This window comes from Streptomyces pacificus (assembly GCF_011766325.1).
Taxonomy (GTDB): domain Bacteria; phylum Actinomycetota; class Actinomycetes; order Streptomycetales; family Streptomycetaceae; genus Streptomyces; species Streptomyces pacificus.
The window spans coordinates 57,672-173,014 of the sequence record NZ_BLLG01000004.1; the positions used below are offsets into that span (position 1 = coordinate 57,672).

General features: G+C 71.7%; 100 protein-coding genes and 8 pseudogenes (2 of these 108 cut by a window edge). 27 read left to right on the top strand and 81 right to left on the bottom strand.

Annotated features, from left to right (window positions below):
- Positions 1-324: the end of an aminoglycoside phosphotransferase family protein gene (locus tag SCWH03_RS07745; protein ID WP_173263427.1), read on the top strand. Its footprint begins 552 nt before the window's first position; 324 of the gene's 876 nt are visible here — the last part of the coding sequence; its start codon lies beyond the left edge, outside the window; the stop codon is at positions 322-324.
- A gap of 453 nt (positions 325-777) precedes the next feature.
- On the opposite strand, the gene SCWH03_RS07750 is transcribed toward SCWH03_RS07745, so the two are convergent.
- From SCWH03_RS07750 to SCWH03_RS07795, 10 genes are all read right to left on the bottom strand, one after another.
- Complete coding sequence (locus tag SCWH03_RS07750) at positions 778-2,472, bottom strand: proline--tRNA ligase (protein ID WP_173263428.1); 1,695 nt, start codon at positions 2,470-2,472, stop codon at positions 778-780.
- Positions 2,473-2,595: 123 nt separating this feature from the next.
- Positions 2,596-3,138, bottom strand: coding sequence for a GNAT family N-acetyltransferase (locus tag SCWH03_RS07755; protein WP_173263429.1), 543 nt, complete (start codon positions 3,136-3,138; stop codon positions 2,596-2,598).
- Positions 3,139-3,166: 28 nt separating this feature from the next.
- A complete protein-coding gene (locus SCWH03_RS07760) occupies positions 3,167-4,012 on the bottom strand; it encodes a GNAT family N-acetyltransferase (RefSeq protein ID WP_173263430.1) in 846 nt (281 codons plus the stop codon).
- Between the two features lie 180 nt (positions 4,013-4,192).
- On the bottom strand, positions 4,193-5,347 hold the full coding sequence (ispG, locus tag SCWH03_RS07765; RefSeq protein ID WP_173263431.1) for a flavodoxin-dependent (E)-4-hydroxy-3-methylbut-2-enyl-diphosphate synthase: 1,155 nt from the start codon (positions 5,345-5,347) through the stop codon (positions 4,193-4,195).
- 532 nt (positions 5,348-5,879) lie between these two features.
- Complete coding sequence (locus SCWH03_RS07770) at positions 5,880-7,181, bottom strand: M50 family metallopeptidase (protein WP_173263432.1); 1,302 nt, start codon at positions 7,179-7,181, stop codon at positions 5,880-5,882.
- Positions 7,178-8,440, bottom strand: coding sequence for a 1-deoxy-D-xylulose-5-phosphate reductoisomerase (dxr, locus tag SCWH03_RS07775; protein ID WP_173263433.1), 1,263 nt, complete (start codon positions 8,438-8,440; stop codon positions 7,178-7,180). Before dxr ends, SCWH03_RS07770 begins: the two co-directional genes overlap by 4 nt.
- A gap of 102 nt (positions 8,441-8,542) precedes the next feature.
- A complete protein-coding gene (locus tag SCWH03_RS07780; protein ID WP_254076620.1) occupies positions 8,543-10,525 on the bottom strand; it encodes an acyl-CoA dehydrogenase family protein in 1,983 nt (660 codons plus the stop codon).
- 226 nt (positions 10,526-10,751) lie between these two features.
- Complete coding sequence (locus SCWH03_RS07785) at positions 10,752-12,197, bottom strand: aldehyde dehydrogenase family protein (protein ID WP_173263434.1); 1,446 nt, start codon at positions 12,195-12,197, stop codon at positions 10,752-10,754.
- A 265-nt stretch (positions 12,198-12,462) separates the two neighbouring features.
- On the bottom strand, positions 12,463-14,112 hold the full coding sequence (locus SCWH03_RS07790; RefSeq protein WP_254076621.1) for a PucR family transcriptional regulator: 1,650 nt from the start codon (positions 14,110-14,112) through the stop codon (positions 12,463-12,465).
- Positions 14,113-14,214: 102 nt separating this feature from the next.
- Complete coding sequence (locus SCWH03_RS07795; protein ID WP_371872628.1) at positions 14,215-16,347, bottom strand: type IV secretory system conjugative DNA transfer family protein; 2,133 nt, start codon at positions 16,345-16,347, stop codon at positions 14,215-14,217.
- A gap of 303 nt (positions 16,348-16,650) precedes the next feature.
- On the opposite strand from SCWH03_RS07795, the gene gabT reads away from it, so the two are divergent.
- Together gabT and SCWH03_RS29830 are read left to right on the top strand one after the other, a co-directional pair.
- On the top strand, positions 16,651-17,985 hold the full coding sequence (gabT, locus tag SCWH03_RS07800) for a 4-aminobutyrate--2-oxoglutarate transaminase (protein WP_173263435.1): 1,335 nt from the start codon (positions 16,651-16,653) through the stop codon (positions 17,983-17,985).
- 120 nt (positions 17,986-18,105) lie between these two features.
- Positions 18,106-18,960 (top strand): annotated as a pseudogene (locus tag SCWH03_RS29830) (phosphatase PAP2 family protein); the annotation flags it as partial.
- 364 nt (positions 18,961-19,324) lie between these two features.
- On the opposite strand, the pseudogene SCWH03_RS07810 reads toward SCWH03_RS29830, so the two are convergent.
- The 6 genes and pseudogenes from SCWH03_RS07810 to SCWH03_RS07835 all read right to left on the bottom strand — a co-directional run.
- Positions 19,325-20,131 (bottom strand): annotated as a pseudogene (locus SCWH03_RS07810) (ABC transporter permease); the annotation flags it as partial.
- Entirely contained in the window at positions 20,131-21,060 is a 930-nt protein-coding gene (locus tag SCWH03_RS07815) for an ABC transporter permease (protein WP_173263437.1), read from the bottom strand. The gene SCWH03_RS07815 and the pseudogene SCWH03_RS07810, both read right to left, overlap by 1 nt.
- Positions 21,057-22,208 (bottom strand): ABC transporter ATP-binding protein, encoded by a 1,152-nt coding sequence (locus SCWH03_RS07820; RefSeq protein WP_173263438.1) that lies wholly within the window; start codon positions 22,206-22,208, stop codon positions 21,057-21,059. Before SCWH03_RS07820 ends, SCWH03_RS07815 begins: the two co-directional genes overlap by 4 nt.
- Positions 22,209-22,255: 47 nt before the next feature.
- Positions 22,256-23,506: a polyamine ABC transporter substrate-binding protein gene (locus SCWH03_RS07825; protein ID WP_173263439.1), complete on the bottom strand. Its 1,251-nt coding sequence runs from the start codon at positions 23,504-23,506 to the stop codon at positions 22,256-22,258.
- Positions 23,507-23,595: 89 nt separating this feature from the next.
- Positions 23,596-23,849 (bottom strand): annotated as a pseudogene (locus SCWH03_RS07830) (aldehyde dehydrogenase family protein); the annotation flags it as partial.
- A gap of 119 nt (positions 23,850-23,968) precedes the next feature.
- A complete protein-coding gene (locus tag SCWH03_RS07835; protein ID WP_173263440.1) occupies positions 23,969-24,703 on the bottom strand; it encodes a DUF4190 domain-containing protein in 735 nt (244 codons plus the stop codon).
- 106 nt (positions 24,704-24,809) lie between these two features.
- Between SCWH03_RS07835 and SCWH03_RS07840 the strand changes: the two genes are divergently transcribed.
- Together SCWH03_RS07840 and SCWH03_RS07845 are read left to right on the top strand one after the other, a co-directional pair.
- Positions 24,810-25,835: an adenosine deaminase gene (locus SCWH03_RS07840; protein WP_173263441.1), complete on the top strand. Its 1,026-nt coding sequence runs from the start codon at positions 24,810-24,812 to the stop codon at positions 25,833-25,835.
- Positions 25,836-25,845: 10 nt separating this feature from the next.
- Positions 25,846-26,562, top strand: a complete 717-nt coding sequence (locus tag SCWH03_RS07845; RefSeq protein WP_173263442.1) for a glycerophosphodiester phosphodiesterase — start codon at positions 25,846-25,848, stop codon at positions 26,560-26,562.
- A 431-nt stretch (positions 26,563-26,993) separates the two neighbouring features.
- On the opposite strand, the gene SCWH03_RS07850 is transcribed toward SCWH03_RS07845, so the two are convergent.
- Positions 26,994-28,433: a gamma-aminobutyraldehyde dehydrogenase gene (locus SCWH03_RS07850; protein ID WP_173263443.1), complete on the bottom strand. Its 1,440-nt coding sequence runs from the start codon at positions 28,431-28,433 to the stop codon at positions 26,994-26,996.
- Positions 28,434-28,623: 190 nt separating this feature from the next.
- Here SCWH03_RS07850 and SCWH03_RS07855 point away from each other — a divergent pair, with 190 nt between their 5' ends.
- The 4 genes from SCWH03_RS07855 to SCWH03_RS07870 all read left to right on the top strand — a co-directional run bounded on the left by SCWH03_RS07855 (position 28,624) and on the right by SCWH03_RS07870 (position 32,599).
- Complete coding sequence (locus SCWH03_RS07855) at positions 28,624-29,115, top strand: Lrp/AsnC family transcriptional regulator (RefSeq protein ID WP_173263444.1); 492 nt, start codon at positions 28,624-28,626, stop codon at positions 29,113-29,115.
- Positions 29,100-30,488: an aspartate aminotransferase family protein gene (locus SCWH03_RS07860; protein WP_173263445.1), complete on the top strand. Its 1,389-nt coding sequence runs from the start codon at positions 29,100-29,102 to the stop codon at positions 30,486-30,488. The genes SCWH03_RS07855 and SCWH03_RS07860 overlap by 16 nt, the downstream gene beginning before the upstream one ends.
- A gap of 264 nt (positions 30,489-30,752) precedes the next feature.
- Complete coding sequence (locus SCWH03_RS07865) at positions 30,753-31,481, top strand: ABC transporter ATP-binding protein (RefSeq protein WP_173263446.1); 729 nt, start codon at positions 30,753-30,755, stop codon at positions 31,479-31,481.
- Positions 31,463-32,599, top strand: coding sequence for a hypothetical protein (locus tag SCWH03_RS07870; RefSeq protein ID WP_173263447.1), 1,137 nt, complete (start codon positions 31,463-31,465; stop codon positions 32,597-32,599). Before SCWH03_RS07865 ends, SCWH03_RS07870 begins: the two co-directional genes overlap by 19 nt.
- A gap of 105 nt (positions 32,600-32,704) precedes the next feature.
- Here SCWH03_RS07870 and SCWH03_RS07875 read toward each other — a convergent pair whose 3' ends face one another.
- The 9 genes from SCWH03_RS07875 to rpsB form a co-directional block, all read right to left on the bottom strand.
- Entirely contained in the window at positions 32,705-33,736 is a 1,032-nt protein-coding gene (locus tag SCWH03_RS07875; RefSeq protein WP_173263448.1) for an ABC transporter ATP-binding protein, read from the bottom strand.
- Positions 33,736-35,496, bottom strand: a complete 1,761-nt coding sequence (locus SCWH03_RS07880; protein ID WP_371872637.1) for an ABC transporter permease — start codon at positions 35,494-35,496, stop codon at positions 33,736-33,738. The genes SCWH03_RS07875 and SCWH03_RS07880 overlap by 1 nt, the downstream gene beginning before the upstream one ends.
- Positions 35,472-36,569 carry a thiamine ABC transporter substrate-binding protein gene (locus SCWH03_RS07885; RefSeq protein ID WP_173263449.1) on the bottom strand — a complete coding sequence of 366 codons (1,098 nt, stop codon included), beginning with the start codon at positions 36,567-36,569 and terminating at the stop codon, positions 35,472-35,474. Before SCWH03_RS07885 ends, SCWH03_RS07880 begins: the two co-directional genes overlap by 25 nt.
- A 328-nt stretch (positions 36,570-36,897) precedes the next feature.
- Positions 36,898-38,004, bottom strand: coding sequence for a dual-specificity RNA methyltransferase RlmN (rlmN, locus tag SCWH03_RS07890; RefSeq protein WP_173263450.1), 1,107 nt, complete (start codon positions 38,002-38,004; stop codon positions 36,898-36,900).
- A 566-nt stretch (positions 38,005-38,570) separates the two neighbouring features.
- Positions 38,571-39,683, bottom strand: coding sequence for a phosphatidate cytidylyltransferase (locus tag SCWH03_RS07895; RefSeq protein WP_173263451.1), 1,113 nt, complete (start codon positions 39,681-39,683; stop codon positions 38,571-38,573).
- Positions 39,683-40,240 carry a ribosome recycling factor gene (gene frr, locus SCWH03_RS07900; RefSeq protein ID WP_026165253.1) on the bottom strand — a complete coding sequence of 186 codons (558 nt, stop codon included), beginning with the start codon at positions 40,238-40,240 and terminating at the stop codon, positions 39,683-39,685. Before frr ends, SCWH03_RS07895 begins: the two co-directional genes overlap by 1 nt.
- A 188-nt stretch (positions 40,241-40,428) precedes the next feature.
- Positions 40,429-41,211, bottom strand: coding sequence for a UMP kinase (gene pyrH, locus SCWH03_RS07905; protein ID WP_173263452.1), 783 nt, complete (start codon positions 41,209-41,211; stop codon positions 40,429-40,431).
- A gap of 157 nt (positions 41,212-41,368) precedes the next feature.
- The gene (gene tsf / locus SCWH03_RS07910) at positions 41,369-42,205 is read right to left on the bottom strand and encodes a translation elongation factor Ts (protein WP_173263453.1); all 837 of its coding nucleotides are present in this window, start codon (positions 42,203-42,205) and stop codon (positions 41,369-41,371) included.
- Positions 42,206-42,307: 102 nt separating this feature from the next.
- Positions 42,308-43,210, bottom strand: a complete 903-nt coding sequence (gene rpsB / locus SCWH03_RS07915) for a 30S ribosomal protein S2 (protein ID WP_173263454.1) — start codon at positions 43,208-43,210, stop codon at positions 42,308-42,310.
- 261 nt (positions 43,211-43,471) lie between these two features.
- Here rpsB and SCWH03_RS07920 point away from each other — a divergent pair.
- Positions 43,472-43,861: pseudogene (locus SCWH03_RS07920) on the top strand (peptidoglycan DD-metalloendopeptidase family protein); the annotation flags it as partial.
- A gap of 495 nt (positions 43,862-44,356) precedes the next feature.
- On the opposite strand, the gene SCWH03_RS07925 reads toward SCWH03_RS07920, so the two are convergent.
- The 17 genes and pseudogenes from SCWH03_RS07925 to SCWH03_RS08000 form a co-directional block, all read right to left on the bottom strand.
- Positions 44,357-44,917, bottom strand: a complete 561-nt coding sequence (locus SCWH03_RS07925) for a TetR/AcrR family transcriptional regulator (protein ID WP_173263764.1) — start codon at positions 44,915-44,917, stop codon at positions 44,357-44,359.
- A gap of 135 nt (positions 44,918-45,052) precedes the next feature.
- Positions 45,053-45,889, bottom strand: coding sequence for an RNA polymerase sigma factor WhiG (gene whiG / locus SCWH03_RS07930; protein WP_173263455.1), 837 nt, complete (start codon positions 45,887-45,889; stop codon positions 45,053-45,055).
- A gap of 256 nt (positions 45,890-46,145) precedes the next feature.
- Positions 46,146-46,523 (bottom strand): annotated as a pseudogene (locus SCWH03_RS28850) (DNA-processing protein DprA); the annotation flags it as partial.
- A 144-nt stretch (positions 46,524-46,667) separates the two neighbouring features.
- A pseudogene (locus tag SCWH03_RS07935) lies at positions 46,668-48,431 on the bottom strand (recombinase family protein); the annotation flags it as partial.
- A gap of 81 nt (positions 48,432-48,512) precedes the next feature.
- On the bottom strand, positions 48,513-48,719 hold the full coding sequence (locus SCWH03_RS07940; protein WP_173263456.1) for a hypothetical protein: 207 nt from the start codon (positions 48,717-48,719) through the stop codon (positions 48,513-48,515).
- A gap of 56 nt (positions 48,720-48,775) precedes the next feature.
- Entirely contained in the window at positions 48,776-49,258 is a 483-nt protein-coding gene (locus SCWH03_RS07945; RefSeq protein WP_173263388.1) for a hypothetical protein, read from the bottom strand.
- Positions 49,259-49,580: 322 nt separating this feature from the next.
- A complete protein-coding gene (locus SCWH03_RS28855) occupies positions 49,581-49,844 on the bottom strand; it encodes a hypothetical protein (protein ID WP_254076623.1) in 264 nt (87 codons plus the stop codon).
- 502 nt (positions 49,845-50,346) lie between these two features.
- A complete protein-coding gene (locus SCWH03_RS07955; protein WP_173263458.1) occupies positions 50,347-51,264 on the bottom strand; it encodes a hypothetical protein in 918 nt (305 codons plus the stop codon).
- Between the two features lie 128 nt (positions 51,265-51,392).
- Positions 51,393-51,920: a hypothetical protein gene (locus tag SCWH03_RS07960; RefSeq protein ID WP_173263459.1), complete on the bottom strand. Its 528-nt coding sequence runs from the start codon at positions 51,918-51,920 to the stop codon at positions 51,393-51,395.
- A complete protein-coding gene (locus tag SCWH03_RS07965; RefSeq protein WP_173263460.1) occupies positions 51,917-52,105 on the bottom strand; it encodes a hypothetical protein in 189 nt (62 codons plus the stop codon). Before SCWH03_RS07965 ends, SCWH03_RS07960 begins: the two co-directional genes overlap by 4 nt.
- Positions 52,098-52,667: a hypothetical protein gene (locus tag SCWH03_RS07970; RefSeq protein ID WP_173263461.1), complete on the bottom strand. Its 570-nt coding sequence runs from the start codon at positions 52,665-52,667 to the stop codon at positions 52,098-52,100. Before SCWH03_RS07970 ends, SCWH03_RS07965 begins: the two co-directional genes overlap by 8 nt.
- A complete protein-coding gene (locus tag SCWH03_RS07975) occupies positions 52,657-52,989 on the bottom strand; it encodes a hypothetical protein (RefSeq protein ID WP_173263462.1) in 333 nt (110 codons plus the stop codon). Before SCWH03_RS07975 ends, SCWH03_RS07970 begins: the two co-directional genes overlap by 11 nt.
- Positions 52,986-53,225, bottom strand: a complete 240-nt coding sequence (locus SCWH03_RS07980) for an NUMOD4 domain-containing protein (RefSeq protein WP_173263463.1) — start codon at positions 53,223-53,225, stop codon at positions 52,986-52,988. Before SCWH03_RS07980 ends, SCWH03_RS07975 begins: the two co-directional genes overlap by 4 nt.
- The gene (locus tag SCWH03_RS07985) at positions 53,222-53,440 is read right to left on the bottom strand and encodes a helix-turn-helix transcriptional regulator (protein ID WP_173263464.1); all 219 of its coding nucleotides are present in this window, start codon (positions 53,438-53,440) and stop codon (positions 53,222-53,224) included. Before SCWH03_RS07985 ends, SCWH03_RS07980 begins: the two co-directional genes overlap by 4 nt.
- Positions 53,441-53,889: 449 nt before the next feature.
- The gene (locus SCWH03_RS07990; protein ID WP_173263465.1) at positions 53,890-56,154 is read right to left on the bottom strand and encodes a phage/plasmid primase, P4 family; all 2,265 of its coding nucleotides are present in this window, start codon (positions 56,152-56,154) and stop codon (positions 53,890-53,892) included.
- 162 nt (positions 56,155-56,316) lie between these two features.
- Entirely contained in the window at positions 56,317-56,547 is a 231-nt protein-coding gene (locus SCWH03_RS07995) for a helix-turn-helix domain-containing protein (RefSeq protein ID WP_173263466.1), read from the bottom strand.
- A 415-nt stretch (positions 56,548-56,962) separates the two neighbouring features.
- The gene (locus tag SCWH03_RS08000; RefSeq protein ID WP_173263467.1) at positions 56,963-58,186 is read right to left on the bottom strand and encodes a helix-turn-helix transcriptional regulator; all 1,224 of its coding nucleotides are present in this window, start codon (positions 58,184-58,186) and stop codon (positions 56,963-56,965) included.
- Between the two features lie 107 nt (positions 58,187-58,293).
- Between SCWH03_RS08000 and SCWH03_RS08005 the strand changes: the two genes are divergently transcribed.
- Both SCWH03_RS08005 and SCWH03_RS08010 read left to right on the top strand, forming a co-directional pair.
- On the top strand, positions 58,294-58,527 hold the full coding sequence (locus SCWH03_RS08005) for a hypothetical protein (protein WP_173263468.1): 234 nt from the start codon (positions 58,294-58,296) through the stop codon (positions 58,525-58,527).
- 23 nt (positions 58,528-58,550) lie between these two features.
- Entirely contained in the window at positions 58,551-58,703 is a 153-nt protein-coding gene (locus SCWH03_RS08010; protein WP_173263389.1) for a hypothetical protein, read from the top strand.
- A 147-nt stretch (positions 58,704-58,850) separates the two neighbouring features.
- On the opposite strand, the pseudogene SCWH03_RS08015 reads toward SCWH03_RS08010, so the two are convergent.
- The 15 genes and pseudogenes from SCWH03_RS08015 to SCWH03_RS08085 all read right to left on the bottom strand — a co-directional run.
- Positions 58,851-59,666, bottom strand: a pseudogene (locus SCWH03_RS08015) (DNA-processing protein DprA); the annotation flags it as partial.
- A 58-nt stretch (positions 59,667-59,724) separates the two neighbouring features.
- Entirely contained in the window at positions 59,725-61,350 is a 1,626-nt protein-coding gene (locus tag SCWH03_RS08020; protein ID WP_173263470.1) for a YifB family Mg chelatase-like AAA ATPase, read from the bottom strand.
- Entirely contained in the window at positions 61,350-61,730 is a 381-nt protein-coding gene (locus SCWH03_RS08025; protein WP_173263471.1) for a YraN family protein, read from the bottom strand. Before SCWH03_RS08025 ends, SCWH03_RS08020 begins: the two co-directional genes overlap by 1 nt.
- Positions 61,731-61,837: 107 nt before the next feature.
- The gene (locus tag SCWH03_RS08030) at positions 61,838-62,146 is read right to left on the bottom strand and encodes a DUF2469 domain-containing protein (RefSeq protein ID WP_017947641.1); all 309 of its coding nucleotides are present in this window, start codon (positions 62,144-62,146) and stop codon (positions 61,838-61,840) included.
- 54 nt (positions 62,147-62,200) lie between these two features.
- On the bottom strand, positions 62,201-62,734 hold the full coding sequence (locus SCWH03_RS08035) for an NUDIX hydrolase (RefSeq protein WP_173263472.1): 534 nt from the start codon (positions 62,732-62,734) through the stop codon (positions 62,201-62,203).
- A complete protein-coding gene (gene lepB, locus SCWH03_RS08040; RefSeq protein ID WP_173263473.1) occupies positions 62,727-63,512 on the bottom strand; it encodes a signal peptidase I in 786 nt (261 codons plus the stop codon). Before lepB (SCWH03_RS08040) ends, SCWH03_RS08035 begins: the two co-directional genes overlap by 8 nt.
- A 51-nt stretch (positions 63,513-63,563) precedes the next feature.
- Complete coding sequence (lepB, locus tag SCWH03_RS08045; protein WP_173263474.1) at positions 63,564-64,400, bottom strand: signal peptidase I; 837 nt, start codon at positions 64,398-64,400, stop codon at positions 63,564-63,566.
- Positions 64,401-64,404: 4 nt separating this feature from the next.
- Positions 64,405-65,544, bottom strand: a complete 1,140-nt coding sequence (gene lepB / locus SCWH03_RS08050) for a signal peptidase I (protein WP_173263475.1) — start codon at positions 65,542-65,544, stop codon at positions 64,405-64,407.
- Complete coding sequence (gene lepB, locus SCWH03_RS08055; protein WP_173263476.1) at positions 65,537-66,304, bottom strand: signal peptidase I; 768 nt, start codon at positions 66,302-66,304, stop codon at positions 65,537-65,539. Before lepB (SCWH03_RS08055) ends, lepB (SCWH03_RS08050) begins: the two co-directional genes overlap by 8 nt.
- Before the next feature lie 72 nt (positions 66,305-66,376).
- Positions 66,377-66,727 carry a 50S ribosomal protein L19 gene (rplS, locus tag SCWH03_RS08060; protein WP_093653557.1) on the bottom strand — a complete coding sequence of 117 codons (351 nt, stop codon included), beginning with the start codon at positions 66,725-66,727 and terminating at the stop codon, positions 66,377-66,379.
- A 138-nt stretch (positions 66,728-66,865) separates the two neighbouring features.
- On the bottom strand, positions 66,866-67,687 hold the full coding sequence (gene trmD / locus SCWH03_RS08065; protein WP_173263477.1) for a tRNA (guanosine(37)-N1)-methyltransferase TrmD: 822 nt from the start codon (positions 67,685-67,687) through the stop codon (positions 66,866-66,868).
- Positions 67,687-68,268: a ribosome maturation factor RimM gene (gene rimM / locus SCWH03_RS08070; protein ID WP_173263478.1), complete on the bottom strand. Its 582-nt coding sequence runs from the start codon at positions 68,266-68,268 to the stop codon at positions 67,687-67,689. Before rimM ends, trmD begins: the two co-directional genes overlap by 1 nt.
- Before the next feature lie 78 nt (positions 68,269-68,346).
- A complete protein-coding gene (locus SCWH03_RS08075; protein ID WP_017947632.1) occupies positions 68,347-68,586 on the bottom strand; it encodes an RNA-binding protein in 240 nt (79 codons plus the stop codon).
- 2 nt (positions 68,587-68,588) lie between these two features.
- Positions 68,589-69,029, bottom strand: coding sequence for a 30S ribosomal protein S16 (gene rpsP / locus SCWH03_RS08080; protein ID WP_173263479.1), 441 nt, complete (start codon positions 69,027-69,029; stop codon positions 68,589-68,591).
- Positions 69,030-69,269: 240 nt separating this feature from the next.
- The gene (locus tag SCWH03_RS08085; protein ID WP_093653554.1) at positions 69,270-69,863 is read right to left on the bottom strand and encodes a hypothetical protein; all 594 of its coding nucleotides are present in this window, start codon (positions 69,861-69,863) and stop codon (positions 69,270-69,272) included.
- Positions 69,864-70,749: 886 nt separating this feature from the next.
- Here SCWH03_RS08085 and SCWH03_RS08090 point away from each other — a divergent pair.
- Positions 70,750-71,607 carry a class I SAM-dependent methyltransferase gene (locus SCWH03_RS08090; RefSeq protein WP_173263480.1) on the top strand — a complete coding sequence of 286 codons (858 nt, stop codon included), beginning with the start codon at positions 70,750-70,752 and terminating at the stop codon, positions 71,605-71,607.
- Between the two features lie 87 nt (positions 71,608-71,694).
- Here the strand turns inward: SCWH03_RS08090 and ftsH are convergent, their stop codons facing one another.
- The 6 genes from ftsH to nsdA form a co-directional block, all read right to left on the bottom strand.
- On the bottom strand, positions 71,695-73,617 hold the full coding sequence (ftsH, locus tag SCWH03_RS08095) for an ATP-dependent zinc metalloprotease FtsH (RefSeq protein WP_173263481.1): 1,923 nt from the start codon (positions 73,615-73,617) through the stop codon (positions 71,695-71,697).
- A 331-nt stretch (positions 73,618-73,948) separates the two neighbouring features.
- Entirely contained in the window at positions 73,949-75,499 is a 1,551-nt protein-coding gene (gene ffh, locus SCWH03_RS08100; protein ID WP_173263482.1) for a signal recognition particle protein, read from the bottom strand.
- A gap of 207 nt (positions 75,500-75,706) precedes the next feature.
- On the bottom strand, positions 75,707-78,163 hold the full coding sequence (locus SCWH03_RS08105) for a [protein-PII] uridylyltransferase (protein ID WP_173263483.1): 2,457 nt from the start codon (positions 78,161-78,163) through the stop codon (positions 75,707-75,709).
- Positions 78,164-78,176: 13 nt separating this feature from the next.
- Positions 78,177-78,515, bottom strand: coding sequence for a P-II family nitrogen regulator (locus tag SCWH03_RS08110; RefSeq protein WP_173263484.1), 339 nt, complete (start codon positions 78,513-78,515; stop codon positions 78,177-78,179).
- Positions 78,512-79,867 carry an ammonium transporter gene (locus tag SCWH03_RS08115; protein WP_173263485.1) on the bottom strand — a complete coding sequence of 452 codons (1,356 nt, stop codon included), beginning with the start codon at positions 79,865-79,867 and terminating at the stop codon, positions 78,512-78,514. The genes SCWH03_RS08110 and SCWH03_RS08115 overlap by 4 nt, the downstream gene beginning before the upstream one ends.
- Positions 79,868-80,245: 378 nt before the next feature.
- Positions 80,246-81,718, bottom strand: coding sequence for a transcriptional repressor NsdA (gene nsdA, locus SCWH03_RS08120; protein WP_173263486.1), 1,473 nt, complete (start codon positions 81,716-81,718; stop codon positions 80,246-80,248).
- A 478-nt stretch (positions 81,719-82,196) separates the two neighbouring features.
- Between nsdA and SCWH03_RS08125 the strand changes: the two genes are divergently transcribed.
- On the top strand, positions 82,197-82,859 hold the full coding sequence (locus tag SCWH03_RS08125; protein ID WP_173263487.1) for a bifunctional DNA primase/polymerase: 663 nt from the start codon (positions 82,197-82,199) through the stop codon (positions 82,857-82,859).
- 235 nt (positions 82,860-83,094) lie between these two features.
- On the opposite strand, the gene ftsY is transcribed toward SCWH03_RS08125, so the two are convergent.
- From ftsY to SCWH03_RS08150, 5 genes are all read right to left on the bottom strand, one after another.
- A complete protein-coding gene (gene ftsY / locus SCWH03_RS08130; protein ID WP_173263488.1) occupies positions 83,095-84,318 on the bottom strand; it encodes a signal recognition particle-docking protein FtsY in 1,224 nt (407 codons plus the stop codon).
- 366 nt (positions 84,319-84,684) lie between these two features.
- Entirely contained in the window at positions 84,685-86,112 is a 1,428-nt protein-coding gene (locus SCWH03_RS08135) for a sugar porter family MFS transporter (protein ID WP_173263489.1), read from the bottom strand.
- 281 nt (positions 86,113-86,393) lie between these two features.
- Entirely contained in the window at positions 86,394-90,161 is a 3,768-nt protein-coding gene (locus tag SCWH03_RS08140; RefSeq protein ID WP_173263490.1) for an SMC hinge domain-related protein, read from the bottom strand.
- Between the two features lie 255 nt (positions 90,162-90,416).
- Positions 90,417-90,635 carry a hypothetical protein gene (locus SCWH03_RS08145; RefSeq protein WP_017947618.1) on the bottom strand — a complete coding sequence of 73 codons (219 nt, stop codon included), beginning with the start codon at positions 90,633-90,635 and terminating at the stop codon, positions 90,417-90,419.
- A 389-nt stretch (positions 90,636-91,024) separates the two neighbouring features.
- Positions 91,025-91,306, bottom strand: coding sequence for an acylphosphatase (locus SCWH03_RS08150; protein ID WP_173263491.1), 282 nt, complete (start codon positions 91,304-91,306; stop codon positions 91,025-91,027).
- Between the two features lie 168 nt (positions 91,307-91,474).
- On the opposite strand from SCWH03_RS08150, the gene SCWH03_RS08155 reads away from it, so the two are divergent.
- On the top strand, positions 91,475-92,377 hold the full coding sequence (locus SCWH03_RS08155) for a CAP domain-containing protein (RefSeq protein ID WP_173263492.1): 903 nt from the start codon (positions 91,475-91,477) through the stop codon (positions 92,375-92,377).
- A gap of 80 nt (positions 92,378-92,457) precedes the next feature.
- Here SCWH03_RS08155 and SCWH03_RS29585 read toward each other — a convergent pair whose 3' ends face one another.
- Together SCWH03_RS29585 and SCWH03_RS08160 are read right to left on the bottom strand one after the other, a co-directional pair.
- Positions 92,458-92,589, bottom strand: a complete 132-nt coding sequence (locus SCWH03_RS29585) for a hypothetical protein (RefSeq protein WP_272491044.1) — start codon at positions 92,587-92,589, stop codon at positions 92,458-92,460.
- Positions 92,590-92,666: 77 nt separating this feature from the next.
- The gene (locus SCWH03_RS08160) at positions 92,667-93,356 is read right to left on the bottom strand and encodes a FadR/GntR family transcriptional regulator (protein WP_173263493.1); all 690 of its coding nucleotides are present in this window, start codon (positions 93,354-93,356) and stop codon (positions 92,667-92,669) included.
- Between the two features lie 188 nt (positions 93,357-93,544).
- On the opposite strand from SCWH03_RS08160, the gene leuA reads away from it, so the two are divergent.
- Together leuA and SCWH03_RS08170 are read left to right on the top strand one after the other, a co-directional pair.
- The gene (leuA, locus tag SCWH03_RS08165; protein ID WP_173263494.1) at positions 93,545-95,344 is read left to right on the top strand and encodes a 2-isopropylmalate synthase; all 1,800 of its coding nucleotides are present in this window, start codon (positions 93,545-93,547) and stop codon (positions 95,342-95,344) included.
- Between the two features lie 20 nt (positions 95,345-95,364).
- The gene (locus SCWH03_RS08170; protein WP_254076624.1) at positions 95,365-96,150 is read left to right on the top strand and encodes an ABC transporter ATP-binding protein; all 786 of its coding nucleotides are present in this window, start codon (positions 95,365-95,367) and stop codon (positions 96,148-96,150) included.
- Between the two features lie 53 nt (positions 96,151-96,203).
- Here SCWH03_RS08170 and SCWH03_RS08175 read toward each other — a convergent pair whose 3' ends face one another.
- A complete protein-coding gene (locus SCWH03_RS08175) occupies positions 96,204-97,061 on the bottom strand; it encodes a class-II aminoacyl-tRNA synthetase family protein (RefSeq protein WP_173263496.1) in 858 nt (285 codons plus the stop codon).
- A gap of 280 nt (positions 97,062-97,341) precedes the next feature.
- Here SCWH03_RS08175 and SCWH03_RS08180 point away from each other — a divergent pair, with 280 nt between their 5' ends.
- The 9 genes and pseudogenes from SCWH03_RS08180 to SCWH03_RS08220 form a co-directional block, all read left to right on the top strand.
- Positions 97,342-98,571, top strand: a complete 1,230-nt coding sequence (locus tag SCWH03_RS08180; RefSeq protein WP_173263497.1) for an MFS transporter — start codon at positions 97,342-97,344, stop codon at positions 98,569-98,571.
- Positions 98,572-98,767: 196 nt separating this feature from the next.
- Complete coding sequence (locus tag SCWH03_RS08185) at positions 98,768-99,136, top strand: cupin domain-containing protein (RefSeq protein WP_173263498.1); 369 nt, start codon at positions 98,768-98,770, stop codon at positions 99,134-99,136.
- Between the two features lie 64 nt (positions 99,137-99,200).
- The gene (locus SCWH03_RS08190) at positions 99,201-100,724 is read left to right on the top strand and encodes an AMP-binding protein (RefSeq protein WP_272491047.1); all 1,524 of its coding nucleotides are present in this window, start codon (positions 99,201-99,203) and stop codon (positions 100,722-100,724) included.
- 60 nt (positions 100,725-100,784) lie between these two features.
- Positions 100,785-101,240 (top strand): hypothetical protein, encoded by a 456-nt coding sequence (locus SCWH03_RS08195; RefSeq protein WP_173263500.1) that lies wholly within the window; start codon positions 100,785-100,787, stop codon positions 101,238-101,240.
- Positions 101,228-102,385, top strand: a complete 1,158-nt coding sequence (locus SCWH03_RS08200) for a cytochrome P450 (RefSeq protein WP_173263501.1) — start codon at positions 101,228-101,230, stop codon at positions 102,383-102,385. The genes SCWH03_RS08195 and SCWH03_RS08200 overlap by 13 nt, the downstream gene beginning before the upstream one ends.
- Before the next feature lie 15 nt (positions 102,386-102,400).
- Entirely contained in the window at positions 102,401-102,637 is a 237-nt protein-coding gene (locus SCWH03_RS08205) for an acyl carrier protein (protein WP_173263502.1), read from the top strand.
- Positions 102,637-103,377 (top strand): SDR family NAD(P)-dependent oxidoreductase, encoded by a 741-nt coding sequence (locus tag SCWH03_RS08210; protein ID WP_272491045.1) that lies wholly within the window; start codon positions 102,637-102,639, stop codon positions 103,375-103,377. Before SCWH03_RS08205 ends, SCWH03_RS08210 begins: the two co-directional genes overlap by 1 nt.
- A gap of 25 nt (positions 103,378-103,402) precedes the next feature.
- Complete coding sequence (locus SCWH03_RS08215; RefSeq protein ID WP_173263504.1) at positions 103,403-104,224, top strand: PAS domain-containing protein; 822 nt, start codon at positions 103,403-103,405, stop codon at positions 104,222-104,224.
- Positions 104,225-104,409: 185 nt separating this feature from the next.
- Positions 104,410-105,336: pseudogene (locus tag SCWH03_RS08220) on the top strand (2-hydroxy-3-oxopropionate reductase); the annotation flags it as partial.
- Positions 105,337-105,423: 87 nt separating this feature from the next.
- Here SCWH03_RS08220 and mutM read toward each other — a convergent pair.
- From mutM to SCWH03_RS08265, 9 genes are all read right to left on the bottom strand, one after another.
- A complete protein-coding gene (gene mutM / locus SCWH03_RS08225) occupies positions 105,424-106,299 on the bottom strand; it encodes a bifunctional DNA-formamidopyrimidine glycosylase/DNA-(apurinic or apyrimidinic site) lyase (RefSeq protein WP_173263506.1) in 876 nt (291 codons plus the stop codon).
- A gap of 359 nt (positions 106,300-106,658) precedes the next feature.
- Positions 106,659-107,453, bottom strand: a complete 795-nt coding sequence (gene rnc / locus SCWH03_RS08230; protein ID WP_173263507.1) for a ribonuclease III — start codon at positions 107,451-107,453, stop codon at positions 106,659-106,661.
- Positions 107,454-107,472: 19 nt separating this feature from the next.
- Positions 107,473-107,646: a 50S ribosomal protein L32 gene (gene rpmF, locus SCWH03_RS08235; protein WP_173263508.1), complete on the bottom strand. Its 174-nt coding sequence runs from the start codon at positions 107,644-107,646 to the stop codon at positions 107,473-107,475.
- A 2-nt stretch (positions 107,647-107,648) separates the two neighbouring features.
- On the bottom strand, positions 107,649-108,272 hold the full coding sequence (locus SCWH03_RS08240; RefSeq protein ID WP_173263509.1) for a YceD family protein: 624 nt from the start codon (positions 108,270-108,272) through the stop codon (positions 107,649-107,651).
- Between the two features lie 160 nt (positions 108,273-108,432).
- On the bottom strand, positions 108,433-109,602 hold the full coding sequence (locus SCWH03_RS08245) for a F0F1 ATP synthase subunit B (protein WP_173263510.1): 1,170 nt from the start codon (positions 109,600-109,602) through the stop codon (positions 108,433-108,435).
- Between the two features lie 132 nt (positions 109,603-109,734).
- A complete protein-coding gene (gene coaD / locus SCWH03_RS08250; protein ID WP_173263511.1) occupies positions 109,735-110,253 on the bottom strand; it encodes a pantetheine-phosphate adenylyltransferase in 519 nt (172 codons plus the stop codon).
- The gene (gene rsmD / locus SCWH03_RS08255) at positions 110,250-110,996 is read right to left on the bottom strand and encodes a 16S rRNA (guanine(966)-N(2))-methyltransferase RsmD (RefSeq protein ID WP_272491048.1); all 747 of its coding nucleotides are present in this window, start codon (positions 110,994-110,996) and stop codon (positions 110,250-110,252) included. The genes coaD and rsmD overlap by 4 nt, the downstream gene beginning before the upstream one ends.
- 34 nt (positions 110,997-111,030) lie before the next feature.
- Complete coding sequence (gene recG, locus SCWH03_RS08260; RefSeq protein ID WP_173263513.1) at positions 111,031-113,217, bottom strand: ATP-dependent DNA helicase RecG; 2,187 nt, start codon at positions 113,215-113,217, stop codon at positions 111,031-111,033.
- A 181-nt stretch (positions 113,218-113,398) separates the two neighbouring features.
- The gene (locus SCWH03_RS08265) at positions 113,399-114,994 is read right to left on the bottom strand and encodes a DAK2 domain-containing protein (RefSeq protein WP_173263514.1); all 1,596 of its coding nucleotides are present in this window, start codon (positions 114,992-114,994) and stop codon (positions 113,399-113,401) included.
- 267 nt (positions 114,995-115,261) lie between these two features.
- Between SCWH03_RS08265 and rpmB the strand changes: the two genes are divergently transcribed.
- Positions 115,262-115,343: the 5' portion of a 50S ribosomal protein L28 gene (rpmB, locus tag SCWH03_RS08270; protein WP_078877327.1), read on the top strand. It continues 104 nt past the right edge of the window; 82 of the gene's 186 nt are visible here — the first part of the coding sequence; the start codon lies at positions 115,262-115,264; its stop codon lies beyond the right edge, outside the window.

Sequence of the window (115,343 nt, forward strand, 5' to 3'; positions counted from 1 at the left end):
CTGCACGGGAACTTCCGGCAGGGCAAGGTCCTCGCCGGCGACCGTGCTCCGTGGCTGGCCGTGGGGCCGGAGCCGCTGGTGGGCGAGCGGGCGTACGATCTGGCGCGACTGGCCCGGGACCGGGTGGAGGACCTGGTCGCCGCCGCCTCGGGCGCCTCCGCGGCCCGCCGCCGGGTGAACCGGCTCGCGGACTCGCTGGACGTCGACCGCGACCGGCTGCGCGGCTGGACGCTGTTCCGCGCGGTGGAGTCGGGTACCCGGGCGATCGCCGAGGGGCGGCGCGCCGAGGGCGAGCTGTCGCTGGAGTTCGCCGGCTGGCTGTGAACGGCCGCCCGGGGCACCGGCGGCCGCACAGCGGGCGGCTCTCACCCGGCGGCTCCCACCCGGCGTGAACGGCGTCCCCCGCGGGGCAGGACCCGCAGGATCCGTACCTCACTGCCGCCGCCGGCTCCGCGGCATCCCGCGCAAGAGCAGGACCCGCAAGAGCAGGACCCGCGCGGGCGGGAGGGCCGAAGGACGCGGGCACGGCGGGTGGCGGGAGGGGGCCGGTGGTCAGCGGGGCCGCCCCGCGATCCGGGCCCGCGGGAACAGGGGAGCAGATTGCGTCCCACCGCCCTCGCCGGGCCCCGGGCAGGCCGGTGCGCGACCCACCGCTCCAACGGCCGGTGCCTGCACCGCGGTCCACCGGCCCGGAACCCGCGCCGCCTCCCCGGCCGGGAGGCCGGGGAGGCGTACTGCCTTCCCGGCCCCGGGGCCTGACGCGGGCCCGCGCCTCGCTCAGGCGGTGAGGCGTGCGACGGCCTCCTCGACCGTCAGTTCCTCGCGCTCGCCCGTGCGGCGGTCCTTCAGCTCCAGGACGCCCTCGCCGGAGCGGCGGCCCGCCACGAGGATCCTCGGTACACCGATCAGCTCGGCGTCGGTGAACTTCACGCCGGGGGAGACTCCGGCCCGGTCGTCCACGAGCACCCGCACACCCGCCGCGCCGAGCTTCTCCGCCACGTCGAGCGCGAGTTCGGTCTGCAGTGCCTTGCCCGCGGCGACGAGGTGGACGTCGGCCGGGGCGATCTCGGCGGGCCAGCACAGGCCCTGCTCGTCGGCGTGCTGCTCGGCGAGGGCGGCCACCGCGCGGGAGACGCCGATGCCGTACGAGCCCATGGTCACGCGGACCGGCTTGCCGTTCTGGCCCAGGACGTCGAGCTGGAAGGCGTCCGTGTACTTGCGGCCCAGCTGGAAGATGTGGCCGATCTCGATCGCGCGGTCCAGCTTCAGTCCGGCGCCGCAGGCGGGGCACGGGTCACCGTCCTCGACGACGACCACGTCCAGGTAGTCGTCGACCTCGAAATCCCGGCCGGCGACGACGTTCCGGGCGTGCTTGTCCTGCTTGTTGGCACCGGTGATCCAGGCCGTGCCCGGGGCGACCCGCGGGTCGGCGAGGTAGCGGACCTTGTCCAGGCCCTGGGGGCCGACGTACCCGCGCACCAGGTCGGGGCGGCCGGTGAAGTCCTCGGCGGTGACCAGTTCGACGGCCGCCGGGGCCAGCTGGTCGGTGAGCTTGCCGAGGTCGACCTCGCGGTCACCGGGCACGCCGACGGCGACGATCTCTCCGTCGACCTTCACCAGCAGGTTCTTGAGCGTGGCGGACGCCGGCACCCCCAGGTGGTCGGCGAGCGTCTCGATGGTCGGGGTGTCCGGGGTGTCCAGCTCCTCGACGGGACCGTGCCCGCCGGAGCCCGGCACGACCGCGAAGGCGACGGCCTCGGTGTTCGCCGCGTAGCCGCACGAGGGGCAGTGGACGAAGGTGTCCTCGCCCGCGGGGGCCGGGGCGAGGAACTCCTCGGAAGCCGAGCCGCCCATCGCACCGGAGACGGCGGAGACGATGCGGTGCTCCAGACCGAGGCGGCGGAAGATCCTGATGTAGGCCTCCCGGTGCAGCCGGTACGACTCCGCCAGCCCCTCGTCGGTGGTGTCGAAGGAGTAGGAGTCCTTCATGTGGAACTCGCGGCCGCGCAGGATGCCCGAGCGCGGACGGGCCTCGTCGCGGTACTTCGTCTGGATCTGGTAGAGGATGACCGGCAGGTCCTTGTAGGAGGTGCACTGGTCCTTCACCAGCAGGGTGAAGATCTCCTCGTGCGTGGGCCCGAGCAGGTAGTCCGCGCCCTTGCGGTCCTTCAGGCGGAACAGCTCGGCACCGTACTCGTCCCAGCGGCCGCTCGCCTCGTACGGCTCCTTGGGCAGCAGCGCGGGCAGCAGCACCTCCTGGGCGCCGATGGCGTCCATCTCCTCGCGGACGACCCGGGCGACGTTCTCCAGGACGCGCATACCGAGGGGCAGCCAGCTCCAGATGCCCGCAGCGTTCCGCCGGACGTAGCCGGCGCGCACCAGCAGCTTGTGGCTGAGCGTCTCGGCGTCCGCCGGGTCGTCGCGCAGTGTCTTGACCATCAGACGGGACATGCGCTGGACCTGGGCTGCCATGGATTGTCTCCTGCGTACACGTGCGTACAAGAAAGGGTGGTGCTGAAGGAGGTTAGCCGGGCGGTACCGGCGGGCGGAAATCAGTTCCGCTGCCCGAGCGGCCCCGTGCGTACGGCCGGGCCCTCAAGCGCCGCGCAGCAGCGGCAGCGGGGCCCCCATCACCGCGTAGGGCTTCGGGGCACTGGGGAAGAGGACCCGGCGGGCGAGGTCGCGGTAGCCGAGGGCGCGGTACAGCCCGCGGGCCGGGCTCTCGGTGTCGATCGCGGAGAGGATGGAGCGGGACTGGGCGGCGCCGTCGGTGATGGTGGTGATCAGCCGCCGGCCGATGCCGCGTCCCTGGTAGGCGGGGTGGACATGGAGTTCGGTGATCACGAAAGAGTCGTCCAGCCAGTCGTCGGCGCCGTTGCCGCGCAGATACGGCTCCACGACCGTGGACCACCAGTGGGTGCGGTCGTTGGGCATCCCGTACACGAAGCCGACCAGGCGGCCTTCGGCGGTCGTGGCGCCGAGGGCGCGGGCACCGGGGCAGAGCAGGTGCCGGAGCACGATGTGGCGGCGGATCCCGACCTCCTCCCCGGTCAGGCCGAAGGCGAGGGCCTGCACGGAGAGGGCTTCGTCCACGCGCGCGGCGAGGTTGACCGGCGCCACCTCGACATCGTGTTCCATGCGGGAACCCTACTTCTCCGCCGACCGCTCAGAACAGCACGCTCATGAACGCACCGACCTCACGGAATCCCACCCTGCGGTAGGCCGCGCGGGCCGCGGTGTTGTAGTCGTTCACATACAGGCTGACGACCGGTGCGACATCGGCGAGGGCGTAGCGGATCACGGCCGCCATCCCGGTCTCGGACAGACCCCGTCCCCGGTACTCGGGGGCGACCCAGACTCCCTGCACCTGGCAGGCCAGCGGGGTGGCGGCGCCGATCTCGGCCTTGAAGACGACCCTGCCGTCGTCGATACGGGCGAAGGAGCGGCCCGTGCCGACGAGTTCGGCGATCCGGGCCTGGTAGAGCAGTCCGCCGTCGCCTGCCGTCGGGGAGACGCCGACCTCCTCGGTGAACATGGCCACGCAGGCGGGCATGATCACTTCCATCTCGTCCTTGCGGATGCGCCGCACATGCGGGTCGGGCTCGATGTCCGGGGGCACGGACTCGGTGACCATGAGCGGCTGGTGGGCGCGGACTTCGCGGGCCGGGCCCCAGCTCGGCTCCAGCAGTTTCCAGAGCAGGGCGGTGGCCTCCGCCGGCCCGACCACGGACGAGCAGCGGCGGCCGGCCCTGCGGGCGCGGTCGGCGAAGGCGCGGACGGCCTCGGGGGTGGCGCAGATCGGGACCAGGTTGGCGCCCGAATAGCACAGCGAGCGCAGCCGGCCGTCGTCGTACCAGCCCCACATCTCGCCGCCGAGACGCCAGGGGTCGAGTCCGGCGACATGGACGCGGGCGGTGACGAACGCGTTGGCGACGGGGTCGCTCTCCAGGACCGCAAGGGCGGCCCCGACATCGTCGGGGCCGAGGACCCGGGTGGTCGTCTGCGTCAACACAAAAGGGCCCTCCATCACTCCTTGAGGGCAACGACAGGTGCCGCTCGGTCGGCCCGGCCCTGCACGTACCCGCCATGGTGTACGGCCTGCCGGTCTGTGCACCCTACCTGCCTACCCTGGTCCGGTCGCCTCACGCGAAAGGGCCGGGCCGCCCGCGCGGACCGGCCCTCGGGCGGGTTGTCAGCCGACGGAGACCTCGGGCTCGCCGGAGGCCGCGCCGTCCTTCTCCATCTGCTCGGCGATCTTCAGCGCCTCCTCGATCAGGGTCTCGACGATCTTCGACTCGGGTACCGTCTTGATGACCTCGCCCTTGACGAAGATCTGGCCCTTGCCGTTGCCCGAGGCGACGCCGAGGTCGGCCTCTCGGGCCTCACCCGGGCCGTTGACCACGCAGCCCATGACGGCCACGCGCAGGGGCACCTCCATGCCCTCGAGACCGGCGGTGACCTGGTCGGCCAGCTTGTAGACATCGACCTGGGCGCGGCCGCAGGACGGGCAGGAGACGATCTCCAGCCGGCGCTGGCGCAGGTTGAGCGACTCCAGGATCTGGATGCCGACCTTGACCTCCTCGGCGGGGGGAGCGGACAGCGACACCCGGATGGTGTCGCCGATGCCCTCGCTGAGCAGTGCGCCGAAGGCGACGGCGGACTTGATGGTTCCCTGGAAGGCCGGGCCGGCCTCGGTCACGCCGAGGTGCAGCGGGTAGTCGCACCGGGCGGCCAGCTGGCGGTAGGCGTTGACCATGACGACCGGGTCGTTGTGCTTGACCGAGATCTTGATGTCGCGGAAGCCGTGCTCCTCGAAGAGCGAGGCCTCCCACAGCGCGGACTCGACGAGCGCCTCGGGGGTGGCCTTGCCGTACTTCTGCAGCAGCCGGCGGTCGAGCGAGCCCGCGTTCACACCGATCCGGATGGGGGTGCCGGCGTCCCCGGCCGCCTTGGCGATCTCCTTGACCTTGTCGTCGAACTGCTTGATGTTGCCGGGGTTGACGCGGACCGCGGCGCAGCCCGCTTCGATGGCCGCGAAGACGTACTTCGGCTGGAAGTGGATGTCCGCGATCACCGGGATCTGCGACTTCCGGGCGATGGTGGGGAGCGCGTCGGCGTCGTCCTGCGTGGGGCACGCGACGCGGACGATCTGGCAGCCGGAGGCGGTCAGCTCGGCGATCTGCTGCAGCGTGGCACCGACGTCGGAGGTCCGCGTCGTCGTCATCGACTGCACCGAGACGGGTGCGTCACCGCCGACGGCGACCGAGCCGACCTGGATCTTGCGGCTGGCCCTTCGGTCGGCGAGCTTGGTCGGAACGGACGGCATGCCGAGAGAAATCGCGGTCATCTGCTGTGCAACCCCAAGGTGTGGATCGAGGCCCTGACAGGGCGGGCTCCAGCCTTCGAGATTACGCCAAGGGACCGGGGCCCGGCACACCGCGGCGGCGAACCACCCGAAGGGACGCGGCCGGACGCCACACGGGGCCCGGCCGCGTTTCGCCCGGTTCGGACGGGGGCCGGACAGGGGCGGACGCGTCCGGACCGGTTCCGGACCGGGGGCCGGCCTCGGGCCCACGCCGGAGCCCCGCGCGGCGGGGCCGGTTCCCGGCGAGACCAGCTGAGGCGCAGCGGTTCCGAGCGGGTTCCGGACAGGGACCACGAGCCGGCCGGACGCCCGCGCACCGGTCCGGACCCAGGCCCGGACCGGGCGTAACGCCGATACCCCATGCGGGCCGGGCCGGGCCCGGCGGGGTCCGGCGCGGGCCCGGCGGGGCCGCGCCGTGTCACCCGGGGAACGCCTCATTCGGCCCGGCCCCCGGCCCGGCCCGCGAAACCGCGGGAGAGCCACCGGGGAGCCACCGGGGAGCCACCGGCAGTCCCTATGTGATCTTCACCGGGTTCACGATGTCCGCCACCAGCACGAGCAGGGTGAAGCAGATGAAGATCCCCGCGACCACATAGGCCACCGGCATCAGCTTCGCCACGTCGAAGGGACCCGGATCGGGCCGGCGGAAGAGCCGGGCGAGGTTGCGCCGCAAGGACTCCCAGAGCGCACCCGCGATATGCCCGCCGTCCAGGGGCAGCAGCGGCAGCATGTTGAACAGGAAGAGCGAGAGGTTGAAGCCGGCGAGCAGCATCAGGAACGTCGCGACGATGTTCTGGGTGGGGGCGTCGAGGTTCAGCACCTCGCCGCTGATCCGGGCCGCCCCGACGACCCCGACCGGGGAGTCGTCCTTGCGGTCGCCGTCGCTGAAGGCCGCCGCCCACAGGTCGGGCACCTTGGCGGGAAGGGAGACGATCGCCTGGACGCCGTTCCCGAACATGTCGCCCATGCGCTCCATGGACTGCCCGAAGGACTGGGGGACGATCTCCGTCCGCGCCGCGAAGCCGAGGTAGCCGGCCGGCACGAACTCGCCGGGGACGACCTGGCCGTCCGCGTCCTTCTCGGCCACCATGTTCTTCAGCAGGGTGGCCTGCAGGACCTTCTCCTCGCCGCCGCGTTCGACCGTGATGGTGGCGGGGCCGATGGTCTCGCGGATGCGGTGGGACAGGTCGCCCCAGTCGCTGACCGGCACCCCGTCGAAGGCGACGATCCGGTCGCCTTCGAGCAGTCCCGCGGCCGCCGCCGGGGACACGGGGTCCGTGGATGTGCAGGTGCTGCGTTCCTCGCTCTGCGGGATGACGCACTGCTGCACGCCGGCGACCTGGGTGGTCTGGGTGGCGAAGCCGAACGACATCGAGACGCCGAGGAAGATCGCGACGGCGAGCACCAGGTTCATGAAGGGGCCCGCGAACATCACGATGACGCGTTTCCACGGCTTGCGCGTGTAGAAGAGCCGGGTCTCGTCGCCCGGCCTGAGCTCCTCGAAGGCCGCAGTGCGGGCGTCCTCGATCATGCCCCGCCAGGGCGAGGTGGAGCGGGCCTCGATCCGCCCGTCCGGGCCGGGGGGGAACATCCCGATCATGCGGATGTAGCCGCCCATCGGGATGGCCTTGATCCCGTACTCGGTCTCGCCCTTGTGGCGCGACCAGATCGTGGGGCCGAAGCCGACCATGTACTGGGGCACGCGGATGCCGAAGAGCTTGGCGGTGGACAGGTGCCCGAGCTCGTGCCACGCGATGGAGAAGAGCAGCCCGACGGCGAAGAGCGCTATGCCGAGGACCGTCAACAGAACCGTCATGCGCGAGCCTCCGCTGTCGCCTTCTTCGCCGGTGCGGCCAGTTCCCGGGCGCGGGCACGCGCCCAGGTCTCCGCCTCCAGGACGTCCTGGACCGTCAGCGAGGTTCCCCCGCGGGGTGTGCCGTGTTCGCCGACGACTGCAGTGACCGTATCCATGATTCCGTTGAACGGCAGCCGTCCTGCGAGGAACGCGTCGACGCTTTCCTCGTTCGCGGCGTTGAACACCGCCGGGGCGGTGCCTCCCAGCTCCCCCACGTGCCGGGCCAGGGCCACGGACGGGAAGGCCGCGTCGTCGAGGGGGAAGAACTCCCAGGTGGAGGCGGTCGACCAGTCGAAGGCGGGTGAGGCGTCGGGCACCCGCTGGGGCCAGCCGATGCCGAGGGCGATGGGGCCGCGCATGTCCGGCGGGGTGGCCTGGGCGAGCGTGGAGCCGTCGGTGAACTCCACCATCGAGTGAACGTAGGACTGGGGGTGGACCACGACCTCGATGCGGTCGAACGGGATGTCGTACAGCAGGTGCGCCTCGATCACCTCCAGGCCCTTGTTGACCAGGGTGGCGCTGTTGACCGTGATCACCGGCCCCATCGCCCAGGTGGGGTGGGCGAGGGCGTCCTCGGGGGTGACCCGGGAGAGCTCGGCCCGGGAGCGGCCGCGGAACGGTCCGCCGGACGCGGTGACGACGAGCTTGCGCACATCGGCGCGGGTGCCGGCGGCCAGGGCCTGGAACAGCGCCGCGTGCTCGGAGTCGACGGGGATGATCTGGCCGGGCTTTGCAAGCGCCCTGACCAGCGGGCCGCCGACGATCAGCGACTCCTTGTTGGCGAGCGCGAGGGTGCGTCCCGCCTCGAGCGCGGCGAGGGTGGGGGCGAGGCCGATGGATCCGGTGATGCCGTTGAGGACGGTGTGGCACTCGGAGGCGGCGAGGCGGGTCGCCGCGTCGGGCCCGGCGAGGATCTCGGGGAGCGGCTCGCCCGTTCCGTACCGTGCGTCCAGGGCCTCCCGGAGCGCGGGGACGGCGTCCTCGCGGGCGACGGCGACCGAGCGGACCCGCAGCCGGTGGGCCTGCCCGGCGAGCAGGGCGGCCCGCCCTCCGGAGGCGGCGAGCGCGGTGACGCGGAAGCGGTCGGGATGGCGCAGGACCAGGTCGATGGCCTGCGTGCCGATGGACCCGGTGGAGCCGAGGACGACGATGTCCCGGCGGCCTTCGGACGGATCGAAGGCGATGTGCGGATCGGCGAGGGGGGCTGGGCTGTCGCTCATGCCCCCCATTGTGGCCGCAGTTCCCGCGGGTCCCGACAGCGCGTCCCCGCGGGGCGCGGGTGCGGGCGCCACCCGGGGCGGCGGCCCGCACCGGCGGGCCGGTCAGCGGAACGGGCGGTGGACGTTCTCCCGCGTCGAGGGGCCCGGGGAGGCGTCCGCGATCCAGGGGCCGTCGCCGCTCGGGTCGAGGACGCCCTCCTCGAGCCAGGTGTGGGAACCGGCGAGGACGTCCTTGACCACCGACCGGTCGAGGTCGTCGGTGTTGGTCCACAGCCGCCCGAAGAGCTCCTCGACGCGGATGCGGGACTGCCGGCAGAAGGCGTCCGCCAGCCGGTAGGCCTCCCGGCCGTGCTCCCCGGTCCTGCGCAGGAGTTCGGCCCGCACGCAGGCGGCGCTCATCGCGAACAGCTCGGCTCCGATGTCGACGACGCGGCCGAGGAAGCCCTGCTTGGTCTCCATCCGGCCCTGCCAGCGGGACATGGCGTAGAAGGTGGAGCGGGCCAGCCGGCGCGAGGTGCGCTCCACGTACCGCAGATGGGTGGAGAGGTCGGTGTACCCGCGCGGGTGGAACTCCGCATAGGAGCGGGGCAGCTGACCGGGGCCCGCGACCAGCCGGGGCAGCCAGCGGGCGTAGAACGCGGTGGCGGCCGCACCGGCCCTGGCCTTGTCGCCGAAGGACTTGTCGGGGTCGATGATGTCGCCGGCCACGGAGAGGTGGGCGTCCACCGCCTCGCGCGCGATCAGCAGGTGCATGATCTCGGTGGAGCCCTCGAAGATGCGGTTGATGCGCAGGTCGCGCAGCAACTGCTCGGCGGGGACGGCCCGTTCGCCGCGGGCCGCCAGTGACTCCGCGGTCTCGAAGCCGCGGCCGCCGCGGATCTGGACCAGTTCGTCGGCGATGAGACAGGACATCTCGGAGCCGTAGAGCTTGGCCAGGGCCGCCTCGATGCGGATGTCGTTGCGGTCCTCGTCGGCCATCTGGGACGCCAGGTCGACGACGGCCTCCATGGCGAAGGTGGTCGCCGCGATGAAGGAGATCTTCGCGCCGACGGCCTCGTGGCCGGCGACCGGCCTGCCCCACTGCTCGCGGACGGCGGACCACTCGCGGGCGATCTTCAGGCACCACTTGCCGGCGCCGACGCACATCGCGGGCAGCGACAGCCGGCCGGTGTTGAGTGTGGTCAGGGCGATCTTCAGCCCGGCCCCCTCGGGGCCGATGCGGTTCGCCGCGGGCACCCGGACCCGGTGGAAGCGGGTCACGCCGTTCTCGATGCCGCGCAGGCCCATGAAGGCGTTGCGGTTCTCGACCGTGATGCCCTCGGCGCCCGCCTCGACGACGAACGCGGTGATGCCTCCCCGGTGCTCCTCGGACCTGGGGACGCGGGCCATGACAACGAGGAGGTCGGCGACGACGCCGTTGGTCGTCCACAGCTTCACGCCGTCCAGGACGTAGTCGTCGCCGTCGGGCACGGCCGTGGTGGCCAGGCGTGCCGGGTCGGAGCCCACGTCGGGCTCGGTGAGCAGGAACGCCGAGATGTCGGTGCGGGCCAGGCGCGGCAGGAACGTCTCCTTCTGCTCCTGGGTGCCGAAGATCTTCAGCGGCTGCGGTACGCCGATCGACTGATGCGCGGACAGCAGCGCACCGATCGCGGGGCTCACCGAGCCGACCAGGGCCAGGGCCTTGTTGTAGTACACCTGGGTGAGGCCGAGGCCGCCGTACTTGATGTCGATCTTCATGCCGAGGGCGCCGAGTTCCTTGAGGCCCTCGACCACCTCATCCGGTATCCGGGCCTCGCGTTCGATGAGCGCACCGTCGACCTTCGTCTCGCAGAAGTCGCGCAGTTTGGCGAGGAACTCCTCGCCGCGCTGCACGTCCTCGGAGGCGGGCAGCGGGTGGGGGTGGATCAGGTCGAGCCGGAAACGGCCGAGGAACAGCTCCTTGGCGAAGCTGGGCTTGCGCCAGCCCTGCTCGCGCGCGGCCTCGGCGACCTGTCGTGCCTCACGCTCGGTGACCTTGGGTGCCCCTGTGGCCTCTGGGGACACGGTGGCCTTCGGGGTGTCCTGAGGAGTGGATGGTGCGGACATGAGGACTCACCTCACCGCTGTCGGAGGGCGGCCGGACCGGGAACTACCGTCCGGTGCTGCTCGGGTGCTACTCGTCCGTATCTACCCGAATACCGCCCGCCCCACCAGTCCTGCGGGGCAGCCGGGTGGGTCCCCGGCCCCCTACCACGAAGGGGCGGCCGGAGCCCCCGCGCAGTGGGCTCCGGCCGTCACTGTCCCGGACACGGCGGGGCCGGTCCCGGCCGTACTACAGGGCGAGTCCGGTGAGGACCAGCACCCGCTCGTAGGTGTAGTCGTCCATCGCGAACTTCACGCCCTCGCGGCCCACGCCGGACTGCTTGGCGCCGCCGTAGGGCATCTGGTCGGCGCGGTAGGACGGGACGTCGCCGACGACCACGCCTCCGACCTCCAGCGCCCGGTGGGCGCGGAAGGCCGTCTGCAGGTCGTGTGTGAACACACCCGCCTGCAGACCGTACTTGGAGTCGTTCACCGCCTCGAAGGCCTCGGCCTCGCCCTCGACGCTCCGCACGGTGAGGACCGGGCCGAACACCTCCTCGCAGGCGAGCGTCGTGTGCGCAGGCACTCCGGTGAGCACGGTCGGCGCGTAGGAGGCGCCGTCGCGCTTGCCGCCGGTGTGCAGGCGGGCACCCGCCCCGACGGCCTCCTCGACCCAGGACTCGACCCGCTTGGCCGCGTCCTCGCTGACCAGCGGGCCGACGTCGGTGGACGGGTCGGAGGGGTCACCGGTGTTCTGCGCCTCGACCGCGGCGACGATCTTCGGCAGGAGCCGGTCGTACACCGAGGCGTCGGCGATCACCCGCTGCACGGAGATGCAGGACTGGCCGCCCTGGTAGTTGGAGAAGGTGGCGATCCTGCCCGCCGCCCAGTCCAGGTCCTCCTCGGAGGCGAAGTCGGCGAGGACGACGGCCGCGCCGTTGCCGCCGAGCTCCAGGGTGCAGTGCTTGCGCGGCACCGAATCCATGATCGCGTAGCCGACCTTGTCGGAGCCCGTGAAGGAGATCACCGGGAGACGCTCGTCCTGCACCAGGGCGGGCATCCTGTCGTTCGGGACCGGGAGCACCGACCAGGCGCCGGCGGGCAGTTCGGTCTCGGCGAGCAGCTCGCCGAGGATCAGACCGGACAGCGGAGTGGCCGGTGCGGGCTTCAGGATGATCGGCGCCCCGACGGCGATGGCCGGTGCGATCTTGTGGGCGCACAGGTTCAGCGGGAAGTTGAACGGCGCGATGCCGAGGACGACGCCCTTGGGGAAGCGGCGGGTGAGGGCGAGGCGCCCCTGGCCGCCGAGGTCCGTGTCGAGGCGCTGGGCGTCGCCGCTGTTGAAACGGCGCGCCTCCTCGGCGGCGAACCGGAAGACGGAGACCGCACGGCCGACCTCGCCGCGGGCCCACTTGACGGGCTTGCCGTTCTCCGCGGAGATCAGCCCGGCGATCTCCTCGGTGCGCTCGGCGAGGCGCTTCGACACATGGTCGAGGGCCGCGGCGCGCACATGGGCCGGGGTCGCGGCGAACTCGTCGAGAACGGCATGGGCCGCGGCAACGGCTTCCTCGACCTGGGCCCCGGTCGGGACGGAGACCGTGCCGACGAGACGGCCGTCCCAGGGGGAGGTCACGTCGAAGGCCGCCTCGCCGGTGGCCTGGCGGCCGGCGAGCCAGAAGGCGTGGGTGGAAGTCATGTTGGGGGTCCCGACCCTTCCGAAGTAGTGGGGTGCCTCTGCTCACACGGTAGGGCGGCCGGCCCGGATCCCGGGTTGTCCGGCGTGGAGTGGTCGGCCGGCCCGCCCTGCCGCTTTGGCGGGTACGGCGAGCCGGGGAGTGCGGCGGCGACGGGGTGGGCGCGGGCACAGGCGGCCGGGAGGTGCCGGGGCCGGGAGGTGCCGGGGGCCGAGCGCGGGACGGACCCCGCCGCGGCCGCGGGTTCGGGTCCGTCCCCGCCCCCCGTCACGGCACAGGACCCTGCTCCGAAGCCGGGTTCGGAGGCGCAACCGGCGCCGGGACCGGGACCGGGTCCGCAGGAGCAGGCAGCGGGGTCTCGGACGCCTTCAGCGCCAGCCAGAGCTCCATCCGCACGTCCGGATCGTCCAGGGAGCGGCCGAGGATCTCCTCGACGCGCCGCATGCGGTAGCGAAGCGTGTGGCGGTGGACGCCCAGATCGGCCGCGGCCGCGTCCCACTGGCCATGGCGGGAAAGCCAGGCGCGCAGGGAGGCCACGAGGTCGCCGCGGCCGGTCGCATCGTGCTCCCGCAGGGCTCGCAGCATCCCGTCGGCGAAGGCGCGCACCGCGTCGTCCGCGAGCAGCGGCAGCACGGAGCCCGCCGCGAGCGCCTCGTGCTCGACGAGCGCCCGGCCCCGTCTGCGGGCGACGGAGAGCGCCTGCTCGGCCTGCTTGTAGGCGGTGGCCGCCGCCACCGGCCCGGCCGGCGCCGACATGCCGACGACGATCCTCGCCTCCTCCGTCTCACGCCGGGTGTACGGCTCGCAGGCGAGCACGACCGCTCCCCCGTCTGCGGCCAGGACCACGAGCCGGTCGTCGCTCTCCCATGCGGTCAGCACGGACTCGCCCGCCCGCGAGGCGGCGGATTCCAGCGCCTCGGCGAGGGTGTGCGCGGGGTGTTCGGCCGCCCGGTCGGGTTCACCGGCCGGTTCGGCGATGAGCAGCCGGAACGGAGCGTCCAGGAGTCCGCCGTAGAGGTCCCCTGCGACCGTCCTCGCCGGGTCCGGCTGCCCGGAGAGCATCATCCTCAGCACGGCAGCGCCCAGCCGCTGCTCCGCGGCCTGCAGCGAGCGCGACCGCTCCGTCGTGAGGGTCAGCAGGGCCACCGCGGAGTGCACGGCGTAGCGCTCGGCGGTGCCGAGCGGTGCGTCCGTGCCGACCGCCAGGGCGCCCCTGACCCGCCGCCCTGTGCCCAGGGACTGCAGTTCGACGCGGTCCTCCGTCCCGCCGGCGAACGCGCCGGCGCCGACGACGGCACTGGCGGGCGCGGGGCGCTCGCGCAGGCGCTCCACGTCTCCCCTGAGCCGGGTGGCGCGCCGGGCAGCCCAGTCGGGGGCGGCGGCGACGACGGCTCCGGAGGCGTCGTAGAGCGCGGCCCAGCCGTCGATGTGCGCGGCGAGCCTGGCGAGCAGGGCGGCGGGGCCCTCCGCGAGCGCCGCCCGGGTCAGCTCCCGCTGGGCCTCGAAGCCCGCGGTGACGGCGCGGTACTGGTCGGCCGCGACGGCCGCCGAGACCGCCTTGCTGATGGCCAGGAACGGCGTGCGCCGGGGCACCTCGAGCAGGGGGAAGTCCTCGGCATCGGCCGCGTGCAGGAGGGCGTCGGGGATGTCGTCGTAGTTCACCCCGACGGCGAAACCGAGCCCCGCGACGCCCGCGCCGGAGAGCCGCCGCACATAGCGCCCCATCGCCTCCCGGTCGGCGGCGTCGAGCGTCATCGCAGTGACGAGCAGCAGCTCGCCGCCCTCCATATAGGGCACGGGGTCGGCCAGTTCGCTGGCGTGCACCCAGCGCACGGGGGTGTCCAGGCGGTCCTCCCCGGCGCGGACGGTCAGCTTGAGCGCGGTGTGCTGGACGAGGGACGCGAGGGTGACCGGCATGGGACCGCGGGCTTTCGGCAGAGGACGGGGGCTTCTCGGTCTATTTTGCCGTCCCGTATGAACGGCGTACTTCGATTCTGCCACCGCGTATGGGTGGCCTGCTCAGTTCCCGAGGTCCACCAGGAGCGGAGGGGTGTGCTCGCCGCGCACCGACGCCAGGGAGAGCACCGCGTGCCCGGCCGGCACGGAATGCGCCAGCTCGGAACCCGACCAGCGCTCCCGCTCGACCTCGCGGACGGTCACCGCCTCGGCCGTCGCGGTCCGCCCCGTCACGACCCGGCGCAGGAAGTGCAACGCCTTGGTCAGCGGCTCGTCGGAGACGATCTGCCGGTTGGTCACGTCCCTGGTCTGCACCCATTCCTTGCCCCAGGACTCGGCGAACCGGCCGCCGTCCCAGGGCCCGATCCCGGCGAAGGCCACCCGGCAGCCGACCGCGCCCAGCAGCGGCCCGCGCAGCGGCTCCGGCACGTCCTCCAGGGTGCGCAGCGCAAGCACCACCCCCGCGTGCGCGGAGCGCAGCCGCTGCACGGCCCGGATCGAGTCGGGCGTGACCGTGTGGGTGGCGTCGTCCAGCACTAGGCAGGCGAACAGCGAACGGTCCGAGCGGCTGAGTACGGCCTCGGTGAACTGGGCCAGGACCAGCCGGGCGATGATCCGTGACGCCTCGGCGTGGCCGCGTTCCGGGAGGTCGATCCGGACCCGCAGCGGATGCTCGACGGCCCGCAGCGAGAACTGCCGGCCGGGCTCGGTGGTGCGGAAGAACCCGGCGAACGCGGGCCGGTCGAGGAAGGCGATCCGGTCCGCGAGCAGCGCCCCGACGTCGTCGGCGCGCTGGGACTGCCGTGCCCGCGCGTCGAGTTCCCGCAGGTGCGATGTATCGCCCGCGGCCTCCAGGGCGGTACGCAGCCCGTCCAGCGCGCCGGGCGCGCCGCCGAGGAGGTCGCGCAGTTCGGGTACGGCCGGGAAGTGGCCGTGGACACCGCGGTACGGCCCGATGAGCTGCGCGAGGGCGGTGGCGGCGCGCCGGCCGTCGGCCGTCAGGTCCCCGACGAGGGCCTCGGCGAGGACCCGCGCGGCCTCGTCGGGGTCGTCGCCCCCGCCGTACAGGTCCAGGTCGTGGGCGGACTCCGGCCGGCCCGGGGCGATGACCAGGTCGAAGGCGTCGTCGGAGGCGAGCGCCGTACCGTGCGCGGTGACGGCCACGACCGCGGCGCGGTTTGCGAGGGCCTGCAGGCACAGGGACTCCACGACGGGCCGCACGAGCCGTACCGTCTTACCCGACCCGGACGGCCCGACGGCGAGCAGTGAGGTTCCGAGCAGCGCGGGTTCGAGGGCGACCCCGGTGGTGCGGCGGGCGTAGGGGTTGCGGGGGTGGTCGGCGGCGGTACCGATCCTGACCTGGTTCGTGGCGAGGTCGTTCCGCGCGCGGCGCCCCGGGAGGTCGCGTCCGCCGGACGGGTGGGTGAACGCGCCGGCTCCCTGCCGCACCACGCTGTCCACAAACGCGCCGAGCCGCTGCGGGTCCACCTGGACGGAGTACCAGGCGCGCCGGATCCGGGCGTAGTCGACGTCGTTCATCCTCCCGGCACGCACCTCCTCCGACAGCCGCTCGGCCGCGGTGTGCTGCCCTGCCCGGCGCAGCTGGGGCCACTCGGCCGGGTCGTCGGGTCCTCCCGCCGTGACGGGCGCGAGGCCGGGCGGGGCGTGCCGCGGACGACGGGCGCGGACCAGGGGCAGGAGATAGCGGCGTCCGATCTCCGGCCAGTTGCCGAGCCGGCCGAAGAACACCACCATGCCCGCGATGAGCAGCGCGTCCACGGCCCCGACGATCACGGCCTTGACCACCGCGTTGTCGGAGAGCTTGACCAGTGCCCCGGCCCAGTAGTGCGGATCCAGCCAGTACGGGATGTAGTAGTTGTCGTACAGCGACCAGAGCAGCAGCGCGCAGAGCCCGGAGATCAGCGCCCCCGCGAAGAGCCTCCTCGCCGGGACGGGCTCCGGCTCCTCCTCCGGACGCGGCCGGTGTCCCAGCCGCCAGACGCCCGGTTCGGCTTCGGGCCGCGGGGTGCGCAGCCAGTCGGCGACCGAGGTACCGGCCGCCGCCGGGGCGTGGGCCGGTACCGGCGGGACGACGGGCGGCATCGGCGGTGGGCCCGCGGGCCGCGGGACGGGCCGGGCGCTGCCGGTGCCTCCCGGCCGGGCTCCGCGTGCGTCGTACGTGCCTTCCATCTCCATGAACCCCTGCCCCCTGACCAGCCAGGCCCGCGCGTCTGTGCCACGGTCAATCTAGTGCCCGGCGACAGGGAGTTCAGCGATCCCGCACCGCGCGTACGGCGGGTGGCCGGCATGGGCCGTCAGCCGCACCCGCCGTCCTGCCGGGTTCTTGCGGGCAGCCGCCGCACGCCCTGAGCGCTCTATGTCCGCCGCGGACAAGGACACGCCCCCATCACTACCGAACGGAGCATGCCGGACCTCGCGGACCGGCCCTAGCCTGCGAAGAAGGAAGAAGTGCGTCCGGAAACACCCCCAGGAGCCCTCATGAGCGCAATTCCGCAGGAGCGCCGCGTCGTCACCGCCATCCCCGGCCCCAAGTCGCAGGAGCTGCAGGCCCGCCGCCTCTCCGCGGTCGCGGGCGGCGTGGGCTCCGTGCTGCCGGTGTTCACCGCGCGCGCCGACGGCGGCATCATCGAGGACGTCGACGGCAACCGCCTGATCGACTTCGGGTCCGGTATCGCCGTGACCACCGTGGGCGCCTCCGCCGAGGCCGTCGTGCGCCGTGCTTCCGCGCAGCTCGCGGAGTTCACCCACACCTGCTTCATGGTCACGCCGTACGAGGGCTACGTCGAGGTCTGCGAGGCCCTCGCCGAACTCACCCCGGGCGACCACGCCAAGAAGTCGGCGCTGTTCAACTCCGGCGCCGAGGCGGTCGAGAACGCCGTCAAGATCGCGCGTGCGTACACCGGGCGCCAGGCCGTCGTCGTCTTCGACCACGGCTACCACGGCCGCACCAACCTCACCATGGCGCTGACCGCGAAGAACATGCCGTACAAGAAGGGCTTCGGCCCGTTCGCCCCCGAGGTCTACCGCGTCCCGGTCGCCTACGGCTACCGCTGGCACACCGGCCCGGACAACTGCGGTCCCGAGGCCGCCGCCCAGGCCATCGACCAGATCACCAAGCAGATCGGCCCGGACGGCGTCGCCGCCATCGTCATCGAGCCGGTCCTCGGCGAGGGCGGCTTCATCGAGCCGGCGAAGGGCTTCCTCCCGGCGATCGCACGGTTCGCCGAGGACAACGGCATCGTCTTCGTCGCGGACGAGATCCAGTCCGGCTTCTGCCGCACCGGCCAGTGGTTCGCCTGCGAGGACGAGGGCATCGTCCCGGATCTGATCACCACCGCCAAGGGCATCGCCGGCGGCCTCCCGCTGTCCGCGGTCACCGGCCGCGCCGAGATCATGGACGCCGCGCACGCCGGCGGCCTCGGCGGCACCTACGGCGGCAACCCGGTCGCCTGCGCGGGCGCGCTCGGCGCCATCGAGACGATGCGGGAGCAGGACCTCAACGGCAAGGCCAAGCGCATCGAGGAGGTCATGAAGGGGCGCCTCTCCGCGATGGCGGAGAAGTTCGACGTCATCGGCGACATCCGCGGCAGAGGCGGCATGATCGCGATGGAGCTGGTCAAGGACCGCACCACCAAGGAGCCCGACGCCGAGGCTGCGGGCGCGCTCGCCAGGGCCTGCCACGCCGCGGGTGTCCTCGTGCTCACCTGCGGCACCTACGGCAATGTGCTCCGCTTCCTGCCCCCACTGGTGATCGGCGAGGACCTGCTGAACGAAGGTCTTGACGTCATCGAGGCGGCGCTCGCGGCCGTCTGAGGGGGACGCGCGAGGGGGCCCACGTCACCGCGTGCTCTCTGTGAAGAAGGTGTGGGAGGGCGATGGCGGGATGGCATTCCCGCTGTCGGCCCCTCTCCCGCTGCCGTACGGTTTCAGCAGATGAGAGAGACACCCCGCGCGCAGGAGACTGCGCGCGACTCCAGGGCGCGGCCTCCCCGGCCCCGCTCCGGGCGTGCCTTCGCGCACACCGCCGGGGCCTCGTGCTCCGGTTCTTCTCTCCGATCGGACGGCCGCCCGCCCCAAACCCCCCGGGGCGCGCGGCACACCGATCCTCACGGCCGCCCCGGAACCACCCCCCCTGTTCCGGGGCGGCCGTCCTCCTTGCCCGGACTCCCCGGAATCGGCGGGGCCACCCCCGGAGCCCCGGAATGCCGGGATGCCGGCGTTCACCCGGCCCCCGGAGTTCCCCCGCTCCCCCGGCCCCCCGGGGCCCTGCGCGCCACCGCCATCGTCACAGCGGTGTGCTCCGCCCTCTTCGCTCTGATCACCTGGCAGGTCACTACCCGCGGTCCGCTGCGGGCGCTGGACGAGCACCTCGGGCGCACGGTCGTGGGCGGCGGCCCTCCCCACCTCACCGAGTTCCTCGCCGACCTGGGCAGCCCGGGGGTCGCACTGCCGGTCCTGGCCGCAGCCGCGGTCCTGGCACTGCACCGCCGCCACTGGGTCCCAGCGGCGGCGGTCGTCACCGCCATGGCCCTGGTACCCGCGCTGGTGGCCCCCCTCAAGGTGCTGACGGACCGGGCCGGGCCGCTGACTTTGGAGACGGGGTACTTCCCTTCGGGGCACGCCGCGACCGCGATGGTGGCGTATACCGGGGCCGCCCTCCTCGCCGGCAGACGGCTGGTGCCCGTCGCCGTGCTGCTCACCGTGGGGACGGGCATCGGTCTGGTGCTGCGCGGCTACCACTGGCCGCTGGACGTCCTCGCGAGCTGGTCACTCGCCGGGATGCTGCTGGCCGGTGCGGTCCTGGCGGGCTCCAGGGCGGGAGCCGATGTCCCGCCGCGGCCCCGGGCAGCCGGACCGGTCGCAGCGCGGCGCCTGGTGCGGGTGCTTCGCACAGCGCCGGCGCGTCCGTGCAGCGGGCCCACCCGGTTGGTGCGGGGTGGGCGTCGGAGAGTGATGAGGCGAAGATGACGGCAGCCGGGGCCATGGTTTCCACTCCTTCGCGGCGCAGCTCGGCGCCGTTCGGTACAGGGCCCTGCCGGGCGCTACTGGGTGCAGGGCCTTACCGGGTGCCACCCGGCACCGGGCCTGCCGGTCGCCCCTCGGTGCTGCGCACCGCGCTGCGTGCCGCCGCGCGGTGCGCGTGCCGCTCCGTGGACCGTGCGCTCTTCCGCCGCCGGCCGCTGATGATCTGTCCCGCGACGACGACGATGACGGCGAGGGCGAACACGGCCGTACCGATGACGTTGACCTGAACGGGCGTGCCGCGCTGGGCCGAGCCCCAGACGAACATCGGGAAGGTGACCGTGTTGCCCGAGTTGAAGTTGGTGATGATGAAGTCGTCGAACGAGAGCGCGAAGGCGAGCATCGCGCCCGCGGCGATGCCGGGCGCCGCGATCGGCAGTGTGACCCGCAGGAAGGTCTGCACGGGTCCCGCGTAGAGGTCCTTGGCGGCCTCCTCCAGCCGGGGGTCCATCGACATCACCCGTGCCTTGACCGCCACCACGACGAAACTGAGGCAGAACACGGTGTGCGCGATCAGGATCGTCGTCGGGCCGAGTTCCGCCCCCAGGTTGAGGAAGAGGGTGAGCAGCGAGGCCGCCATGACAACCTCGGGCATCGCCATCGGCAGGAAGATCAGGGAGTTGACCGCCCCGCGGGCCCGGAACCGGTAGCGGACGAGCGCGAAGGCGATCATCGAGCCGAGGGCCGTGGCGCCGGTCGTCGCCCAGAGCGCGATCCACAGCGAGAGGCCGAGCGCGTCGCACATGCCGGAGACGCCGCACGGGTCCTGCCACGCGTGGGTGGAGAACTCCCGCCAGGAGTAGTTGAACCGCCCGGCCGGCTTGTTGAAGGAGAACACCATCACGATGATGTTCGGCAGGACCAGGTACGCCAGTGTGAGCAGGCCGGTGATCACCACCAGGTTGCGGCGTATCCACGTGGTCGACAGTCGCAGCATCAGACGAGGTCCTCCGTACCGGCCCGGCGGATGTAGACCGTCACCACGATCAGCACGACGGCCATGAGGATGAACGACAGCGCGGCCGCGGTCGGGTAGTCGAGCACCCGCAGGAACTGCGACTGGATGACGTTGCCGACCATCCGGGTGCCGGTGGAGCCGAGCAGTTCGGCGTTGACGTAGTCGCCGCTGGCCGGGATGAAGGTCAGCAGCGTCCCGGAGACGACACCCGGCATCGACAGTGGGAACGTCACCTTGCGGAAGACGGTCGACGGCTTGGCGTAGAGGTCCCCGGCCGCCTCGTGGAGCCGCGGGTCGATCCGCTCCAGCGAGGTGTAGAGCGGGAGGATCATGAACGGCAGGAAGTTGTACGTCAGACCGGTGACCACGGCGAGCGGGGTGGCCAGCACCCGGTTCCCCTCGGTCATCCCGAGCCGGCCGGTGATGTCGAGGAAGCCGATGGTGCTGAGGACGTCCACCACCGGTCCGCCGTCCGCGAGGATCGTCTTCCATGCGAGCGTCCGGATCAGGAAGCTGGTGAAGAACGGCGCGATGACCAGCACCAGCAGCAGATTGCGCCAGCGCCCCGCCTTGAACGCGATGAGGTACGCCAGCGGATAGCCGAGCAGCAGGCACAGGGTCGTGGCCGTGCCCGCGTACAGCACCGACCGCAGGAACTGCGGGTAGTACTCGCCGAGCGCGTCCCGGTAGGTCCGGAAGTGCCAGGTGACCTCGAAGCCCTCTTCCAGCGAGCCGGTCTGCACGGAGGTCGACGCCTGGTAGACGAGCGGCAGCGCGAAGAAGACCAGCAGCCACAGGATGCCCGGCAGCAGCAGCCAGTACGGCACGAGCTTGCGGCGCACCGGCTGCTTGCGCGGCAGCGGGCCGGCGGGGGCGGGCGAGCCGGGTGGGGCCTCGGTGACGGTCATGCCGTCTCCTCCACCGTCTCCGTGCCCGCGTCGATGTCCATGGCGGCGTCGAGGCCGAACGTGTGCTCGGGGTTCCAGTGCAGGACGACCTCGGCGCCGGGGACGAGGCGCGGGTCCCGCTCGACGTTCTGCACGTACACCTCCAGCTCCGGGCAGACCGGGCTGTCGACGACGAACTGGGTGGAGGCGCCGATGAAACCGGAGTCGGCGATCTTCCCGGTGCACCGGTTGCGCCCCTCGGCCATGCCGCCGGCGTCGTCGGCGTGCGCCAGGGAGATCTTCTCGGGGCGGACACCGACGAGGAGTTTGCCGCCGGTGCGGGGCAGCGTCGCGCAGCGGGCCGTGGGCAGCCGCAGTACGGCGTCGGCCGCGATCACCACCACCTCGCCGTCCGCGGCCCCGGCGACCTCGGCCTCGATGAGGTTGGAGGTGCCGAGGAAGTTGGCGACGAACGTCGTCCGCGGGTTCTCGTAGAGGTCGGCGGGCGCCCCCAGCTGCTCGACCCGGCCGCCGTTCATCACCGCGACCTCGTCGGCCATGGTCATGGCCTCCTCCTGGTCGTGGGTGACATGGACGAAGGTGATGCCGACCTCGGTCTGGATGCGCTTGAGTTCCCGTTGCATCTGGCGGCGCAGTTTCAGGTCGAGGGCGCCGAGCGGCTCGTCCAGCAGCAGTACCTGGGGGTGGTTGATGAGCGCCCGGGCGACGGCGACGCGCTGCTGCTGGCCGCCGGAGAGCCGGTGGGGCCTGTGTCCGGCCTTGTCGCCGAGCTGGACGAGTTCCAGCATCTCGTCGACCTGCTTCTGCACGGACTTGATGCCGCGGCGGCGGAGACCGAAGGCGACGTTCTCCTGGATGGTCAGGTGCGGGAAGAGGGCGTAGCTCTGGAAGACGGTGTTGACCGGCCGTTTGTACGGCGGGAGGCCGGTGACGTCCCGGCCGCCGAGGAAGACGGAGCCGGTGGTCGGGTCCTCCAGTCCGGCGATCATCCGCAGGGTGGTGGTCTTGCCGCAGCCGGAGGCACCGAGCAGGGCGAAGAACGAGCCCTCGGGCACGGTCAGGTCCAGCGGGTGCACGGCGGTGAACGAGCCGTAGGTCTTGCTGATCCCGGTGAGGCGGACGTCTCCGCCCGCTGTGTTGTCAGTCATGGAGCGCGGTCCCAGGTGTCGAGAGGGGAGCGGGGAAGCAGGAAGGGTCAGGCGCCGATGAGCTTGGCGAACTTCTCTTCGTAGGCCGTCTCTTCCTCGCTGCTGAGCGAGCGGAAGGCATGGGCCTTCGCGGCCATGGCCTTGTCCGGGAGGATCAGCGTGTTCTCGGCGAGTGCCGGGTCGATCCTGGCGAGTTCGGGGCCGACGCCCTCGACCGGGCAGACGTAGTTGATGTAGGCGGCGAGCCGGGCCGCCACCGGGGGCTCGTAGTAGTAGTCGATGAGCTTCTCGGCGTTGGCCTTGTGCCGGGCCTTCGCCGGGACCAGCAGGTTGTCGCTGGAGGTCAGGTAGCCGGCGTCGGGGACGACGAACTGGATGTCGGGGTTGTCCACCCGGAGCTGGACGAGGTCCCCGGCCCAGGCCAGACAGGCGGCGATGTCGCCCTTGTCCAGGTCGGAGGTGTAGTCGTTGCCGGTGAAGCGGCGGATCTGCCGGGTGTCGACGGCCTGCTGGATCTTGGCTATCGCCGCGTCGTAGTCGTCGCCGGTGACCTTCCCGGGGTCCTTGCCCATGTCGAGCAGGGTCATCCCGACGGTGTCGCGCATCTCGGAGAGGCAGGCGACCCGGCCGCGCAGCGCCCTGTCCTCCAGCAGTTGGGAGACGCTCTCGATCCTCCGGCCCCCGGTCGCCCCGGAGTTGTAGGCGATGACGGTGGAGATACCGGCCCAGGGGTAGGAGTAGGCCCGCCCGGGGTCCCAGTCGGGGCTGCGGAACTGCGGCGACAGATGGGCGTAGGCGTTCGGCAGGTGGGCGGGGTCGAGCTTCTGCGCCCAGCCGAGGCGGATCATGCGGGCCGCGAGCCAGTCGGTGACGTTGATCAGGTCGCGCCCGGTGTCCTGGCCGGCGGCGAGCTGCGGCCGGATCTTGCCGAAGAACTCGACGTTGTCGTTGATGTCCTCGGTGTACGTGACGCTGATCCCGGTGCGCCGGGTGAAGGCGTCGAGGGTGGGGTGGCCCTTCTCGTCCTCGCTGATGTCGATGTACTGCGTCCAGTTGGAGAAGGCGATCCGCTTCTCCTCGGCCGAGCGGTCGTCGGAGGCCGCGGCCCCCCCGCCCGCGCGAGAGGCGGGCGGGATTCCGCACGCGTTCAGCGCGCCGATGCCGCCCATGGCGAGCGCGCCTGTGCCCGTCGCACGCAGCAGGGAGCGGCGGGACAGCGCGCCCCGGCCACTGCTCAGGCTCCGCCGCACCGCGGCCAGCTGGACCTCCGAGAGGTGTTCGGGCTGGTACTGCTTCATGCGCTGTGCTGCCTTCCGGGAGGGGCCGCCGCCGGTCGTGCGGCCGAGGCTGCTACCGGTCTCCGAAGACCGTGCGGTGCCGGTCCTCAGGCGCGGGTGGCCGCGGTGCAGTGCCGGCCGCTGTTGATCAGCGCGCCGGCGACAGCCCCGTGGACGGCGGCGCCGAGGTCCGCGTCGTCGAACACCGCGAACGGGGCCTGCCGCCGAGTTCCCGACGGAGCCGCTTGACGGTGGCCGCGGCGACCTCGGCGACCCGCTTGCCGACGGGCGTCGAGCCGGTGAACGAGGCCATGGCCACGTCGGGGTGGCCGACCAGGTGCTCGCCCGCCTCCCCGCCGGTACCGCCGGACGAAGTGAGGCGCCCCGCCCGGTCGTCTCCGGGTCGGGCGACGCGGGGAGAGCGGAGGAGCGGACGGCGTGGAGAGAGAGGAGGAGCGGGCGGCGCGGGGGTCGCCGCCCGGTTCAGCGCATCGCCGCGGCGCCGGTGAGCACCGTCGCCGCGGGATCTCCGGACCCGTCGCCGAACTCCCGGTCGTTGGCGATCACCCAGATCAGCAGGCCGAGGAACGCCGCGCCGACCACGATGCCGACAGCGCCGAGAATGATCCCGGCGAGGGCCATCCCGCCGTTGTTCGCCTCCCCCCGCCGGGCACGGGCGCGCCCGATGAAGCCGAAGACCAGTGCCAGGACACCGAGGGCGATCCCGAGCCCGTACAGGCAGAAACCGGCGACGGCGACGATGCCGAGCACCAGCGCGGTGATCCCCATGCCGTTCGCCGGGGCCGGTGCCCAGCCGCCGGTTCCGAAGCCGGGGTGGCCCGGGAATCCGGCGTACCCGCCGTACGGCCATCCCGCCGGAGTGCCGGGCGCCCCGTACGGCGCGCCGGCGGGATGGCCGTACGTCCCCGGCGCGGCCTGCCCGGGTCCGCCCGGGGCGATCGGCGGCGGGGGGAGGGCTCCCCCGTCACCTCCGGCGCCCGCCCCGGCACCGGGAGCCGCGAACGGGTCACCGCCCGGCACCGAGGTCACGGTCGGCCGGTCGTGGGCACCGGGAGCGCCGCCCCCCGGCGTGCCGCCGCTGCCCGGCCCACCCCGTTTGCTCCAGTCCACCCCGTCCTGCGGGGTGCGGTGCTCGGAAGGAGCCCAGGGATTCTCGTGGCCGTTCCCGTCCGGCCGCCGGCCGCTCTCGTCTGGCATGAGCCTCCCCCATCGTGGTCCTGTCATGCTACGGGCCCGCTTCGCGCGGGCCCGCCCCGCATACGATGATCCCTGACCGGCACGGACAGCACACTCGGAGGACCCGGTGACCGACCTGCTTCCCTTCATCGAGGGCCTGCCCAAGGCCGAGCTCCACGTCCACCACGTGGGCTCGGCGTCACCGCGCATCGTGTCCGAGCTGGCGGCCCGGCATCCTGACTCCCGGGTCCCCGTCGACCCGGGAGAGCTCGCCGAGTTCTTCTCCTTCACCGACTTCGCGCACTTCATCGAGATCTATCTGTCGGTCGTGGACCTGGTCCGCACCCCCGACGACGTCCGGCTGCTGACGTTCGAGGTCGCCCGGGACATGGCCCGGCAGAACATCCGGTACGCGGAGCTCACCGTGACCCCGTTCAGCTCGACCCGCCGCGGCATCCCCGAGCAGGGGTTCATGGAGGCGATCGAGGACGCCCGCAAGGCGGCCGAGGCCGAACTGGGCGTCATCTTGCGCTGGTGCTTCGACATACCCGGCGAGGCGGGCCTCGACGCCGCGGAGGAGACCGCCCGGCTCGCCGTCGACCTGCGCCCCGAGGGGCTGGTGTCGTTCGGCCTCGGCGGGCCGGAGGTCGGCGTGCCCCGGCCGCAGTTCAAGCCGTACTTCGACCGCGCCATCGCCGCCGGGCTGCGGTCCGTTCCGCACGCCGGCGAGACGACGGGCCCGGGGACCATCTGGGACGCGCTGAACGACCTGCGGGCCGAGCGCATCGGACACGGCACCAGCGCCCCTCAGGACCCGGAACTGCTGGCGCACCTGGCCGAGCGGCGGATCCCGCTGGAGGTCTGCCCGACCTCCAACGTCGCCACCCGGGCCGTCGCCGCACTCGACGAGCACCCCCTCAGGGAGATGGTCGCCGCGGGCGTGCTCGTCACCGTCAACAGCGACGATCCGCCGATGTTCGGGACCGACCTCAACAACGAGTACGCGGTGGCCGCCCGGCTGCTGGACCTCGACGAACGGGGCGTGGCCGCCCTCGCCGGGAACGCCGTGGAGGCGTCGTTCCTCGACCCGGCGGGGAAGGCGCGGATCACGGGCGAGATCGACGCGTACACCGAGCAGTGGCTCGCGAAGTGAGGCACGGCCGATGCGCGCCGTCACGGCCGTAGGGCATCGCGGCGACCCGTATGTCGCACGCGAGAACACCCTGCCCTCGCTGCGCGCGGCGATCGAGCGGGGCGCGGATGCCGTGGAGGTCGACGTCCGGCTGACCGGTGACGGTGTGCCCGTACTGCTCCACGACGGCAGCCTCAAGCGCCTCTGGGGCCACGACCGGCCGCTGTCCGGGCTCTCCGAGGCGCGGCTCACGGAGCTGACCGGCGGCGGAGTGCCCACGCTCGCCGCGGCCCTGGCCGCGGCGAGCGGCCATCGCCTCATGCTGGACCTGCCGGGCGCGGACGCGTCGTCGGCGCGAAGAGTCGTCGGCGCGGTCCGCGAGGGGGGCGCCGCCGACCGGGTCTACTACACGGGCGGTCCGGCCGGCATGCTGGCCGTGCGGGACGCCGACCCGGACGCGGAGATCGCGCTGACCTGGACCACATGCGCACCACCGCGTCCCGTGCTGCTCGCGTCGCTGCGGCCGCGCTGGCTCAACTACCGCTTCGGCCTGGTGAGCCGGGACCTGGCCGACGAGGTCCATGCGCAGGGCTATCTGCTGTCGGTGTGGACGGCTGACACCCGTGCGGCGATGCGCCGGCTGGTGGACCGCGGGGTCGACTCGATCACCACCAACCGGGTGGACGCGCTGACCCGCGTCCTCCGCGGCCCCCGGACCGGCAGAGCCCGGCAGGGGCAGGCGCGCTGAGCAGGGCCGGAGCGAGGGCCCTGAGCGCCGGTCGCCCCGCCCGCGCGGAACGGGGTTCCGCGACCTCGCGGTGACAGGTCCCGCCGGCGGTACCGGCGGGACGGCTGTGCACGGCCGCGACGGCGATGCGCACCCGAGCGGGCCTCGCCCAGACCGGCGGCCGCAACGGGACCCCGGACCGCGCCGGACCGCGGGTCACGGCGCCATGGGCCCGTTCCCTCGCTTCGTGGAGCCCGCCGCTCCACGAAGAGGTGCGGGCGGGCGCCCGCCGCCCGCACCTCCGGGCGTCGCAGGAGAGCGGCGAGTCCCCGGGCGGCGTACCGGGTCCCCCGTCGCAGGAGCGGCGAGGGGACTCGGGCCGCGGCCACCGGGGCGGCTCCCCGGCGGCCGGGTACGGATCCCGCGGGAGGGGCGCCCGCCCGGGGGTCCGGCTACGCGTCGAGGGACGTCATCACGTGCTTGATGCGCGTGTAGTCGTCGAAGCCGTACGCCGACAGGTCCTTGCCGTAGCCGGACTTCTTGAAGCCGCCGTGCGGCATCTCCGCGACCAGCGGGATGTGGGTGTTGATCCACACGCAGCCGAAGTCCAGCGCCCTGGACATGCGCATCGCGCGGGCGTGGTCCCTGGTCCAGACCGACGAAGCGAGGGCGTACTCCACGCCGTTCGCGTACGCGACGGCCTGGGTCTCGTCGGTGAACGACTGGACCGTGATGACCGGGCCGAAGACCTCCTGCTGGACGATCTCGTCGTCCTGCTTGAGACCGGAGACGACCGTCGGAGCGTAGAAGTAGCCCTTGTCGCCGACGCGCCGGCCGCCGGCCTCGACCTTCGCATGGGCCGGGAGCCGGTCGACGAAGCCGGAGACCTGGCGCAGCTGGTTCTCGTTGTTGAGCGGGCCGAACAGCACGTCCTCGTCGTCGGGCATGCCGGTCTTCGTCTCCTGCGCGGCCTTGGCCAGCGCGCTCACGAACTCGTCGTGGATGGACTCCTGCACCAGTACGCGGGTCGCGGCCGTGCAGTCCTGCCCGGCGTTGAAGAAGCCGGCGACGGAGATGTCCTCGACGGCCTTCGCGATGTCGGTGTCCTCGAACACGACGACCGGCGCCTTGCCGCCCAGTTCCAGGTGCACCCGCTTGAGGTCCTTCGACGCCGACTCCGCGACCTGCATGCCGGCCCGTACCGAACCGGTGATGGAGGCCATCGCCGGGACCGGGTGCTCGACCATCGTCCGGCCGGTGTCGCGGTCGCCGCAGATGACGTTGAAGACGCCCTTCGGCACGATCGAGCCGATGATCTCGGCGATCAGTACGGTGGACGCCGGGGTGGTGTCCGACGGCTTGAGCACCACGGTGTTGCCCGCGGCAAGGGCCGGCGCGAACTTCCAGACCGCCATCATCATCGGGTAGTTCCACGGGGCGACCTGGGCGCAGACGCCGACCGGCTCACGGCGCACGATGGAGGTGAACCCCTCCATGTACTCGCCCGCCGAGCGGCCCTCCAGCATCCGGGCAGCGCCCGCGAAGAAGCGGATCTGGTCGACCATGGGAGGGATCTCTTCGCTGCGGGTGAGCCCGAGCGGCTTGCCGGTGTTCTCCGACTCGGCCGCGATCAGTTCCTCGGCCCGCTCCTCGACGGCGTCCGCGATCTTCAGCAGGGCCCTCTGGCGCTCCGCGGGCGTGGTGTCGCGCCAGCCGGGGAACGCCGCGGCGGCGGCGGCCATGGCGGCGTCCACGTCCGCCCGGCCGGACAGGGGGGAGGTCGCGTACGCCTCGCCCGTGGCCGGGTTGACCACCTCGATGGTCCGCCCGTCAGCGGCGTCCCGGAACTCTCCGTCGATGTAGTTGCGCAGACGACGCAGTTCGGTGGTCACAGCCACCCCTCCTCAGTTGTCCGATGGGTGAGACACCCCCACACTACGCGGCACAGACTAGCCCGACGAGCGACGCTTTCGACAGGCCCGACACCACTCGACTTCGGAATCGGTGATTTTCCCCTCACCAAACAACGGATTTCATCGCTCGAAGGTTGCAGAATCCACGACTCCCGTGCACAGTGTGCTCGTGGCAAGTCGAAGCGCGGACTCCAGGACCGGGGGCGGCACCTCCCCCACGATCGACGCCGTCTCCCTGGCGATCATCGAACAGCTGCAGGAGGACGGCCGCCGTCCCTACGCCGCCATCGGCAAGGCGGTCGGCCTGTCCGAGGCGGCCGTCCGGCAGCGCGTCCAGAAGCTGCTCGACCAGGGCGTGATGCAGATCGTCGCCGTCACAGACCCGCTCACCGTGGGTCTGCGGCGCCAGGCGATGGTCGGAATCAACGTCGAGGGCGACCTGGACCCGGTGGCGGACGCCCTCACCGCCATGCCCGAGTGCGAGTACGTCGTCATGACTGCGGGCTCTTTCGACCTGATGGTGGAGATCGTCTGCGAGGACGACGACCACCTGCTTGACGTGATCAACCGGCGCATCCGCACCCTCCCCGGTGTGCGCTCCACCGAGAGCTTCGTCTACCTCAAGCTCAAGAAGCAGACCTATATGTGGGGAATCCGATAGCCGTGAGCAAGGACCGCAGCGCCCTCTCCCAGTCCGCCTACGACCACCTGTGGATGCACTTCACCCGCATGTCGTCGTACGAGAGCTCTCCCGTGCCCACCATCGTGCGCGGTGAGGGCACCTACATCTACGACGACCGGGGCAAGCGCTACCTCGACGGCCTCGCCGGCCTGTTCGTGGTCCAGGCGGGCCACGGCCGCCGGGAGCTGGCGGAGGTGGCCGCCCGGCAGGCCGAGGAACTCGCCTTCTTCCCCGTGTGGTCCTACGCCCACCCGAAGGCGATCGAACTGGCCGAGCGGCTCGCCGGCGAGGCCCCCGGCGACCTCAGCAAGGTCTTCTTCACCACCGGCGGCGGCGAGGCGGTCGAGACCGCCTGGAAGCTCGCCAAGCAGTACTTCAAGCTCATCGGCAAGCCCACCAAGTACAAGGTGGTCTCCCGCGCGGTCGCCTACCACGGCACCCCGCAGGGCGCCCTGTCCCTCACCGGCCTGCCGGGGCTCAAGGCCCCGTTCGAGCCGCTGGTGCCGGGTGCCCACAAGGTCCCGAACACCAACATCTACCGCGCGCCGCTGCACGGCGACGACCCCGAGGCCTTCGGCCGCTGGGCCGCAGACCAGATCGAGCAGCAGATCCTCTTCGAGGGCCCCGACACCGTCGCCGCGGTCTTCCTGGAGCCCGTGCAGAACGCCGGCGGCTGCTTCCCCCCGCCCCCCGGCTACTTCCAGCGGGTCCGCGAGATATGCGACCGGTACGACGTGCTGCTGGTCTCCGACGAGGTCATCTGCGCCTTCGGCCGCCTGGGCAAGACCTTCGCCTGCGACAAGTTCGGCTATGTGCCGGACATGATCACCTGCGCCAAGGGCATGACCTCGGGCTACTCCCCGATCGGCGCCTGCATCGTCTCCGACCGGCTCGCCGAGCCGTTCTACCAGGGCGACAACACCTTCCTGCACGGCTACACCTTCGGCGGCCACCCGGTCTCCGCGGCCGTCGGCCTCGCCAACCTCGACCTGTTCGAGCGCGAGAAGCTCAACCGGCACGTCCTGGACAACGAGGGCGCGTTCCTCTCGACGCTCCGGAAGCTCCACGACCTGCCGATCGTCGGCGACGTCCGCGGCAACGGCTTCTTCTACGGCATCGAACTCGTGAAGGACAAGAACACCAAGGAGTCCTTCAACGAGGAGGAGACCGAACGGGTCCTCTACGGCTTCCTCTCCAAGGCGCTGTTCGACGCCGGCCTCTACTGCCGCGCCGACGACCGCGGCGACCCGGTCGTCCAGCTCGCCCCGCCGCTGGTCTCCACCCAGCAGACCTTCGACGAGATGGAGCAGATCCTGCGCGGTGTCCTCGCCGAGGCCTGGTCGAAGCTGTAGAGGCCGCAGAGACCGCAGAGGCCGGAGAAGCCGCAGGACCGGGCCCCCGACCACCACACCGGCCGCCGGGTGGCGCGCCCCGACGCCCGGCAACCGGCGCTCGCGGCCCGGACACCTCTCTTCGGGTGAGAAGGGGGACGTCCGGGCCGCGTGCCGTGCCCGTACCCGGCCCCGAGTCCCTACGGTGCTGTGACCGATCGGCATCGGGGCCGTTCGCCCGTACGGCGGAACGGAAACCCACGGATCTGAACCGAGGTGCACGCCATGGTGGTCCCGCCGGACAACGATGTGCTGTGGGCGAGGTCCCTGAACCACGACTTCGGCGGCTCTCCCGCCCTCCGCGGAGTCTCCCTCGGAGTGCGCGAGGGCGAGATCCTGGCCGTCAACGGCCCGCGCGGCAGCGGCAAGACGACCCTGCTGCGCTGCCTCTCCGGCCAGATCGTGCCACAGCAGGGCGAGGTGTGGTTCCACAGCACACCCGTCCACACCATGGGGGCACTGAACCGCGAGCGGCTGCGGCGCGAGCACTTCGGCTGGATCGGCCCGGAGCCCCGGCTGGTGCCCGAACTGACCGCCTGGGAGAACACGGCACTGCCGCTGCTGCTGCGCGGCTCCTCCCACCGCAAGGCCAGGACCGCCGCCCTGGAGTGGATGGAACGGCTCGACATCGGCCGCTGCGCCCGCAAGCGCCCCCGGGCCCTGCTGCAGTCGCAACGGCAGCGGGTCGCTCTCGCCCGCGCCCTGCTCACCACCCCCGCCGTGCTGTTCGCCGACGAGCCGACCGCGACGCTGCACAGCGCCGACCGGGCCCAGGTCCTGCGCACCCTCACCACGGCAGCCCGGTCCCACCGCATCGCCCTCGTGCTCGCGAGCCATGACCCAGAGGTCGCCACCCTCGCCGACCGCGCTGTGACGCTCATGGACGGCCGACGGGTCACCCCGGTGCAGGACGCCGGCACGGAAGGCCGGGCCGAGTGCTCGCTCTCCGTCTGAGCCGCGGCTCACACCCACTGGCCCTGCTGCGCCGCCTCCTGGTGGCGGCGGCCTCGGCGGGCGTCGGCTTCCTCCTCCTGTGCACGCTGTCCTACGCCGTGTCCGGCCCGCACCCCGCCGACCCGGCGGCGCGGCGGCTGGCCTGGTGCCTCGCCCCCCTGGCGGCCACCGTCCAGTTCGCCGTCGCGGTGGCGCGTACCGATCCGGGCACGCGGCCGCGTCAGGGCCTGTCCGCCGTCGGGCTGGGGCCGGTGCGGATGAGCGCGCTGGCCGCCGCGTCCACCGCCGTGTCCGGTGTCCTCGGCAGCGCGGTGGCGCTGCTCTGCTTCCTGCACCTGCGCGGCGACCTGAGCGGAACACCGTTCGACGGCGACGCGGCGGAACTGCTCGCGGCCGGCGTGCCGCTGCCGCTGGGGGCGGCGTTCCTGCTCCTCGCGCTCGTCCCGGTCCTCGGGGCCGGCGCGGCCGCGCTCGCACTCCACCGGCCCCGCAGAAGGACCGGCGAACTCCCCGGCGACGGGACCGGGCACGCCGAGGAGCCTCCCACCGGCCTCCCCTGGGGGGTGGCGCTGGCGGCCGTCGGCGTCGCGGTCCAGGCATCCACGGTCCGGGGCGCGGAGGGGGCGGGCGGTGCCCCCGGCGGGGTGCTCGCGGGCTGGGCACTGACCGCGGTGGGGCTCGCGATGGCCGGCCCCGGCATCGTCCATCTGTGCGGGCGGCTCCTGCAGTCCGTACGGCCCGGAGCGATGCGCCTGCTCGCGGGGCGGGCGCTCATGGACGACTCACACCGGATCGGCCGCCCGCTCGGAGTCGTCTGCGCCGTGGTGTCCGCACTGATCGCGGCGTCCGCGCTCGGCGGCGAACGAGCGCAGCCCCTCGGCCCGCTGACCGCTCTCGGGGCGACGCTCGTCGCGGCCTGCACCGTGGCCGCTCTGCTCATGTCGGCCGTGGAGGCGCGGGGGGCCAGGGCGGACACCCGGAAGGGCCTGCGGGAACTGGGCGCCTCCCCGGTCCTGCTGCAGGCCACCGCGCTGCTCCGGGCCGTGGTCCTGCTCGCGGTCTTCGCTCCGCTCACCTGGGCGGTGGCGGAACTGGCGGCCCTGCCGCTGCGCCGCTGACACCCGGGGTGGGGCGGACCGCCCGGGACATATCGCGGCAGCCGTGCCGAACAGGCTCCCGCCGCGGGCTGGCCGGGCAGAGGCCCGGGACGGCAGCCGGGCCGATCAGCCGCCGTCGCCGGGCCGCAGGACCACCACGTCCCCGGCGGCGAACACGGCCCCGACCTCCGCCCCCGGCTCCGGCGCGTCGCCGACCCCGCACTCGGCCTCCAGCGGCGGCGCACCGTGCGGCCGCAGCCGCACCGCGACGTGGTGGCCCCGGAAGGTCAGCGACTCCACCACGCACGGCAGTCCCGCGCAGCTCGGCCCGATGCGTACCGCGGACGGCCGCACCAGCAGCCGGCACGCCCCCTGCGGGGAGCCTGCGGGAACGGGGACGCCGCCCCAGGGGGTGGCGGCGGTGCCACCGGTCACCGTCGCCGGCACCACGTTGGCGAAGCCCAGGAACCGGGCGACGAACTCGGAGGCGGGCCGCTGCCACACGTCCCGGGGGGTGCCCGACTGGGCGACGCGCCCGTCCCGCATGACCACGACCCGGTCGGCGAGCGCGAACGCCTCCCCCTGGTCATGGGTGACGGCGAGCACCGTCGTGCCCAGCCGGCGGAACACCGCGCGCAGTTCGACGACGAGCCGTTCCCTGAGGGTGCGATCGAGCTGGCCAAGCGGCTCGTCGAGCATCAGCAGCCGGGGACGGGGCGCCAGTGCACGGGCGAGGGCGACGCGCTGCTGCTCGCCCCCGGACAACTCGCCCACGGCCCGCCTCGCGGCGCCGGGGAGGCCGACCAGCTCCAGCAACTCCTCCACCCGCAGCCTCCGCTCCCCCTTCGGTACGCCGTGCATCCGCAGGCCGAAGGCGACGTTGCCGCCGACGTCGCGCTGCGGGAAGAGCTGGTGGTCCTGGAACATCAGGCCCACTCCGCGCCGGTGCACCGGCACTCCGGCCTGGTCGGCGCCGCCGAGCAGGACCCGGCCGCCGTCCAGCGGCTGCAGTCCCGCGACGGCCCGCAGCAGGGTCGACTTGCCGCTGCCGCTCGGCCCGAGGACGCACACGAGTTCGTGGTCGGCCACCTCCAGATCCACCGCGTCCAGCGCGGCCCGCCGCCCGAAGCGTACGGTCGCGCCCTCGAGCACCAGCATCAGAACTCCCCTGCGGAACGGTCGGGGCGGAGCCGGTCGAGCAGCAGCAGGGCCGCCGCGCAGACCAGCATGAGGATCGTCGAAAGCGCCATCGCCTGACCGTAGTTGAGTTCGCCGGGTCGGCCGAGGAGCCGGGCCACGGCGACGGGGAGCGTCGGGTTGTCCGGCCGGGCGATGAAGACGGTGGCGCCGAACTCGCCGAGCGAGACGGCGAAGGCGAAGCCGGCGGCGACGAGCAGCGCGCGGCGCACCAGCGGCAGGTCGACCTCGCGCCATGCGCGCAGCGGTGAGGCACCCAGCACGGCCGCGGCCTCCCGCAGCCGTGCGTCGACGGCCCGCAGCACGGGCAGCATCGTGCGTACGACGAACGGCACCCCCACGAGCGCCTGGGCCAGCGGCACCAGGATCCAGGAAGTGCGCAGGTCGAGGGGTGGTTCGTCGAGAGTGATGAGGAACCCGAAGCCCACGGTGACGGCGGAGACTCCGAGCGGCAGCATCAGCAGCGCGTCGAAGCCGCGGACGACCCGGCCCGCCGCGGAGGCCTTCCCGGAGGCGGTCCGGGGGAGGGCGAGCGCCGCGGCCGCGAGAGAGCCGACGAGGAGCGCGATGGCGGTGGCGGCGAGCGCGTACTGGAGGGAGTTCCACACGGCCTGGAGCGGGGGGACGAGGAAGGTGCCGCCGCTCGCCTCGGCCGACTGCAGGGCGCGGTAGTAGACGAGGCCGTACCCGCCGGGGCCGTCGAACGACCGCTGCACCAGCACCGCGAGCGGTGCCGCGATCAGCAGCCCCACGGTGGCCAGCACGGAGCCGAGCAGCGCCCGCTGAGCGGCGCCCCTCGGGCGGTGCGCGGTGTGCGACGGGTCGACGAGCCGCAGCGCGGTCTCCCGGCGCCGCACGGTCCGGGCGTGCACGGCGAGGATCGCGCCCACGGCGGCGAACTGCACCAGGGTCAGCACCGCGGCCGTGGACAGGTCCAGCACCTGGGCGGTCTGCCGGTAGATCTCCACCTCGAGCGTGCTGTACGCCGGGCCGCCGAGGATCTGCACCACCCCGAACGAGGTGAAGGTGAAGAGGAACACCATCAGTGCCGCGGCGGCCACGGCCGGGGCCAGCGCGGGCAGTGTGACGCGCCGCCAGGCCGTGAGGCGGCCCGCGCCGAGCACCCGGGCGGCCTCCTCCTGGCGGGGGTCGAGCTGGGCCCACAGCCCGCCGACGGTCCGCACCACCACGGCGTAGTTGAAGAACACATGAGCGAGGAGGATCGCCCAGACCGTGGTGTCGAGCCGTACGCCCCACAGGGCGTCGAGGAGCCCGCCGCGGCCCAGGAGGGCCAGGAAGGCGGTACCGGCGACGACGGTGGGCAGCACGAACGGCACGGTGACGACCGCCCGCAGGAGTTGCTTCCCGGGGAAGTCGAGGCGGGCCAGGACGTAGGCGCCGGGCAGCGCGATCAGCAGGGTCAGCAAGGTGGAGGCGAGAGCCTGCCAGAGGGTGAACCAGAGCACCCCGAGGATGTCGGAACGGCCGGCGACCTCGGCGATCCGGCCGAGGTGCCAGGAGTCCCCCACCCGCAGCCCGCGGCCGACGATCGAGAGCACGGGATAGGCGAAGAACAGGGTGAAGAACGCGACCGGCAGGGCCAGCAGGGCTGCCCGTACCGCGGCCCCGCGCGGGGACGCCTTCCCGCGCCAGGGGTTCCTCCCGCGCGGGCCGGCGTCCCCGGCGGGCGCCTCGGCTACCTCAGGACGAGCGAGGACCACGACTGGATCCACTGGTCGCGGTTCTCGGCGATCTTCTCCGGAGCCATCGTCCGCGGCTCGGCGATCACCTCGCCGAACTCGGTGAACAGCGGGGGCAGCTCCGCGTCCTCGGCCACCGGGTTCACGAACATGGTGAGCGGCACGTCCTCCTGGAACCTCTTGCTGATCAGGAAGTCCAGCAGGGCCTTGCCGCCGGCCTCGTTCCCGGCTCCCGCGAGCAGGCCCGCTGCCTCGACCTGGCGGAAGCAGGTGCCGGTGGAGACACCGGTCGGCGCCGTCTTCGGCCGGGGCTCGGCGTACAGCACCTCGACCGGGGGGCTGGAGGCGTACGAGACGACCAGCGGCCGGTCGCCCTTGGCCGCCCGGCCGCCCGCGGAACCGGAGAACTCCTGGTTGTAGGCGATCTCCCAGCTGTCGACGACCTTCACACCGTTCGCCCGCAGCTTCTTCCAGTAGTCCTGCCAGCCGTCGTCCCCGTAGGCGGCGGCGGTGCCGAGGAGGAAGCCGAGGCCCGGCGAGGAGCGCTCGGGGTTCTCGACGACCAGAAGGTCCCGGTACGCGGGCTCGGCGAGGTCGTCGAGGGTCTGCGGCGGGGCGAGCCCGCGGTCGTCGAAGTACGTCCTGTCGTAGTTGACGCAGATGTCGCCGCTGTCGACCGGCGTGACCCGGTGCTTGCCGGGGTCGAGCCGGACGGCCTCGGGGACCCGCTCCAGTCCCGCGGCCTCGTACGGAATGAAGAGGTCGTTGCCGAGGGCCCGGGAGAGCGTGGTGTTGTCGACGCCGAAGAACACGTCGCCCTGCGGGGAGCCCTTGGTGAGGATCTCCTTGTTGAGCGCCTCGACGGCGTCTCCGCTCTTCAGCACCTTGACCGTGTAGCCGGTCTCCTCGGTGAACTCCTCGAGCACGTCCGGCGAGGCGTTGAAGGAGTCGTGGCTGACCAGCGTCACGGTCCTGGAGCCGCTGCCGTCCGCCCCCGTGGAGCCGTCCCCCGAGCCGCCTGCGCAGGCGGCGAGGGTACTCGCGCCGAGCACCGCGGCCAGCGCGGTGACGGCGATCTTCTTGGTGGTGCTCACTGATTCCTCCTGGGCGCGACCAGGAAGAGACGCGGCCCTGCCCGGCCGCGGGACCTCGGGGATCCGGCGACCGGGCAGGGCGCAACAGCTTGAGTCTCGTCCGAACTTCCTACCCGGAATGACCCGGGCGAGGTTCAGAGGGTCTGCGGTCTGACGGTCACCGCACTCTCAGCGCTGTGGCGCTCCCCTGTCGGAATATGCAGATGTCCGGGCCAGCGTACAGCGGCGCACCGAGCGCTCCCCGGGGCCGGGGTCCCCGGGGGGGCGGTCGGCCGTTCACCCGGCCGGCGCTCATCCGGCGCTCGCCCGGCACTCGTCTGCGGCCTGCCTACCGCTCGGCGGCGGCGAGCTGTCCGCAGGCTCCGTCGATCTCCTGGCCGCGGGTGTCCCGGACGGTGACCGGCACACCGTGGGCGGCGACGGCCTCGATGAACGCCTTCTCGTCCTCGGGCCGGGATGCCGTCCACTTGGAACCCGGAGTCGGGTTCAGCGGGATCAGATTGACATGCACCCGCTTGCCCTTGAGGAGGCGCCCGAGCAGGTCACCGCGCCAGGCCTGGTCGTTGATGTCGCGGATCAGGGCGTACTCGACCGAGATCCGGCGACCGGACCTCTCCCCGTACTCCCAGGCGGCGTCCAGGACCTCCCGCACCTTCCAGCGCGTGTTGACGGGTACGAGGGTGTCGCGCAGCTCGTCGTCCGGTGCGTGCAGGGAGACGGCGAGACGGCACGTGAAGCCCTCCCCTGCGAACCGCAGCATCGCCGGGACGAGGCCCACGGTGGACACGGTGATACCCCGCTGCGACAGGCCGAGGCCGTCGGGCTCGGGATCGGTGAGCCGGCGGATGGCCCCGGCCACCCGGTTGTAGTTGGCCAGCGGCTCGCCCATGCCCATGAACACGATGTTGGACAGCCGGGCGGGGCCTCCGGGAACCTCGCCGTCGCGCAGGGCCCGCATACCGTCCACGATCTGGTGCACGATCTCGGCGGTGGACAGGTTCCGGTCGAGACCGGCCTGGCCCGTGGCGCAGAACGGGCAGTTCATCCCGCAGCCGGCCTGTGAGGAGATGCACATCGTCACCCGGTCCGGGTAGCGCATCAGCACCGACTCCACGAGCGTGCCGTCGTGGAGCCGCCACAGCGTCTTGCGGGTGGTGTCGTCGTCGCAGGAGACGTGCCGGACCACGGACATCAGCTCGGGCAGCAGTTCCGACGCGAGCCGCTCGCGCGCGGCGGCGGGGATGTCGGTCCACTGCTCCGGGTCGAGTGCGTAGCGCGCGAAGTAGTGCTGCGACAGCTGCTTCGCCCGGAACGGCTTCTCGCCGATCGCGGCGACGGCGTCCTTCCGCTCGGCGGGCGTGAGGTCGGCGAGGTGCCGCGGGGGCTTCTTGGCTCCCCCGGGGGCGACGAAGGTGAGTTCTCCGGGCTTGGGCATGGTCGTACCAGTGTCGCAGATCGGGTGCGGCGGCCTGGGGCGGGCTCCGGCGGCGGGGGTCATCCCGGCCTCGCGGCGGGGATCGCGGCCCGGGGAGGGCCCGCGGAGCGCCCGTCCGCGGGAGCCGGGGACGTTCCCGCCGACCCGCGCTCCCGGTGGGCTCCCCCATCCACTCTCGAGCGGCAGCCATCCGGTACATGCCGCTGCCGGCCGTCGTGCGTTCACCGCCGGTCCGGCCCGGGGAAGCCTCGACAGGCCCGCCGGCGGACGCGACTCGGGCCGTGTCCTGGGCATGGGGCCGGCCTGACCGGCGATACCACTCAGAGGGAAATCGGCAGACCCTCGTCCGGCGGAGCTGGCCCTGCCCCGTCGGCGGGCAGGGCCGGCTCCGCCGGGAAGCGGAGCCGGTACCGCGGTCGACCCGGTCGGCTGCCGGGGTGCCGGTCCGCACCGCCGGCCCTGCCCGGCGCCGAACCGGTCCTCACCCGTCTTTGGCCCGGCGGCGCTCGCGTCGCATCCGGGCGGGTACTGGGCGCACCAGACGTGCGGGCCGGCACCGACGCGGATCAGCCGGCGCCGACGAACACCACGAACAGGAGCCACACCACCGGCGCCGTGGGCAGCAGGGAGTCAAGCCGGTCCATGATGCCCCCGTGGCCGGGCAGCAGGGTGCCCATGTCCTTGATGCCCAGGTCCCGCTTGATCATCGACTCACCGAGGTCGCCCAGGGTCGCGCTGACCGCGACCGCGAGGCCGAGGAGCAGGCCCTGCCACCAGGTGCCGCCGTCGATCAGGAGCGGCATGCAGACGGCGCCCGCCCCCATGCCGAACGCCACGGATCCGAGCAGGCCCTCACGGGTCTTCCCGGGGCTGATCCGCGGCGCGAGCTTGTGCCTGCCGAAACGCCAGCCCACCGCGTAAGCGCCGGTATCGCTCACGACCGTGAGCAGGAGGAATGTGAAGACCCGCTGCGGGCCGTCCTCCGCCGTGAGCATCATCGCCACGAATGTGGCGAGGAACGGCACATAGAACGTCGCGAAGAGCCCGGCCGTGACGTCCTTGAGGTAGCCCTCGGGTGGTTCGGTCATCCTCCAGACCAGCACCGCCAGGGCGGTGAGGGCGGTGGCGACCCACGCGCCCTCGGCGCCGCGGACGTATCCGGCCACGACCATCGCCGCACCGCCCACCGCGAGCGGCACCAGGGGCGCCCTGATGCCCTTGCGCTCCTGGAGGCGGGAGGTGAGTTCCCACAGTCCGACGACCACGGCGACGGCGATCACGCCGACGAACACGGACTTGACGACGAACAGCGCCGCGACGATCACCGCACCGAGCCCGACGCCGACCCCTATGGCAGCACGGAGATCACGGCCTGCGCGCTTCTTCTGCGGCGGCTGCGGCTCCGACGGCTGGGGGGCCGCGGGCGGCGGAGGGCTGGGCATGGGCTCCTGGGGCATCTCGTCGCGGACCGGGGGGCCGCTCAGCCGAGCGGCCCCCCGGTCACGGTCTTCGCAGTGCGCGGCGTCTCTCCCCGCATCGGGGTCACCCGGCACGATGGGCATGGGCCGAGTCCGCTGGGCGACAGGCTCATCGTATGCCGGACCCGCCGGGGCAGCCCGCTGGTCGGGCGGACCCCAGTAGCCGGTGCGCGTGGGGGCCCCCCGGGAAGAGTCGTTCATCAGACCTCGAGCAGCTCGGCTTCCTTGTGCTTGAGCAGCTCGTCCACCTGCGCGACGTACTTCGCAGTGGTGTCGTCGAGCTCCTTCTCCGCACGGCGGCCCTCGTCCTCGCCGACCTCGCCGTCCTTGATCAGCTTGTCGATGGCTTCCTTGGCCTTGCGGCGCACGGAGCGGATCGAGATGCGGGAGTCCTCGGCCTTGCCCTTGGCGACCTTGATGAACTCGCGGCGACGCTCCTCGGTGAGTTCGGGGAACACCACCCGGATGATGTTCCCGTCGTTGCTGGGGTTGACGCCGAGGTCGGAGTCGCGGATCGCCTGCTCGATGTTGCGCAGGGCGCTCTTGTCGAACGGGGTCACCACGGCCATGCGCGGTTCCGGCACCGAGAAGGAGGCCAACTGGTTGATCGGCGTCAGCGCACCGTAGTAGTCGGCCACGATCTTGTTGAACATCGCCGGGTGCGCACGCCCGGTGCGGATCGCGGCGAAGTCCTCCTTGGCGACCACGACGGCCTTCTCCATCTTCTCCTCGGCCTCGAGGAGGGTCTCTTCGATCACCACTTGCTCCTGCGTGTCTTGGTCGTCCCCGGCGCCTACGGGTGGCCCACGCCCCGGACCGCCCCCTGGTGCGGGTCCGCGGTCCGGTCCGTGCCACGCGTACGACGCCTGCGACAGTTGGCGGCGCGTCTCCCCTGCACGGTGTCCGACCGGCAGGGCTTTGTCCATCCCGGGGCGCTGCCCCGGGGTCAGGCCCGGGTGCCCTGGTCGCTCACGAGCGTGCCGATCTTCTCACCTCGGACGGCTCGAGCGATATTGCCCGCGGTGAGCAGTTCGAAGACGAGGATCGGCAGGGCGTTGTCGCGGCAGAGGGTGATGGCGGTGGCGTCGGCGACCTTGAGGTCCCGGGCGAGCACCTCCCCGTACTCCAGCGCGTCGAACTTCACCGCGTCCGGGTTGGCCTTGGGGTCGGAGTCATAGACCCCGTCGACCCCGTTCTTGCCCATCAGCAGCGCTTCGGCGTCGATCTCCAGGGCGCGCTGGGCGGCGGTGGTGTCGGTGGAGAAGTACGGCATGCCCATACCGGCGCCGAAGATGACGACGCGCCCCTTCTCGAGGTGGCGCACCGCCCGCAGCGGGATATAGGGCTCCGCGACCTGGCCCATGGTGATCGCGGTCTGCACGCGGGAGTCGATCCCCTCCTTTTCCAGGAAGTCCTGGAGCGCGAGGCAGTTCATGACCGTGCCGAGCATGCCCATGTAATCGGAACGCGCCCGGTCCATGCCCCGCACCTGCAGCTCGGCTCCGCGGAAGAAGTTGCCGCCGCCGATGACCACCGCGATCTGAGCGCCGTCACGGACGACCGCGGCGATCTCCCTCGCGATGGCATGGACGACGTCGGGATCGACGCCCAGGCCGGTGCCGCCGGAGAAGGCCTCTCCTGACAGCTTCAGCATGAAGCGGCCGGCCTTCGTGCCGGTGCGGTCGCTCTTGTCGTCGGCGGCCGGATTGGCGTCCGCGCCCTTGTTCATGGAGATCTCCTCGTGCACATACGAAGAAGGCCATCGCCGGTGGGTGCTGGTGTCCCTGCGGCAATGGCCTCCTCGTCAGATCTGCGGTCGTCCGGTGTCACGCGGCCGACGACTGCGGGAGAACCCTATCGGGCTCCCGTGTCGATCGCTTGCCGGCTCAGATGCCGACCTTGATGCGCGAGAAGCGCGTCAGGGCGACACCGGCCTCGTCCAGGATCTGCTGGACGGACTTCTTGCTGTCCAGCGCGTACGGCTGGCCCAGGAGGGTCGCGTCCTTGAAGAATCCGTTGAGGCGACCCTCGACGATCTTCGGCAGCGCGGCCTCGGGCTTGCCCTCGGCGCGGGTGGTCTCCTCGGCGACGCGGCGCTCGGACTCGACGACCTCGGCCGGCACGTCCTCACGGGACAGGTACTTCGGCGCGAAGGCGGCGATGTGCTGGGCGACGCCCTTGGCGACCTCGGCGTTCGGCTTGTCGAGCTCGACGAGGACACCGATCTGCGGGGGCAGGTCGGGCATCGTGCGGTGCATGTACGCGGTCACATAGGCGCCGGAGAACTGCGCGAAGCGGTCCAGGACGATCTTCTCACCCAGGTTGGCGTTGGCCTCGTCGACATAGGCCTGCACGGTCTTGCCGGGCTCGATCTCGGAGGCGAGCAGGGCCTCGATGTCGGCCGGGGAGGTGGCGGCCACGTGGGCGGCGAGAGCGCCCGCGACGGCCTGGAACTTCTCGCCCTTCGCGACGAAGTCCGTCTCGCACTTCAGCTCGACGATGACACCGGAGGTGTTGTCGTCGGCGATGAGGGAGACCACGGCACCGTTCTCGGCGGAACGGCCCTCACGCTTGGCGACGCCCTTCTGGCCCCTGATACGCAGGGCCTCGACGGCCTTGTCGACACTGCCGTCGGCCTCGTCGAGCGCCTTCTTGCAGTCCATCATGCCCGCACCGGTGAGTTCGCGGAGCTTCTTTACGTCAGCGGCGGTGTAGTTCGCCATGTCTGTCAATCTCTCTGAAGTCGAAGAGCTGAGGTCGAACGATCCACGGGACGGCGGCGGGGGCTTCATGGGCCCCCGCCGCCGACTACCGGAACCTGGGTGTCAGGCCTTGTCGGCGTCCGCGGCCGGAGCCTCGGCAGCGGCCTCGGCCGGCTTCTCCGCCGACTCCTCCGCCGGCTTCTCGGCCGACTGCCCGGCTTCGGCGGCCGGGGCCTCGTCGGCCTTCTTCTCGCCCTCGAGCAGATCGCGCTCCCACTCGGCCAGCGGCTCGCCGGCGGCCTTCTCGCCCGGCTTCGAGTCACCGGTGGCGACGCCGGAGCGGGCGATGAGGCCCTCGGCGACGGCGTCGGCGATCACGCGGGTGAGCAGCGTGACGGAGCGGATCGCGTCGTCGTTGCCCGGGATCTTGTAGTCGACCTCGTCCGGGTCGCAGTTGGTGTCGAGGATCGCGACGACCGGGATGTGGAGCTTGCGCGCCTCACCGACGGCGATGTGCTCCTTCTTGGTGTCGACGATCCAGACGGCGCTCGGCACCTTCTGCATCTCGCGGATGCCACCGAGGGTCTTCTCCAGCTTGGCCTTCTCGCGCGAGAGGACCAGGAGCTCCTTCTTGGTGAGACCGGAGGCGGCCACGTCCTCGAAGTCGATCGCCTCGAGCTCCTTCAGACGCTGAAGGCGCTTGTAGACGGTGGAGAAGTTGGTGAGCATGCCGCCGAGCCAACGCTGGTTGACGTAGGGCATGCCGACGCGGGTCGCCTGCTCGGCGATGGCCTCCTGCGCCTGCTTCTTCGTGCCGACGAACATGATGGAGCCGCCGTGCGCGACGGTCTCCTTGACGAACTCGTAGGCGCGGTCGATGTACGACAGCGACTGGAGCAGGTCGATGATGTAGATGCCGTTGCGCTCGGTGAAGATGAAGCGCTTCATCTTCGGGTTCCAGCGGCGGGTCTGGTGACCGAAGTGGACGCCGCTCTCCAGCAGCTCCCGCATCGTGACGACGGCCATGGCCGTATCTCCTTGAGTTTTCCCGGTTGTGTCCTGACGCCCCGGCGCGCCGTGCCGCGAGGGACCGAGAGGCGCGGCCACCGACCGAGGATCTGGGTGGTGGCGGGGCGTGCGAAGTCGACCCGGGTGACCCGGATCGCCAGAAGAAGTGTACGGGACCGCCGGGGTGCCGGGTGACGGCGATGTCCACAACCGGTCGGTAGTCCACAGATCCAGACCATGATCAGCACGGCGATGGCCGGTTGGTGGACCGTCTGCGTCATGAAGCGCGGACGACGAGTCGTGACGGCGGCACTGGCGGCGGCACTGCTGGTGCTGGCCTCCCCGGTGGCCGCCCGGGCGGCCATCTGGCCGGTGGGCCCGCCCCGGCCCTCGGTGGTGCGGGGCTGGGAACCGCCACCGTCCCCCTACGGACGGGGCCACCGCGGGGTGGACCTGGCGGCGCCCCCGGGCACCGAGGTGCGCGCTGCGGCGCCGGGCCGGGTGTCCTTTGCCGGACCGGTGGCGGGGCGCGGCGTGCTGTCGGTCGAGTTGACGGGGACGGGCCGGCCGCCGATGCGGACGACCTACGAGCCGGTGCGCCCGCTCGTCCGTCCGGGCGCCCTGGTGGACGAGGGGCAGGTCGTGGCAGTGGTGGCGGAGGGTTCCTCGCACTGTGCACAGGGCTGTCTCCACTGGGGCCTCCGGCGTGGGGAGGAATACCTCGACCCACTCGCCCTGCTGTCCGCATCGGCCCTGCGCCGCGGCCCGTCCCGGCTGCTACCGGTCTTCGGCGCGCCCTGGCCTCCGACGGCACCGGAGGGGGCCCCGGCGGGGCTCGCCGAGGCATCGGCTCCGTCCCGGGCGGGCGCGGACGCGGTCCTGGCCCTGCTGCTCGCGGCGGCGGCGGTCGTCTCCCGCAGGGCGTCACGCACCACCGGCGGAGCCCTGGCCGGGGAAGGAGCACCAGGGGAGGCAAGCCGGGGGAAGAAGCCCGCAGGAGGGCCCGGGAGAGGGGCTGGGGGCAGAGGGAAGGGAACGGGGAAGGGGGAAGGGGGACGGGCAGGGGAAGGGAAGGGAAGGAGAAGGGAAGGGGAAGGGGAAGGGGGACGGCACGGGTGGGGGCGCGAGTTCGGCGCGGGGAGCCGACGGGAACAGCAGCCGGGGTCAGGCGCCCAGGACCCCGCGGAGCGCCATGGAGACCGCGGCCTCCGCGATGGCAGGCGGGTCCTCGGCGGCGCCCAGCTCGATGCGGCGCACAGCGGCGTCCACGATTCCCTGGAGGAGCATGGCCGCGAGGCGCGGCTGCCGATGCCCCAGTTCCCCAAGCGCTTCCACGATCATGGCGATCAGCCCGCCGTGTGCGGCGCGGATCTTCTCCCTGGCTCCATCGTCCAGCTCGCTCACCGAGATCGCGACGACGGCCCGGTGGCGGCGGTCACCGACAAGCTCCAGCTGGCGGCGCACATAGGCCTCGACCTTGTCCTCGGCGGTCTCCGCAGCCGCCATGGCGGCCTCCACCTCCGCAGCCCAGACCGGGAAGTCGACGGCGCACAGCTCTTCGACCACTGCGGCACGGGAGCGGAAGTACTCGTAGACGGAGGATCTGGCCAGGCCCGTGCGCTCGGCCAGGGCCGGGAAGGTGAGCGCATCCGTCCCTCTTTCGGACAGCAGGGAGCGCGCGGCGTCCAGCAGAGCTGCGCGCTGCATGGTCCGGTGCTCGGCCACGGAGGCCGCTCGAATCCTTGGCACGGAACCACCTTAAGGCGAACGCGGCCCGCACGGGTGGGACAGTGCAGGATCGGCCCGGCACCGCCGGGAGGTCCCCGGTGGGAGCGGCGCCGCCCGCGGTGGCCGCCGGCCTCACCGGTCGACGTCGGCCAGCTTCGCTCTGAGCTGCAGCACGGACTTGGTGTGGATCTGGCTGACCCGGCTCTCGGTGACGCCCAGGACATTGCCGATCTCGGCCAGGGTCAGGCCTTCGTAGTAGTACAGGGTGACGACGGTCTTCTCCCGGTCGGGGAGCGTGTTGATGGCGCGGGCGAGCAGGCGCCGGAGTTCGCGGTCCTCGGCCACTTCCACCGGGTTGTCCGCTGCGGTGTCCTCCAGGGTGTCCATGAGGCTGAGCCGGTCACCGCCCTCACCCCCGGCATGGAGCAGTTCCTCCAGGGCGACGACGTTCGCCAGGGACAACTGGCTGAAGACGGAGTGCAGTTCCTCGAGCGAGATGCCCATCTCCGAAGCCACCTCGCTCTCGGAGGGGGTGCGCCGCAGTTGGGCCTCCAGCGTGGCGTACGCGCGCTCGACGTTCCGGGCCTTCTGGCGCACGGAGCGCGGGATCCAGTCCAGTGCCCGCAACTCGTCGATCATGGCGCCCCGGATGCGGGTGATCGCATACGTCTCGAACTTGATCGAACGTTCGATGTCGAACTTCTCGATCGCGTCGATGAGTCCGAAGACCCCGGAGGAGACGAAGTCCGCCTGCTCGACGTTGGACGGCAGCCCGACGCTCACCCGGCCCGCGACGTACTTCACCAGCGGTGAGTAGTGGAGGATCAGCTGCTCTCGCAACCGCTCGTCACCGGAGGCCTTGTACGACCGCCACAGCTCTTCCAGCGACGAGGGCGCGGGCAGCCGCCCGGAACCACGGGCAGCGGGGTGAACTGCCGCATGGTCGGGCCCGGAGGTGTGCTGGGGCATGCGTTGCCTTTGAGCCGTTCTGCCGTGGGGTGCGAGGGGGACGGGTGGTGTGGGCCGGTTGCTGGGTGGTGAACCTGGCGAGCGTAGCGTGACTGGACGATTGCGGTGCGCGAACGGCAGGGGATCGCGCACCGGTGCGTGTGTACCGTCGGCCAGGTCTTCGAGCGGGGGCCGGGGCAGCGGGCACCGGCCCCCGGGCTGTCGCGGAGGCGCGGCCGGGGCCATCGGGCTCACCCTGTCACCCGAATGCCCCGGGTCAAGCATCGCCTCGCCGGGTGTTCGAGCCCGTTGTGGCGCCTGCGGCCAACTTCCAGCGGTCACCACGGCGTTCCACAAAGCCCAGGGAGTGCAGTTCGTACAGCCTCGCGAGAGTCTCGTCGGTGGTGCTGCCGGCCCGACCGGCGACCTCACGGCCGTCGAGTGCGCCGCGGGCCGGGAGGACGTCCAGAACCCGTGCACAGCCCGGTGCGAGGAGGTCTCTCGGGAGCACCGGCCCCCTGCGCGCGGGAGCGAGTTCACCGATGTCCCCCACCAACTCCACCACTTCATCGGAGTCCGTCACCAGCACCGCCCCGCTGCGCAGGAGTTCATGCACGCCCGAGGAGAGCCCGCTGGTCACCGGCCCGGGGAGACCTGTTCCGGCGGGTACCGCTTCTTCCTGGATGTCGGCGCCGGTCAGGACGCGGGGGTCTACGCGGCCCTCCACGCGCAGGGGCGGGACCTGGGGCGGGGTCCACACCGGCTGACCCGTGTCAGGCAGGGCGGCCATGATCTCGTCCCAGACCCCGCAGTTGCGCCAGGTCTTGTAACGAGAGTGGATGCCCTTCCACAGGCCGAACCGCTCGGGCAGCTCCTCCCACAGGCACCCGGTGCGCGCCTTGTAGAACATCGCATCGAGCATCACCCGGCCGGGTCGGCACCGGTGGTTCGGGGGCTGCCACGCCTTCACGATCGGCTCGACCCGGGCCCATGCCTCGTCGGTCAGCTCGTCCGGCACCAGGCGCTGCGCGGCGGTGAACCAATCGCGCATCGAGCACGCGAGACCGAGACGCGGCTTCGGGATCGTGCCCGTGATGGTGACCCGCACATCAAGCAGGGCCAGCACCTCGGCCTGGTCGGTCGGGTCCATGTCGGCCAGCCGCTCACGCGCCACGGTGGCCAGGGCGGCAAGGTCCTTGGCCCGACGCTCGGCGGCCTCGGTCTCCTCCAGCCACGCGGCGGCCTCGTCGCGCATCGCCCGGAGCTGCTCGACCTCATCGGACAGGGCACGGGTGGCCGCTTCCACGGCGACCGCCGGAAGCCCCGCCTTGGCGTAGTCGGTCACGACCTTGGTCACGGCCTGCTCGCGCTCGGCAATCTTGCGGTCCAGGTCGGCGATGCGGTCGGCATGGTTGGACTCCTGGCCAGCCGCCATGCCGACCCACTCAGCCGCCATCGCCTTGAGCCGCTCCGGGTCGCCCAGCAGCTTGACCACGTCCGACCACACGGCGGCCTCGACAGCGTCGGCGTCCACCATGTCGCACGAGCAGACGGGGTCACCCGGGTACTTCGCGGCCTTGCCGGAACAGCGGTACCAGCGACCCGACCGCCCCGAGCGCTTCATGCCGACGTAGTGCGCGTCGCAGTGGCCAAAGATCCGCTTTGAGAGGGGATAGCCGTGCGGCTTCGGCTTGGGCTTGCCGTTGCCGAGTCGCCCCATGGCCTGGCTGAGGTCGGCCACCTCCTCGGGCGTGAAGATCGGGTCAAGCTGGATCGTGACGGTCTTGCCGTGCTTGGCCGTGCCGTCCTTATTGAGGGTCGCGCCGTGGCCAGCGTGCGCCCGGTTCGGGTTCCGGAAGGTCACCACCGCGCGCAGGGTCGATTCGCTGATGAGCTTCGCCCGAAGGTTGGAGTGCGACCAGGGCTTACCCGACCGGGTGAACTGCTCCAGCGCGTTGAGCCGCTGGGCCATCTCGCGCGTGTTCATCCCCTCCTCTACGACCATCTTGCGGGCGGCCTTCAAGATGGCGGCCTCGTGCTCGTCGATGACCAGGAAGGAACCGCGCTTGCCCTTGCCCTCGATGCGGTAGCCGTACGGGGGTGCACCCCCGGGCCACCCCCCAGCCTCGGCCTTCATCTGTAGGCCGCCCTGGGTGCGCTCGCGGATCAGGTTGTATTCCATCTCCGCGATGGCCGCGTACTGCTGCAACATGAACTTGCCGTGGGTGGTCGTCGTGTCGATCTCCTGAGTGACCGAGACGATCGCGGTTTCGAGGTCTTCGAGCTGCCAGATCCACCGCCAGAACGCGCGCCCGGTCCGGCCGACCCGATCGAACTTGTGCACCACGACCACGTCAACGAGTCCGGCCTTCACGTCGGCCATCAGCCGGTCGAAGCCGGGTCGCTTGGTCAGGGAGCCGCTGACGCCCTCGTCCTTATAGACGTCGTGCAGCCGCCAGCCCTTGCGCTCGACGTACGCCCGGCAGGCGTCGTCTTGGACGTCGAGGCCGTAGCCGCGCGTCTGCTCCTCGGTGCTGACCCGCTCCAGGATGGCGGCTCGCATGGTTTGCTGGTTCACGCTGGGTTCCTCAATCTCTCAGCACTTCGGCCCGGTCGGGGGTGCCACCCCGACCGGGCTCGTCCGTCAGCGGGTGAAGTCGGCCGTGCAGTCGGCCCAGACGAAATCGCCGCTGGCCTCGTCCACGGCCACCTGGCGGATGCGGAGCTGACAGACGCTCGCGTCGGGCACCTCGCGCCGGGCCTTGTCGGCGAGCTTGCGAATCTCGGCCGGGTCGTGGAACTGGGCCGTGACCAAGCGGCCCTGCGGGTTGCGGAACTGGATCTTGAACACTGGGGCTCCTCTCGGAGCCGGGCGGCCTGAGCCGACCGCCCGGCGGTGCGGGTCGGTCAGGCGGCCTGGAACTTGAGGGTGCGGCGCTCCTTGCCCTTCACCTCGTAGACGAAGTGGTCGCCGTCCATCCGGCCGGTGAAGGTGGCCCGGCCGACCTTGGCCGTGACCTTGGCGGGGGTCTTCGCCTTGGGGGCGGCCTTCTTCGCGGCGCGGGCTGCGGCGCGCTCGGCCTTCTCGGCGGCCTTGGTCTCGGCGCGGGTGATCCCGGCGGTGACCATGTGGCCGAACGCGAACTTGGCCGCGTGGGTGGCCGCGTCGGCCGGGCTGGCGATGCCGTCCACGGTCCGGATGACCTCGGCGCCCTCGGCACCGGCCTTGATCAGGAAGGACTTGAGCTTGGCGTCGTGGCCGGGAGCGAACAGCCGCTTGGTCTCCGCCTTGCAGCCGGTGGTGCGGCCATCGGCGGTCGCGAACTGCGAGCAGGTGCAGGCGGTGGCCTCGGCCTGGGCGGTCTTCGCGGCGGTGGTGTTGGCGGCCATTTCGTCTCCCTGAATTCCCGAATTCCGGCCTGTCCGGAATTGCTGAGAAAATAAAATCATGGGATTTACGCGCCGCACAATTTCTGAAATTTGGCCGAATCTAAAAAGGCACCCGGCATGGGCTCGGCAGGGCCTCTTTCCGCACCGCCATTCACGGCAAGTAACCGGGCCTTTTGTCACCACTCGTAATGGACGACTGTGACTCGGACTGTGACTGTGGCAGCCACAACGACCCCCGGCACACCCCCCATGCCTGGGCACGCCCCCCATGGGAGGGGGTCCCGGCCGTGGCTGCCACAGTCACAGTCACAATTACCGGCCGTTATTCGCGGTCGGCGGGGCGGTTGACCTTGTCGCTCGGGACCTTGACCCCGGGCGGCAGGCCGAACGCGCTCAGGTCGTCCGCCTCGGCCGGGCGCGAACCGCCCCTGATCTGCCGGGCCTTGGTGGCGAAGTAGGCCACCTCCCCCGCCGTCCAGCGGATGACCTTGTAACCCACCCAGAGCCCCCCGCCGACGACGAGGCCGCCGGGCACCGGGCCCAGCTCGTACACGGCGTACGCCCCGCCGAGGGCTGCGGAATTCACGCCGAAAACCGCCCACGGAATCCAGCGCCGAGGACGCCGGACGACCGTGCCAGCGCCCACCGTGGCCACCCTGGGGCGTCCTGCTTTGGTGAGTCCGGCGCGACGCTTCGCGGCGGTGTTGTGGGTGTAGCTCGCGCCAAAGCTGACGCGCTTTCCGTCACGGGTCCGGAATTCCGGCCGGAATGCCTTGGTGGTGCTCATTGGTGGTCCCTTCCGGGCACCCCAAATCCCGTGCTTTCCTGGATTTGGGACGGCCCTTGCCTGCGCGGGTCGGACTGGAGGAGGGGCCCGGAAGCGAACCTTGACGGGGGGAGCTTCCGGGCCCTTCTGTGTGCGGGTCGTTAACCTTTCGCCGGCCGAGGGCTCCCGTGGTATCTCCGAGGGCCTGAGACCCCCGGGCGGGCACCGAGTACCGGAGCGGCCCCCAGAGGCCACGGGAGATACCACGGGAGGCCGGGACGGGGTATCTCGTGGGCTGCGCCCCGCCCCTGGCCTGCGCGGATCACAGGTACTGGCCGGTCTCGGTCCGGTCCTGCATCCGCTTGACCGTGCGCCGGATGCTGTCGGCGTTCATGTCCGGGCGCAGCCGGACGGCCTCGGACACCAGGTCGGACAGCCGAACGCCGTGTCCGGACAGCGTCCGCACGAGGTCGGCCGGGCCGGACGCCGTGGCGGCCACCGTGGACAGCTCGTCCGGGGCGTCCGTCCGGGCGTCCTGGCCGGTGAGGGCCGGTGCCGGACGCTCGGTGTCCGCCTGTCCGTCCCGGGTGTCCGGGGCGTCCGTCCGGTGTCCGTCCGTGTCCGGACGTGCGTCCGGCCGGGTGTCCGGCTGTCCGGACGCCGTGTCCGCCTCGTGGAACCGGGCCAGCGCGTTGAGCTGGTACCGCTCGGTCAGCACCTCGCCCAGACCCACGTGCCGCAGCTCCTCAACGCGGTTGGTGACCGCAACGCTGAACAGCTCCTTGAAGGCGTACGGGAAGATGCACAGGGCGAGTCCGGCCAGCGCACCGCCCAGCACGTTGCCGACCAGGACGAACCCGTGGGCGAAGTTGAGGAGCAGCGAGCCCCAGTACGCCTTGCGCGCCAGCGCCTCGGCCTTGCCGATCTGGTACATGCGGTTGACGTCGTTCTGCCAGCGGACAATCAGGAGCACGCACGCCAGCCACGCGCCCTCAACGGCGCTGAACGCGCCCCAGGCGTAGGCGGTCGGCACGCCCGGGATCGACGCCACCAGGTGGCCAGCCGACCACGCCGCAGCGGCGAACATCAGGGCACTGACGATGAACACGACGCCGAGGATCGCGCCGTTGAGGGTGCGGGCGCGCTGGTCGGCGCGCTTGCTGTCCTTGGCCTGGCCCTCGGCCTGGCGCTTCTCGATGATCGCCTGCCGGGTTCGGCGGGCCTTCTCCATGGCGTCCATGGTGTGGTGTCCTTGTCTGTGTGGGGGCCGTCCCGGTTGCTTGCTGGCGCGTGGGGCGGCCTTCGCTTATGTCTCCCGATCGGCACCCGGCAGAGGCGGACTGACGCCCATGCCGGGTGCCGCTCTGGTCACCGCTGGGCGCGCTCCACCGGGGTGAGCCGGTGTAGGGGCCCGGAGTGCGGCAGGAGGTCGCTGGCCAGGGACTTCACGCCGTTGTCCGGGGTGGCGGCCTCGCTCGCGGCCACCGCCAGCGCTCGGGCCAGCAGCTCGGCCGGACGGGCGTCGCGGACCGAGTGGACCCGGCCGCCCAGCTCGACCGAGTTGCTGCCGCGCCCCTGGTTCTCCGGAACGTCGGCGGCCTGCACCAAGGCGGCCTGCTGCTGGATCGTGCGGTTGCGCAGCTCGGCGGCCTCGGCGAGCGCCACCAGGGCGGACACGGCGGCGTCGAACCGCTTGGCCACCCCGCCCAGAGCGACGGCCGGAGCGTTCAGGGCCTGGGTCGCGGTGTCCCGGGCGTGCTGGCGCTTGGCCTCCTTCTCGGCCTGGAGCCGGGCGCGCTCGTCGGCGCTGGCGATCTCCTCCGCCTTGGAATCCAGCCGGGCGGACTCCTCCGCCTCGATCGCCTGCCGGGCTCGGGTCATCAGGTCGTCGGTCACTGCTGCTCCTCGGTGGTGTCGCTGGTCGGCTGGGACTTCTTGCCGTCCCGGATCGCCCGGAATTCCTCGTCGGTCATCTCGTGGCCCTCGGGGCGGGCCTTCTGGCGGACGTAGCCACGCCCCATGACGCCGTCCTGTCGGCGGAGTTCGCGGATCTGATCCACGGTCAACGTCTCGTCACCCATCGGTGTTTTCCTCCTGTGCTTGCTGTTCGATGATTTGGCGTGCCTCTGTGCTGTCGAATGGAACGCCGTATTGCGCCTCGAATCCGTCGCGGACCCTGACCATCTGCTCGCGCAGGTCCGTAAGGAAGTTCTTGGCCTCTTCGACGGATTCGCCCTGAGCCACCCCGCTGCTCAGCAGCTCGTGCGATTCGAGGATGTCCCGCAACGCCTTGGCTACGAGCTGGCCGTCCTTGGGTGTGCCGACCCCCGAAAGCGCGTCAGCGTAAAGCTCGGCGTTGTTGAGAAGCTGAGCGGCCAGGCGTTGCTTTCGCTCCCTGAGCTGGGCCTCACGAACCTTGTTGGCGACGTTCAGCCACTCGGACTTGCCGAAGTAATGACCGTGCTTTGCGGCAACCGTGCTGACTTTCCAGGTGGACAAGCCCGTCAGTTTGGCGATTTCATTTCGCCCCTTGCCCTCACGACAAAATTCGAGAATTTGGCTCTCTTCGTACGTGAGGCCAACCAGTTGCTCGGCCGGATCTTTCTCGGGCTCGGGTTGAATCGGGATCAGCTCAGCCGCCATTGCCGACACCCCCCAGGCTCAGCCCCGGGTCTCCCGGCTTCCAATTGGTGACCCACTCGGCGATCCGGTCCAGGTCCGCCAGCGCTTCCGGCGTCTTGCACCGCTCGGCCACCTCCGCCAGCTTCCGCAGCATCGCCACCTTGGCTGCGTCCAGTCGCGTCCCCTTGAAGATTTCGCCCTCTCGGCAACCGGTCCATTCACCGGCCGTCAGCGGGTTGACGCCCTCTTCGTCGAGCCACCACGCCGCCACCTCGCTGGCGACTTCTTCACTCCCGATTCGGCCGATCAGCCACGTCCGCTCGTCCACCGGTACCGCTGTCACGATTCCTCCTCCGGGAAAGCAGCCGACACCAACTCGTGAACCGGCCACCACTGCCGCTGACGGTCCTTGTAGATGCGCACTTGAGGGAAGCCCGTGAATTTGTGGATGTGGGTCTTCAGCGTGCGCCCTCGGGCCATCGGTCCAAGGCTTCGGACCTGCCCCCACGAGCTGACCTCGTACGTCGGCGGGAAACCCGGGATCTTGCGCCACTCCTCGGCGGTGACCAACTGGTTCATTCGGTCACCTCCTCCAATTCGCATCCGAGCGCCCTCAGCAGAAGCACCATGTTCACGCCGTTCGGCGCGTGTCGATCGTTCTCCCAGTAGCTGATGTAAAGGCCACTGATGGTGCCCATCCGGGCGGCCACCTCTGCCTGACTCAAACCCCTGGAGTGGCGAACTTGGCGAAGCTTCTGACCTGAGAACACCGGGCTTTTCGTCGCCCTGTCCATACCCCAATTAAAATCCCCACATATGGGCCTCTGTAATACCCATAAGGGCTTGCTTTCAACGCAAGATGGACAGGCCATTGGTGGGGCTGCTTTTCTGGGAAGTGCTAGTCCAGGAAGGTGCAGGCCACCTATCGGACGACCGCCCGAAGGGGAGCGCCCCGACCGAAGCGGAAGCGGTCGGGGCGCGTTGGGCCCCTCCCAAAAAACCAGCGACCCCGAACCGGTCTCACTCTCCCGGTCGGGGTCGCTTCATGTTTGGGGTAACCCGCTCGCCGGCCTTACTTCCAGTGATCGGCCTCAATACTTCTCGTTACAAGATCACGAGGGGGGTACACAGTACACACCTGGTACACACCCCTCCGGGGGTAGATCTCCGGAGAGCTCCCGTAGAGATCCACCGGGAGAGGGTGTGTACCCACTGTGTACTGTGTACCCCCCCTGCCGCCGGGTCAGGTTGTGTGCAGGGTGGTCCTGATCCCCCGGAACCCGCGCTGGCGCTTGCCGCCGAACTTCATGGCGTTGGCCGGACGCTCGATCCCCTCGACCTGCTCCACGTTGGCCCACTCGATCAGCCGGTCACCGAGCTGGGTCACGTTGCTGGCGAAGTCCCGGCCTCCGTGGGCCTTCCAGACCTCATAGGCCGACCACAGGTCGGGGTTCGAGAGCTTCGCGCCCTCCTCCACGGCCAGGTACTCGTCAGCGAACAGCCCGAACGGGTTGTTGTCGCGCTGCCAGTCCTTGACCGCGTTCGCCACGGTCGGCGGGTCGTCGCACCGCTCGCCGGATGCCACCCGGACCGCGCCCCGGACCGCCCAAGCCAGGATGGCCGGGCCCTCCTCGGCCAGCAGCAGGCCGGACAGGTTCTCGACGCGCTCAGCCGGGTTGACCTTGGCGTCCATGTGGATCACCTTGACCCGTCGCCGCACACCTTCGGTGAAGGGGATGGTCGGCCGGATGTTGCCGTACAGGACCATCGTGAAGGTGGTCGGGAACTCGAACGACTTCTCGCCCTTGTGTGACGCGCGCTGGATCTTGTCGCCCGACAGGCGGTTGAACCTCGACTCGTCCAGGACCTGACCCTTGCGGGTCTCCGAGATCGACACCATGCGCGACCCCGCCAAGTTGGCTTCCGCCTCGGTGTGGGTGGCCGCTGCCTGCGCGGTCAGCAGGTCGGGGAGGGCCTGGGTGTAGTAGTCGCCGACCACACCGCCGATCACGTCGATGAGCTGCGATTTGCCGTTGCCGCCGGGTCCGTACAGGAAGTAGGCGCGCTGGCCGTCGTTGTGGCCGATCAGGATCTCGCCGACCATGCGCTGTACGTAGTCGATCAGGTCGGCGTCACCCTTGAATGCCCACTTCAAGAACGCCTCCCACTTCGGGCACTCGCGCTTGGGGTCGTAGTCCATCGTGGTGCCCTTGGTGATCAGGAACTCGCGCCGGTTCGCCAGCAGCTCGCCCGTCTTGAGGTCCACCACGCCGTTGCCGACGAGCAGCTTGTACGGGTCGGCGTCGAAGACCTTGCCGGAGACCTGGATGTCGGCCAGGTGGCGGGCCTGCTCCCTGATGCCCCGGATGTTGGCCGTGCCCTGCTGACCGCGCACGTACTCAATGCGCTTCGAGCGGTTCTCGTCGTCGTCCGGCAGGCTGCGCGCCTCGATCATCATGCGGTCGGTCATCTCGTGGATGGCCTGGATCGCCCGCGACTCGCTCTGAATCCACCGCCGACCGTCCCACCCGAGCCAGCCCCGGCCGGTGACGAAACGAAGGTCCTCGCCGAACCAGTCGCGCAGCCGCCGGGCCTCGCCGAGGTGGGTCGGCTCGTACCGGCCAGCGGTCGGCGCGGGCTTGTCCTGCTCGCGGTCCCAAATCGAGTCAGCGGTCTTCATGAAACGGTCCTCCTCGTGCGGCACCTCGGATTCGCTGTCGATCTCGCGCAGCTCGGCAAGGTAGGCGTCATAGTCGGTGTGCTTGCGGGCCAGGTATCCGGCGACCTTGCAAAGCCATGCGTTGTCCCGCCCGGGGTGGTCCGGCGGGAGGGCGCGCAGGGCGGCCAGGGTGCCAGCGGCGCCCGGGTGGCCAGCGGAGGCCCGGGACGGGGTACGGGAGCGCACGGAGGAGGTGGCCGGGTACTGGGCGGCCCCCTGGATCTCCGAGAGCCACGGAGGGGCCACGGCGGGCTCAGCCGTGCTGACCACCTCGTACCGGCGTCCGTCGATCACCGAGCCGGGCGCGACGATCAGCGAGCCCCGACCGGTCTTGATGTCGATACCCGGGTACCGGCTCGGGTCGAGCGGTGCGCTCTTGAGCGGCCGGTCCGGGTCGGCCCGGTAGATGAAGTGGAGGCTGTCCGGACCCGACGCCGTGTGATGCGTACGGGTGGCCGGAAGCTCGTAGTCGGCGGTCAGCTTCTCCAGCGACGCCGTGCCGCCGTTCTTCGGGTCCACGTCCACGACGGCCCAGCCGTCCAGGGTCAGCGCGATGTTCTGCCAGCCGGACGGGGTGAAGCTCCGCCACATCTCCTCGACCTCTTCGGCCGAGGTCATCGCGAGGTCGGGCCACCCCTTGTAGACGGGCATCTTGCGGTTGCTCGGCATGGGCACGACGCCGAAGCCGAGCTTGGCGAAGAAGGCCGCTCGCTCGGTGTCGTGTCGGGGCACCTCAAGCGCAGATTGCGCCGGGGCCAAATCCCGTGCTTCCGTAGAGGTGTAGCTCATCGTGATAACGCCTTTCACGGCCCCTCGGTTCGGTTCGCTGCCACTGCCGAGGGGTCGAGGTGTGCTCGGGGGTGGGTTACTTCGGCTGCTGCTTGCCGAAGAGGAGACGGAGGAGCCGCTTACGCTCGGACTCCGTCATGGGGCGCGCGTCCTTGAGGTCCATCAGGCCGACACCAACTCGCGGTCGTCGCGGGTGGTCAGCTCCATGAAGTCCACGCCGAGGGCCGAAGCCAGCGCGTCGATGATGCCGAGGGTCGGCGCGTTCACTCGTGCCTCGTAGCGGCAGATGGCCGCGACGCTACGGCCGACCATCTCGCCGAGGTCGGACTGGCTGAGTCCCCGCTCACGCCGAATCCGGCGCAGCGCGTCAGGGTCGAAGATCAGGGCAGGCATTGGGGTTCCCGTCGTCGGCATTGCGTGGAGTGCCGTACACGGCGGGGAACTTCGGGTCGCACCGCCGAAGCGGGACCCTGGCCGGGGGCTGTGCCGCCCGGCTGGTACCAGGAGAGCACGGGATTTACGCCCCCCGCAATTTGCGGTTGGCGCAAGTACCTGGAGGGTCAGAAACCCCTCCCCCGGCACTCACGAGTCGTGATCGATCTCAATACGACGGGTAAGGCCGGCGAGCCCCTGGGGTCTCAACATGACGCCCGGCCGTCCGGCGCTCCGGCCAGCGGGTGCGGGCATGCCCAGCGGCGGCCTCCCGTGGGGTCTCCGGCGGCCTGGAGCCCCCGCCCGGGCGTCCGGCCGTACCCGCCAGCACGAGAGCACGGGAGATACCGTCGCGGGGCTCGGCCCAGGCGACCCGCTAACCGGTCGCCGGGAACTCAGCAAGCAGGGTGGCCACCTCGGGAACGTCGCGGAAGTCGGTCAGCCGCTTCAAGACCACCTGCGCCCGGCCGTCGGTCCGGTCGCTGGCCACGTCGGCGCTCATGCGGATCATGCGGTCGGCGGTGGCCGCTGCGCCCTCGGGCTCGTTCGCGTCGGCCAGCGCCATTGCCAACCACGAGAGGTAGAGGGCGAGTTCACGGGCGTGGCTGGCGTCGTAGCGGTCCAACACGTCGTTGAGGAGCGGCACGGCCCTGAGGGGTCGGTGAAGCTCGGTGTACACACGAGCCTCCATGACGTGCAGCTCCTCCGGGCTGACCCAGTACAGGTAACCGGGCTCCTCGGTGCCGGGCGTGTGCGCGGTGATCGCCTCGCCAGCCTCGCCGAGGGCACGCATCGCGGGTTGCTGCTGCCCGGCCTGGGTGTGCGCCCACGCCACCCGATCGAGGTACAGGGCACGGGCCCGAGGTGGCGCGTCGGTCGCCTCGTCGGCTGCGGCCCTCGCCATCGCTACGGCTTCGAGCGGATCGCCGACGTTCGACACTTGGTAGGCCAGCGACCCGAGCAAGTTGCCCGCAAGGGTGATGTCCCCCGCCTGATGCGCTGCCGACAGGCCGAGTCGGTAGATGCGCTCGGCGTCCTCGTGCTGTCCGGCGTCCGACGCGATCCAACCCGCGATCTGGGCCAGCTCGCCTATGGCCTGGAGAAGCTGACGCCCGGTGTCGTCGGTGAAGGTCGATTCCCGGTACAGGGTCACAGCCGACCGCAGCTCACGCACTGCCCGGCCGATGAGGTCGCGCCCATAGACCACATCGTCGGCGAGACGCAGCCCGTGAACACGGCTGTTCAGGTCGGCAACGGTGCTCGCACCGATGCGACGGCCTTCACGGACCGCCAGCGGTGCGAGCGGGTCACCTTCGGGCAGGAAGTCGGCAACGGTCGGCGTCGGCGCGGGGGTGGCCACCTTGCCCGCAGCGGTGGCCCGCTCCAGGACTTCAACGTCTACGCGGAACACGGCGGCCAGGAACGGTAACCAGTCGCGCGGCGTGCGTCGGCCGGTCTCCCACCGGTAGACGTGCTGGCGGTCCAAGGTCGGCGTGCCCCCGGCGGCATCGTTGAGCTTGCGCGCTAGGTCGGACTGCGACCAACCCCGCTCCTGGCGCAGCCTGCGAATCAAAGCCCCGATCGGCTCCCCACCTGCCATAACTCCATTGTGGATTACAGCGAGGACTACAGGAAGGATCTCTACCAAAGGGACATCCGAGCGATTCGCTGGCGGGTACGCCAGCAAGCGGACGGATGGAACCGATCATGAGTCACGAAGAACTGCCACCCGGCACCCTGGTCGTCGACACCCAGCGGAACAAGCCGGGTTACGTCATGGGACACGAGGGCCCTTACCTTCAGCTCAGGCCGGTGACGGGTGGGCGCGAGTGGGACGCCAACCCGGACCGTGTACGTCGGGCCGATGACGAGGAGCGGCTGAAGGCGATGCAGGAGCGCACCCGCGCTCTGAACGCAGCGAGCAGGGGCGGCATCCTCTGATGGCCACGCCGGACACCTCGGGTATGTCCGCTGAATGCGCGCTCGCCCAGCGACCGGAGTACAAGGACCTGCACCGCCAGTGCCGACAGACCAAGGACGTGCCTCTGCCGCACAGCAGCGGCATCCTGCTCGTACGCCGCTGCACCTGCCCGCACCACCGCTACACCCCCGCATAGGGCGTCGTGGGGTCTTCCTGGCTCTCCCTGGACACAGAAGACCGCCCCGGGTGCTCGGTGCCCGGGGCGGTCTTCTGTGCGGCGGGAGGGGCCTCCGTGGGCTCAGGCGGCGATGGCCAGCCTGAAGCGGATCGGAGCCAGAGTGGCACCCCCGGCAAGAGGTGTGGGAACGCCCATGGTGAAGCGGCCGAGGCGATCCGCGGCACGAGCGGTGGCCAGGGAACCGCTCCGGTACTCGGCCTCCACGACGACGGTGCCCCGGGACAGGGCCGCGATGACCCGGTTCCGCAGCACGAACCTGCTGCGTGTGGGGTGGCTGCCGGGCGGCAACTCCGCGACGACCAGTCCCTGTTCGGCCACACGGCGGACCAACTCGGCGTGCCCCCGGGGGTAGACGGTGTCCACCCCGCAGGCCAGCACGGCGGCCGTCGCGCCGCCCGCGGCCAGGGCGCCCCTGTGGGCAGCGGCGTCGATCCCGTACGCGGCACCGGAGACGACGACCCAGCCGCGCTCGGCGAGGCCCGAGGCGAGGTACCCGGACATATGCGCCCCATACGGGGTGCAGGCCCGGGCACCCACCACCGCAACCGAGCGCAGAGCCCATATCCGCAGGTCGGCGCGGCCTCGCACCCAGAGCCCGACCGGTCTCGCGTCCCCGAGGTCGTCCAGCTGGCCCGGCCACTCCGGATCTCCCGGGCACAGGAAGCGACCGCCCAGCTCGGCCGCCCGCTCCAGATCGCGCTCCGGACGGGCCGCCGCCGCCCGGGTCCGGTACCCCCGTATCCGCTGCTCCCCGGCGCCGGGGAGAGGGCCCGCTGTCCCGGCGCGCGCGGTGAGACGGGTCAGCAGTTCCACCGGGCCGTACCGGCGCAGCCACCCGCCCACACGTTCATCACCCGGTTCGACGACCCTCGTCAACGCCGCACGCGCCCTCCGCTCCTCCTCACCCGCTCCCCCGGTCATGGCCGCACCCCCCTCGCCACGGCCGGGCGACCCGACGGCCCGGGCGGCCGCACCGCGCTCACCGGTCGGCTCCGAAGCCGGCCGGGACACCGCGGGAGATACCCGTCCGCAGTTGCAGCGCCAGGTCCACATCGCAGGCACGGGGCCGATCGCGGCCCGCGAGGTCGGCGACCGTCCAGGCGACCCGGAGGACACGGTCCATGCCCCTGGCCGTGAGCAGCCCCCGCTCCATGTCCCGCTCCGCCGCGGCGAGCGCGCCGGGAACGGTGTGCCAGCGGGTGCGCAGCTCATGGCCGGGCACCTCGCTGTTGGCGCGCCACGGGGTGCCGGACAGCCGTGCGGCCGCCCGGTCGCGCGCCTCCCCGACCCGCGCGGCGACGGCGGCGGACGGCTCGCCCCGGGCGCCTCGGCCCAGCAGCTCGGCCCGGCCCACGGGCTCCACCTCGACCCGCAGGTCGACCCGGTCGAGCAGCGGGCCGGAGAGCCGCGCCTGGTACCGCCGGATGAGCGAGGCCGGGCAGTCGCATCCCGCGCCGTGCAGGGTGTGGCGCCCGCAGGGGCAGGGGTTGGCGGCCAGTACCAGAAGGAAGCGGGCGGGCAGCCGGACCACCCCCGCACTCCGGGCCACGACCACATGGCCCGACTCGAGTGGCTGGCGGAGGGCGTCGAGCACCTTGCCGGAGAACTCCGGGGCCTCGTCCAGGAACAGGACGCCCCGGTGCGCCAGGGAGACCGCTCCGGGCCTCGGCATGCCCTGTCCGCCGCCTACGAGGGACTGCATCGTCGCCGAGTGGTGCGGGGCGCAGTAGGGCGGCGTGCGTACCAGGGGTTCGCCGGGCGGCAGGATGCCCGCGACCGAGTGGACGGTGGTGACCTCGAGAGACTCCTTGCGGCTGAGCGGCGGGAGCACCGACGGAAGCCGCTCCGCCAGCATCGTCTTGCCCGCTCCGGGAGGGCCCTGGAGCAGCAGGTGGTGCCGACCGGCCGCGGCGACCTCGATCGCGGTCCGCGCCCCGTGCTGACCGGCGACGTCCGCCAGATCGGGAGCGGAGCCCCCGGCCCGGCCCGGTTCGGCGACGAGTCCCGTGCCCAGCCCGGCGCCGGGCACCACCAGGCCGGCCAGCAGCGCACCGGGCCGGCTGTCGCCGTCGGCCTCCTCCACCGGCACCGGCTCGTCGTTCAGCACCGCGATCAGCTGGCGGAGGCTGCGCACGCCGAGGACCGAGACGCCGGGTACGAGCGAGGCCTCCCCGGCGGTCCGCTCGGGCACGACGACCTGCTGGTATCCCGCCTCGGCCGCGGCGAGGACCGCGGGCAGGACTCCCCGCACCGGCCGCACCCGGCCATCCAGGCCCAGCTCGCCGAGGAGTACGAGATCCGCGATCGCCCCGGGATCGACGCGCTCGGCGGCGGCCAGGACCGCGCAGGCGACGGCCAGGTCGAACCCGCTGCCGCCCTTGGGCACGGACGCCGGGCTGAGCCCGACCGTGAGCTTCTTCTGCGGCCACTCGGCGCCGGAGTTCACCACGGCCGCCCGGACCCGGTCGCGGCTCTCCACGAGGCTCTTGTCCGGCAGCCCGACCAGGGCGAAGGCCGCGACCCCCGGTTCGAGGTCCGCCTGGACCTCCACGACCACGCCCTCGACGCCCACCAGCGCCACGGAGCAGGTGCGGGCGAATCCCATCAGGCCACCCCCGTCACATGCTCGACCTGGGGAGCGCCCCGCCGGGGAAGCAGCACCGCCACGAGATCGATCCGTACCCCGCCGCGGGGCGGTGGTCCCCCGCGCAGCTCCAGCCAGTATCCGGCCAGGCGTCTGAGGCGGTCCGCCTTGGCCGTGGTGATCGCGGCCATCGGATGCTCGAAGGGCGCCCGCCCTCCAGGACCGCCCCTGCGCGTCTTCACCTCGCACACGACCACCGTGTCGCCGTCCCGGGCGACGATGTCGATCTCGCCTGCCCGTCCGCACCGCCAGTTGCGGGCGAGCACGGCCATCCCGCTCGCCGCCAGCCGCCGGGCCGCCAGCTCCTCGCCGTACCGCCCCAGTGCTCCCGTCGCGTTCATCTCGGCACCACCTCCGGCACCGACTCTGACGCGAACGGCCCCGACGGGTGGATCTTGGTGGACAACCGCCTCGCTGTGGAAAACCGCGCCACCCGTCCGGGTGAGGGTCACCCCTGGGGAAGCTCCAGATCGCTCTTGTTCAGCTCCTCGATGTTCACGTCCTTGAAGGTGAGCACCCGGACCTGTTTCACGAACCTGGCCGGCCGGTACATGTCCCACACCCAGGCGTCCGCCATGGAGACCTCGAAGAAGACCTCGCCCTGCACCGAGTGCACCTGCATCTCGTAGTCGTTGGTGAGGTAGAAGCGACGCTCGGTCTCGATGACGTACTTGAACAGCCCGACGACGTCGCGGTACTCCCGGTAGAGCTTCAGCTCCATCTCGGTCTCGTACTTCTCGAGGTCCTCGGCGCTCATGGCATGTTCCCCTTCAGCCGTGCGTCCCCCTATTGTGCGCCAGTCCCCGCGCCCCTAGGCGACTTCCCGGGCCAGGACCACGGGCGCACTCGGAGGCCCCTCGTCGAGCAGCGTGCCCAGCAGCTCGGCGAGCCTGGTCGGGTACACCGTCTCACGGGCCGCGGACAGTTCGGCGCAGGTCCACCACCTCAACCCGGCCACGCTGCGCCGCTCCAGCCGGGTCAGCCCCGCCAGACTGGTCGCCGTCTGCCGGGTGCGCGCCAGGTAGTACCACTCGTCCTGGTTCCAGCGGCGCCCGTCGAACGGGAAGGAGCACTCCCGCTGCCAGACCACCGGCCCCAGCTCGACCGCGGTGATCCCCGTCTCCTCGGCCAGTTCACGCAGCGCGGCCTGTTCCCGGGACTCCATGCCCTCGACCCCGCCACCGGGCGTGAACCACCAGTGATCTCCCGGGTCGTCCGGCGCGAAGCCGTGCAGGAGCAGCACGCGGTCGTCTGGATCGAGCAGGACCACCCGGGAGACCCGGCGCGCCACGGGTCCGTCCGCGGCGCTCCCGGATCCCTCACCGCGCCCCGGCCGCTCAGCCATCCCCCGTCCTCCCCCCGGTCGCGCCGGTCGCCCCGGTCCCCCCGGTCGCCCCGGTCCCCCCGGCGGCCCGCCACCGGGCGGCCAGCCCGGCCACCGGTCCCCACGCCGCCCCGCCGAGGACCAGCACGGCACCGAGCGTCACCGCCGCCAGAATCGGCCGGATGGGCCCCGGGTCGGAGATCCCCCCCGGCAGCGCGGCGAAGCCCCGCGGCCGTTCCAGGACTCCGCCGAGCGGCCAGGCGACGGCGTCCAGCCGGGCGCTGACCGCTCCCGCGGGCACCGTGCCCTGGCCGGCCTCCTGGAGGTGCGAACGGGAGTCCACGGAGGTCCAGCGCTCGTCGCCCAGGAGGAAGAGCTTCCCCTCGGGCACCGAGACGGTGAAGCCTATCGGTGAGGCCGGCCCGTCGCCGCGCAGATACGGTTCCTCCACGGCCCTGCCGCGGACGGTCATCCGGCCGGCGCCGTCGCAGCAGGCGACCTCGTCCCCGCCGACCCCGACCACGCGCTTGACCATCGGGGCGTCCCCCCACACGGGGTCGGCGAAGACGACGACGTCCCCGCGCCGGACCTCGGAGCCGTCGATCCGCTGCGCGAGCACCCGGTCCCCGGGCGCGATGGTCGGGGACATCGAGTGCGTCGGCACCGTGTACGGCCGGTAGAGCAGCGCCCCCCAGACGAAGCCGCCGATGAAGAGCACGCAGCCGACGGCCGAGGCCAGCCCCGACAACACGCTGCCGAGGCGGCCGCGGCCGCCGTCCGTACGCCCTGTTCCGCTCATCGCAGCGCCCCCTGTGTCCCGGGACCGGCGATCGCTGATCCGAGCGGCACCCTACCCGCCGGTTCGCCCGCGGGTCAGTCTCCTGCGCCGGACGAGCACGACCGGCAGCGCACCCGCCGCGGCAAGCGCACCGGACGCCGCGGTCCCCCCGGTCAGCGCCGCCGCGTTCAGCCCCGACTGGTCGAAGGTGTCCGGAACGGGCAGGGTGGACCAGCGGCCGAACGGCCAGGCCACCACCACGGCCCGCCCCACGACGTCCTCGTTGCTGACCGTTCCTTCGTAGGGCAGCTCCTGGTGGTAGCGGGAGTCCAGGGAGTTGTCCCGGTTGTCGCCCATCACCCAGATCCGGCCCTCGGGCACCTGGATCGGTCCGAACGGCTCGTCGTCGCACGGGGTGCTGCCCGGGCGGATGTACGACGTCTCGTCCAGGGCCTTGCCGTTGACCATGACCTTGCCCCCCTTCTTGCAGGAGACGGTGTCACCGCCGACGGCGATGACCCTCTTGATCAGGTCCTTCTGCTCCGACGACGGCATCAGGCCGATGAAGCTCAGGAACCACTGCACCGCGTTGGGCTCGGGGGTGACGGTGTCGTCCAGCCAGCCGCCCGGGTCGTGGAAGACCACGACCTCGCCGCGCTCGGGCTCGGAACCGAACCAGGGGGTCAGCTTGTCGACGAGCACCCGGTCGCCGCGCTGCAGCGTGTCCATCATCGAGTCGGACGGAATCGAGAACGCCTGCACCAGGAAGGTCTTGATCAGCAGCGCGAGCACCAGCGCGATGCCGACCAGCAGCGGCAGTTCCTTCCAGAAGGACCGCTGCTTGCTCCCGCCGGTACCGGACGAACCGCCGTCGCCCGCCGCCTCGTTCCCCGAACCGCCGTCGCCCACCGCCTCACCGCCTCCGGAACCGCCGCCGCCCGCCGCCTGACCGCCTCCGGAACCGCCGCCGCCCTGCGGGGGAAGGCCGCCGGAGCCACCGGAACCGGGGGAGGGCCTCGGATACTGCTCCGGCCGCTCCTCGGGCTCCCCGTGTCCGGACCGCGCGCCTACCGCCACATCCCCCACATCCACTCCTCACTCCGTGCGACCGCCCGCGCCCGAGACGGCGCAGGCCCACCACTCCCATAACGAGCGGGAGTTCCGCAGGGCTCGGGAGCAGGACCACTCCTTCGCGATCCCGAAAGGACAGACTATGCGACGGATCGGCCGCGGCGGCCGTCCCGGCGCGCGCATCGGGGACCGAGACGTACGTCCCCCTCTCCTCCAGTTTGCGCCAGTGGTCGAACGGCCAGGCGATGACGACGGCCCGCCCGACGACCCCCTCCTCCGAGACGGTGCCGCTGTACTCCTCGTCGAGGTGGAACCGTGAGTCGGCCGAGTTCGACCGGTGGTCGCCCATCACGAAGAGCCGGCCCTCGGGGACCTGCACGTCGAACGGCAGCTTCGAGGGAGCGTTTCCCGGGTTCAGATACGGCTCGTCCAGCGGCACGCCGTTGACCGTGACCCTGCCGTCCTGGTCGCAGCACTTCACCGAGTCGCCGCCGACGGCGACGACCCGCTTGATCAGGTCCTGCTCGTCGTCGCTCGGCAGCAGGCCGATGAAGGCCAGCACGTCCTTGACCTGCTTGACGACGATCGGGTCGTCCCGCCGCGGCGTCTGCTCGTCCTGGAGCCAGCCGCCGGGGTCCTTGAAGACGACGACGTCGCCGCGCTCGGGCTTGGAGCCGAACCACGGCGTCAGCTTGTCGACCAGCACGCGGTCGTCGATGCGGATCGTCTGCTCCATCGAGCCGGAGGGGATGACGAACGCCTGCACCAGGAACGTCTTGAGCACCAGGGCGATCACCAGAGCCACCGTGATCAGCAGCGGGATCTCCTTGACCGCCGAGCGCTGCCGCCGCCTCCTCACCCTCCTGGCGAGCCTGCGCCGCTCGGCCCGCCCGGGCAGCATCCGGCCGCCGTCGGTGGGCCGGGTGCCGGTGGGCAGCCTGGTGTCGGCCCGGTGGCTCGCGCGCCGGCCTCGGCTACCCATGGGCGCCGTCCGGCGCGGCCACCCGGTCGAAGGCGCCGGTCGCCGGCAGCGTGGACCAGCGGCCGGCCGGCCAGCCGATCCAGTCCGCGCGTCCGATCACCCTCTCGAGGGGCACCGTGCCCCCGCCGGGCTCGCCCAGATGGTCGCGGGAGTCGCGCGACCTGCTGCGGTGGTCGCCCATCACCCACAGGGTGCCCCGCGGTACGACGATGTCGAAGGGCACATGCGACGCGGCCTCACCGGCGTACAGGTAGCTCTCGTCGACGGTTACGCCGTTCACCTCGAGCCTTCCCCTCTTGTCGCAGCAGACCACGCGGTCGCCGCCCACGCCCACCACCCGTTTGACGAAATCGGTGTCGGGCGGTTCCGTGAGCCCCAGCGCGGAGAGCCCTTCCCGGGCGGCCGCGCTGACCGGGTTCTCTCCCGTGTCCTCCGGCAGGAAGGACCCCCGGCCGTCGAACACGACCACGTCACCGCGCCCCGGGTCGGAACCGAACCGGTACGCCAGCTTGTTCACCAGCACCCGGTCGCCGACCTCGAGGGTGGGCTGCATCGAGGTGCTGGGGATCAGGAACGGCTGCATCACGAACTGGCTGAGCAGCAGCAGGAACACAGCGCAGGCGGCTCCGAGGACAGCGACCCGGCGCCGGCCGGGCCACCGGGAGACATGCGCGGAGCGCGACCCCTCTCCGGCGCCGGGTCCGTCGGTCCCGGGGGCGGAAGAGGGGTCGCGCTCCGTGTGCAGTGCTTCGGTGTCCATCGGGGCCAGATGCTATCCGGCCGCCGTAAGAACCGTATGAGGCCTCAGCAGGGCGCGGGTGTGAGCCGTGGCTCAGTTGTCGCGCTTCTCCTTGATCTTCGCGGCCTTGCCGCGCAGCTCACGGAGGTAGTACAGCTTGGCCCTGCGGACGTCGCCGCGGGTGACCAGCTCGATCTTCTCGAAGATCGGGCTGTGCACCGGGAAGGTGCGCTCGACGCCGACGGAGAAGGAGACCTTGCGGACCGTGAAGGTCTCGCTGACGCCCGAACCCTGGCGGCGGATGACGACGCCCTTGAACTGCTGGATGCGGGAGCGGTTGCCCTCGATGACGCGGACGTGGACGTTCACGGTGTCACCGGGGCGGAAGGCGGGGAGGTCGGTCCGCAGCGAGGCGGCGTTGACGGCGTCGAGCACATGCGACATGTTCGTCTGCTTTCTTCGCCGATGCCACAGGTCATCGACGGTATCCGGGATGAGGGACGAGGAAGGAGGAGCCGCGGCGTCGGGGCGGGCGTCGTGTCCCCCCGTGGCAGGGGCGCACGCCGGACGAACGGCAGCGGCTCATTCTTCCACGGCCTGCGGCCTGCGCCAAAATCGGCCGTCGGGGGACGGCGCCCAGCCCAGTACGGAGAGGGTCTCCCGGTCCTTCCTGTCGAACGCGGACGGGTCGCAGCGCTCGATCAGGTCCGGCCGGTGCCGGGCGGTCCGGCGCAAGGCCTCGTCTCTGCGCCATCGGGCGATCCTGCCGTGGTGGCCGCTGAGCAGCACGTCCGGTACGCCGCGGCCGCGCCAGAGCGGCGGCTTGGTGTAGACGGGCCCCTCCAGGAGGTCCGCCATGGCGCCGGGCGCGAAGGAGTCGTCGCGGTGGGATTCGGCGTTGCCGAGGACGCCGGGCAGCAGCCGGGCGACGGCCTCCGTCATGACGAGGACGGCGGCCTCGCCCCCGGCCAGCACGTAGTCGCCGATGGAGAGCTCATGTACGGGTATGCGGGTCGCGTACTCGTCGACGACGCGGCGGTCGATGCCCTCGTAACGTGCCGGGGTGAAGATCAGCCAGGGTTGCCCGGCCAGTTCGGCGGCGAGTTCCTGGGTGAACGGGCGGCCGCTCGGGGTCGGCACCACCAGCGCGGGTGCGCAGGCGCCCGACTCGTAGCCGGAGGCGAGGACCTCGTCCAGCGCCTCGCCCCAGGGGCCGGTTTTCATGACCATGCCCGGTCCGCCGCCGTACGGGGTGTCGTCGACGGTGCTGTGCCGGTCGTGCGTCCAGTCCCGAAGGTCGTGGAGGTGGACGTCGAGCTGCCCGCGTGCCCGGGCCTTGCCGACGAGCGAGACGTTCAGCGGCTCCAGGTACTCGGGGAAGATGGTGACGATGTCGAGACGCATCAGTGCCCGTCCTCGGTGTCCGCGTCACGCCGGGGGGCGCCCTCCGCGTCCTGCCGCGAGGCGGTCTCCGCACGGTCGTCGACGAGGCCGGGGGGCGGGTCGACCACCGCCCTCTGCTCGGCCAGGTCGATCTCGGTGACGATCTGCTCGACGAACGGGATCATGACCTCGCTCCCGTCGGGCCGTTCGACGATGAAGAGGTCCTGCGACGGCAGATGGGAGATCTCCGTGATCCGGCCGATCTCCGTGCCGTCCGCGAGCACCACGTCCAGGTCCATGAGCTGGTGGTCGTAGTACTCGTCGGGCTCCTCCGGCAGCACCTCCGGGTCGATCTCCGCGATCAGCAGGGTGTTGCGCAGCGCCTCGGCGCCGTCGCGGTTCCGGACGCCTTCGAAGCGCAGCAGCAGCCGGCCGCTGTGCACCCGGCCCGTCTCGATGGTCAGCGGGCCCGCGGAGGCCGGTTCGGTGCCCAGCACGGCTCCGGGGGCGAGCCGCAGTTCCGGCTCGTCGGTACGCACCTCGACGGTGACCTCGCCCTTGACTCCGTGGGCGCGGCCGATCCGTGCGACTACCAACTGCACGCTCAAAGCTCCTGTCGTACGACGACGGGCCGGGGAGGGCCGACCGGCCCTCCCCGGCCCGCGCCGGTGATCAACTGTTCAGCGGACCTGGTCCACGTCGACGAGGTCGACACGGATACCGCGGCCGCCGATGGCGCCCACGACGGTGCGCAGGGCGCGCGCGGTGCGGCCGTTGCGGCCGATCACCTTACCGAGATCGTCGGGGTGCACCCGGACCTCCAGCACCCGGCCGCGACGCAGATTGCGCGAGGCGACCTGCACGTCCTCGGGATTGTCGACGATGCCCTTCACGAGGTGCTCGAGAGCCTCCTCGAGCATGCTCAGGCCTCGGTGGACTCGGCGGGGGCCTCGGCCGCGTCCGCCTTCTTCTCGGTCTTCTTCGACTTCTGGGTGATGGCCTCACCCTTGCCCTCTTCGCCCTCGAGAGCCTTGGCGAACTCGTCGAAGGAGCGGCGCTTCTCTTCCTTCGTGGCCGGGGCGAGGAGCGGCTTCTCCGGGGCGGGCAGACCCTTGTGCTTCTGCCAGTCGCCGGTGAGCTTCAGGATCGCGAGGACCGGCTCGGTCGGCTGGGCGCCGACGGAGAGCCAGTACTGGGCGCGCTCCGAGTCGACCTCGATGCGCGACGGGTTGTACGTGGGGTGGTACAGACCGATCTCCTCGATGGCCCGGCCGTCACGGCGGGTACGGGAGTCGGCGACGACGATGCGGTAGTGAGGCGAACGGATCTTGCCCAGACGCTTCAGCTTGATCTTGACTGCCACGGGAGTGGGATCTCCTGGTTTGACGTGGTGGGGCACAACGCGATGCCGCGTGGGGTTGCGGTACCCGATGGCCCGATGGACGCGTCAGCCGGAGGAGAGAGGGGTCCTGTGCGACTGTCGAGTACAGCTGGACATTGTGCCACACGGACGACCGCCCGGCTGACCCGAGGCCGGGCGGCCTCGGGCCGGCCCGGCCGGCACTCGGGGTGCGGCAGGGTGCGGCCGGGTGCGGCACCCCGCTCAGCTCGCCGCCGCCACCGGTTCCGGGATCCGGAACGGCTTGCCGCAGCCACCGCAGACGATCGGGGCCTGGGCGAGGACCGAGGGGACCACCCGGACGTTTCTGCCGCAGTCGCAGACCGCCTTGACCCGGACCCCGCCGCCGGAGGAGCCGTGGCGGGCCGCCGGGCCGCGGAAGGTCCGTTTGGTGTCGGATGCGGTGGCGACCGTGTGCGCGGCGAGAGCGCGCTGCAGCCGCTCGATGGTCGGCCGGTACCTCCGCTTCGCCTCGGGGGTGAGCGTAACCAGCGAGAAGCCGCTGCTGGGGTGCGGCTCCTCCGGGTGGTCAAGGCCCATCTCCTCGGCGATCGCCAGGAACCGGCGGTTGTGGTAGCGGCCGGCGCGCGAGGTGTCGCGGACCCCTCGGGCGGCGGCGATGCCGTGGACTGCCTCGTGGAGCAGTCGCTCGAAGGAGAGTTCGTGCCCGCAGGCCGACGAGGACTCTCCGATCAGTGACTCTGGCGCGGCAAGATCGGGCAGCTCGGGGTGGTGCCGCTGAATGTCGGCCCACGCCTGTGCCAGCTCTGCGGCGAGAACAGGTGGTGTCGTGCTCACGTCGTGACAACGAGCCGGACGCTCCCCGGGTTCCATTCCGGGGCATCTCAAATAATTTGCACGTACCCGTCAGTTGCCCTCGATGCATCCACACGCGGGCGGCTGCGCTGATCTGCGGAGGAGCCTCGCAGCTCACCACAAGGTGGTACGTAGTCCGCGTCCACGCGGCAACCCGGCACCGGCCGGGACCCATGCACGGCTCCGGGAGCCGCTCGCCGGTGCGGACGCCCCCGGCAGGGGCATGCCGCCGCCGGCGCCGCGCCTGCCGCCCCGCCTTCCGCGCCGCGCCCGGCGGGTTCGGGGTGCCGCGTCCGTCCGGAGTCGCGGCACGTTCGCGAGCGTACCGGGAGGGCAGCAGGACCCGGGCACCCGCCCCTGTCCGCCGGATGCCCGCCGCACCGCGGCCGGGCCCCGGGCCAAAACCGCACCCGCCGCCGGGGGCGGCAGACTTCCGGCACCCCCGCCGCCCCGGACATCCGCCGAAGGCTGCCCCGCTGGTGCGGGCATCGGTGAGGGCCCCCGGCCGGAGTCCCTGGCGCCGCGCCACCCGCCTTCGGGCTCTGGACCCGGGGGCCGGCGGCTCGGGGGCCCGGTGGGCTCGGGCCCTGACCCGGCGTCGCGGCGGGGCCCGGGGGCCGGCGGAAGGCGCCCGCCGCGCGGGGACCCGCGGTTCTGCATGGCGGGAATCACGGGGGAGCGGCACTCTGGATGCGGAAAGACTCCGGGCGCGCGGGAGGCACGACCGGGGCATCCGAGCCATTGCGGTGCGGCCTCTGGACGTACCGGGCGAAGCGCAGTTCCCTGGCATACGGGGGGCGCGAGCGATACGACACGGGGGCTGTCCAGCAGGGCAAGACTGACCTCTCGGCGGATTGGGGCGCTTTCGATGACACCTACGCTCGTCCCGCACCACCCTCGCACCTCCTCGGCGCCCCCGGCGGACACCGGGAGACGCGCCCGCGACTGGGCCGAGATCCAGGAACGGATGCTGGCGCCGCTGTACGAGGCGGTGTACGAGCATCTGGAGGTCGGCCCCGGCACCCGTGTACTCGGCCTCGGCTGCGGCTCCGGCCTGGCCCTGCTGATGGCCGCGGGACGCGGCGCGAGCGTCACCGGCGTCGACACGGACCGGGCGAGGACGGCGCTGGCGCGCGAGCGGCTCGACTCCGGGCCGGAGCACCCCGGGTCGGGGGCCCCGCCCTGCGTCCGGGTGGTCGAGGGCGGGCCGGAGGAGGCCGCCGGTCCTCGCAGCCCGCGGTTCAACATGATCACGGTTTTTCAGCCGATCGGGTGCACGGCCGGCGACTCCGAGGGGTTGGTGCCCGCACTGGAGGCAGCGGTTCCGCTTGCCGAACGCGGCAGCCCCGTGGTGCTCGCGGGCTGGGGTCCGCCCGAGCGATGCGCCACCTCGGCCGTGCTGCGGGTGGCGAGCAGGCTGACCGAGCGGCTGCGCTCGGACGGCGGCTGGCGGCCGACGCTCAGGGACGACCTGGAGGACGTGGCGTCCAGGGCGGGCATACGCCCGGACGGTTCAGGCCGGGTGTCGTGCCCCTTCGGCTACGCGGATCCGGACAGCGCGCTTCGCGGTCTGCTGTCGACCGGCCTCTTCGACGCTGCGGTACGGGCGACGGACCCGGCGCAGGTGGCGAAGGAGGTCGAGGAGGCGCTCCATCCCCATGTGCGGGCCGACGGGACGGTGTGGATGCCGAACGTCTTCCGGTATCTGATAGCCCGTACGCCCTGAGGAGTCGATGCACGCGGTGACGACGGCGGCCCCTGACGGCGGGCGCATGAGAGCGCCTTCCCTGCGGCAGCGGATCCGCGACGGCGCTCAGTGGCCGTTCGCTTCCTTCTTGAGCCGGGGGATGCCCGCGGCCCGGTACGCCTCCTCCTCGTCCAGCGTCTCGGCGGCCAGGAGTGCCTCGGCCAGCGCGTCCAGCCGGTCGCGGTTGTCGCGGAGCTGCCGGCAGGCGCTCTCGTAGCACTCCTCCGCGATCCTGCGCATCTCATGGTCCACCGCGTCCAGCGTCGCCGGGGCCGCGGCGAGCCCGTACGGCTCCTGGCCGTCCCCGGGCACCGCGGTGAAGCGGCCGACCCGTTCGCTCATCCCCCAGCGTCCGACCATGCCCCTGACCAGCCGGGTCACCTGCTCCAGGTCGTTCTCCGAACCGGTGGTGACGATCCCGAAGACGACGTGCTCCGCCGCCATGCCGCCGAGCGCGCCGATGACCCTGCCGCGCAGGTACTCCTCCGTGTACGCGTACTTGTCGGCGTCGGGGGTGGAGAGGGTGACGCCCAGGGCCCGGCCGCGCGGGACGATCGTGACCTTGCGGACGGGGTCGGCGCCCGGCTGGAGCATGCCGAGCAGGGCGTGACCGCTCTCGTGGTAGGCGGTCCTGCGGCGCTCCCCCTCGGGCATCACCAGCGCGCGCTCCGCGCCGAGCTGCACCTTCTCCAGTGCGTCGGAGAGATCCCGCTGGGTCACCCGGCCCTGGCGCCGCTTGACGGCGAGCAGCGCGGCCTCGTTGGCGAGGTTGGCCAGTTCGGCACCCGTCATGCCCGGTGTCGTCCGGGCCACCTGCGCCAGGTCGACGCCGGAGGCGAGCGGGATGTCCCGGGTGTGGATCCTGAGGATCGCCTCGCGGCCCGCCCGGTCGGGCGGGCTGACGTGCACGATCCGGTCGAAGCGCCCGGGCCGGGTGAGCGCGGGGTCGAGGACGTCCGCGCGGTTGGTCGCGGCGATGACGACGACGCCCTCCGATCCGGTGAAGCCGTCCATCTCGGTCAGGATCTGGTTGAGCGTCTGCTCCCGCTCGTCGTGCCCGCCGACGGTCGCGCCCCCTCCGCGCACCCGTCCGATGGTGTCGATCTCGTCGATGAAGACGATGGCCGGAGCGACCTTGCGGGCCTCGGCGAACAGCTCGCGGACGCGGGATGCCCCGACGCCCACGATCATCTCGATGAACTCCGACGCGGACGCGGAGAAGAACGGCACCCCCGCCTCGCCCGCCACGGCCCGTGCGAGCAGCGTCTTGCCGGTGCCCGGCGGACCGGCGAGCAGGACGCCGCCGGGCATGCGCGCACCCATGGCCCGGTAGACATCGGGGTTCTTGAGGAAGTCGACGACATCGTCCAGCTCGCCCTGGACCTCGTCGATCCCCGCCACGTCGGCGAAGGTGGTGCGCCGGTGGGGTTCCAGCTCCACGGGGCGCGGAGGCGCCTTGCGGCCCAGTGGGCCGCCGCCCAGCCGTGGCCCCAGACGTCTCGCCAGAACCACCCAGAGCAGCACGAGGATCGCGATCGGCGCGAGGGAGAGCAGCAGGTTGGCCGGCAGGCTGCGCTGGACGACGACCGGTTCGGCCGTGACGGTCACACCCTTCCGGCTCAGCTGCTGCCAGAGGTCGTCCTCCGCGAACTCCGGCCGCTGGGTGCGGAAGGTGGTGTAGTCGCCCTCGCCGTCGGGGATCGGCTGCCCGGCCCTCAGCTCCCCCTCGATCGTGTCGCCCTTGGCGTAGATCCTGGTGACGTTGCCCGCCTCGACCTGCTTGCCGAACTCGGTGTACGAGATCGTCTGCTCGCCACCCCCGGCGAAGTACGACAGAATCCCGTAGGCGACGAGGAAGAGGGCCGCGGCGGAGGCGGCGAGCCCGATCCAGCCGCCGGGCGGCCTTCTGCGCGGCGGTGCGGACGGCGGTGCCCCCTCCGAGCGCCAGGGCTGGTCGGTGCGGTCGCGCGGAGGTACGGAATTGGCCACGGCCTGCCCTCCGGTCCCTCGGCTGCTCCCGATCTCTGCCCATGAGCGCACAGAACAGGACCCGCTGCCACCCGGAGCGGGACGCGGTGGGACGGGTCTTCCCGCCGGCCGGGGTGCGGCGCGGCCGGGGCCCCGCGACCGGGTGATCACGGGGCCCCGGGTGCCGGCGATACCGTCGCCCGATGCGCCAGGCCCCTCGGAACGGGTCCGCCCCGAACCCGGCCGCCGGGTCGGGTGCACGCCGCAGGTCGCCCTCGGCGTCCGGGCGCCGCGGATTCCGCCGACGGCGCCCGGCCGGCGGCCGGTCGGCGGCCGGGCCGGTCAGCCCATGTCAGCCCATGAACTTCCTGAACTCCTCCGGGAGCTCGAAGTCCTCAGCGCCCTGCCCGCCCGCCGGGAGGCCGAACGGGCTCCCCTGGCCGGCCTGCCGGCGCCGCGCCTCGGCGGCCTGCTCCTCGGCCTTGCGCTTCATCGGGTTGCCGGAGCGCTGCTTGCCCTTGGCCTGCTTCTGCTTCTTCTTCTGGCGCCCCGGGCCGCCGCCCATGCCCGGGATGCCCGGCATGCCCGGCATACCGCCGCCCTGGGCCATCCGCGACATCATCTTGCGGGCCTCGAAGAACCTCTCCACCAGGTTCTTCACCGCGCTGACGTCGACACCGGAGCCGCGGGCGATGCGGGCCCGGCGCGAGCCGTTGATGATCGTCGGGTCGGTGCGCTCAGCGGGCGTCATCGACTTGATGATCGCCGCCGTCCGGTCGACGTCCCGCTCGTCGATGTTGTTGATCTGATCCTTGATCTGCCCCATGCCCGGCAGCATTCCGAGCAGCTTGGAGATGGATCCCATCTTCCTGACCTGCTCCATCTGGGCCAGGAAGTCGTCGAGCGTGAACTCCTTGGGCCCCTTCGCCAGCTTGGCCGCCATCTTCTCGGCCTCGGCCTGGCTGAAGGTCTGCTCGGCCTTCTCGATCAGCGACAGCATGTCGCCCATGCCGAGGATGCGGGACGCCATGCGGTCCGGGTGGAACGCGTCGAACTCGTCCAGCTTCTCGCCGTTCGAAGCGAACATGATCTGCTTGCCGGTGACGTGCGCGATGGAGAGCGCGGCACCGCCGCGGGCGTCGCCGTCCAGCTTGGACAGCACCACTCCGTCGAAGCCGACGCCGTCGCGGAACGCCTCCGCGGTGTTGACCGCGTCCTGGCCGATCATCGCGTCGACGACGAAGAGGACCTCGTCGGGGCCGACCGCGTCACGGATGTCCGCGGCCTGCCGCATCATCTCCTGGTCGATGCCGAGCCGGCCCGCGGTGTCGACGACGACGACGTCGTGGACCTTCGACCTGGCGTACTCGATCGACTCCTTGGCGACCTGCACCGGGTCGCCCACACCGTTGCCGGGCTGGGGCGCGAAGACCGCGACGCCCGCGCGTTCGGCGACGACGGCCAGCTGGTTCACCGCGTTGGGGCGCTGCAGGTCGCAGGCGACGAGCAGCGGGGAGTGGCCCTGGCCCTTGAGCCAGCGGCCGAGCTTGCCGGCCAGCGTGGTCTTGCCGGCGCCCTGGAGGCCCGCGAGCATGATCACCGTGGGCGGCTGCTTGGCGAAGCGCAGGCGGCGGGTCTCGCCGCCCAGGATGCCGACGAGCTCCTCGTTGACGATCTTGATGACCTGCTGGGCCGGGTTCAGCGCCTGGGACACCTCGGCGCCGAGGGCGCGCTCCTTGACCTGCTTGATGAAGGCGCGCACGACGGGCAGCGCCACATCGGCCTCGAGCAGCGCGATACGGATCTCCCGTGCCGTGGCGTCGATGTCGGCCTCGGACAGGCGGCCCTTGCCCCGGAGGTTCTTGAATGTCGCGGCAAGGCGGTCGGAGAGGGTGTCGAACACGGTGGTCGCGGATCCTCGGGTCTCGGGGGCGGGCGGACGGATGCCACCCAAGGGTATCCGGCCGCCTGGGATGGGGTCTGCCCCCCGGCACGCGACAGGACGCCGGCGGGGTCACGTCCGCCGGTGCAGTCGTCCGCCGGTGGGTCCACCGGCCGGTGAGGGGACATCCGGGCGGGTGCGGCGGGGCCCCGCCCGGGTCCGGGGCGTTCAGCCGGTCCGCAGCGCGGCCTCCACGGCGCGTGCCACGGCCACGGCCTCCTCGGGCGGCAGCGGGGCTCCCCCGGGGCCCGTGACGTAGAACGCGTCCACGGCGTTCGCTCCGAGGGTCGAGACCCGGGCGCTGCGCACGCAGACCGCCGCGGACTCCAGGGCGTGGCCGATCCGGTGCAGCAACCCGGGAGCGTCCTGGGCGCGGACCTCGATGACCGTGGCCAGCCGGGACGCCGCCGGGGCCACGGTGACCCTCGGCGGCGGCGCCTTGACCCCCCGCCTGCGCGGGTGCGCGGCATCCCGCTCGGCGAGGCGGGCCGTCACGTCCAGCGAGCCGTCGAGGGCCCGCACCAGGTCGGAGCGCAGCCGGGCGGCCTGCGGGAGCGAGCCGTAGGCGGCGGCGACCCGCCAGTTCAGCAGGAGGACGCTCCCCGGCCCCGCCTCGGGGGGGAGCCGGACCGCGCACAGGTCGGCGGCGCGGACGGTGAGCCGGTGCAGGGCGAGCACGCCGGCCACGGCCGGCAGCACCGACCGCTGATCGGGCACGGCGACGAGGAGTTCGACCCCCACGGGCTCGCGTTCGCCGTCCGTGCGCGGGGTCCCGCCCGGGGCGGTGCGCAGGGCGAGGACCGGTCCGCGGGTGCGCAGCGCCTCGATGGCCAGGCGCTCCTGCTCGGCGCTGGTCACGGCGGGCTCCGGTTCCTCGGGGCCCTGCCCCGAGAGGACTCCTGCGACCCGTTTGACCAGGTCCGCGACGAGCGATCCGCGCCAGGCCGACCACGCCGCCGGCCCGGTCGCCAGGGCGTCGGCCTCGGTGAGTGCGTGCAGCAGCTCCAGTGTGCCGGGTGTGCCGACGACGTCCGCGACCGCCCGCACGGTCGCCGGGTCCGCCAGATCGCGCCGGGTGGCGGTCTCGACGAGCAGCAGGTGGTGGCGCACCAGGGTGGCGATCACCGCCGTGTCCTGCCGGTCGAAGCCGACGCGGGCGGCGACGTCGCGCGCGATGGTCTCGCCGGCCACCGAGTGGTCGCCCGGCCAGCCCTTGCCGATGTCGTGGAGCAGGGCCGCGACCAGGAGCAGGTCGGGGCGGCCCACGCGGCGGGCCAGCGCGGCGGCGCGGACGGCGGCCTCGACGAGGTGGCGGTCGACCGTCCAGGTGTGCACGGGGTTTCGCTGAGGCCGGCAGCGGACCCGCTCCCAGTCGGGCAGCAGCCGGGTGACCAGTCCCTCGGCCTCCAGCGCCTCCCACACCGCCACGGTCGGTTCGCCCGCTCCCAGCAGGGTGACGAGTTCCTCCCGCGCCTCGGCGGGCCAGGGGACGGGGAGGGGCTTGGTTGCGGCGGCCAGGTGGCGTACGGCGTGCGGGGAGAGCGGCACACCGGCCTGGGCGGCCGCGGCGGCCGCGCGCAGTGGCAGCACCGGGTCGCGCTCCGGTCTGGCCGAGCGGGCCAGGACGGCCTCGCCGTCCATCTCGACGACGCCCTCGGCGAGCGGGGTGCGCTCGGGGTCCGGGCGGCGGCCGCCCCGGAGACCGCGCAGCCGGCGCCGCGCGGACCGGGCCCTGAGCACCCGGTTCACCTCGCGCCAGGTGATGTCGGCGGCGTAGGAGGTGGTCCGCGCGGCCTCGTACACCTGGCGCAGCAGTGTGTCGGCGTCCAGCAGGCCGAGGGCCCGGGCCACCTGGTCCTGCTCCTGGAGGGCGAGCCGGTCGGTGGCCCGCCCGGTGGTGAGGTGGAGGGCGTCGCGGGTGTCGAGGAGGACGCGGCGGGCCTCGGCCAGGCCCTCGCGGGGGGCGTCGGCGAGCCAGGACGCGGCGACGGCGCGCAGGGCGGTGGCGTCCCGGAGGCCGCCCCGGGACTCCTTGAGGTCGGGCTCCAGCAGGAACCGGAGTTCGCCCTCGCGTGCGGCGCGGTCACGGCACAGCTCGCCGAGTTCGGGGAGCCGTCCCGGCGCCTGGTTGCGCCAGTCGGCGAGGACGGCCGTGCGCAGTCCGGCGGCTGTGCCGGGGTCTCCGGCGACGGCGCGGGCGTCGAGCAGCCCCAGTTGCACCTTGATGTCCTCGCCGGCCGTCCGGCGGGCCTCGGCCGGGGTCCGGACCGAGTGGTCGAGGGCGAGCCCGAGATCCCACACCGGGTACCAGATCCGGTCGGCGAGCGAGGCGAGCGCGCCGGGTCCGGCGTTGCCGTCGTGCAGCAGGAGGAGGTCGAGGTCGCTGCGGGGCGACAGTTCGCCGCGCCCGTAGCCGCCGACGGCGACGAGGGCGGCGCCGTGTACCCCGGTGTCCTTGACGGCCGCGGTGAAGAGCGCAGCGAGCCAGTCGTCGGTGAGCCGGGCCAGCGCGGCGCGGCGCTGCGGGCCGGGCCGCCCCTCCTCCTGGAGGAGGCGCAGGCGGGCCGCCGCATAGCCGCCGGGTCCCGGGCGCCCGGTGTCCGTGGTCGGGTCGACGCTCGTCACCCGGAACTCCCTTCTACAGTGCGTCCGGGCCGCGTTCACCGGTCCGGACGCGGACGGCGGTGTCGACCGGCACGCTCCACACCTTGCCGTCGCCGATCTTTCCGGTGCGGGCGGCCTTCACCACCACCTCGATGAGCTGGTCGGCGTCGTCGTCCTCGACCAGGACCTCGATCCGGATCTTGGGGACGAGGTCGACGGTGTACTCGGCGCCCCGGTAGACCTCGGTGTGGCCGCGCTGGCGCCCGTAGCCGCTGGCCTCGGTGACCGTGAGCCCCTGGACGCCGAAGGCCTGCAGGGCCTCCTTGATCTCGTCCAGCCGGTGCGGCTTCACGACTGCGGTGATGAGCTTCATGCGTCCACCTTCCTGGTCTGCGGTGCGGCTGCCCCGGTTCCGGCGGGTGCGGGGGCGGTCCTGCGGGAGTCGGCGCCGCCGCCCGCCCCGCTGAAGTCGTACGCGGTCTCGGCGTGCTCGACCTGGTCGATGCCGGAGATCTCGTCGTCCTCGGCGACCCTCATGCCGATCGTCCTGTCGAGGGCGAGGGCGAGGATCGCGGAGACGACCAGAGAGTAGGCCAGCACGGCGAAGACGCCGACGGCCTGCTTGCCGAGTTGCTCGAATCCGCCGCCGTAGAGGAGGCCCTTGGCGTCCGACTGGACGCCGCCGGTGGCGAAGAGGCCGACGAGCAGCGAGCCGACGACTCCGCCGACGAGGTGGACGCCGACGACGTCGAGGGAGTCGTCGTAGCCGAAGCGGTACTTGAGGCCCACGGCCATGGCGCAGAGCAGGCCGGCCGCGGCACCGACGGCGATGGCGCCGAGCGGGGAGGAGGAGCCGCCGGAGGGGGTGATGGCGACGAGTCCCGCGACCGCGCCGGAGGCGGCGCCGAGCGTGGTGAAGGAGCCGTGGCGGATCTTCTCGTAGGCGAGCCAGGCGAGCATCGCGGCGGCCGTGGCGACCTGCGTGTTGACGAACATGACCGCGCCCACGCCGTCGTCGTTGCCGAGCCATGAGCCGGCGTTGAAGCCGAACCAGCCGAACCACAGCAGGCCGGCGCCCAGCATCACCAGGGGCAGGCTGTGCGGCCGCATCGGGTCCCTCCTGAAGCCGACGCGCTTGCCGATCACGAGGATCACCCCGAGGGCCGCGGCTCCCGCGTTGATGTGGACCGCGGTACCGCCGGCGAAGTCGATGACGCCCATCTCGAACAGCCAGCCGCCCGAGCCCCAGACCCAGTGGGCGACCGGGAAGTAGACGACGGTGGCCCACAGGGCGACGAACAGGGCCCAGGCGGTGAACCTGACCCGGTCGGCGAGGGCGCCGCTGATCAGCGCGGGCGTGATGATCGCGAACATCAGCTGGAAGACGGCGAAGACGTACACCGGGATGGTGGAGCCGTCCCAGAGCTGGTCGACCCCGATACCGCTCAGGCCGACGTAGTCGGAGGACCAGCCGACGAGGGAGCCGGAGTCGGTGCCGAAGGCGAGGCTGAAGCCGTAGAGCACCCACAGGACGGTGACGATCCCGAGACTGATGAAGCACATCATCAGCATGTTCAGGGTGCTCTTGACGCGGACCATGCCTCCGTAGAAGAAGGCCAGGCCGGGCGTCATCAGCATCACCAGCGCAGAGCAGATGAGCATGAAACCGGTGTTGGCGGCAGACAGCCCGGGGGCTTCTGCGGCAAGCGTGATGCCTGGGGGCATCGGCGTCTCCTCGTCGTCGTGCGGCCTGTGCGGGGCGGGAGCCCTGGCTGCCGGCGGGCCGGTCCCGGCCGGGTGTCTCCGGAGCCGGCTTGACCCGGCTTGACCCGGCGACCCGGCAGCAGCAGCCCGGGGAGCCGGCCCCGCCCTGGGGCACGAGGTTGGCCCGCCGGGGTTTCCGCCGATGCCGCACGGTGTTTCACCGCGGTGACGATGAGGGCGGGCGTGTTACACGCCCGTGAAGCGAGGGGTCGGGGGAGGGCCACTCGCGTACCCTCCGCTGGTACCCGACCGGCGCGACGGCCACCCGGTTGACCTGGCGTGGGGAGCCGAGTCGGGCGGTAGGGGCGGCCGTCGCGCCGGAGTTCTGCGGCGGGCTGCTCAGACCGCTTCCGCGGTCTCCGGCAGCTGTGCGGTGATGAGATCCGTGAGGTACACGACCTCGGGTACGTCACCGAAGTCCCTGGCCGCCGTGTCGACCGTCTTGCGCAGCCGGGTGTTGACCCGCTCCGAGCGCACCCGCCTGGCGATGTGCAGGGCCTGCTCGGCGAGCCGGGTGGACTGCTCGGGTTCCCGCTTCAGCAGGTGCACCGTCGCCATGCCCACGAGGTTGAGCGCATACGACCGCTGGTGCTCGGCGTCCTCGCCGAAGAGCTCGACGGCGCGCTCCATGACGGGCGCGGCGAGCGAGGCGTACATGGGGCTGCGGCCGGCGACATAGGCGAGGTCCCGGTACGAGTGGGCGTTCTCGCCGTTGAGCTCGGCCTCGGAGAAGAAGCGGATCCAGTCGGGTTCGGGCTCAGGCGACTCCAACGCGTCGGCGAAGGCGTCCTCGGCCATCCGCACGGCCCGCTTGGTCTTGCTGGGCTGGCCCATGTTGGCGTAGGCGCGGGCCTCCATCGCATACAGCATCGCCTGTGTGCGCGGGGTCGCGCACTCGCGGCTGCCGTACTGCGCGAGGTGGATGAGTTCCAGCGCGTCGTCGGGCCTGCCCAGGTGGATCATCTGCCGGCTCATGGACGAGAGGATGTACGAGCCCAGGGGCTTGTCCCCGGCCTCCTTGGCGGCGTGCAGGGCGAGCACGAAGTACTTCTGCGCGGTGGGCTGCAGTCCCACGTCGTAACTCATCCAGCCGGCCAGCTCGGCCAGTTCCGCGGCGCAGGTGAACAGCCTTCCGGAGACGGCCGCCGGCTGCGGCTCCTGGAGCAGGTCGGTCACTTCGTGGAGCTGGCCGACGACGGCCTTGCGACGGAGCCCGCCGCCGCACTGGGCGTCCCACTGGCGGAACATGGCGGTCGTGGACTCGAGGAGGTCGAGTTCCGGCTTGGAGAGCCGGCAGGGGCGCCGGACACCCCCCGAGTCGGCCGGCCCCGGGCGGGACGGCGGGGTGGGCACCAGCCAGCGCTGCATCGGCTCGACGAGGGCCGGCCCTGCGGAGAGCGCGAGCGACGTCCCCAGGAACCCCCGGCGGGCCAGCATCAGATCACTGCGCGAGAAGTCGCTGAGGAGCTCCACGGTCTGGTGGCCCGCCCAGGGGAGGTCGACTCCGGACACCGAGGGTGACTGGTGCGCGGTCCGGAGCCCCAGGTCCTCGATGGCGACGACGGTCCCGAACCGCTCGGAGAACAGTTCGCTGAGGATGCGCGGGATGGGCTCGCGCGGCTGCTCGCCGTCCAGCCACCGGCGGACACGCGAGGTGTCGGTGCTGATGTGGTGGGCGCCGATCTGCCGCGCCCGGCGGTTGACCTGCCGGGCCAGCTCGCCCTTCGACCAGCCGCTGCGTACGAACCACGAGCCGAGCCGCCCGTTCGGGCGCTTGCCCTCGCCCCTGCCGTCCGCGTCGCTGCCGCTCACAGGAACGCCCCCATCCGCTCGTTGTCCTTGCCTGTCGCGCCGCGAGGTCCCGCCGGGATGCCCTGCCCCGCGAAACGGCGTCCGAACCCCTAGCAGAATGCCGTGGGTCGCGGCCGTCCGTCCGGCGATCGCCCCCCTTCGAACGGGAAACCGACGCGCCTCCGGCATACCCGTGAGTCAAGAGCGGGCCCCGCACTCGCGCACCGAAAGTAATCCTACGATCACCGGTCCCGCCATGGCGATCGCGGAAACGCCACCATTCGCCACCCCTTCGGATGAACTCCCCTGCAGCCAGGCGCGATTCACTGGTGCGCACGATGGCCAGGAGTCGGCGGAGTGTTGCGCGATGGGGCGCGCGGCACCAATCACACCACCCCGAGCGACACCTCACACCCGCGAGCCGGGGGCGACGGCGACGGAGCGTCACCGGCAGACTCCTTTACGTCACCATCGGTGCGTTCGACCCGTTGGAGGGGGCATGGGCTTCACGATCGGCGGCTCCCGGGTCCGGGAGATCCGGCCCGGCTCACGGCGCCGCGGCCGCACGACGGCGTGCACGGCGGTCGCCGAGTGCACGGGGCTGTGGGGCTGGGACGTGGCCCCGGGCGCACGGGCCGTCGCGGGCCGCTGCTCCTGCGGGGACGCCGGCTGCCCGGTTCCCGGAGCGCACCCCCTGGAGTCCGCACCCGAGGTGCCGGCCGGCGCGACCCTGGACGAGGTGGCGAAGGCGTGGGCCGAGGTGCCCGGCGCCCCGGCCCTGCTTCCCGCGGGCCGCACCTTCGACGTCCTGGAGATCTCCGAGGGCGCCGGGCGCCGCGCCCTGGTGCGGCTGGAGCGGATGGGCGTGCCGCTGGGGCCCGTGTCCGCGACGCCGGCGGGCCGCGCACAGTTCTTCGTGGCCCCCGGCGCGGCCGGGGAACTGCCGCACCTGCTCTACCGGATGGGCTGGGACGACGCCGGCCTGGACCTCCACTGCCTCGGCGCGGGCCACTATGTGACGGCCCCGCCCTGCGACCACGCCGGCCTCGGCCCGTCCCGGTGGCTGCGGCCGCCGGCGCTCGGCTCCGGCGGGGCGCCGCCGCATGCCCGGCTGCTGCTGGGGACGCTCGCGTATATCTGCCACCGCTCCACCGCCCCCTGAGCACCGGCCGGCCGGCCAGAGAAACGCCCGCCTCCGGCCGCCGTCCCTCCCCGGCCCGGCTGCCGCATCAGCCGAGCCGGCCCACGACGAGGCCGCTCCTGTGCCTGGCGACGCACCGCACCGGACACCGCGGCGTGCTGGACACCGCGCCGTGCAGCTCAGCCCCTTGACGGGCAGACCCCTGCCCGCCCGGCATGAGTGCGCACCGGTGCGCACTCATGCCGACTCCTGCGGACTAGTCCCCCATCAGGGCGTCGACGAAGGCCTCCGGCTCGAAGGGTGCCAGGTCGTCCGGGCCTTCACCGAGGCCGACCAGCTTGACCGGGACACCGAGTTCGCGCTGCACCGAGATGACGATGCCGCCCTTGGCGGTGCCGTCGAGCTTGGTGAGGACGATGCCGGTGATGTCGACGACCTCCGCGAAGACGCGGGCCTGGACCAGGCCGTTCTGGCCCGTCGTGGCGTCGAGGACGAGCAGCACCTCGTCCAGCGGTCCGTGCTTCTCGACCACGCGCTTGACCTTGCCCAGTTCGTCCATGAGACCGGTCTTGGTGTGCAGCCGGCCCGCCGTGTCGACGAGGACGACGTCGGCACCCTCGGCGATGCCCTCCTTGACCGCGTCGTAAGCGATCGAGGCCGGGTCGCCGCCCTCGGGTCCGCGGACGGTGCGTGCACCGACCCGCTCGCCCCAGGTCTGCAACTGATCGGCGGCGGCTGCACGGAAGGTGTCCGCCGCGCCGAGGACGACGCTCCGCCCGTCCGCGACGAGCACCCGGGCCAGCTTGCCGGTGGTGGTGGTCTTGCCCGTGCCGTTGACACCGACGACCAGGACGACGCCGGGGGTGTCCAGGCCGCTTTCGGTCCGCACCGACCGGTCCGTTTCCGTGCCGATGAGCCGCAGCAGTTCCTCTCGGAGGAGCCCCCGCAGCTCGTCCGGGGTTCGGGTGCCGAGGACCCGCACGCGCTCCCGGAGGTGGTCGACCAGCTCCTGGGTGGCCGCGACGCCGACGTCGGCGGTGAGGAGGACGTCCTCGATCTCCTCCCAGGTCTCCTCGTCGAGGTGCTCGCGGGACAGCAGGGTGAGCAGCCCCTTGCCCAGGGTGTTCTGGGAGCGGGCCAGGCGGGCGCGCAGCCGTACGAGACGGCCCGCGGCAGGTTCCGGGATCTCGATCGCGGGAACCCCGGGCTCGGCGACCACGGGATCCTCGACCGCGGCGGGCTCGGCGACGGCCTCCCCGGCGGACGGGAGGCCGACCTCCTCGATGGTGCGGCGGGGCTCCTCCCGCGGGGCCTCGGCCTCCTCGCCGACGTGCGGCTCGGCTGGCGGAGCGGTGATGGTCGGCGTACTCGACGGAGTCGAGGGCGGCAGCTGCTTCTTCCTGCGGCTGCTGACCACGAGCCCGCTGATCGCGCCGACCGCGACCAGGGCGATGACTACAGCAAGGATGACGATTTCCATAACGCCACCCAGTATCGGCCACGACCACCGGGCACCGGCCCCCTGGGAGGACCGCGCGAGGAGTTGCGGCCTTTTGGACCTATCGCCGGACCACCCCGCACCGCCTCCTGCGAACCGGTGGCGTCCCAGCATGACCGCGTGGGCGGCGCCGCACGTCGGCCCGCACCGCGGTACGGCGCGGCGGACCGGGGATGTCCGCCTCGGCCACGGCGGCCCGCACCGGGCGCGTTCCGCGGCGCGGCGCGAGAGCGTCGGGGCATTCCGGGGAGCGGCCCCGCCCCGGCTCGGAGCCGGGGCGGGGCGGGCCGGGGCGCCGTGGCCGATGGGCCGAGGAGCGGGCAGCGGGGCAGCCGGGGCAGCCGGGGCTCAGCCCATCTCCTCCAAGGCCTTGCCCTTCGTCTCGGGCACCCACTTGAGGATGAACGGGATCGAGAGTGCGGCGAAGACCGTGTAGATGACGTAGGCACCGGAGAGGTTCCAGTCCGAGAGGGTGGGGAACGTCACGGTGATCAGCCAGTTGGCGATCCATTGCGCCGAGGCGGCGACGCCCAGCGCGGCGGCGCGGATCTTTCCGGGGAACATCTCGCCGAGCAGCACCCACACCACCACGCCCCATGAGAGCGCGAAGAAGAGCACGAAGAAGTTGGCGGCGAAGAGGGCGACGGTGCCCTGGAGGCCGGGCAGCGAGACCTCACCGCCGGCCTCCGTCTTGTACGAGAAGGCCCAGGCGGCCAGTCCCAGCGAGATCGCCATGCCTCCCGAGCCGATGAGGGCCAGTGGCTTCCTGCCGATCCGGTCCACCAGGACCATCGCGATCACCGTACCGACGATGTTCACGATCGACGTCTCGAATGAGTAGAGGAACGAGCTCGCGGGGTTGACGCCGACCGACTGCCACAGCGCCGAGCTGTAGTAAAAGATCACGTTGATGCCGACGAGTTGCTGGAAGACGGACAGGCCGATGCCGATCCAGACGATCGGCAGGAAGAGGAATCTGCCGCCGAGCAGATCCCGGAAGGAGGGCTTGCGCTCGTGGCGCATGTTCTCCTCGATCTCGACGACCCGCTTGCCCAGGTCCACGGCCCGGCCCTCGACATCGCGGAGGACCTTGCGCGCCTCGGCGTGGCGGCCCACCGAGATCAGGTAGCGGGGCGACTCGGGAATGAGCAGGGACAGCAGCCCGTAGAGCACGGCCGGGACGAGTTCGATGCCGAGCATCCACTGCCAGGCCTCCAGCCCGCCGATCCGGCCGCGCTGGTCCCCGTCCGCGATGGTGAGAACGGTCCAGTTGACCAGCTGGGACAGGGCGATGCCGGTGACGATGGCGGCCTGCTGGAAGGAGGCGAGCCGGCCGCGGTAGGCGGACGGGGACACCTCGGCGATGTAGGCGGGGGCGATGACGGAGGCCATGCCGATGGCGATACCGCCGACGATGCGCCAGAAGGCCAGATCCCAGAGGGCGAACGGCACCGCGGAGCCGATCGCACTGGCGGCGAAGAGCACGGCGGCGATCTGCATGACCCGGATGCGGCCGATGCGGTCGGCGATCCGTCCGGCGGTGGCCGCACCGATCGCACAGCCGATGAGGGCGGCCGCGATGACCTGCGCGAGCGCTTCGGAGCCCACCTGGAAGCGGTCGCGGATGGCCACGACGGCTCCGTTGATCACCGCGCTGTCATAGCCGAAGAGGAATCCTCCCATCGCGGCCGACGCAGCGATGAAGACGACATGGCTGAGGTGCTCCGGCCTGGCCTTGCGGCCTTCGGGCGCCTGCGCCTGCGGTGTGCTGGTCACGGTGTACTCCAGGGGCCACCCGGCGGCGGCGCCGGGGGTGGGGGCGAGCCCTTCCAATGGCGCACACGACGATGACGCCCACCACTTGAAGGGAAAAAGCAACCTGTCGAGGGTATGCCTTCAAGTTTCGAAGTCAAGAGGCGGGGTCATCGGCTCAGAAACCTCACTTCTCCACAATCGCGTAGAAGTCTTGAAGAGGAAGAGGGAGCTGCCGTCCCGGGTGACGCTCCGGCCCGGACCGGACCGCCCGGACCGGACCCGATGCCCCCGGGGGCGGGCCGTCAGCGGAGCCGCTGGCTGATGACCTTGGACACACCGTCACCCTGCATGGAGACGCCGTAGAGCGCGTCGGCGACCTCCATCGTCCGCTTCTGATGGGTGATCACGATCAGCTGGGAGCTCTCCTGGAGCTCCTGCATGATGCGGATCAGCCGCTGGAGGTTGGTGTCGTCGAGCGCCGCCTCGACCTCGTCCATCACATAGAACGGGCTCGGCCGGGCCTTGAAGATCGACACCAGCATCGCCACGGCGGTCAGCGAGCGCTCGCCGCCGGAGAGCAGCGACAGCCGCTTGACCTTCTTGCCCGGGGGCCTGGCCTCCACGTCCACGCCCGTGGTGAGCATGTCGTCCGGGTCGGTGAGGACGAGCCGGCCCTCGCCTCCCGGGAAGAGGCGCGAGAACACGCCCTCGAACTCAACGGCGGTGTCCCGGTACGCCTCCGTGAAGACCTGCTCGACGCGCTCGTCGACCTCCTTCACCACCTGGAGCAGGTCGGCCCGGGTCTTCTTCAGGTCCTCGAGCTGCTCGGACAGGAACTTGTGGCGCTCCTCGAGGGCGGCGAACTCCTCCAGCGCCAGCGGATTCACCTTCCCGAGCTGCTGGTGGGCCCGCTCGGCGGACCTGAGCCGCTTCTCCTGCTCGGCGCGGACGAACGGCCGCGGCTGGTTGCGCGGGTCCCCGGGATCCTCGGGGAGTTCCTCCCCCTCGGCCGGCGGTGACGGCGGCACCGGCTGGCCGGGGCCGTACTCGGCGACCAGCCCGGCCGGTTCGACGCCCAGCTCCTCCAGCGCCCTCGTCTCCAGCTGCTCGATACGCAGACGCTTCTCGGCGCCGAGCACCTCGCCGCGGTGCACGGAGTCGGTGAGCTTGTCCAGCTCGCCCTTGAGGTCCCGGCCCTCCGCACGGGCCGCGGTCAGCTCGCGCTCATGCTCCGCCTTGGCCCCTTCCGCGACGGCACGCTCCCGCTCCGCCCGGACGACGGACACCTCGGCGTGGGCCAGCAACTGACGGGCGCCGCTCGCCACCGCCTCGGCGACGGCGGCCTCGTGGCGGAGCCTGGCCCGGCGCCGCTCGGCACGCGCCCGCGCCTCGCGCTCCGCGCGTGCTCCGCGGTCCAGCGCGTCGGCCCGCCCCGCGAGCCCTTTCACCCGCTCCTCGTGGGTACGGACCTGGAGCCGGGCCTCCATCTCGGTCTGCCGCGCGTTGGCGCCGTCGGCGGCGAGCCGGTCCCGCGCCGAGGTGTCCGGCTCCTCCTCGACGGGAGCCTCCTCGGCGGCGGCGAGCCTCCCGGCCAGCTCCTCCGCCTCGTACAGCGCCTTCTCCAGGGCGGCCTGGGCGCGTTCGGCCGCCGCGGCCGTGCGTTCGGCCTCCCCGGCGGCGGCGCGGGCCTGCCCGGACAGCCGCCCCAGCTGCTGGGCGGCGCCGGCCTTCTCCTTCTCGGCCGCCCGTCTCCGCTCGCCCAGCTCCTCCACCAGCAAGGCGCACGCCGTGCGCTGCTCGGCCGCCGCACGCTGCCCCGCCGCGAGTGCGCCGCACCGTACGGCCAGTTCCTCCAGCGCTGCGGCGGCCTCGTCGACCGACGCCCGGACCTCCAGGAGGCTGGGTGCTCCCGCGGAGCCCCCGTGGGCGAAGTGGGCCCCGAGGAGATCCCCATCGGAGGTGACCGCCACGACGCCGGGCCGCGCAAGGACCAGGTCCTCCGCGTCCTGCAGGGTCCCGACCGCCACGATGTCCCGGAGCAGCCTGGCCACGGCGGGCATCAGCTCCTCCGGCGCACGCACCAGGTCGACGACCCGGGGTGCCAGCACCGCTCCCTCACCGCCGGCGGCCGGGGCGGTCGCCGCGGAGGCGTCCCCGGGGTGCGCAGGCGCGGGTGAGCCGGCGCCCCCGCCCGGCTCACCCGCCGGAACCGCGGACTGCACGAGGGGGTGCGCTGAGCCCTCGGATGCCGCAGCGCCGACGGCGGGCGGCCTGGCGGGAGCCGGGATCCCGGTCGCCGGCACCGCGCCCCCGCCGGGGGCGGGGTGCCCGCGGCGAGGACCGCCCTCAACCGGCGCGGACAGCAGCAGGGACGCACGGCCCGCGTCCTGCTCGCGAAGCAGCCTGAGGGCGTCGGCCGCCGTGGCGGGACCCGCGACGGCCACGGCGTCGGCGGCCGCGCCGAGGGCCGCCGCGACCGGGAGTTCGTAGCCGGGGGCGACCGTCAGCAGCTCGGCGGCGGGACCCAGGAGTCCGGCGAGCCGGTCCCGGGCGGACAGCAGCGCGCCGGTGCCGTCCTTGCGTCGCAGGCCCTGCGCGAGGGCGTCATGGCGCGCGGCGACCGCGGCCCGCTCGCGTTCGGCTGCCGAGGCCGCTTCCCGGGCGGCCGACAGGACCTCCTCGGATTCGGACAGGGCACGCCTGGCCGCTTCGTGCCGTTCCGCCAGCACGGCGTCGTCCGCGGCCGGCCCCTCGACCTCGGATCTGAGCTGCTCGTACTCCTCCCGGGCCGAGGTGGCCCGGTCGCGCGCCTCGTCCCGGGCGGCCGCCAGCCGGTCGATCTCCGCCTGGGCCGACGACGCGCGTGAACGGGCGGCGTTGACCTGCCCGCTGAGCCGGGCCAGTCCCTCGCGGCGGTCGGCGATCGCCCGGGCCGCGTCCTTCAGCCGGCGCTCCTCGGCCGCCAGTTCGCGCTCCAGATCGGCGCGGTGGGCGACGGTGTCCTCCAGCGCGCGCTCGGCCGCCTCCAGCGCGGCCCCGAGCTCGGCCTCCTGGTCGCGGATCCGCGCGGCCTCCCGTTCCATGTCCTGCGGATCGCGGCCGCGCCGCTCCTCCGCGGGCACCGAGGCGACGCTCTTCACCCGGGCCTCGGCCAGGGACACCGTGCCGCGGACCCGTTCGGTCAGCTGGGAGAGCTCGTACCAGGTCTGCTGGGTCTGCCGCAGCCGGGGCGCCAGCCGGCGCACCTCGTCCTCCAGGTCCACCTCACGGGCCTGGGCCCTCTTCAGCTCCGCCTCCGCGGCGTCCTTGCGCTCCTTGAGCGCGGCCTCGTCGGCGACTTCGCTGCTGAGCGCCTCGCGCATACGCACGAGGTCGTCGGCGAGGAGCCGCAGGCGTGCGTCGCGCAGGTCGGCCTGGATCACCGCGGCCCGGCGCGCCACGGCGGCCTGCCGGCCCAGTGGTTTGAGCTGCCGCCGGAGTTCGTCCGTGAGGTCCTGGACGCGGGCGAGGTTCGCCTGCATCGCGTCCAGCTTCCGCAGGGCCTTCTCCTTGCGCTTGCGGTGCTTGAGGACGCCTGCGGCCTCCTCGATGAAGGCCCGGCGTCCCAGCGGGTCCGCGTGGAGAACCGAGTCGAGCCGCCCCTGCCCGACGATGACGTGCATCTCGCGCCCGATGCCCGAGTCGGAGAGCAGTTCCTGGATATCCAGCAGCCGGCAGGTGTCCCCGTTGATCTGGTATTCGCTGCCGCCGTTGCGGAACATGATCCGCGTGATCGTGACTTCGGCGTACTCGATCGGGAGCGCCCCGTCGGAATTGTCGATCGTGAGGGACACCTCCGCACGGCCGAGCGGCGGACGGCCGGTCGTCCCGGCGAAGATGACGTCCTCCATCTTTCCGCCGCGCAGGGACTTCGCGCCCTGCTCGCCCATGACCCACGACAAGGCGTCCACGACATTGGACTTGCCGGAGCCGTTCGGCCCCACGACGCAGGTGATCCCGGGCTCGAAGCGGAGCGTCGTCGCCGAGGCGAAGGACTTGAACCCGCGGAGGGTCATGGCCTTGAGGTGCACGCCCCCGGACTCTACCGCCCGGTGCCCGGAGATCGCGGGTGGCGCAGTCCCCCCGGGGCGCGGGGCGATGGGGGACGCGCGCCGCGGCCCCACCGGCTTGGGGCACCGCGGTTTCATCGCTGAATATGCAGGGCACATCAGACGGTAAGCAGTGCACTACGGCGGGGAAACAAGAAGAAGGGACGCCGAAGCGTCCCTTGCATACATACCAGCCGTGCGAGAGAGTTCCTCACCGGATCCCGACGATGCCGGAAATCAGGTGAGCGCCGGCTCGCCCTTGGGTACGTCGATGTCGATGCCTTCCAGCAACGACTCGCCATGGTGCCGTGCGGCGGCAGCGCTCAGCGCGTCGTTCTCGGACTGGATCCGTACGAGCTCGGACTCCAGGTCCTGGACGCGCTGCTGAAGCCGTCGCATCTCGGCGAGGAGTCGCGGGTCGGAACCGCCGACGTAACCGAGAAGCGCCTTTGCCATGATGGATGGTCCTCCACACTGAGTGACCGACCGATGCGGTGTGGGTCGTGAGGGATTTCCGCACCCGCAGTGCTCGGCAGCGCTGGTACCACTGCGATTCATGCCACCGAACAGCCAGGGTGCGCGGGGCTTCCAGCGTCTCACCAAAAAGTTTGACGGTCAACACGATCACACCCCGTATCGGCGACAGGTCGCGGGCTCGCGGCCGTGGCGCTCACGGCGGCCGCTCTCCTGCGGGCCCCGGGGCTCGGAGATCATCGTTACTTCCGCAGCCTGGCACGACCGACCCGCTGTTGGCAACCACCAGCGTCTTTCTTTCGAACACGCATGCTATGAGCAGTCGGATGAACACATCCCACACCCGTTAGCCAGATCCGCGGACCAACGGATCAGCGGATGGCGAATCCGTCGTAGCCGCCGCGCGCACGGCCCCAGATCTCGGTGACGCCGGCAACAGCGCCGGGCGTGTCGGACGACCGCAGCCACTCCAGGAGACGGTGGCAATTCTCACGCGGCCCCTCCGCCACGATCTGCACCCTGCCGTCGTCGAGGTTCAGCGCAAACCCGCGAAGGCCACCGATCTCCAGCGCGTTCTCCCTGGTGAACCAACGGAAGCCCACTCCCTGTACGCGGCCGCGCACCCATGCGGTCATCCGTGCGTCCTCCTGCATACGCGCAACCTACCCGGACGCACACCGGTGGACACCACTCGGGTCACATCACCCACTCCAGACATCGCGTACAGTCGCCGCGCAACGGACTTCGCCCGTTCGGGCGAGTCCTTCCACTGATCCAGACGAAACTGCTCCGAACGAAGTCGAGACCGGAAGGGCGAGCGGATGGGACGCCACCGCCGGAAGAAGCGGGTTCCCGGGCCCGTGCGCAACGGCCTGCTCGGGATCGCGGCCGCCGCCGCGGTGGGAGCCGTCGCCGTCGCGGCCGGGCTGGTGCCGGGTGGCGGCGTGTTCACCGCGGAAGACGGGAAGGCCACCGCCCGGCAGGTGAGCGAGGTGGCCACCGGCGACCACGAGACCCTGGGCGGCGCCTCCTCCTCGTCACCCTCTTCGTCCCCTTCCCCTTCCCCAGCCGAGCCCGCTCCCCGTCCGTCGAGGGACATGTCCTCGACCTCCGGGAAGGACTCCCCCTCGGCCGGCGGGCCGAGCGCGAGCCCACCGGCACAGCGGCCGCCCACGAAGACACCGGCGGCAGATGGGGCACCGGCGAGCAAGGCGCCCGGGTCGGAGCCCGCCGCCACGCCCGGGAACACCGGGAATCCCGCCGCCACGGCGAATCCCGAGAACAGCGCCCCGGAACGGCGGGCCGCCCCCGCTCCGACCGCGTCCCGGCCCGAGCCGCACTCCGACGAGACCGCGGCGGCGGCCGAGGTGCTGGCCCTGGTCAACGAGGAGCGCGCCAAGGCGGGGTGCGCCCCGGTGCACCCGGACGCCTCGCTGGCCCGCCTCGCCGGCGGATTCAGCGCCGACATGGCCGCGCGGAACTTCTTCGACCACACCGACCCGGAGGGCCGCGGCCCCTGGGACCGCGCCGCCCTGGCGGGCGTCAGCGGGTTGGGGGCCGAGAACATCGCCCGCGGCCAGGCGGACGCCCCTACCGTCATGAACGCCTGGATGAGCAGCGACGGCCACCGTGCGAACATCCTCAACTGCGACTACCGGACACTGGGTGTGGGCGTCTCCTTCGCCCAGGGCGGCCCCTGGTGGACCCAGGACTTCGGCTTCTAGCGCCTTCCCGTGCCGCGTCAGTCAGGAAGGACGTGGGCATCGGTGAAGAGCGGCTCCCGCCCGCGTTCCCCGCGTCCCTGCTACTGGACGCAGGCCGCCCCGGCCATATCGGCCACCTGCGCCGCGAGGTGCCGGTAGGAGCCCGCAGAACCGCCGGAGTACGGGAAGAAGAGGACCGTCCAGTACGTCGCGGGCGTTGCAGCGACGCGCAAGCGCCTTGTCCACGGGTCGGCATCGGGCGTGGCCACCGCTCTCTGAGGAGATGACGAGTTCAGAGGGTTCAGAGGGTTCAGAGGGAGTGGAGCAGGGCGAGCGTCTGCGTGAGTTCGTCCCGCAGCGCGCGCCCGGCCGCCTCGGCGTCTGACCGAACGACGGCGTTCACCAGTGCGGCGTGCCCCTCGTCGCCGTGGTTCGGGTTGTCGGAGGGCAGGTTGAGCAGCTCGACCAGATCGAGCAGCCGCTGTTTCAGCACCGGTACGAACTCGGTGAACAAGCCGTTGAGGACCGGGTTGTGCGCCGCGGCGACCACAGCCTCGTGCAGAGCGATGTCGGCCTCGACGAACTCTGCGTGGCCGGCGTCCACGGCGTCCCGGCGTCTGGCCAGGGCCCCGTGGAGGGCGGCGATGTCGTCGTCGGTTCGGCGCTGCGCGGCCAACTGCGCGGCCTCGACCTCGACGAGCATGCGGACCTCGTAGACGTCGGTGATGGCCGCCTGGCGGAGCCGGGTGGACCAGTCCTCCTTGGGTCTGGTCGCGATGACGAAGACACCGGCCCCTTGGCGTGCCTGCACGAGCCCGGCGCCGGCCAGCGCGCGCAGGGCCTCACGGACGGTCGAGCGCCCCACACCGAGGGACTTGGCCAGAGCGGTCTCGCCGGGGAGCTTCGTCCCCACGGCCCACTCACCGCCGGTGATCTGCTCGCGCAGGCGCACGGTGGCCTGCTCGACCAAGGGGGACGGCCGCAAGGCACCTAGTGACATGTGGCGTTCACCTTCCCACACCTCTCGGGTTGTCTGAGGAGCTGAGTTGTCGTTACTGTACCCCGCATGCTGCTGCACGAGCTTCTTCTCCTCGGCTGCCGCTGCGGGGCCTGACACGACCGGCACCCCGCAGCGGGGTGCCGGGCTGCGCCGGTCACCGGACGGCCGACTGAAAGAAGTTCCGCACGATGGCTTCCTCCTTCCACAGCACGGTGTTTCCCACCCTGCGCACCCCCTCCGGTGACATCCCGGCGGATGCGCCGCGCTGGAACCCCCAGCGCCCGAGCGCGATGCCGCATCACCGCTACCGGCCCGCGCACGAGCGGGTCCCCCTTCCCCTGACCGACCGCACCTGGCCCTCGCGCCGGATCGAGCAGGCCCCCCTGTGGGTGCCGGTCGACCTGCGCGACGGCAACCAGGCGCTGGCCGAGCCGATGGACACCGAGCGCAAGCGCCGGATGTTCGACCTCCAGGTCGCCATGGGCTTCAAGGAGATCGAGGTAGGTTACCCCTCCGCCAGCCAGACCGACTTCGACTTCGTACGCCACCTGGCCGAGAGCGGCGCCGTCCCCGGCGACGTGACCATCTCCGTGTTCACCGCCGCGCGACGGGACCTGATCGACCGGACCATCGCCTCCGTCGAAGGGCTTCCACGAACCCTCGTACACCTCTACACCGCGACCGCGCCCACGTGGCGGGACGTGGTCCTGGGCCGCTCCCGTGCCGAGGTCCACGAGCTGATCCGGGACGCCGCCACGTATCTGATGCGCCGTGCCGAAGACCGGCCGGGTGCCGACATCCGGTTCGAGTTCTCCCCGGAGGTCTTCAACCTGACGGAGCCGGACTTCGTCCTGGAGGTGTGCAACGGTCTGACCGAGCTGTGGGAGGCGAGCCCCGACCGGCCGGTCGTCCACAATCTGCCGGCCACGGTGGAGATCGCCACGCCCAACGTGTACGCCGACCAGATCGAGTACATGGACCGCCACCTGGCACGCCGTGACTCCGTGATCCTGTCGGTCCACCCGCACAACGACCGCGGCACCGGCGTCGCCTGCGCCGAACTCGCCGTCCTGGCGGGGGCGCAGCGCGTGGAGGGCTGCCTGTTCGGCAACGGGGAGCGCACCGGCAACGTCGACCTGGTGACCCTCGCCCTGAACCTGTACGCGCAGGGCGTGAACCCGATGATCGACTTCTCCGACATCGACGCGGTGCGCGAGGTGGTGGAGTACTGCAACCGGCTGCCGGTCCACCCCCGCCACCCTTACGGCGGCGACCTCGTGCACACGGCCTTCTCCGGCACCCACCAGGACGCCATCGCCAAGGGCATGGCCCACCACGCCAAGCAGGCCGCCGAGACGGGCGTCTGCGCCGAGGACTCCCCGTGGGCGGTGCCGTATCTGCCCCTCGACCCGGGCGACATCGGCCGTACGTACGAGGAAGTCATCCGCATCAACTCCCAGTCCGGCAAGGGAGGCATCGCCCACCTCCTCCACACCCACCACGGCCTGGACCTGCCGCAGGCCATGCGCCCCGACTTCTCCCGTACGGTGCAGCAGGTCACCGACACCACCGGTCGTGAGCTGTCCCACAAGGAGCTGTGGGAGCTGTTCCGCACCACCTACATCACCCCCGCGCTGGACGGCCCGGTCGCCCTGGTCTCCTGGAACACCACGGAACCCGCCCCCGGCGAACACCGGTTCACCTGCACGCTGCGCACCGACGGACAGGAGCGCTCCTGCCAGGGCACCGGCAACGGACCGCTGTCCGCCCTCGCCGACGCCCTGCGGGCCATCGGCGTCACCGTCGACATCCTCGGCTACACCGAGCACTCCACCACGACTGGGCCCGGCAGCCCGGCCGTCGCCTACGCCGAGTGCCGCGTCGGCGGCGTCGCCTGCTGGGGCGCGGGCTGGGACACCTCCGTCCTGACCGCCTCGGTCCACGCGGTCATGGCCGCCGTCAACCGCTCCGGGCGGACCTCCTCGTGAACACCACCCCGGTACTCCGTGTGACAGACGCGGATGTCGTCCGCGGCGGAAACCCGATCCTGCGCGAGGTGTCGCTGACCGTACGCGCCGGCGAGCACTGGGCGCTGCTCGGCGCCAACGGGGCGGGCAAGAGCACGCTGCTCAGTCTTCTCGGGGCGCTCGCACACCCCACCCGGGGCACCGTCGAGGTGCTGGGCCACCGGCTGGGACGGGTCGACATGCGGCAGTTGCGCTCCTTGGTCGGTCACGTCAACCAGCGGCACGACCTGCGCTCACCTCTCAAGGTCCGGGATGTCGTCCTGACCGGGCTGACCAACACCGTCGAGCGCGTTCCCCGCTGGAAGCCCACAGCCGAGCAGGTCGCCGTGGCCCACCGTCTCATCGGCCTGCTCGGCCTCGACGATCGGCTCGAGGCACGGTGGCCGACCCTGTCACAGGGGGAACGGGGCCGTGCGCTGATCGCCCGGGCGCTCATGCCGAGTCCGCGGCTGCTCCTGCTCGACGAGCCCGCCACCGGTCTGGACGTCGCCGGACGGGAGCAGCTCATCGAGCGGATCGACGCCCTGCAGCACGCCTATGCGGAACTCGCGTCCGTCCTGGTCACCCACCACCTGGAGGAACTTCCCCCTGGGACGACCCACGTGATGCTGCTGCGTGGCGGTCGCTGTCTGGCCTCCGGTCCCGCTGCCGGGGTCCTGACCAGCGACCAGGTCAGCAAGTGCTTCGACCACCCCATCCGCCTCACCCGCGTCGACGGACGCTGGAGCGTGAGGGCAAGTCGCCCGGTCGGACCACGAGTCGGCTGAGGTGGTGGTCGCGGTGGTGCGCGCCCACCGGCGCACGCCGCCGCGACCGGTCTTCACACCAGCGACTGCTCGGCCTTCCCGACGGCGGCCTGGGCCTGGTCCCAGTCCCGGTCGAAGTGATCCGCCAGAGCGTGCAGCCACCGTTCGATGCCGAAGCCGACGCAGCCGGTGGAGGCCTGGCCACCACCGGACAGCGAGATGGAGCACCGCTCGCCGAAGAAGGTGTGATGGGTGTTCACGGAGGCGATGGCGAGGCCCTTGTGGACGTACTCGTGCTTGACCGGGACGATCTGCTGGAACGTGGCGCGCTCTCCGGACTGGTCGTAGAAGGGGTCGGAGGCCGCACGGCGCTCCAGCGGCAGACCGATCTCGCCGGACAGGGCGTCCAGGAAGCGCGCCGAGTCATCGAGGTGGGCCGTGACCTGTTCCGGTGTTCCCAGCGCCACGACCTCGCGCATCCGGAACGCCTTGAGGCGGCGGAGTTGGTCGAAGTGGTCCTCGTTGCGGAAGCACTGCCCCAACAGGGTGACTCGCTCTCCTCCTTGGGAGACCTGCCGGTTCCGGTAGTGCAGGTACACGCCGTAGCAGGCGCTGGAGGGCAGAGCGAGACGCGCCGTACGCAGGGAAGCGGGACCGAAACGCCCCGAGGCTGCCTCCTGTTCGATCTGCCCGGCCCCCGCCGCGGCGACGTCCAGAGCCGAGGAGACGAGGGCGAGTTGCGGGAAGTTCCGGTAGACGTCGAGCACGGCGAGGTCGGTGACCGGCAGCAGCGGCGGCACGGTCAGTGCGACAGCACCCGACGTCCTGGCCCACCGTGTGCAGATGCGGTCCAGCGTCTCGGCGAGCAGCGTCGGCCCCTCCTCCAGGGCAACGAGTCCCTCTGACACCCGGACACCGGTCGTGATGCTCATCAGAAGCTCCTTGGCGTGATTGCCTCAACGGGCAGGGGAAGCCCCGTCGGCAGCGGCGGGAAGGCACGTCGGCCGACCGGCCAGACCGGCCGGCTGGCGGGCCGCGGTCGATCGTGCGGGGCAGCGGGAGCACGCAGCGCGCGGAGCGTGCGCGGAGGTCAACACCTCTCGACGGAAGAGTCTTTCCGCGCTCCACGGCGCTCGCTAAGGTAACACCTCAGACGACCTGAGTAGCTGAGTTGTTCTGACTCTACAGCCGGTGAACGGGAGAGACGTTTCGATGAAAAAGGGGCAACTCGGCTTCCTGACCGGCACACACGCGGTCAACGACCTGTACCAAGGCGCGATCCCCGCGATGCTGCCGTTCCTGATGTCCGAGCGTCACTACAGCTATGCCGCGGTCTCCGGCCTGGCGTTCGCGGCCAGCGGCATTTCCAGCCTGTTCCAGCCGTTGTTCGGCGTTCTCTCCGACCGCAAGCCGCGGGCCTGGCTCGTTCCGGCCGGGTTCCTCACCGCCGCCCTGGGCGTCGTCGCGGCCGGGCTGTCCGGGAACTACCCGGTCACCTGGCTCTGTGTGGCGCTGGCGGGGATCGGCATCGCGGCCTACCACCCGCCCGCGACGAGCCAGGCCCGCGCCGCCGGCGGCTCATCACAGAAAGCCATGAGCGTGTTCTCCGTGGGCGGGACGGTCGGCGGCGCCCTCGCGCCCACGCTGGTCACCCTCGTGATCGGTTCGGCGGGATTCGACGGGAGCTACCTGCTGTCAGCCCCCGCCCTGGTCATGGCCGCCCTGTGGGTCCTCAAGGGCCCGTGGATGCGATGGCGGGGCTACCCGGAGGCGGCTCCGCCGGTCACCGGCAGATCAACAGGGCCGGCGGCGGACACCGCCCTGCAGACGGACGACTGGCGTGCCTTCGGCCGCCTGGTGGCCGTCATCATCGGGTGGTCCATCCCCTTCGTCACCGTCACCTCACTGGTGTCTCTGCTGGCACAGCGCGAACTGGGCCGGTCCGCGGCGGCAGGCGCGACCGTACTCACCGCCTACACCGCGGCCGGCGCCGTGGGAACACTGCTGGGCGGCTGGGTCGGCGACCGGTACGGCCGGATGACCTCGGTACGGGTCGGCTACCTGGCGGCACTCCCGGCCCTGCTGGGCATCGCCTGGGCCCCGGCGTTCCCGCTCCTCGTGGTGAGCGCCACTCTGTTCGGCGCCGCCATGTTCGTTCCGTTCGCCGCTCAGGTCACCCTCGCCCAGGACTACTTGCCCCATCGTCCCGGCACGGCCAGCGGGCTGGCCCTGGGGCTGGCCATGGCGGCGGGCGGCCTGTGCTCCCCCGCCTTCGGATGGTTGGCCGATTCGAGCGGCCTGCGGGCCACGTTCTACGCACTGCTCCTCGTATTCGTCGCCCCTGTCGTCATGGCGATTCGCCTGCCCGACCGCGTCCTGGACTCACCCGACCCGCAATCACCGGATCCGGTCGAGGCAAAGAATGCCAGCAGCACGCAATAGCTATCTCAGCCACTTCCCCACAGGGAATCACTTCCCACCCCTCAGGAAAGTGCCCGAAATATGAGATGGCCATTGAAAGCAACTTCGCCGTTACGTACCGTCTGATGTGGCCCGGAAAAGTTCCACCAGAGCAATGCCCATGCAGACCCCAAAGGTCCTGCGCCGTCGAACCAGTGTGTCAGCAAGGAGAAATCCGATGAAGATCAACTGGGATGACCACGAGGAACTGAAGGCTGAAGGGATTGCACTCTCGCGGCGCTTCGCATTCGGCCAGGAGATGTCCTGCCTCAAGGTGGTGGCGGACCAGTCCGGAGACCTGAACCTCCCGCCGCACTGGCACGAGAACGAGCAGTGGGTCGTGGTCACGGAAGGGTCCATTCGCTTCATCTGCGAGGGAACCGAGTACGAGCTCAACGCCGGCGACGTGGCCTACATACCGTCGCGCCAGCGGCACACGGCCACCTTCGTCGGAAAGGAAGGGGCCGTTCTCATGGAGTTCTCCGCTCCCCCGCGGCTCGACCTCGCCCCCGGTTCGATCCTCCCGTCGTCCATGAAGTTCGACTAGTCTGCCCAAAGACCCGCCACATTGTCAGCGACCACGCCGATGGGGATCGATCGTGCGTAGCATCATGTACGGCAGGCAACATTCAGAGACAACAATACATGAGGCATTCGGCCGGGTCGTACAGAAATTCCCGGACCGGAATGCCATCGTCACCGCGGAAAGAGCGGTGACCTACGCGGAACTCGCGGCCACATCCCGCCGGATCGCTCACCGCCTGGTCGGCCACGGCGTGCGGCCCGGCAGCATCGTCCCGGTCGTGGCCCGCCGGTCACCGGACCTGGCCGCCGTCATTCTCGGCGTCCTCATGGCCGGCGGGGCCTACGGCATCCTGGACGTGCGATGGCCGATCCCCCGCATCACCCGGCTGCTGCACACCATGCACTGCCCGGTCGTCCTGGCGGACGCCGCGGGTTCCTCCCGCCTCGGTGAGGCCCGGGTCGGCCACACCACTTTCGGGGAGCTGCAGCGGACTGCCTCGCTCCCCGAGGTACCGGCCGGCCTGCCGCACGTCCCGGCCGACGCCTGCGCCACCCTCTTCTGGACATCGGGCAGCACCGGCAGCCCCAAGGCGGTCATGTCTCCGCACCGGGCCACGACGAGACTGTTCACCCCGAACGGATTCATGGACTTCGGCGAACGCCCGGTGATGATCCACGCGGCGGCGGTGGCCTGGGACGCCTTCACCCTGGAGCTGTGGGGCATGCTGCTCAGCGGCGGAACCGCCGTCGTGCACGAGGACGATCTCCTTCTGCCGCCGGCGATCCGCGCCTACACCCGTGACCTGGGTGCCACCCACCTCTTCCTCACCCCGTCGCTCTTCGACGTGATCGCGGGAGGCGACATCCACTGCCTGGGCGGTCTGCGCGCCGTACTGCTGGGTGGGGACAGACCACCCCCGGCGAACTGCGGGAGGCTCCTCGACGCCTACCCGGACATCGAGTTGTACAACGGTTACGGCCCCGTCGAGTCCTGTGTGTTCGCCACGGTCCACCGCGTCACCGGCGCCGACACGGGCACCGCGACCGGCATCCCGGCCGGCCTTCCCGTGCCCGGCACGCAGCTGTACGTCGTTCGCGACGATGCCCCGGTCCGGCGGGGCGAGACAGGCGAGGTCGCCATCGGAGGGACGGGGCTCGCCCTCGGCTATCTGGACGCACCCGACCAGACCGCCGCCGTCTTCCGGCATGTCATGGTCGACGGGGACAAGATCCCGGTCTATCTGACCGGCGACCAGGGCCGGCTTGACGACTCCGGCGCCCTGCATTTCGCCGGCCGCAGGGACGCTCAAATCAAAATCGCCGGACACCGAATCGAACCGGCAGAGATCGAGTCGGCTGTGCGCGGTCTGGGCAGCACACGATCGGTCATCATGCCGATCCCTGACCGCAGTGGCACACCGCGCATCATCCTGTTCGCAGAGATGCCCCACACGGACATGACCGAACTGGAAATGCAGGGCCGCCTCAGGGAAACGCTGCCCATGTACATGGTGCCCGCCAAGGTGCACTTCGTCTCCTCGATGCCACTCCTGGAAAACACCAAAATCAACAAGAGGGAGCTCTCGGCGCGCTTCGGCTACGCTTCCTGAGCGCCCGCCCGGATTCCCGAACCACAGGTGCCAGCCCCCGTGCACAGGCAAGGAATCGAATTGAGTACACAGCACCGCACGGAAGAAAAATTCTCCATTGCGCTCGAATCCATACAGAGCAAACGCCGGATCGAACGAGTCCTGGAGGCTGCGAACGCCCTCCTCGACCGGTATGCAGCACAGCCCGACCCCGAAGAGCGCCTCAAGATCACGTTCGAACTCCTTCGACGGAACTTCACACCAGAGGTAGCCATCGTCTTCGGAAATATGGCACTCGGCACCGACAGCCCGGTCGGCATTGCCGGAACCGAAGCCGTACCTCCTGGCGAGCGCCGAGGCGAGACAGTTTTCCACTGCAAAATAATCGGAGCCGACCGAAGGAGCGGATCCCTCACCGCGTTCTACACGGAACCCGGCACCATGGGACTGACCGACGCCGAATGGCTGGCGGCCATGCGGCTGCTGGCCGGCATCAGCGGACTGGGTGTCGGGGGGCATGTGACATGCCCGCAGTAGCGACCAGGGAGTCCCCGGCGAACCTCCTCTCGCAGCCGTACTGGTACCGGCACCTGCCGCCGACGGCCGACGTGCACCAGCTGGACGAGGGACTGTTCGCCGTAACCGGAAACGCGGCCGTGCAGGAAGCGCTCGCTCATCCCTCGATCGTGGCCGAGCACCCGCTCAAGGCCAGTGCGCGCGCCTTCGGCCCCAACGTGCTCGATGCCGACGGACCGAGCCACAGGGCATTCCGTGCCCTGCTGGCGCCGATCCTGTCCGCGGGGCGCATCACGGAGTACAAGCAGGCGCTGATGCCCGGGCTCATCCGTGGCCTGGTCGACGGCATCGCGGGCGTCGAGACCGACGACTTCTACAACTCCTTCGCGCACAAGGTGCCCTATGGAATCGTGTGCACGATCCTCGGCATCGACGCCTCGCTTGAGGACCGGTTCCACGGGCTGACCCGCCCTCTGGCGCGGCTTCTGGACTACCCGACCCGGGAGACCGACGAGACGCACGCCAACGTCGCCGAGCTACTGCGGCTGATCGAAGAACAGCGGGCCGCCAAGACCGCCGACGAGCGGTCTCTGCTGGAGACCATCGAGCGGACCCGGGACCGCAGGGGCATCTCGCTGACGGACAGCGAAGTGCGCTCGACGGCACTGCTGTTCTTCCTGGCCGGCACCGAGACCAGCAGCGCGTTCATCACCTCGCTCGTGTACTGCATGGGACGCGGCATATTCAGCCTGGACGAACTGCGCGACGAGCAGGTACGGGACGACTACATCGAAGAGGTTCTGAGGCTGTACCCGCCCGTACAGACGATCGTTCGGTTCGCCGGCGAGGACCTGACCGTTCAGGGCGTGGCAGTGCCACGGCACTCGGCGGTGCTGGCCTCGATCGCCGGAGCCAATCGTGACCCACGGGTCTTCGACCACCCTGAACGCTTTCAGACCGGCAGGAGCCTGAAGGGCTCGATTCCCTTCGCGGTCGGCGCGCACGCCTGCCCAGGAGCCATGCTCGCCAAAACGGAGTTCTCGCTGCTCATCGAGGAGATCATCCAGCGCTGCTCGGAGGTGGTCGTCACCCGTGACCGGCTCGGCATGGAGAGCCAGTCGTTCTCCCATCCCGCCGACTTTTCCGTCGAGTTCAGGACAAGGTAAGGGGAAAAGGGCACAGTGGAAAGCAAGATAGCGTCGTTGCGCAAGTGGATCGACCGCCTACACGAGGAGCCGCTCGACATCCAGGACGACACCGACCTGATCCAGTCGGGCGTGGTGACCAGCCTCCAGTTCGTCCAGATGGTCATCGAGATCGAGCGTCTGCACGGTGAGAAGCTGGACCCGGGTGTGATCAACATCGAGTCGATGCGCACGCTCAAGGCTATCGACGCGGCCGTCTTCCAGGCCACCTGATGGGCGGGGACGCCCCCCGGACGGCGGTGGTCTCCGGGACCTCGTCCGGGATCGGGGCGGCCGTGGCAGCGGAGTTCCTGCGCCGGGATTACACCGTCATCGGCCTGTCCCGGCGCGGCAATCCGGAACTCGCACAGGAAGCCGGGTACGTCGACTGCGTCGCCGACCTGCGCGACGGTGACAGCGTGCGGGCCGCCCTCACCTCGGCAGCCGATGCCACGGCGGACGGGGTCGAGGCCGTGGTGCTCAACGCCGGCGCCTCACCGGATCCGGCCGACCTCCTGAAGGTCGAGTGGCAGGTGGCGGCGGAAGCCTACGAGACCAACGTCCGCACAGCGCTGCACCTCGTCCAGGCGACGGCTCCGCTGCTCCGGCAGAGCGGCGGCGGCTCCTTGACGTTCGTCGGAGCGAGCCTGGCCAACGGCTACAAGCCCGAACGCTGGTCGTACGCGGCCAGCAAGGCCGCGATGACCACCCTGATGCGAGCGTGCTCAGTCGAGTTCGCCGACGACGGCGTCGTGGCGAACGAGGTACGTCCCGGCCCCGTCGCGACCGCCATGACGATGGCGGGTCTGGACGGTGAGGTGAACGACCAGATCATCCGCGCCATCAACGCGGGATTCGGCACGGACTGGCTCAAGTCGCCGCGCACCGTGGCGGAGTGGATCGTCGCCATCGCCGAGTTCCCGTCGAACGGACCCACCGGTCAGGTCTTCAACTACAGCCGCAAGGTTCTGTAATCCAGAGAAAGGCAGACAGGCACCCATGTCGATGCACCCTACTTCCGAGCAGCTTCTCGACCTGTTCAACTGGGCCTCTCCGGGCATGCTGGTCACCGGTGCCGACGGCGCCGTGGTGCTGGCCAACAAGGCCGCCACGGAGCTGCTGGGGGACAACGCCGCAGCCGGCACCCAGCTCGCCGGTGTGCTGGGCATCGAGGACTACGACGCCCTGCTCGCGGCCGGGACACCGGTGGAGAACCGGGAGGCGACCTTCGCGAACCCCGACTTCGCGTCCGGCTACGCCAACGTCGGCTTCGGTGACGTCGACGGCAAGACCTACGGCTTCTGGGCCCTGCGCCCGGTCACCACCCACCCGACTCCCTCCCCCGCATCCGGCGCGGGCCCCTCCACCGCCCAGGCGTGGATCAGCCGGGTGGAACAGGTCAACGAGGCCTACACGCCGGTCGGCGAGGACGCGGTCGGGTTCCTCGAGGCGTACTACGACAACTGCCCGGTCGCGATCCATCTCATCGAGGAGGACGGCACGGTCGCCCACGCCAACTGGAAGGACGTCGCGATCGTCGGGGCGAGCGAGCAGCCGGAAACCTATGTCGGGCACCACATCCGGCGCATCTACGCCGACCAGGACGTCGTCGAGGACTTCCTGGGCCGCTGGGGCGAGGACGCGCCGATCATCGACTTCCGCGCCGACTTCCTCAACAAGGGAGAGCGGGTCCCTGTGGTGATCTTCTCCACGGCGAAGGTCGAGAACAACAAGCTGAAGAACACCCGCTGCTTCGTCTTCCCCGACAGCCACCCGGACCGCGAACGGGACAGGGTCAAGGCGCTGGACCTCGGCTTCTGAGCCCCATGGCGCCACAAGCCGCGTGCGAATCCCTCTCCGCGGCGATGTCCTCGGTCTGAGACGCGGTGCATCTCCCTCCGCGGGGACAGCGGTGCTCAGCAGGGCTGGCGGTCGTTCACGAGCAGTGCGCTCAGTGGTCGGCCGCCGGCCACCGGCAGACCTGGAGCAGCTGCTCCTGCCCTGAATCCCCCCTTCCCTCACCAACACAAAGGAACTTCGCGTTGAAGAGGATCGGTTTCCTCGGCCTCGGCACCATGGGCAGCCCGATGGCTGTCAACCTGTGCAAAGCCGGATACACCGTGTACGGCTGGAACCGCAGCGACGGCAAGACCGGGCCTCTGCTTGCAGCAGGCGGACGAGCCGCTGCGTCGATACGCGCAGCGGTCCGCGGCGCCGATGTGGTGATCACCATGCTTCCGGACGCACCCCAGGTCGAGGAAGTCGCCTACGGCCCTGAGGGAATTCTGGCCAACACCCGACCGGGGGCGCTGCTGATCGACATGTCCACCATCGCCCCGCAGAGTTCGGTCGAACTTGCCCGCAACGCCGCCGCACACGGAATCCGTGTCCTTGACGCTCCGGTCGCCGGCGGTGAGGCCGGTGCCGTCGAAGGCATCCTGTCGATCATGGTCGGCGGTGAAGCCGACGACCTCGAGGAAGCACGGCCCGTCTTCGAAGCCCTCGGCAAGACCATCACACGCTGCGGCACCCATGGTCTGGGCCAGACGGTGAAAGCCGCCAACCAGTTGGTTCTCGCGATCAACATCCAGGCGTGCGCGGAAGCCGTGGTCTTCCTCGAAAAGTCAGGCGTGGACCTCGAAGCCGCCCTCGACGTACTGAGCGGTGGCCTCGCCGGCTCCAACGTCCTCACCCGCAAGAAGACCAACTTCCTGAATCGCGACTACACGCCCAGCTTCAGGATGGGCCTTCACCACAAAGACATGGGCATCGTCACCGACACCGCCCGTGCCATCGGCGCCGTCATCCCCCTCGGGGGCATCGCCGCACAGCTCATGGCGTCCGCCATGGCACGTGGGGACGCGGAGATCGACCACTCCGCCCTGCTGCACGGCGTCGAACTCCTCAGCGGATACGACCGGCCGCAGGAGTAGGGATCCGCAGCCCCGGTTCGTCCACGGATCACCGCCCCGGCCCAGGCCGTCGGCTCCACAGGGGCCGGGCAAGCCCCGAGCAGCGTCTCACCTGGGAAAACGTGCTTTGCTGCTCTGTGGGATGGGCTGGCACTTCGGGCAGAAATAGGAGGATCGGTTCATGAACGGGGCTCTTCTGATCCTCGTTCCACACCGGTTGCACGGCTGCTCAGAGCGCCCGTATACGCTCAGTTCCCTGCTGAAGTAGCCCGACTCGCCGTTCACGTTGACGTAGAGGCTGTCGAAGCTGGTACCACCGGCGGCGAGGGCCTCGTTCATCACGTCCCGTGCGTGGCCGAGGAGTTCGGCTGACCCGGCACGGGTGAGGCCGGCGGTGGGCCGGTCGTAGTGGAGTCCGGCCCGCCACAGGGCCTCGTCGGCGTAGATGTTGCCGACGCCGCTGACCAGGGACTGGTCGAGCAGGGCGCGCTTGATCGTGGTCCGGCGCAACCGGAGCGCCGTGTGGAAGGCCGCGTCGTCGAACTCGGGGTCGAGGGGGTCCCGGGCGATGTGGGCGATGGCGTCCGGCAGCCCGTCCCGGGTGGTGTCGTGGAGCGAAAGACCGCCGAAGGTCCGCTGGTCGACGAACCGGAGCTCGGTCCCGAGGCCGTCGCCGAAGCGGATCCGGACCCTCAGGTGCCTCTCGTCCACGGCCGCCTCCGGCTGGACCAGCAGCTGCCCGCTCATCCCGAGGTGTCCCAGGACGGCGCTGCCGCCGTCGTCCAGCGGCAGCCAGAGGTACTTCCCGCGCCGCCGGGCGGTCCCGATCCGCCGGCCGAGGAGCCTGGCCGCGAAGTCGCCTCCGCCGCCGAGGTGCCGGCGCACGGCCCTCGGGTGCAGTACGTCCACACCGCCCACGGTCCGCCCGCAGACCCATCTCTCGAGTCCCCGGCGCACGACTTCCACCTCGGGCAGCTCGGGCACGTGTCTCCTCCGGATCTCGTCAGACCAGCCAGACGCCCGCAGCGTACCTCCGCGCCGCCTGCCGGCGTGCCGCGGGCGGTTCACCGGGCGGCAACCCGCCCAGGGGCGCGAAGCCGGAGACTCCCTGACCGCGGACGAAGACGAAGCCGCAGCCGCAGACACCGGCACCGGCACCGGCACCGGCACCCGCACCCGCACCCGCACCCGCACCCGCACGGACAGAAGCCAGTGCACCAGACGGCAACCGCACCGGGACACCAAGGGGACCCGCGACCGCAGACGCGGGCCGGCAAGGGAAGGCCCTCGGGGTGCAAAGAGCCCCGCCATGCGGGGCACGGCGGGGCCCGGAAGCCGGCCCGTCAGGCGGTGGCGCGGGGCGAAGGAGCGGCGGCGGCTGAGGCCTCCGCCGCCCCCGCGACTGCGGCGGCCTCAGCCGCCGCGGCGCGCTCGTCCGCCGCGGACCGGATCGCCCGCCACGCGGACTCCGCCGCCTGCTGTTCCGCTTCCTTCTTGCTGCGGCCGGTGCCGGTGCCGTACGAGACACCACCGACGCGGGCGGCAGCAGTGAAGGTCTTCTCGTGGTCCGGACCCGTCTCGGAGACCAGGTACTCGGGCACTCCGAGCGCCTCGGCGGCCGTCAGCTCCTGGAGACTGGTCTTCCAGTCCAGGCCGGCACCGAGGTTCGAGGACTTCTCGATCAGCGGATCGAAGAGCCGGTGCACCAGCTCGGACGCCGCGTCGAGGCCCTGGTCGAGATAGACCGCGCCGATCACCGCTTCCAGGGTGTCGGCGAGGATGGACGCCTTGTCCCGCCCGCCCGTGCCCTCTTCGCCCCGGCCGAGGCGGATGAAGGACCCGAGGTCGAGACTCCGGCCGACCTCCGCCAGCGCACGCGAGTTGACCACCGCGGCCCGCAGTTTGGCCAGCTGGCCCTCGGGCAGGTCGGGGTGGGTGCGGTACAGCGTGTCCGTGACCACCAGGCCGAGCACCGAGTCCCCGAGGAACTCCAGTCGCTCGTTGGTGGGCAGACCGCCGTTCTCGTACGCGTACGAGCGATGGGTCAGCGCACGGACCAGAAGGGCGGACTCGAGTCGATACCCGAGCCGCCCTTCCAGAAGCGTGTGGGACGAGGCCGAACTGATGCTGTCGGACATCGCACCTCTCACCGGCCGCTCAGACCCCGAGGACCTGGCGCTTGTTGTAGGTGCCGCAGCTCGGGCACGCGATGTGCTGCAGCTTCGGCTCCTGGCAGCTCTCACACGAAACCAGGGTGGGGACCGCAGCCTTCCACTGCGACCGGCGGTGGCGCGTGTTGCTGCGCGACATCTTCCGCTTCGGAACAGCCACGGCTACTTCTCCTGCTTCTCGTCGACGCGTGCTGATCGAGGCGCGTCGCCGCTCTTCTTGTCCTTCTCACCGGTTCCGAGTGAATCGGCGAGTCCCTGCAGTGCCGCCCAACGAATGTCGACGGCGTCATGGTGGTGGTCCGGTTCGGCGTTCAGGTCGGCTCCGCAGTCGGAGCACAGCCCTGCACAGTCCTCCCGGCACACCGGCTGCATCGGCAGTGCGAGCACCACCGCGTCGCGCAGCACGGGCTCGAGGTCGAACATGCCGTCCTCGAGGACGATCACGTCCTCGTCCTCGGCGTCGTCGCCGGGCGCCGGCTCCTTGGCACGGCCCCGGTCGTCGGCATCGGGGTACGAGAACATCTCCTGGAAGTCCGCCACGACCTCTTGGCGCACCGGCTCCAGACACCTTACGCACTCCCCCTCGGCCACGGCACCCGCGGTGCCCGTGACGAGCACCCCTTCCATGACGGACTCGAGGCGGAGCTCAAGCTCCACGGGCGCGCCCCCGGGCACGCCGATGACCCCTTCGACACCGAGAACCGCGGGCGCGGCGGGCGCCGGCACGGAACGGGAGAGCCGCTGAAGCGCACCGGGCCTCCGGCCCAGCTCGTGCGTGTCGAACACGAGGGGGTTGCGGTGGTCGAGGCGGGCGTTCAGGGCTCTTCCTGCTTTCGGATCGAGGTGGGAGGCCGCGATGTCCAGCGCAGCGTCAATCCACGCTCCCGCGACCGAAGAGCCAGGATACTTGACCGCTGGCTCCAGGCCCAATCCGGCCCGTGGCGGATCAGCGGCCCTGCTCGTGGTGCCGCAGCTGCTCCGTGTCGATCACGCTGGTGTCGAAGAAGCTGGTCTCGTCCAGCGAGGCGGGCCGGACAGCGCCCTCGCCGGCCTGCTGCCTGGTCCCGTACCCCCCGTCGTACCGCTGGGCGTCCTGGCCGTACCCCCCGCCGTAGCCCCCGGAGTCCTGCCCGTACCCCCCGCTGTAGCCCCCGGAGTCCTGCCCGTACTCCCCGCCGTGGCTTCGGGAGTCCTCGACGTACCCCTGGCCGTAGCCCCGGGATTCCCGGGCGTACGCCCGGTCGTGGTCCTGCTGCTGCCCGTAGCCCCCGGCGTAGGGGTCCTGCGGGTACGCATACGCGTCCCGGTCCCGGGCCGCCGCGGGCTCGTAGGGGTACGGCTCGGCCTGGGCCGGGATCCGGGGAGTGCGGCCCCCCTGCTGCGGCCCGGGATCCGCCGCCGCGAGCCCGGCGAGGTAGTCGGCGTCGCTGGTGTGCTGCACGGTGCCGGCGGACTCCTGTGCGGCCATGTGCGCGCCGAGGTCGTCCGTGGCGATGCGGCCGTGCAGCTTCTGCCTGCCCCGGCCGACGGCCTCCAGCGTCTGGGAGAGCACCGCCTCGAAGGCGCCGAGCTTGGCGTCCACGTAGTCGTCCGCACTGCGGACCAGCGTCTGCGGATCCGCGCTGTACTCGGGTGCGTCGTCATCGGCGCCGTCCTGGCCGGCCGCTCCGGGGCCCCGGCCGAGCAGCTTCTCGCGGCCCCGGTCGACGGAGCCGATGGTCTTGTTGAGGACGACCTCGAAGTTGGCGAGTTTGGAGTCGACGTAGTCGTCGGCTTCGGCACGGATCTCCTCGGCCTCCCGGCGGGCTTCGGCGAGGATCCGGTCGGCCTCCTCCTGGGACTGCCGCGCGAGCTGAGTGCCGGAGAGCAGGGTGCCCCGCTCCGAGTGGGCGGCCTGGATGATCCGCTCGGCCTCCCGGCGGGCCTCCTCGACCATCTGCTCGCGGTCGCCGATCAGCTCCCGGGCCTGGGCCAGCGAGTCCGGCAGCGCCTGGCGGACCTCGTGGAGCAGCGCGAGCAGTTCGGCGCGGTTGACCACGCAGGAGGCCGACATGGGCATGGACCGGGCGTTCCCGACCGCCTCGACGATGTCGTCGAGTTTCTTCTGCACGTCCACCGTGTGCTCGCCACTCTCTACAGTCGCTACAGCCGTTTTGGAGCCGGACGCAACGACTGTACGGGCAGCCGGTGCCCCTTCGACACCGGGTGACGGAATGTCAGCGGCAGGCCGGATGCGGCGTCGGGCCCGTCACCCGGGCCGCTTCCCCGGGAGCCGTTCGGTCAGCGCCGCGAGGACGGCCGGCGGCACCAGGTGCGAGACGTCCCCGCCCCACGCCGCGACTTCCTTGACCAGCGATGACGACAGGAAGCTGTAGGTCGGGCTGGTCGGCACGAAGAGCGTCTCGACACCCGACAGGCCGTTGTTCATCTGGGCCATCTGCAGCTCGTAGTCGAAGTCGCTGACCGCTCGCAGGCCCTTGACGATGGCGGGGATGTCCCGCTCCTTGCAGTAGTCGACCAGCAGACCGTGGTACGCCTCGACCTCGACATTGCCGTACTCGGCGGTGACCTCGCGGATCAGCTCGATCCGCTCGTCGACGGTGAACAGCCCCTGCTTGGACTGGTTGATCATCACCACCACGTGCACCACGTCGTACAGCTTGGAGGCGCGGGCGATGATGTCGAGGTGTCCATTGGTGACGGGGTCGAACGACCCCGGACAGACGGCGCGGCGCAACTGAAGTCCCTCGCTCTCCGGTCCGGTCATGGTGCGTCTTCACAGGCGGCGGCGCGACCGTACCAAAGCGTCCCCTCGCCGTAACGACGGGCCCGCAACGGCTCGATCCCGTCCGGCCAGACGAACTCCCCGCCCCTGGTGCTGCGCTCCACGGTGACGACGGCGTCCGCCGCGAGCCAGCCCCCCGAGCGGAGTGTGAGGAGAATCTCGCGAAGATCGTCGTCGGTGACGGCGTACGGCGGGTCGAGGAACACCACGTCGTACGGCTCGGCAGGGGCCGGCCCCTGGACGACCTGCTCGGCCCGGCCGGACCGCACCTCGGCGCCGGGCAGGGCCAGGGTCCTGGCGTTCTCCCCGACCGTCCGGGCGGCGCGGGCGTCGGCCTCGACGAGCAGGGCGTGGGAGGCGCCGCGGGACAGCGCCTCCAGGCCGACGGCGCCCGAGCCCGCGTAGAGGTCCGCGACGCGCAGTCCCCCGAGGGAGCCGAGCAGCGACTCCCAGGTGGAGAACAGTCCTTCACGGGCCCGGTCGGAGGTGGGGCGGGTGCCGTTGCCCGGTGGCACGGCCAGGCGGCGTCCGCCGGCCGCGCCGGCGATCACGCGGGTCATCTGGGTCCTTCGCGAGACGGGGCTCGATCGGCTCGACGGCCTGGTCGCGGCGGTCGGACCGATCCGGTCCTCTCCACGATATGGGCTGCGCGCGGCCGCGGGCCTCCCGGACCCGGAACAGGACCTGAGCGGGACCTGAGCGGGACCTGAGCGGGACCGGAACAGGACCGGAGCGGGCGCCCGTGCCCCCTGCCTCGGCTCAGCCCTTGTCCAGGTACTGCTCGCGGTCCTTGTCCAGCAGGGCGTCCAGGGCGGTGCGCAGTTCGGGCAGTCCCGCCAGCTCCGGGTCGGCGGCGACCACGGCCACGGCCTCCTCGCGGGCCGCGGCGATGACCTCCTCGTCCTCGATGACCGCGAGGACCCGCAGCGAGGAGCGCACTCCCGACTGGGCCTGGCCCAGCACATCGCCCTCCCGCCGCTGTTCGAGGTCGATGCGGGAGAGCTCGAAGCCGTCCAGGGTGGCGGCGACGGCGCCGAGCCGGGCGCGTGCGGGACTCGCCTCGGGCATCTCCGTGACGAGCAGGCAGAGCCCCGGGGCCGAGCCGCGGCCGACCCGGCCGCGCAGCTGGTGGAGCTGGGACACGCCGAAGCGGTCGGCGTCCATGATCACCATCGCGGTGGCGTTGGGGACGTTCACCCCGACCTCGACGACGGTCGTGGCGACGAGCACATCCGCCTCGCCTGCGGCGAACCGGCGCATCACCGCGTCCTTGTCGTCCGGCGGCATGCGGCCGTGCAGCACCTCCACGCGCAGCCCCTTCAGCGGTCCGGCAGTCAACTGCCCGGCCACGTCGAGCACGGCGAGCGGCGGCCGCTTCTCGGCCTCGTCCTCCGGCGATGTGCGCCGGGCCTCGGCGGAGGTGTCGAGGTCGTCGCCGATGCGCGGGCAGACGACGTACGCCTGGTGACCGGTCTCCACCTCCTCGCGCACCCGCTCCCAGGCCCGCGCCAGGAAGTGCGGCTTGTCAGCGGCGGGGACCACGTGCGAGGCGATCGGGGAGCGCCCGGCGGGCAACTGGTCCAGCACGGACGTCTCCAGGTCGCCGAAGACGGTCATCGCGACCGTGCGGGGGATCGGGGTGGCGGTCATGACCAGCAGGTGCGGCGGCTGCCTGCCCTTGCCGCGCAGGGCGTCCCGCTGCTCGACGCCGAAGCGGTGCTGCTCGTCCACGACGACCAGGCCCAGGTCGTGGAACTGCACCTTGTCCTCGATGAGGGCGTGCGTGCCGATGACGATCCCCGCCTCGCCGGTGGCGAGGTCGAGCAGGGCACGGCGGCGGGGGGCCGCCCCCATCGATCCGGTGAGCAGCACGACCTTGGTGGCACGCTCGGCCCCGCCGAGCATCCCGCCCTCGGCGAGGTCGCCCATCATCTCGACGACGGACCGGTGGTGCTGCTGGGCGAGGACCTCGGTGGGCGCCAGCATGGCCGCCTGGCCTCCCGCGTCCACCACGGCGAGCATGGCACGCAGGGCGACCAGGGTCTTTCCGCTGCCGACCTCGCCCTGGAGCAGCCGGTGCATCGGATGCTCGGTGGCGAGATCGCCGAAGACCTCGGCGGAGACCTTCCGCTGGCCCTCGGTGAGGGTGAACGGCAGCCGTGCGTCGAAGGCGTCGAGCAGCCCACCGGGCACGGGCCGGCGGGCGGCGGCGGGGAGCTGCGCGTCCGCGTGCCTGCGGCGGGCGAGGGCGGTCTGGAGGACGAACGCCTCGTCCCACTTCAGCCGCTGCCTCGCCGCCGCCACGTCGGCCCTGGTCCCCGGGCGGTGGATCTTCAGCAGCGCCTGCGGCAGGGGGACGAGGCCGCGGCCGTCGCGCAGCGTGGCGGGCAGCGGGTCGACGGCCTCGTCCGCATGCGGCAGGACGGCGTCCACCGCCTTGGCGATCTTCCAGGACTCCAGGCCCTTGCAGGCCGGGTAGATCGGGATGAGCCTGCCGGCGAAGGCGCTGACCGCTCCCTCGCCGCTGTCGGCGTCGAGCCGTTCGTACGCGGGATGGGCGAGCTGCAGCCTGCGGTTGAACACGGAGACCCTGCCGGCGAACATCGCGCGGCTGCCGGGCAGCAGGTCCTGCTGGGGCCGGTGGACGCCGCGCCCGAAGAACACCAGCTGGAGCCGTCCGCTGCCGTCGGTGATGGTGACCTCGAGCCGCCGGCCGCGCCCGCCGTTGAACGTGAGCACGCGGGCGTCGGCGACCTGGGCGACGACGGTCACATGCTCGTCGAGCGGCAGTTCGGCGAGCCGGGTCAGCTGTCCGCGCTCCTCGTACCGGCGCGGATAGTGGTGCAGCAGGTCACCGACGGTGCGCAGGTCGAGGTTCTCGGCCATGACCTTGGCGGTCGCGGGGCCGAGCGTCTTGGTCAGCGGTTCGTCCAGCACGCCGTCCATTGCACACCACGGCACCGACAATCGTCGCGCGCCCGCGGGATACGGAACCGGGCGGGCCGGCGTGGTTCGCCGGGCGGGCGGCATCCCCGGCAGCGCGGGCGGGGCGCCGCGGCCCGCCGGGCCGGGCCGTCCCGCCCGCCGCCCGGAACGGGCGCGGCACCACCGGCCGGTGCGCGAGGGGTCACTCCACGCCGACGAGCAGCGGGGCGCCGGCACCCCCGTGGTAGATCACCGTGTCCACCGCAAGGTGGCCCGCGCGCACATGCGCCTCCAGCCGTTCGCCCAGCTCAGGCGGGGCGTCCTCGGGGAGGACCAGGGTGACGAGTTCGCCGCCGGCCGAGAGCATCCGGTCCAGAACCGTTGCGGCGGTGGCCGCGAGGTCCGCGCCGATCACCGCCACATCGCCCTCGATGAGCCCCAGCACGTCGCCCGCCTGGCAGACGCCGGCGGAGGTGAAGGACTGCCGTTCGGCCACGGCCAGCTCGCCGTAGCGCGTCGCCCCCGCAGCCGAGGTCATGGCGACGACGTCCTCGTCGAAGCGGCGCCCGGGTTCGTGGACGGCGAGCGCGGCGATGCCCTGGACGGCCGAGCGGGTGGGGATGAGGGCGACCCGGACGCCCTCGTTCCTGGCCTGTTCCGCCGCCGCGGCCGCGGTGTGCCGCAGCGCGGTGTCGTTCGGGAGGAGAACGACCTCGCGGGCGTGCGCACGCCGGATGGCCTCGACGAGTTCGCCGCTTGCGGGCGGCTCGCCGGGGCGTGCGAGCACGGTGGTCGCACCGGACTCGGCACAGAGCCCGGCCAGCCCCTCCCCCGGCACCACGGCGACGACGGCCCGCTGGACGCGCTCCCGCGCCTGCGGATGCCGGGCCGTCGCGAAGTGGGTGATCCGGATCCGGTACGGCCGACCCGCCTCCACTGCGGCCTCCACCGCCGCGCCCGCGTCGTCGACGTGTACATGGACGTTCCACAGACCGTCTCCGCCGACCACGACCAGTGAGTCGCCGAGCGTGTCGAGCCGCGCCCTCAGCCGGGCCACGGCGTCGTCTCCTGCCTCCAGCAGATAGATCACTTCGAAGGCGGGCCCTCCACCGGCGCACCCCTGGGCGGCTGCGGCCGTCGCCACGTTCGGGCGGGCCCGTGCGGCGGGCCGTACCGGGGCCTCTCCGGTGACCGCCTCGGCCAGAGCGCCGAGCACCGCCACCAGCCCCTGGCCGCCCGCGTCCACGACACCGGCCCGCCCCAGGACGCCGAGCTGTCCCGGAGTCTCCTCCAGGGCCCGGCGCGCCGCCGCGTAGGCCGCCGCGACCGCCGCCGCGTCGTCGCCGGGCGGCGAGCCGCCCGCTGCCCGGGCGGCGGCGGAGGCGACGCTCAGGATCGTGCCCTCCACCGGGTGCGCCACCGCCCGGTGGGCGGACTCCGCAGCCCGCAGGAGAGCGCCGGCCGCCCCGCCGCCCTCCCCGAGGACCTCGGCCGTACCGCGCAGCAACTGCGCCAGGATCGTTCCGGAGTTGCCGCGCGCCCCGATCAGCGCGCCGTGCGCCATGGCCCGCACGGTGTCGGCGAGCGCGGGCGCGTCCGAGCCCGTCTCATACGCCGCGAAGACCGCCTCCACGGCGGTGGCCGCCGACTCGACGGTCAGATAGAGGTTGGTGCCGGTGTCACCGTCCGCGACCGGGTAGACGTTGATCGCGTCGATCTCCTCGCGCTCCCGGCCCAGTGCGTCCAGCGCGAGCGAGCACCAGGTGCGGACCGCCAGGGCATCGAGGGGCTGGGGCAACGAGGTCCTCCTTCGGCGGTCCCTCCACACCGCGGGGCGGACGTGGGCGGGGAGGCTGGGCTGCACCGCAGGGTAGACCGGGACGGCGCCCGGAGCCGGGGTGGGGGCGTGGACGACCGTGGTAGTTTCGTTCCACGGACGCAGCCGTTGTATGCTGCTCCGGTTGCCCGGCGAGAGTCGGGCCGTTCCCCGGCAAGCCACTTCAGACCACTGATTCCGGCACGCCGGATTTCACCGTAAGTGCATCTGAAGTCTTTGGAGTGACCCGTGGCTGCCAACTGCGACGTCTGCGGCAAGGGGCCGGGCTTCGGCAACAGCATCTCCCACTCGCACCGCCGTACGTCTCGTC

Bases quoted from the DNA above. Each gene is read 5' to 3' on its own strand.
- SCWH03_RS07820 (WP_173263438.1), bottom strand. From the start codon at position 22,208: ATGACTGACAACACAGCGGGCGGAGACGTCCGCCTCACCGGGATCAGC.
- SCWH03_RS07985 (WP_173263464.1), bottom strand. From the start codon at position 53,440: ATGGACAGGGCGACGAAAAGCCCGGTGTTCTCAGGTCAGAAGCTTCGC.
- lepB (WP_173263476.1), bottom strand. From the start codon at position 66,304: ATGGACACCGAAGCACTGCACACGGAGCGCGACCCCTCTTCCGCCCCC.
- SCWH03_RS07825 (WP_173263439.1), bottom strand. From the start codon at position 23,506: ATGAAGCAGTACCAGCCCGAACACCTCTCGGAGGTCCAGCTGGCCGCG.
- SCWH03_RS08190 (WP_272491047.1), top strand. From the start codon at position 99,201: ATGTACGGCAGGCAACATTCAGAGACAACAATACATGAGGCATTCGGC.
- SCWH03_RS08125 (WP_173263487.1), top strand. From the start codon at position 82,197: ATGGGCTTCACGATCGGCGGCTCCCGGGTCCGGGAGATCCGGCCCGGC.
- SCWH03_RS07795 (WP_371872628.1), bottom strand. From the start codon at position 16,347: ATGGAGATGGAAGGCACGTACGACGCACGCGGAGCCCGGCCGGGAGGC.
- SCWH03_RS08185 (WP_173263498.1), top strand. From the start codon at position 98,768: ATGAAGATCAACTGGGATGACCACGAGGAACTGAAGGCTGAAGGGATT.
- SCWH03_RS08075 (WP_017947632.1), bottom strand. From the start codon at position 68,586: ATGCTCGAGGAGGCTCTCGAGCACCTCGTGAAGGGCATCGTCGACAAT.
- tsf (WP_173263453.1), bottom strand. From the start codon at position 42,205: ATGGCGAACTACACCGCCGCTGACGTAAAGAAGCTCCGCGAACTCACC.
- SCWH03_RS07895 (WP_173263451.1), bottom strand. From the start codon at position 39,683: ATGAACGACTCTTCCCGGGGGGCCCCCACGCGCACCGGCTACTGGGGT.
- SCWH03_RS08210 (WP_272491045.1), top strand. From the start codon at position 102,637: ATGGGCGGGGACGCCCCCCGGACGGCGGTGGTCTCCGGGACCTCGTCC.
- pyrH (WP_173263452.1), bottom strand. From the start codon at position 41,211: ATGAACAAGGGCGCGGACGCCAATCCGGCCGCCGACGACAAGAGCGAC.
- SCWH03_RS07815 (WP_173263437.1), bottom strand. From the start codon at position 21,060: ATGACCGTCACCGAGGCCCCACCCGGCTCGCCCGCCCCCGCCGGCCCG.
- SCWH03_RS08020 (WP_173263470.1), bottom strand. From the start codon at position 61,350: ATGGGATTCGCCCGCACCTGCTCCGTGGCGCTGGTGGGCGTCGAGGGC.
- SCWH03_RS08010 (WP_173263389.1), top strand. From the start codon at position 58,551: ATGTCCGCTGAATGCGCGCTCGCCCAGCGACCGGAGTACAAGGACCTG.
- rlmN (WP_173263450.1), bottom strand. From the start codon at position 38,004: ATGCCCAAGCCCGGAGAACTCACCTTCGTCGCCCCCGGGGGAGCCAAG.
- gabT (WP_173263435.1), top strand. From the start codon at position 16,651: ATGAGCGCAATTCCGCAGGAGCGCCGCGTCGTCACCGCCATCCCCGGC.
- SCWH03_RS07750 (WP_173263428.1), bottom strand. From the start codon at position 2,472: ATGGCAGCCCAGGTCCAGCGCATGTCCCGTCTGATGGTCAAGACACTG.
- rpsB (WP_173263454.1), bottom strand. From the start codon at position 43,210: ATGGCCGTCGTCACGATGCGGGAGCTGCTGGAGAGCGGCGTCCACTTC.
- SCWH03_RS07770 (WP_173263432.1), bottom strand. From the start codon at position 7,181: ATGACGGTTCTGTTGACGGTCCTCGGCATAGCGCTCTTCGCCGTCGGG.
- trmD (WP_173263477.1), bottom strand. From the start codon at position 67,687: ATGCGTCTCGACATCGTCACCATCTTCCCCGAGTACCTGGAGCCGCTG.
- coaD (WP_173263511.1), bottom strand. From the start codon at position 110,253: ATGACCGGACCGGAGAGCGAGGGACTTCAGTTGCGCCGCGCCGTCTGT.
- SCWH03_RS07755 (WP_173263429.1), bottom strand. From the start codon at position 3,138: ATGGAACACGATGTCGAGGTGGCGCCGGTCAACCTCGCCGCGCGCGTG.
- SCWH03_RS08000 (WP_173263467.1), bottom strand. From the start codon at position 58,186: ATGGCAGGTGGGGAGCCGATCGGGGCTTTGATTCGCAGGCTGCGCCAG.
- leuA (WP_173263494.1), top strand. From the start codon at position 93,545: ATGGCTTCCTCCTTCCACAGCACGGTGTTTCCCACCCTGCGCACCCCC.
- SCWH03_RS08180 (WP_173263497.1), top strand. From the start codon at position 97,342: ATGAAAAAGGGGCAACTCGGCTTCCTGACCGGCACACACGCGGTCAAC.
- SCWH03_RS07995 (WP_173263466.1), bottom strand. From the start codon at position 56,547: ATGCCTGCCCTGATCTTCGACCCTGACGCGCTGCGCCGGATTCGGCGT.
- SCWH03_RS07980 (WP_173263463.1), bottom strand. From the start codon at position 53,225: ATGAACCAGTTGGTCACCGCCGAGGAGTGGCGCAAGATCCCGGGTTTC.
- rplS (WP_093653557.1), bottom strand. From the start codon at position 66,727: ATGTCGCATGTGCTCGACGCCGTCAACGCCGCCTCGCTGCGGACCGAC.
- SCWH03_RS08175 (WP_173263496.1), bottom strand. From the start codon at position 97,061: ATGAGCATCACGACCGGTGTCCGGGTGTCAGAGGGACTCGTTGCCCTG.
- lepB (WP_173263475.1), bottom strand. From the start codon at position 65,544: ATGGGTAGCCGAGGCCGGCGCGCGAGCCACCGGGCCGACACCAGGCTG.
- SCWH03_RS08035 (WP_173263472.1), bottom strand. From the start codon at position 62,734: ATGGCTGAGCGGCCGGGGCGCGGTGAGGGATCCGGGAGCGCCGCGGAC.
- SCWH03_RS08005 (WP_173263468.1), top strand. From the start codon at position 58,294: ATGAGTCACGAAGAACTGCCACCCGGCACCCTGGTCGTCGACACCCAG.
- recG (WP_173263513.1), bottom strand. From the start codon at position 113,217: ATGGACGGCGTGCTGGACGAACCGCTGACCAAGACGCTCGGCCCCGCG.
- SCWH03_RS07945 (WP_173263388.1), bottom strand. From the start codon at position 49,258: ATGGCCGCCAACACCACCGCCGCGAAGACCGCCCAGGCCGAGGCCACC.
- SCWH03_RS07865 (WP_173263446.1), top strand. From the start codon at position 30,753: ATGGTGGTCCCGCCGGACAACGATGTGCTGTGGGCGAGGTCCCTGAAC.
- SCWH03_RS08200 (WP_173263501.1), top strand. From the start codon at position 101,228: ATGCCCGCAGTAGCGACCAGGGAGTCCCCGGCGAACCTCCTCTCGCAG.
- whiG (WP_173263455.1), bottom strand. From the start codon at position 45,889: ATGCCCCAGCACACCTCCGGGCCCGACCATGCGGCAGTTCACCCCGCT.
- SCWH03_RS07955 (WP_173263458.1), bottom strand. From the start codon at position 51,264: ATGGACGCCATGGAGAAGGCCCGCCGAACCCGGCAGGCGATCATCGAG.
- SCWH03_RS07970 (WP_173263461.1), bottom strand. From the start codon at position 52,667: ATGGCGGCTGAGCTGATCCCGATTCAACCCGAGCCCGAGAAAGATCCG.
- SCWH03_RS07780 (WP_254076620.1), bottom strand. From the start codon at position 10,525: ATGTCCGCACCATCCACTCCTCAGGACACCCCGAAGGCCACCGTGTCC.
- SCWH03_RS07965 (WP_173263460.1), bottom strand. From the start codon at position 52,105: ATGGGTGACGAGACGTTGACCGTGGATCAGATCCGCGAACTCCGCCGA.
- SCWH03_RS07990 (WP_173263465.1), bottom strand. From the start codon at position 56,154: ATGAGCTACACCTCTACGGAAGCACGGGATTTGGCCCCGGCGCAATCT.
- rnc (WP_173263507.1), bottom strand. From the start codon at position 107,453: ATGTCCGACAGCATCAGTTCGGCCTCGTCCCACACGCTTCTGGAAGGG.
- ispG (WP_173263431.1), bottom strand. From the start codon at position 5,347: ATGACCGCGATTTCTCTCGGCATGCCGTCCGTTCCGACCAAGCTCGCC.
- SCWH03_RS08150 (WP_173263491.1), bottom strand. From the start codon at position 91,306: ATGCAGGAGGACGCACGGATGACCGCATGGGTGCGCGGCCGCGTACAG.
- SCWH03_RS08160 (WP_173263493.1), bottom strand. From the start codon at position 93,356: ATGTCACTAGGTGCCTTGCGGCCGTCCCCCTTGGTCGAGCAGGCCACC.
- SCWH03_RS07790 (WP_254076621.1), bottom strand. From the start codon at position 14,112: ATGCCGGTCACCCTCGCGTCCCTCGTCCAGCACACCGCGCTCAAGCTG.
- dxr (WP_173263433.1), bottom strand. From the start codon at position 8,440: ATGAGCGACAGCCCAGCCCCCCTCGCCGATCCGCACATCGCCTTCGAT.
- SCWH03_RS08145 (WP_017947618.1), bottom strand. From the start codon at position 90,635: ATGGCAAAGGCGCTTCTCGGTTACGTCGGCGGTTCCGACCCGCGACTC.
- SCWH03_RS08030 (WP_017947641.1), bottom strand. From the start codon at position 62,146: ATGAGCGCCGAGGACCTCGAGAAGTACGAGACCGAGATGGAGCTGAAG.
- ftsY (WP_173263488.1), bottom strand. From the start codon at position 84,318: ATGGAAATCGTCATCCTTGCTGTAGTCATCGCCCTGGTCGCGGTCGGC.
- SCWH03_RS08115 (WP_173263485.1), bottom strand. From the start codon at position 79,867: ATGCCCCCAGGCATCACGCTTGCCGCAGAAGCCCCCGGGCTGTCTGCC.
- SCWH03_RS08090 (WP_173263480.1), top strand. From the start codon at position 70,750: ATGACACCTACGCTCGTCCCGCACCACCCTCGCACCTCCTCGGCGCCC.
- SCWH03_RS07835 (WP_173263440.1), bottom strand. From the start codon at position 24,703: ATGCCAGACGAGAGCGGCCGGCGGCCGGACGGGAACGGCCACGAGAAT.
- SCWH03_RS08215 (WP_173263504.1), top strand. From the start codon at position 103,403: ATGTCGATGCACCCTACTTCCGAGCAGCTTCTCGACCTGTTCAACTGG.
- SCWH03_RS08155 (WP_173263492.1), top strand. From the start codon at position 91,475: ATGGGACGCCACCGCCGGAAGAAGCGGGTTCCCGGGCCCGTGCGCAAC.
- SCWH03_RS08025 (WP_173263471.1), bottom strand. From the start codon at position 61,730: ATGAACGCGACGGGAGCACTGGGGCGGTACGGCGAGGAGCTGGCGGCC.
- SCWH03_RS08110 (WP_173263484.1), bottom strand. From the start codon at position 78,515: ATGAAGCTCATCACCGCAGTCGTGAAGCCGCACCGGCTGGACGAGATC.
- SCWH03_RS07875 (WP_173263448.1), bottom strand. From the start codon at position 33,736: ATGCTGGTGCTCGAGGGCGCGACCGTACGCTTCGGGCGGCGGGCCGCG.
- SCWH03_RS07845 (WP_173263442.1), top strand. From the start codon at position 25,846: ATGCGCGCCGTCACGGCCGTAGGGCATCGCGGCGACCCGTATGTCGCA.
- SCWH03_RS07785 (WP_173263434.1), bottom strand. From the start codon at position 12,197: ATGACTTCCACCCACGCCTTCTGGCTCGCCGGCCGCCAGGCCACCGGC.
- lepB (WP_173263473.1), bottom strand. From the start codon at position 63,512: ATGAGCGGAACAGGGCGTACGGACGGCGGCCGCGGCCGCCTCGGCAGC.